This window comes from Sphingobacterium paucimobilis HER1398 (assembly GCF_000416985.1).
GTDB lineage: Bacteria > Bacteroidota > Bacteroidia > Sphingobacteriales > Sphingobacteriaceae > Sphingobacterium > Sphingobacterium paucimobilis.
Map to the genome: position 1 here is coordinate 634,385 of NZ_ATDL01000015.1, position 115,343 is coordinate 749,727.

Annotated in this window: 85 protein-coding genes and 1 pseudogene (2 of these 86 running past the window's edge); 35 read left to right on the plus strand and 51 right to left on the minus strand. The window is 41.1% G+C overall.

Annotation, left to right across the window (positions count from 1 at the left end):
- Window positions 1–606, plus strand: the 3' portion of a protein-coding gene (locus M472_RS35505; protein ID WP_021070712.1) for an AAA family ATPase. It extends 2,430 nt beyond the left edge of the window; 606 of the gene's 3,036 nt are visible here — the last part of the coding sequence; its start codon lies off the left edge, out of view; its stop codon occupies window positions 604–606.
- Between the two features lie 20 nt (window positions 607–626).
- Here M472_RS35505 and M472_RS35510 read toward each other — a convergent pair whose 3' ends face one another.
- From M472_RS35510 to M472_RS35525, 4 genes are all read right to left on the minus strand, one after another.
- A complete protein-coding gene (locus tag M472_RS35510) occupies window positions 627–1,370 on the minus strand; it encodes a menaquinone biosynthetic enzyme MqnA/MqnD family protein (RefSeq protein ID WP_021070713.1) in 744 nt (247 codons plus the stop codon).
- A complete protein-coding gene (locus M472_RS35515) occupies window positions 1,370–1,990 on the minus strand; it encodes a histidine phosphatase family protein (protein ID WP_021070714.1) in 621 nt (206 codons plus the stop codon). Before M472_RS35515 ends, M472_RS35510 begins: the two co-directional genes overlap by 1 nt.
- Window positions 1,991–1,999: 9 nt before the next feature.
- On the minus strand, window positions 2,000–3,190 hold the full coding sequence (gene mqnE / locus M472_RS35520; protein WP_021070715.1) for an aminofutalosine synthase MqnE: 1,191 nt from the start codon (window positions 3,188–3,190) through the stop codon (window positions 2,000–2,002).
- A gap of 83 nt (window positions 3,191–3,273) precedes the next feature.
- Complete coding sequence (locus M472_RS35525; RefSeq protein ID WP_031301781.1) at window positions 3,274–5,112, minus strand: ABC transporter ATP-binding protein; 1,839 nt, start codon at window positions 5,110–5,112, stop codon at window positions 3,274–3,276.
- Between the two features lie 309 nt (window positions 5,113–5,421).
- Between M472_RS35525 and M472_RS35530 the strand changes: the two genes are divergently transcribed.
- Window positions 5,422–6,591 carry a pyridoxal phosphate-dependent aminotransferase gene (locus tag M472_RS35530; protein WP_021070717.1) on the plus strand — a complete coding sequence of 390 codons (1,170 nt, stop codon included), beginning with the start codon at window positions 5,422–5,424 and terminating at the stop codon, window positions 6,589–6,591.
- Window positions 6,592–6,601: 10 nt separating this feature from the next.
- The gene (locus M472_RS35535; RefSeq protein WP_021070718.1) at window positions 6,602–7,441 is read left to right on the plus strand and encodes a prephenate dehydrogenase; all 840 of its coding nucleotides are present in this window, start codon (window positions 6,602–6,604) and stop codon (window positions 7,439–7,441) included.
- A gap of 27 nt (window positions 7,442–7,468) precedes the next feature.
- Here the strand turns inward: M472_RS35535 and M472_RS35540 are convergent, their stop codons facing one another.
- The 6 genes from M472_RS35540 to M472_RS35565 all read right to left on the minus strand — a co-directional run bounded on the left by M472_RS35540 (window position 7,469) and on the right by M472_RS35565 (window position 15,602).
- Window positions 7,469–7,996 carry a hypothetical protein gene (locus tag M472_RS35540; protein ID WP_021070719.1) on the minus strand — a complete coding sequence of 176 codons (528 nt, stop codon included), beginning with the start codon at window positions 7,994–7,996 and terminating at the stop codon, window positions 7,469–7,471.
- A 49-nt stretch (window positions 7,997–8,045) separates the two neighbouring features.
- The gene (locus M472_RS35545) at window positions 8,046–11,141 is read right to left on the minus strand and encodes an efflux RND transporter permease subunit (protein ID WP_021070720.1); all 3,096 of its coding nucleotides are present in this window, start codon (window positions 11,139–11,141) and stop codon (window positions 8,046–8,048) included.
- Between the two features lie 7 nt (window positions 11,142–11,148).
- Window positions 11,149–12,249 carry an efflux RND transporter periplasmic adaptor subunit gene (locus tag M472_RS35550; protein WP_021070721.1) on the minus strand — a complete coding sequence of 367 codons (1,101 nt, stop codon included), beginning with the start codon at window positions 12,247–12,249 and terminating at the stop codon, window positions 11,149–11,151.
- Between the two features lie 11 nt (window positions 12,250–12,260).
- Window positions 12,261–13,517, minus strand: a complete 1,257-nt coding sequence (locus tag M472_RS35555; protein WP_021070722.1) for a TolC family protein — start codon at window positions 13,515–13,517, stop codon at window positions 12,261–12,263.
- A gap of 68 nt (window positions 13,518–13,585) precedes the next feature.
- A complete protein-coding gene (locus tag M472_RS35560) occupies window positions 13,586–14,920 on the minus strand; it encodes a sensor histidine kinase (RefSeq protein WP_200859623.1) in 1,335 nt (444 codons plus the stop codon).
- Window position 14,921: 1 nt separating this feature from the next.
- Complete coding sequence (locus tag M472_RS35565) at window positions 14,922–15,602, minus strand: response regulator transcription factor (RefSeq protein WP_021070724.1); 681 nt, start codon at window positions 15,600–15,602, stop codon at window positions 14,922–14,924.
- 286 nt (window positions 15,603–15,888) lie between these two features.
- Here M472_RS35565 and M472_RS35570 point away from each other — a divergent pair, with 286 nt between their 5' ends.
- Complete coding sequence (locus M472_RS35570; RefSeq protein ID WP_081643181.1) at window positions 15,889–19,608, plus strand: helicase-related protein; 3,720 nt, start codon at window positions 15,889–15,891, stop codon at window positions 19,606–19,608.
- 48 nt (window positions 19,609–19,656) lie between these two features.
- Complete coding sequence (locus M472_RS35575; RefSeq protein ID WP_031301782.1) at window positions 19,657–19,872, plus strand: VF530 family protein; 216 nt, start codon at window positions 19,657–19,659, stop codon at window positions 19,870–19,872.
- 198 nt (window positions 19,873–20,070) lie between these two features.
- Here the strand turns inward: M472_RS35575 and rny are convergent, their stop codons facing one another.
- The 4 genes from rny to pheT form a co-directional block, all read right to left on the minus strand.
- Complete coding sequence (gene rny / locus M472_RS35580; RefSeq protein ID WP_022829365.1) at window positions 20,071–21,630, minus strand: ribonuclease Y; 1,560 nt, start codon at window positions 21,628–21,630, stop codon at window positions 20,071–20,073.
- Between the two features lie 343 nt (window positions 21,631–21,973).
- A complete protein-coding gene (locus M472_RS35585) occupies window positions 21,974–22,264 on the minus strand; it encodes a cell division protein ZapA (protein ID WP_021070728.1) in 291 nt (96 codons plus the stop codon).
- Between the two features lie 51 nt (window positions 22,265–22,315).
- A complete protein-coding gene (locus M472_RS35590) occupies window positions 22,316–22,624 on the minus strand; it encodes a hypothetical protein (RefSeq protein WP_022829366.1) in 309 nt (102 codons plus the stop codon).
- A gap of 29 nt (window positions 22,625–22,653) precedes the next feature.
- Window positions 22,654–25,050 carry a phenylalanine--tRNA ligase subunit beta gene (gene pheT / locus M472_RS35595; protein ID WP_021070730.1) on the minus strand — a complete coding sequence of 799 codons (2,397 nt, stop codon included), beginning with the start codon at window positions 25,048–25,050 and terminating at the stop codon, window positions 22,654–22,656.
- Between the two features lie 169 nt (window positions 25,051–25,219).
- Between pheT and purL the strand changes: the two genes are divergently transcribed.
- Window positions 25,220–28,894, plus strand: a complete 3,675-nt coding sequence (gene purL, locus M472_RS35600) for a phosphoribosylformylglycinamidine synthase (RefSeq protein ID WP_021070731.1) — start codon at window positions 25,220–25,222, stop codon at window positions 28,892–28,894.
- Between the two features lie 150 nt (window positions 28,895–29,044).
- Here the strand turns inward: purL and M472_RS35605 are convergent, their stop codons facing one another.
- From M472_RS35605 to M472_RS35620, 4 genes are all read right to left on the minus strand, one after another.
- Window positions 29,045–29,491: a DoxX family protein gene (locus M472_RS35605; protein WP_021070732.1), complete on the minus strand. Its 447-nt coding sequence runs from the start codon at window positions 29,489–29,491 to the stop codon at window positions 29,045–29,047.
- Between the two features lie 177 nt (window positions 29,492–29,668).
- On the minus strand, window positions 29,669–30,622 hold the full coding sequence (locus M472_RS35610) for a polysaccharide deacetylase family protein (protein WP_021070733.1): 954 nt from the start codon (window positions 30,620–30,622) through the stop codon (window positions 29,669–29,671).
- 205 nt (window positions 30,623–30,827) lie between these two features.
- On the minus strand, window positions 30,828–31,298 hold the full coding sequence (locus tag M472_RS35615) for a hypothetical protein (RefSeq protein ID WP_021070734.1): 471 nt from the start codon (window positions 31,296–31,298) through the stop codon (window positions 30,828–30,830).
- Between the two features lie 94 nt (window positions 31,299–31,392).
- Complete coding sequence (locus M472_RS35620) at window positions 31,393–32,073, minus strand: hypothetical protein (RefSeq protein ID WP_021070735.1); 681 nt, start codon at window positions 32,071–32,073, stop codon at window positions 31,393–31,395.
- A gap of 114 nt (window positions 32,074–32,187) precedes the next feature.
- Between M472_RS35620 and ychF the strand changes: the two genes are divergently transcribed.
- The 6 genes from ychF to M472_RS35650 all read left to right on the plus strand — a co-directional run bounded on the left by ychF (window position 32,188) and on the right by M472_RS35650 (window position 38,284).
- On the plus strand, window positions 32,188–33,288 hold the full coding sequence (ychF, locus tag M472_RS35625; RefSeq protein WP_021070736.1) for a redox-regulated ATPase YchF: 1,101 nt from the start codon (window positions 32,188–32,190) through the stop codon (window positions 33,286–33,288).
- Between the two features lie 134 nt (window positions 33,289–33,422).
- Window positions 33,423–33,980 carry an NADPH-dependent FMN reductase gene (locus M472_RS35630; RefSeq protein WP_021070737.1) on the plus strand — a complete coding sequence of 186 codons (558 nt, stop codon included), beginning with the start codon at window positions 33,423–33,425 and terminating at the stop codon, window positions 33,978–33,980.
- A 63-nt stretch (window positions 33,981–34,043) separates the two neighbouring features.
- A complete protein-coding gene (locus tag M472_RS35635) occupies window positions 34,044–34,622 on the plus strand; it encodes a DJ-1/PfpI family protein (RefSeq protein WP_021070738.1) in 579 nt (192 codons plus the stop codon).
- A gap of 45 nt (window positions 34,623–34,667) precedes the next feature.
- Entirely contained in the window at window positions 34,668–35,042 is a 375-nt protein-coding gene (locus M472_RS35640; RefSeq protein WP_021070739.1) for a hypothetical protein, read from the plus strand.
- Between the two features lie 80 nt (window positions 35,043–35,122).
- Window positions 35,123–37,189: a polyphosphate kinase 1 gene (ppk1, locus tag M472_RS35645; protein WP_021070740.1), complete on the plus strand. Its 2,067-nt coding sequence runs from the start codon at window positions 35,123–35,125 to the stop codon at window positions 37,187–37,189.
- A 33-nt stretch (window positions 37,190–37,222) separates the two neighbouring features.
- Window positions 37,223–38,284 (plus strand): PA0069 family radical SAM protein, encoded by a 1,062-nt coding sequence (locus tag M472_RS35650; protein WP_021070741.1) that lies wholly within the window; start codon window positions 37,223–37,225, stop codon window positions 38,282–38,284.
- Here M472_RS35650 and M472_RS35655 read toward each other — a convergent pair.
- Window positions 38,270–39,646, minus strand: coding sequence for an NfeD family protein (locus M472_RS35655; protein WP_021070742.1), 1,377 nt, complete (start codon window positions 39,644–39,646; stop codon window positions 38,270–38,272). The two genes, M472_RS35650 and M472_RS35655, sit on opposite strands and share 15 nt — an antisense overlap.
- 135 nt (window positions 39,647–39,781) lie before the next feature.
- Here M472_RS35655 and M472_RS35660 point away from each other — a divergent pair, with 135 nt between their 5' ends.
- The 3 genes from M472_RS35660 to M472_RS35670 are packed head-to-tail and all read left to right on the plus strand — an operon-like array spanning window position 39,782 to window position 42,163.
- Entirely contained in the window at window positions 39,782–40,534 is a 753-nt protein-coding gene (locus M472_RS35660) for a hypothetical protein (protein ID WP_021070743.1), read from the plus strand.
- A 9-nt stretch (window positions 40,535–40,543) separates the two neighbouring features.
- Window positions 40,544–41,476 (plus strand): LysM peptidoglycan-binding domain-containing protein, encoded by a 933-nt coding sequence (locus tag M472_RS35665; RefSeq protein ID WP_021070744.1) that lies wholly within the window; start codon window positions 40,544–40,546, stop codon window positions 41,474–41,476.
- Window positions 41,477–41,527: 51 nt separating this feature from the next.
- Window positions 41,528–42,163 (plus strand): uridine kinase family protein, encoded by a 636-nt coding sequence (locus tag M472_RS35670; protein ID WP_022829368.1) that lies wholly within the window; start codon window positions 41,528–41,530, stop codon window positions 42,161–42,163.
- A 196-nt stretch (window positions 42,164–42,359) separates the two neighbouring features.
- Here the strand turns inward: M472_RS35670 and M472_RS35675 are convergent, their stop codons facing one another.
- Window positions 42,360–43,583, minus strand: a complete 1,224-nt coding sequence (locus M472_RS35675) for an MFS transporter (protein WP_021070746.1) — start codon at window positions 43,581–43,583, stop codon at window positions 42,360–42,362.
- A gap of 147 nt (window positions 43,584–43,730) precedes the next feature.
- Here M472_RS35675 and M472_RS35680 point away from each other — a divergent pair, with 147 nt between their 5' ends.
- From M472_RS35680 to M472_RS35715, 8 genes are all read left to right on the plus strand, one after another.
- Entirely contained in the window at window positions 43,731–44,219 is a 489-nt protein-coding gene (locus M472_RS35680) for a DUF4442 domain-containing protein (RefSeq protein WP_021070747.1), read from the plus strand.
- 133 nt (window positions 44,220–44,352) lie between these two features.
- Window positions 44,353–44,781 carry a hypothetical protein gene (locus tag M472_RS35685; protein ID WP_021070748.1) on the plus strand — a complete coding sequence of 143 codons (429 nt, stop codon included), beginning with the start codon at window positions 44,353–44,355 and terminating at the stop codon, window positions 44,779–44,781.
- A gap of 8 nt (window positions 44,782–44,789) precedes the next feature.
- A complete protein-coding gene (locus M472_RS35690; RefSeq protein WP_021070749.1) occupies window positions 44,790–45,425 on the plus strand; it encodes an SCO family protein in 636 nt (211 codons plus the stop codon).
- 1 nt (window position 45,426) lies between these two features.
- Window positions 45,427–45,855, plus strand: a complete 429-nt coding sequence (locus M472_RS35695; protein WP_022829369.1) for a c-type cytochrome — start codon at window positions 45,427–45,429, stop codon at window positions 45,853–45,855.
- 325 nt (window positions 45,856–46,180) lie between these two features.
- Window positions 46,181–46,759 carry a TetR/AcrR family transcriptional regulator gene (locus tag M472_RS35700; protein ID WP_021070751.1) on the plus strand — a complete coding sequence of 193 codons (579 nt, stop codon included), beginning with the start codon at window positions 46,181–46,183 and terminating at the stop codon, window positions 46,757–46,759.
- A gap of 77 nt (window positions 46,760–46,836) precedes the next feature.
- A complete protein-coding gene (locus M472_RS35705; RefSeq protein WP_021070752.1) occupies window positions 46,837–48,168 on the plus strand; it encodes a TolC family protein in 1,332 nt (443 codons plus the stop codon).
- 35 nt (window positions 48,169–48,203) lie between these two features.
- Complete coding sequence (locus tag M472_RS35710) at window positions 48,204–49,343, plus strand: efflux RND transporter periplasmic adaptor subunit (protein WP_021070753.1); 1,140 nt, start codon at window positions 48,204–48,206, stop codon at window positions 49,341–49,343.
- Between the two features lie 24 nt (window positions 49,344–49,367).
- Window positions 49,368–52,538: an efflux RND transporter permease subunit gene (locus M472_RS35715; RefSeq protein ID WP_022829370.1), complete on the plus strand. Its 3,171-nt coding sequence runs from the start codon at window positions 49,368–49,370 to the stop codon at window positions 52,536–52,538.
- Between the two features lie 120 nt (window positions 52,539–52,658).
- Here the strand turns inward: M472_RS35715 and M472_RS35720 are convergent, their stop codons facing one another.
- The 12 genes from M472_RS35720 to M472_RS35770 all read right to left on the minus strand — a co-directional run bounded on the left by M472_RS35720 (window position 52,659) and on the right by M472_RS35770 (window position 80,142).
- A complete protein-coding gene (locus M472_RS35720) occupies window positions 52,659–67,634 on the minus strand; it encodes a DUF7507 domain-containing protein (RefSeq protein WP_144062722.1) in 14,976 nt (4,991 codons plus the stop codon).
- A gap of 362 nt (window positions 67,635–67,996) precedes the next feature.
- Window positions 67,997–68,404 carry a response regulator gene (locus M472_RS35725; protein ID WP_021070756.1) on the minus strand — a complete coding sequence of 136 codons (408 nt, stop codon included), beginning with the start codon at window positions 68,402–68,404 and terminating at the stop codon, window positions 67,997–67,999.
- Between the two features lie 107 nt (window positions 68,405–68,511).
- On the minus strand, window positions 68,512–72,087 hold the full coding sequence (locus M472_RS35730; protein ID WP_021070757.1) for a response regulator: 3,576 nt from the start codon (window positions 72,085–72,087) through the stop codon (window positions 68,512–68,514).
- A gap of 72 nt (window positions 72,088–72,159) precedes the next feature.
- Complete coding sequence (locus M472_RS35735) at window positions 72,160–73,641, minus strand: ATP-binding response regulator (protein WP_021070758.1); 1,482 nt, start codon at window positions 73,639–73,641, stop codon at window positions 72,160–72,162.
- A 203-nt stretch (window positions 73,642–73,844) separates the two neighbouring features.
- Window positions 73,845–74,300 carry a hypothetical protein gene (locus tag M472_RS35740; RefSeq protein WP_021070759.1) on the minus strand — a complete coding sequence of 152 codons (456 nt, stop codon included), beginning with the start codon at window positions 74,298–74,300 and terminating at the stop codon, window positions 73,845–73,847.
- Window positions 74,301–74,325: 25 nt separating this feature from the next.
- Window positions 74,326–75,504, minus strand: coding sequence for a C40 family peptidase (locus M472_RS45785; RefSeq protein ID WP_235049510.1), 1,179 nt, complete (start codon window positions 75,502–75,504; stop codon window positions 74,326–74,328).
- On the minus strand, window positions 75,423–75,809 hold the full coding sequence (locus M472_RS35745; protein ID WP_021070761.1) for a hypothetical protein: 387 nt from the start codon (window positions 75,807–75,809) through the stop codon (window positions 75,423–75,425). The genes M472_RS45785 and M472_RS35745 overlap by 82 nt, the downstream gene beginning before the upstream one ends.
- Before the next feature lie 118 nt (window positions 75,810–75,927).
- Window positions 75,928–76,515 carry a hypothetical protein gene (locus M472_RS44580; RefSeq protein WP_021070762.1) on the minus strand — a complete coding sequence of 196 codons (588 nt, stop codon included), beginning with the start codon at window positions 76,513–76,515 and terminating at the stop codon, window positions 75,928–75,930.
- A gap of 462 nt (window positions 76,516–76,977) precedes the next feature.
- Window positions 76,978–77,382, minus strand: a complete 405-nt coding sequence (locus M472_RS35755; RefSeq protein ID WP_021070763.1) for a hypothetical protein — start codon at window positions 77,380–77,382, stop codon at window positions 76,978–76,980.
- Between the two features lie 46 nt (window positions 77,383–77,428).
- The gene (locus M472_RS35760) at window positions 77,429–78,154 is read right to left on the minus strand and encodes a LytR/AlgR family response regulator transcription factor (RefSeq protein ID WP_021070764.1); all 726 of its coding nucleotides are present in this window, start codon (window positions 78,152–78,154) and stop codon (window positions 77,429–77,431) included.
- A 7-nt stretch (window positions 78,155–78,161) separates the two neighbouring features.
- Window positions 78,162–79,058, minus strand: coding sequence for a LytS family sensor histidine kinase (locus M472_RS35765; RefSeq protein ID WP_144062723.1), 897 nt, complete (start codon window positions 79,056–79,058; stop codon window positions 78,162–78,164).
- Between the two features lie 187 nt (window positions 79,059–79,245).
- Window positions 79,246–80,142 carry a lysophospholipid acyltransferase family protein gene (locus tag M472_RS35770; RefSeq protein ID WP_021070766.1) on the minus strand — a complete coding sequence of 299 codons (897 nt, stop codon included), beginning with the start codon at window positions 80,140–80,142 and terminating at the stop codon, window positions 79,246–79,248.
- Between the two features lie 655 nt (window positions 80,143–80,797).
- Between M472_RS35770 and M472_RS35775 the strand changes: the two genes are divergently transcribed.
- The 3 genes from M472_RS35775 to M472_RS35785 all read left to right on the plus strand — a co-directional run bounded on the left by M472_RS35775 (window position 80,798) and on the right by M472_RS35785 (window position 83,357).
- Window positions 80,798–81,805 carry a helix-turn-helix domain-containing protein gene (locus M472_RS35775; protein ID WP_021070768.1) on the plus strand — a complete coding sequence of 336 codons (1,008 nt, stop codon included), beginning with the start codon at window positions 80,798–80,800 and terminating at the stop codon, window positions 81,803–81,805.
- A 111-nt stretch (window positions 81,806–81,916) separates the two neighbouring features.
- Window positions 81,917–82,729, plus strand: a complete 813-nt coding sequence (locus M472_RS35780; protein WP_021070769.1) for a hypothetical protein — start codon at window positions 81,917–81,919, stop codon at window positions 82,727–82,729.
- Window positions 82,730–82,946: 217 nt separating this feature from the next.
- Window positions 82,947–83,357: a hypothetical protein gene (locus M472_RS35785; RefSeq protein WP_021070770.1), complete on the plus strand. Its 411-nt coding sequence runs from the start codon at window positions 82,947–82,949 to the stop codon at window positions 83,355–83,357.
- Between the two features lie 75 nt (window positions 83,358–83,432).
- On the opposite strand, the gene M472_RS35790 is transcribed toward M472_RS35785, so the two are convergent.
- From M472_RS35790 to M472_RS35800, 3 genes are read right to left on the minus strand one after another with little or no spacing between them, the layout of a single operon-like run.
- Window positions 83,433–84,815, minus strand: coding sequence for a RagB/SusD family nutrient uptake outer membrane protein (locus tag M472_RS35790; RefSeq protein WP_021070771.1), 1,383 nt, complete (start codon window positions 84,813–84,815; stop codon window positions 83,433–83,435).
- A gap of 11 nt (window positions 84,816–84,826) precedes the next feature.
- Entirely contained in the window at window positions 84,827–88,042 is a 3,216-nt protein-coding gene (locus tag M472_RS35795; protein WP_144062724.1) for a SusC/RagA family TonB-linked outer membrane protein, read from the minus strand.
- A gap of 7 nt (window positions 88,043–88,049) precedes the next feature.
- The gene (locus M472_RS35800; RefSeq protein ID WP_021070773.1) at window positions 88,050–89,522 is read right to left on the minus strand and encodes a TlpA family protein disulfide reductase; all 1,473 of its coding nucleotides are present in this window, start codon (window positions 89,520–89,522) and stop codon (window positions 88,050–88,052) included.
- Between the two features lie 736 nt (window positions 89,523–90,258).
- Between M472_RS35800 and M472_RS35805 the strand changes: the two genes are divergently transcribed.
- From M472_RS35805 to M472_RS45240, 5 genes are all read left to right on the plus strand, one after another.
- Window positions 90,259–90,663 (plus strand): helix-turn-helix domain-containing protein, encoded by a 405-nt coding sequence (locus M472_RS35805; protein WP_021070774.1) that lies wholly within the window; start codon window positions 90,259–90,261, stop codon window positions 90,661–90,663.
- Between the two features lie 21 nt (window positions 90,664–90,684).
- Complete coding sequence (locus tag M472_RS35810; RefSeq protein ID WP_021070775.1) at window positions 90,685–91,083, plus strand: hypothetical protein; 399 nt, start codon at window positions 90,685–90,687, stop codon at window positions 91,081–91,083.
- Between the two features lie 45 nt (window positions 91,084–91,128).
- Window positions 91,129–92,232 carry a PDDEXK nuclease domain-containing protein gene (locus M472_RS35815; RefSeq protein WP_021070776.1) on the plus strand — a complete coding sequence of 368 codons (1,104 nt, stop codon included), beginning with the start codon at window positions 91,129–91,131 and terminating at the stop codon, window positions 92,230–92,232.
- A gap of 121 nt (window positions 92,233–92,353) precedes the next feature.
- Window positions 92,354–93,607, plus strand: a complete 1,254-nt coding sequence (locus tag M472_RS44585; protein WP_021070778.1) for a Fic family protein — start codon at window positions 92,354–92,356, stop codon at window positions 93,605–93,607.
- A 127-nt stretch (window positions 93,608–93,734) separates the two neighbouring features.
- Window positions 93,735–93,938 carry a hypothetical protein gene (locus M472_RS45240; protein ID WP_144062725.1) on the plus strand — a complete coding sequence of 68 codons (204 nt, stop codon included), beginning with the start codon at window positions 93,735–93,737 and terminating at the stop codon, window positions 93,936–93,938.
- Here M472_RS45240 and ligD (M472_RS45990) read toward each other — a convergent pair.
- On the minus strand, window positions 93,913–94,023 hold the full coding sequence (gene ligD, locus M472_RS45990) for a non-homologous end-joining DNA ligase LigD (protein WP_394330233.1): 111 nt from the start codon (window positions 94,021–94,023) through the stop codon (window positions 93,913–93,915). The two genes, M472_RS45240 and ligD (M472_RS45990), sit on opposite strands and share 26 nt — an antisense overlap.
- 224 nt (window positions 94,024–94,247) lie before the next feature.
- Window positions 94,248–94,880, minus strand: coding sequence for a PRC-barrel domain-containing protein (locus tag M472_RS35825; protein WP_021070779.1), 633 nt, complete (start codon window positions 94,878–94,880; stop codon window positions 94,248–94,250).
- Between the two features lie 240 nt (window positions 94,881–95,120).
- Here M472_RS35825 and M472_RS44590 point away from each other — a divergent pair, with 240 nt between their 5' ends.
- The gene (locus tag M472_RS44590) at window positions 95,121–95,930 is read left to right on the plus strand and encodes an inorganic diphosphatase (RefSeq protein ID WP_021070780.1); all 810 of its coding nucleotides are present in this window, start codon (window positions 95,121–95,123) and stop codon (window positions 95,928–95,930) included.
- Between the two features lie 171 nt (window positions 95,931–96,101).
- Complete coding sequence (locus M472_RS35830) at window positions 96,102–97,280, plus strand: DUF763 domain-containing protein (protein WP_021070781.1); 1,179 nt, start codon at window positions 96,102–96,104, stop codon at window positions 97,278–97,280.
- A gap of 170 nt (window positions 97,281–97,450) precedes the next feature.
- On the opposite strand, the gene M472_RS35835 is transcribed toward M472_RS35830, so the two are convergent.
- From M472_RS35835 to M472_RS35880, 10 genes are all read right to left on the minus strand, one after another.
- Window positions 97,451–97,963: a ferritin-like domain-containing protein gene (locus M472_RS35835; protein ID WP_021070782.1), complete on the minus strand. Its 513-nt coding sequence runs from the start codon at window positions 97,961–97,963 to the stop codon at window positions 97,451–97,453.
- Between the two features lie 120 nt (window positions 97,964–98,083).
- On the minus strand, window positions 98,084–98,989 hold the full coding sequence (locus M472_RS35840) for an isoaspartyl peptidase/L-asparaginase family protein (protein WP_021070783.1): 906 nt from the start codon (window positions 98,987–98,989) through the stop codon (window positions 98,084–98,086).
- Between the two features lie 16 nt (window positions 98,990–99,005).
- Window positions 99,006–99,860, minus strand: a complete 855-nt coding sequence (locus tag M472_RS35845; protein ID WP_021070784.1) for a cyanophycinase — start codon at window positions 99,858–99,860, stop codon at window positions 99,006–99,008.
- Complete coding sequence (gene cphA / locus M472_RS35850) at window positions 99,850–102,483, minus strand: cyanophycin synthetase (protein ID WP_021070785.1); 2,634 nt, start codon at window positions 102,481–102,483, stop codon at window positions 99,850–99,852. Before cphA ends, M472_RS35845 begins: the two co-directional genes overlap by 11 nt.
- Window positions 102,484–102,959: 476 nt before the next feature.
- Window positions 102,960–105,629, minus strand: a complete 2,670-nt coding sequence (gene ligD / locus M472_RS35855) for a DNA ligase D (RefSeq protein WP_021070786.1) — start codon at window positions 105,627–105,629, stop codon at window positions 102,960–102,962.
- A gap of 359 nt (window positions 105,630–105,988) precedes the next feature.
- The gene (locus M472_RS35860; protein ID WP_021070787.1) at window positions 105,989–106,456 is read right to left on the minus strand and encodes a hypothetical protein; all 468 of its coding nucleotides are present in this window, start codon (window positions 106,454–106,456) and stop codon (window positions 105,989–105,991) included.
- A 70-nt stretch (window positions 106,457–106,526) separates the two neighbouring features.
- Complete coding sequence (locus tag M472_RS35865) at window positions 106,527–107,783, minus strand: Y-family DNA polymerase (RefSeq protein ID WP_021070788.1); 1,257 nt, start codon at window positions 107,781–107,783, stop codon at window positions 106,527–106,529.
- Window positions 107,784–107,785: 2 nt separating this feature from the next.
- Window positions 107,786–108,208: a LexA family protein gene (locus M472_RS35870; protein ID WP_021070789.1), complete on the minus strand. Its 423-nt coding sequence runs from the start codon at window positions 108,206–108,208 to the stop codon at window positions 107,786–107,788.
- 143 nt (window positions 108,209–108,351) lie between these two features.
- On the minus strand, window positions 108,352–109,152 hold the full coding sequence (locus M472_RS35875; RefSeq protein ID WP_021070790.1) for an SOS response-associated peptidase: 801 nt from the start codon (window positions 109,150–109,152) through the stop codon (window positions 108,352–108,354).
- A gap of 131 nt (window positions 109,153–109,283) precedes the next feature.
- Entirely contained in the window at window positions 109,284–109,754 is a 471-nt protein-coding gene (locus M472_RS35880; protein ID WP_021070791.1) for a hypothetical protein, read from the minus strand.
- Window positions 109,755–109,819: 65 nt separating this feature from the next.
- Between M472_RS35880 and M472_RS35885 the strand changes: the two genes are divergently transcribed.
- Both M472_RS35885 and M472_RS35890 read left to right on the plus strand, forming a co-directional pair.
- The gene (locus M472_RS35885; protein ID WP_021070792.1) at window positions 109,820–110,527 is read left to right on the plus strand and encodes an endonuclease/exonuclease/phosphatase family protein; all 708 of its coding nucleotides are present in this window, start codon (window positions 109,820–109,822) and stop codon (window positions 110,525–110,527) included.
- A 207-nt stretch (window positions 110,528–110,734) separates the two neighbouring features.
- Window positions 110,735–110,995, plus strand: a complete 261-nt coding sequence (locus M472_RS35890; protein ID WP_021070793.1) for a hypothetical protein — start codon at window positions 110,735–110,737, stop codon at window positions 110,993–110,995.
- Between the two features lie 248 nt (window positions 110,996–111,243).
- On the opposite strand, the pseudogene M472_RS35895 reads toward M472_RS35890, so the two are convergent.
- The 4 genes and pseudogenes from M472_RS35895 to M472_RS35910 form a co-directional block, all read right to left on the minus strand.
- Window positions 111,244–112,214: pseudogene (locus M472_RS35895) on the minus strand (IS481 family transposase).
- A 243-nt stretch (window positions 112,215–112,457) separates the two neighbouring features.
- A complete protein-coding gene (locus tag M472_RS35900; protein ID WP_021070796.1) occupies window positions 112,458–113,006 on the minus strand; it encodes a hypothetical protein in 549 nt (182 codons plus the stop codon).
- 351 nt (window positions 113,007–113,357) lie between these two features.
- Entirely contained in the window at window positions 113,358–113,990 is a 633-nt protein-coding gene (locus tag M472_RS35905; protein WP_031301796.1) for a response regulator, read from the minus strand.
- Window positions 113,983–115,343, minus strand: partial view of a tetratricopeptide repeat-containing sensor histidine kinase gene (locus M472_RS35910; protein WP_200859624.1) — the 3' portion only. 646 nt of this gene lie beyond the right edge of the window; the window shows 1,361 of its 2,007 coding nt (coding positions 647–2,007); its start codon lies beyond the right edge, outside the window — the gene reads right to left on this strand; the stop codon is at window positions 113,983–113,985. The genes M472_RS35905 and M472_RS35910 overlap by 8 nt, the downstream gene beginning before the upstream one ends.

The following is a 115,343-nucleotide window of genomic DNA, read 5'->3' on the forward strand; positions in this document are numbered from 1 at the left end:
CTACAACTGGCACTGAGTGGTGCATTAGAAAAAGAACTTACACGTCTGACTATCGAACTTGGCAAGAAAAAAACACTGCTGTCAAGTTATGAACAACTCAATAGCCGTAAAGAAAATTTAAAGATATTAGATAATATGTTCAAAGGTAATGGTTTCATCAATTACGTCTCCAGTATACACCTTACCCGTCTTTGTGAAATAGCCAACCAGCGCTTCCACCGCCTGACGAAAAATCAGCTCAGTCTTTGTCTCAATGAAAGCAATGAGTTTGAAGTTATCGATTATCTCCACGAAGGACATCAAAGATCCGTCAAAACGCTCTCTGGTGGCCAGAGTTTTCAGGCATCGCTATGTCTAGCTTTAGCATTGGCTGAAAACATCCAATCATTGAACAAGGCAGACAGAAATTTCTTCTTTATTGACGAAGGATTTGGGACACAGGATGCCGAAAGTATAAATACCGTTTTCGACACTTTACAATACCTACATCATGAAAATCGAGTGGTAGGGATAATATCCCACGTCGAAGAACTTAAAGAGCGCATGCCACGATCCATATCTGTCACAAAGGATCTCGAAAGAGGCAGTCAAATCACGTACAACTAGCTTAACAAAAAAAGCTCCTATTATAAGGGAGCTTTTTCTAATTCTTCTAAAGTTTTATAGAGTTCTAAATATCGCGCTATCGCCTGTCTCTTTTTATCCTCCAAATAAAAATCCAAACTCTTCGTTAGATACAACTCGTAATTGAAATTCGGATATTCTGGTAGACCTTCTATTACGTCTTTAGGACGAGCGACCCCATCAGCTAAAGCTTGATTGAATTGATCGATAAACTCTGCGGACAACTCTTTATTCGCTACCCACACCGCATACGCAAAAGGTAATCCTGTAAATTCTTTCCAGAAATACCCTAAATCATATACGTAGGGAACAGTTTCCTTTTTCCCGAAAGTCCGATCTCCGATCAATACGTATGCATCTGCATCTCCTTCCCACACCACTTCTATATCATTCTTCCAATAGTATTTTAAGAGGATACGAGCTAGCCCATTAGAAGTTCTGGATTGAGGATCTAACCTTAGCGTCTTGATCTGTTCAATAGGTTTGTCGGAAAAGATGAAGACAGAATCCACCGCACCATCAGAACCTATACAATAATCTGTTATAATAATCGGATCAGCGATGTTCAACAACGCTGCAACAGGTATTATCCCGAGATCTGCTTCATTTGCAATCACCTTACGGGCACATTCCGCAGGATAATCCACACTCAGATCAATCACCTCCATAACAGACGAGGCCCTGATCCCCTGCAAAAAGGGCAATGTATTGGTATAGCTTACCGCCGAAACCCTTACTTTATTCATTATAATAATCCTTTCAAATGTTCTGTATTGTAATAATCGGATATAGAAAAGACGTCATCTTCATAATCCAGCACATATAAAGCGGTATTTGTATGTGGAAAATCATCCATCCGACAAACAGGCACATTGGTAAGATGACATAACATAATCCGCAAAGCACGTCCATGCATACACACCAAAATTCTTTCTTCGTCTTCTTTTGTCAGCATATAATCTATGGCCTGCCGTTGACGTAAGACCAATTCATTAGGCGATTCTCCATTCTCCACACGCACATCCAGCTCATCATTACGCCAAGCACCTACCAGCTCTTCAAATCCTTTCATGATGGACGCATTCTGCTCCTGTCCTTCGTAAATTCCCCAACTGATTTCATCCAACCCCTCAAGTTGCTCAACAGCAATACTGTGTTGAAGAAATGGCTCAATCGTCTGATGGGTACGCAATAAAGTAGAAGTATATATTTTATCGAAAGGTATATCCTTATACGTATCGTAAAATGCCGCAGCTTGTTTAAGACCATTTGCATTCAGAGGGGAATCTACTCCTCTGCCTTGTACGATACCTTTTAGATTGAGGTCCGTCTGTCCGTGTCTTATAAAATAGAAACTTTTCTTCAATGTATTAATTTAATGTACTACAGGCAAAGCGTAATAGCGTTTAGATTTATCATCTTCAAAAACAACATCCTTATAGTCGGTTACGACATTATACAGCGTATCTCTTTCGATCGGGTGCCGACCTACATTTCGGATGAGTTCAACCAGTTGTTGTGTACTCATAGCAGGGGTCTGCTCCTCGGCACCAGCCATACTATAGATCTTAGTCGTATCATCCAAGGTACCATCAATATCATCCACCCCGTAAGCAAGAGACATCTGGGCAGTATCTCTAGAAATCATTGCCCAATACGCCTTTATATGGTCAAAATTATCTAAATAAATACGTGCCACAGCATAATTTCTTAAATCTTCGACAACAGACACTTCGGGGATACCAGACATCTGATTGTCCTTATTTCTAAATTTCAACGGGATAAACGTCTGAAACCCTCCGGTCTTGTCTTGTAGTTGCCGTAAGCGTTCCATATGATCCACTCGATGCCAAAACTCTTCCACATGACCATACAACATGGTGGCATTCGTATTCATTCCTAAGCGATGTGCTTGCTCGTGTATATCCAACCATTGTTCAGCGGTACATTTGTCGTGCGCGATTTTCTCGCGTACCTCTGGATGGAATATCTCTGCCCCTCCTCCAGGCATCGAGTCCAAACCACACTCTTTAAGGTACTTCATACCGTCGTAATGACTTAACTTGGCTTTCTTAAAGATGTAATAATATTCTACAGGAGTCAATCCTTTAATATGCAATTCAGGTCTATGCGCTTTACATCTCTTGAAAAAATCGGCATAAAACTCCAGGTTTTGCTTAGGAACCACACCACCTGTTATGTGCACTTCGGTCACCGCCTCATCATCATAGCTTCGAACGATATCCATCATACCGTCTACATCCATTTCCCAACCTTCGTCCCGTTGCTTGATCAGTCGAGAATAGGAGCAGAACTTACAATCGTATACACATACGTTAGTAGGTTCAATATGAAAATTTCTATTGAAATAGGTAAGGTCACCGTGTTTCCGCTCTCTGATATAATTAGCTAAAACACCTAAGTAGTTTAATTCACCTTTTTGATAGAGCAGTACACCTTCTTCGAAAGTAATACGTTCTTGAGCAACAACCTTCTCTGCTATTCTTTTTAGATCTGTATCTGATTCATTTTTGATTAAAAAATCAAGCTCTTTGTTCGCATCCATATGTCTTTCCTTCTATACAAACTTAGCTAAAAAGCTTTGTATTCGCCAATACGAAATGGTAATATATGTGTCAACACCGATTGTTAAGATTCAGCAAATTGCTGCATATCAATCAGCTTACGATACAAACCATTATTTAATAAAAGCTCATTATGAGTACCCACTTCTACGATTTTACCAGCATCCAACACAACAATTCGATCGGCATTTTGAATCGTGCTCAAACGGTGGGCAATGACAACAGTCGTTCTATTCTCCATCAGCTTGTACAAAGAGTCCTGAACCAATCTTTCTGACTCGGTATCTAACGCTGATGTTGCCTCATCCAACAACATGATAGGCGGGTTTTTCAATACCGCTCTGGCGATACAGATACGTTGTCGCTGTCCTCCGGACAGTTTTGATCCCCGATCCCCTATATTCGTTTGATAGCCGTCTGTTGTATTCATGATAAAATCATGTGCATTGGCAATACGCGCAGCCTGCTCTACCTCTGCAGCTGTAGCTGATAGATTAGCGAAAGCAATATTATTAAAGATCGTATCATTAAAAAGAATAGACTCTTGATTTACCGCCCCTATCAAAGCACGCAAAGAATCTTGATTAAGGTCGCGTAAATCGATACCATCAAAATAAATAGCGCCCGCGGTCACATCCATAAAGCGAGGTATTAAATCGACAAGCGTAGTTTTCCCACCTCCAGATGGTCCCACCAAGGCTATCGTCTCTCCTTTACCAATCCGAAAATCGATTCCCTTTAACACATTCCGTTCACCATAACTAAACTCCACATCTTTGAACTGTATGGCCTCTTGAAAGGAATTTACCACAACTGCATTGGGCTTATCCTCTACCAAGCACTTCTCATCAATGAGTTCCAATACACGCTCTCCTGCCGCCAACCCATTATGTATACCACTAAAAGAATCCGTCAACGCTTTAGCAGGCCGCATTACCTGAGAAAACAAGGCAATATAACCGATAAATGCTTCAGCAGAAAGGTCTCCCTCTCCCGACAACACCAAATTACCGCCATATAACAAAATGACCGCCACCATAACTACACCCAACAATTCCGAAACGGGCGAACTCATCTGTTGTCTGGCAGCCATTCTACGCATAATAGTCGCATAGCGTTCATTCTCTTCCTGAAAGCGGTTTTTGACAAAAAAAGTAGCGTTAAAAGATTTAATAATTTTAATTCCGGACAATGCTTCGTCCAAATAGGTAATCATATTAGCAAAAGACTCCTGTCCTGCTCGCGCTTCATGCTTCAGATTCTTCACGATCCGTGCTATTAAAAATGCTGATATCGGAATTACCGTTATGGAGAATAAAGTCAATTGAGGCGAAATCAAGAACAAGGTAACCAAATAGGCTATGAGTTGAAGTGGTTCCTTAAAGACAACTTGAAGAGTCCCTGTTACGGAGTACTGTACGGTACTGACATCAGAAGCAATTTTCGAGATAACATCCCCTTTTCTCTGATTGGTAAAGAACCCCAAATGAAGGTCCATAACACTGTCAAAGACAGCCTTACGCAATCTCAGCAGGGTATGAATTCTAAAGTTTTCCATAATTCTTTGGCAGAAATAACGGAATACATTCGAGATAAAAACAGATGCTACAATAATAATGCAGATGTATTTAAGTGCTTCGTAGGGACCATATTCATAATAGAGACTTTGAGATAAGTAATTAAACCAATCTTTGATCGCATAAAAATGCTCCGGTTTCTCCAAGAGAGGAACCACTGCCGAAGAAACTTCTTCACTATCTTTAAACAGAACAGATAATAATGGTATCAGTAATGCTAAATTCAACGTGCCAAATACAACGGTAATTATTGTACAAAAAACGTAGGGTATTGCAAATCTGCCTATTGGTTTAGCAAATGATAATAATCTAAAGTATGTCTTCATCCAAAAAACTAAGAATAGCAAAAATAGAAAAAAACCTTCATCAATCCTACTTTTGACCAACACTTATATTTAGTCAGAATATCAAAATATAAAGGCACTTATCTATACAATGGGAGCATGCAATTCCTTAACTTTTATACTATTTATAGTTATTCCCTATTTTATAGCTAAATAATTCAACAAAGCGATTTTGTTTTTATAAATTTAGCACCAATTTAAAATAATGAGATATCCATATAACTGAAAACAACGAAGAATCAAAACATTTTGGATATTCCATATGACCATTAAAAGTCAAATTATTTACATATGAACATTGAAGTTGCGAAAAGGCTACGACAGACCGAGGAGTATTACTTCTCTAAGAAGTTGAGAGAAATTGACGAGATGAACAAAGCCGGAGCACAGGTAATTAATCTAGGTATAGGAAGCCCTGACCTACCTCCACATCCGGAAGTCATCCAAGTATTGACCGAGCAAGCTGCTCAGACCTACACACATGGCTATCAGAACTATAAAGGTTCACCTGTGTTACGTCAAGCAATGGCTGATTGGTATTCGCGCTATTATTCCGTTCATTTAAACCCGAACACAGAGATTCTGCCTTTAATAGGATCAAAAGAAGGTATTGTCCATATATGCATGACCTACCTGCAGGAAGGTGACGAAGTACTCATTCCGAATCCCGGTTATCCGGCCTACACCTCTGCAGTAAAGATTTCAGGGGCTACAGTTGTGCCCTATAATCTTGTTCAAGAAAACCAATGGCTTGTTGACTTCGAAGAGTTGGAAAAAACAGACTTGAGCAAAGTTAAAATGATGTGGATCAACTATCCACATATGCCTACTGGTGCACGAGCCAACAAACAATTTTTTGAGGCTGCAATTGCATTTGGGAAAAAGCACAACATACTCATCTGCCACGACAACCCTTATAGTTTCATATTGAATGAACATCCAGAGAGCATCATGTCCGTGAATGGAGCCAAAGAAGTCGCTATCGAACTTAATTCCCTCAGTAAATCATCCAACATGGCCGGTTGGCGTATCGGCATGCTCATTGCAGACGAAAACCGCATCAATGAAATATTAAGGTTTAAGAGTAATATGGACTCGGGGATGTTTCTCCCTTTGCAGCTAGCAGCGGCAAAAGCCTTGAGCTTAGATAGCTCCTGGTACACCCAACTGAACGGGGAGTACACTAATCGGCGTGAGAAAGTATTCCACATCATGGATTTGCTAGATTGCAAATATGACCGAGATCAGGTGGGACTTTTCGTATGGGCCCAGGTACCAGATCAATATGCAGATGGCTATGCGCTGAGCGACAAAGTACTGTATAATGCACAAGTCTTCATCACCCCAGGTGGGATTTTTGGAAATGCAGGAAATAACTATATCCGCATCAGCTTATGTGCCAAAATGGAAGTATTGGATGCTGCCCTGGAACGGATCGGATTAATGGAATCTAAATACTAAGTACTATAAAATGAATATAGCTATTGTCGGGATCGGATTGATTGGCGGATCTACAGCCATCCGATTGAAAGAGACCAAATCTTTCGACAAAATAATTGGTGTAGACAAAAATGAAGCCAACCAAAAGAAAGCCCTACAGCTCGGTCTAGTAGATGAGATCATGACTTTAGAAGATGCTGTACAGCATTCGAAAGTTATTCTCCTGACCACACCTGTCGATACCATTATGCAGTTGGCTCCGATGATCCTCGATCAAGTCGACAAACAGGTCGTGATCGATATGGGCTCGACCAAAACAAACATTCTACAGGGTATCGCAGAACACCCGAAGCGAGGGCGATATATTGCAGCTCACCCTATGGCCGGTACAGAATATTCCGGTCCGGAAGCGGCCATACCCGATTTATTCAAGGGTAAAAACATGGTTTATGTGGATGCCTTTCGAACAGATGAAGACGCTTTTGATATCGCAGATGCGATCACCGAACAGTTGGAAATGAAAAGCCTATTTATGAATGCAGAAGAACATGATATGCATACGGCTTATGTATCCCATATTTCGCATTTGACCTCGTTTGCACTCGCGCTCACCGTATTGGAGAAGGAAAAATCACAAGGACGTATTTTTGAGCTCGCAGGTTCGGGATTTGAATCGACGGTACGCCTTGCCAAATCTTCTCCCGATATGTGGACACCCATCTTCAAACAAAATAGGAATAACGTCCTAGAGGTATTGGAAGAACATATCAAGCAGCTACAAAAATTGCACGATAAGCTAGAAGACCAAGACTATGAGGGGCTGTATAAACTGATTAAAAAATCCAACAAAATAAAACGCATTATTAAATAAAAAAAGGAGCATTGCTCCTTTTTTTATTTAATACTTCCATTTAAAACGATCAAAAACCTTAGACCATAACCATATCGGCCCAATTCCTAATAATGCTAAAAAGTGCTTAAGGCCTAAACTTCCTTCTTTTCTTGTCAGTAAGAATAGAACCAACAGTGACAGCAGCGCGATACTGGAACACACCAACACGACTGATGGTCCTCCATCACGTTCCACATACTCCAGCTGTACAATAAAGAAACTCATAATAGCTATACAGAATAAAGCTGCATAGGACAGCGTGGGAGCCAGCTTCAGATAGCTATATACTACTATAGCAATAAATAGAGATCCCCAATTCAAGAAGGTATGCGCATTCATGCGGACCAAAAAGTCAAACTGGGGAAACGGAACCATCCAAATCAACCCCATAATACCAAAAAAAGCAAGGGACAAAAAGATAGCATATAAACCTTTATTTCCTTTAGCAAATACACTATCCATCTCTTTAAAATAGCGATCTACCGGACGTTGAGGTGTTTCTTTTTGTCCCCTGTTCAAATTTCTTTTGCTCATTCAGCAAAAATAAGCAATTATCTAGATTCTAATCATTCTTCCTCATATTTTAGTTCTTCTCACTTTTTGCGTACACCCAATAGAACACAACAGGAATCACCGTAAAGGAAAGAAGCAGACAGATCAACAGTCCTCCTACGATCATAATAGCCAATGGCTTTTGGATCTCCGAGCCCATCCCTGTAGACATCGCAGCCGGGAGCAATCCCATAGATCCCATAAGAGCAATCATTACTACAGGACGAATCCTACTTTTAACTCCGTTATCGATAGCCTCTTTCAATTTCATCTTATGCCGCATATTGTCCCGTATCACGCCGATCAGCACGATACCATCGATCGTGGCAACACCGAACAGGATGATGAAACCTATACCTGCCGATATACCAAAGATTGTCCCTGTAGCCCAAAGTGATATAAATCCACCTATAAAGGCAAAAGCAAGGGTCAAAGAAGAAATAGCGGTATCCTTAAAATTACCGAAGTTAGAATATAAAAGCAATAATATAAGCACCAGCGATACCGGAACAACCATCGCCAACTGTTTCGCTGCACGCTCCTTACTTTCAAACTCTCCTGCCCACTCCATATGGTGTCCTTTTGGCAACTTCACCTCTTTATCCACCACCTTTCTAGCCTCCTCAATAGTACTTCCCAAATCCCGTCCGTCAATACTAAAGCCGACACCGATGTAACGGCTATTACCTTCGCGATAGATAAATGCAGGGCCTGTCTGATAACCGATAGTAGCAATTTCTTGCAAAGGAATATTCTGTCCATTACTGGTAGGTATCAAAATGTTTCCAATTTTCTCCTTCGAATCCCGGTAACTCTCTTCGAAACGCACCATCACATCGAATTGCCGATCGTCTTCATAAAACTTAGTAGCGGCCTGCCCCCCAATTGTCATAGCGATAACCGCCTGGACATCTGCCGTAAAAATGCCATATCGAGCCATTTTAGCATCATGCAATTGAATACGTAACTCTGGCAATCCTATATTTTTATAAACGTTGATATCCGTGATCCCTTCTACCTTAGCAATAGAAGTGGCGACCTGATCTGCATAATTTTCCAAATCATAGAGATCCGTCCCAAATATCTTAATCACGAGCGAGCTCTTTACTCCCGCCACATATTCTTCTACGTTATCTTGTATAGGTTGACTAAATCCAAAACTGACACCTGGATAATGTGCCAACTTATCCCGAAGTTCTTGAATAATATCTTCTTTAGATACACCTCGTGTCCAATCTTTAACATCTTTGAGTTGCACATTGAATTCTATGTTGAAGAAACCGGTAGGATCCGTACCGTCATTGGGCCGTCCAGTCTGCGTCAATATAAAATCGATTTCTTCAGAACCTTCCATCATCAGCTCTTTCATTTCTTTGGTAAGCTTTGTAGACTCTTTTAGATTGACACTATTCGGCAGAGTAGCCCTAATGTAGATCGCTCCTTCATTCAGTTTGGGCAAGAATTCCGATCCATAATGAGAAAACTGAAAAGCACACAGCCCCAATATGGCTACAAAGACAGCAATCGTTGTTTTCTTATAGCGAAATGCAGTTGTATATAGACCATAGATATTACGTTGGAAAAACCGGGTTATAAAGTTCTCTTTCTCTTCCACGCCTTTTGTAAAAAGCAATTTACACATGGCAGGCACATACGTCAAACTGAGTATCAGTGATCCCAAAAGTGCATACCCTAAAGTAAAAGCAAGAGGTGAAAACATCTTTCCTTCCACTTTCTGAAAAGAGAATATAGGTAATAATGCTACAATCAAAATACTCAGTGCAAAGAAGATATAGGTAGCTACACTTCCTGTACTCTTTTTGATGACGCCCAACTTACTCATCTTTGCAAAACGCTCTGGTCCCACTCGATGCGATAGAGTCGCCAAAGAGACAAACACCGTCTCTACGATCACCAGCGTTCCTTCCAGTAGCAAGCCAAAATCCAAAGATCCCATGGAAATCAAATTGGCGGGCAGCCCTTGTATCTTCAATGCTATAATGGCAAACAAAAACGACAATGGTATAACCGAGGCTACGATAAAAGTAGACTTCCAATTGTACAAGAACAGAAATACAATCAGTGACACCAGCAAAATCCCCTCGATTAAGTTTCCTGACACCGTACGTACCGTATTATCGACCAATGTGGTCCGGTCGATCACGGTTTCCATCACGACTCCGTTGGGCAACACTCTCTCATTGAGTTCCTCGATCTTGTCTTTCAAATTGGCAATAACTTCGGAAGGGTTTTCTCCACGTAGCATCACTACAATTCCCTGTACCACATCCTCCGCTTCATTAAAGCTCACCTGTCCCAAACGCGGTTTACTGGATACTGATACATCGGCTACATTCTTGATCAAGACAGGTACCGTACCGTTCAACTTGACCGTAATATTCCCGATATCTTCAATCTTATCCAGAAGCCCTACTCCCCTCACCACATAAGCCTGATCGCCCTGCTCAATAACATCTCCCCCTACGTTGATATTCGACTTAGACACCGCATCATATACGTCCAACGGAGTCAGATCAAAATTCTTTAACTCGGTAGGGTTAATTTTGATCTCATAGATCTTTTCCTCTCCACCAAAACTAACCACATCTGCGACGCCGGCAACACCCAACAATTCTCTTTCAATAACCCAATCTTGTATGGCGGTAATGTCACGAATCGGCTTATCCGAACGAATGATATACCTAAAAATTTCACCAGTAGCACCAGATGGTGGTTCTATTTCGGCTTCCGCCCCATCGGGCAGTTCCACGCCACTGAGTTTATTCGACACATATTGCTGTGCATAAAAATCATCTACTCCATCCTCAAACTGTACGGTCACCACCGAAAGCCCAAAAAGTGATATAGACCGCACACTTGATTTGTGAGGGATACTGTTTACCTCTTTGGATATGGGCAGAGTGACCAGTTTTTCCATTTCCTCGGCGCTCCGGCCTGGCCACTGTGTTATGATACGTGCACGCGTATTAGTCACATCTGGGAACGCTTCAATAGCCGTATGCCGAAGCGCATAAACGCCTGCAAACAATAAAGCCAATGTCGCAAATAATACAAATGTTGTATTATGCAATGAAAATGTAACCAAGCGTTGTACTAATCTCTTCATATTTCCCCTATTTGCTTAACTCTTCATAAATTAACAACGCGTTGGAAGCAACTACCTGCTCTCCCGGTTCTAGTTTCTCCGCTATAAATGTATACTCCTCATTGCTTCCCACCTGCGTAATAGGCAAAGTCCTTAAATGACAATCATCCTTGTACACAACAATATATTCATGATTGTTATGAAACACTACCGCATTATTGGGTATAGCAAGGGCATTGCCTTGACTGTTCTTTTTATCAATAATAATATCCGCGCTCAGTCCTGGCATAAGTTTCAATGTCGGGTTTGCTAAAACTACACGAGCCTTCAACACATGTTCATTATCATCAAATACATTATAGATCTTATCAATCTTACCTGTATACGCTTGATCCGGATAAGCGACAGTACGTACCTTGACTTGATCTCCTACCTGCACATAACGTAGATTGGTAGCGTAGATATTCACCATTACCCAGACCTCTTTCAAGTTCGATATAGAGAACAAAGGGTCACTATCCGACACAATATTCTGTCCAGCACTTATGGATTTTTGAATGATATAGCCATCCTTCGGCGCCAATACCTGAAAGGCATTCGAACCGACCGATCGATATAATGCCAATGACTCGACAATACGGTCCAATTCGATCTTTGCATGCTCCAGTTCATGTTCCATCTGCATAAGTTCGGGTGCGGAAAACAAACCATCTTCCAACATTTCTTTTTTTGTCTTGATCTGATTTTTCAACAGTTGGATCTCGTTTTCTTTGTTTCTCTTCTCCTGATAAAGACCTTGTATTTCTGCCGAACGGATCGTAGCGAGCACCTGACCTTTACGGACATAGTCTCCGAGTTCAAATCGTACCTGCTCAACACTTCCTTCCAACAGGCTTCGAAAAGCGACAAGATCATTCTCATTATATTCAATCTTACCAGAAAGGGTCAATTGCTCTGTTATAGGACGCTCTTCTACAGCGACAATACTCGTTTTCTTCTTCAACATATCATTCAGGCAGAATGTATCTTGTACGACCTCAGTCTCTTGCTTAGGTGCTCCTGTGTGTCTGCACCCTGCAAGCAGTAGAACGACAACTACCTGTGCTAATATTAAGTAACTATGCTTCATCTGTAAATATTCTAAAAATCTATTCCAACAATATATTGTAACTCTTCGTAGGTATTCTTATAATCTTCCAGAAGCTCTGCTTGAGATTGTTGAGCCTCCTTATATGCTTGTGTAAAATCAATAAACTCCAACAGGGTAATCTGACGATTTTGTAAATGTTTATTATAACTGATCCACATTTTTTCCTGCTCCATAATCCGTTCTTTATCCCAGCGTTGCAACATACGCTCATAACTATGCAGCTGCTTCTGCAAACGTACAAGTGTGGATTCAACTTCGGCACGGGCAGATAGCCCCATAGCCTTTTCTTGCTCGATCTCGAACTGCGCAGCTTTGATATTACCTTTATTTCTATTGAATATAGGGAGATCTATCTGAGCTCCTAAACCGACAAAATCGCGCATTATATTTCCCCCGCGGTCATAGCCCAGTTGGACGGTAACGTCCGGTTTACGCATGGCACGCTCGAGTACAAGTTTTTTCTCCGCGGATTGTGAGGCATTATTTTGACGCTTCAAGCCTATATTCTGTTCTAATGCTATTGTCAGTATATCCTTGGGGAGACTCGAGGTATAGTCAACCCCACCACGTGTAAATTTCAAATCCTTAGAGTCAATATCGGACACCTGCGTGAGCGTACGCAGTACGCTAATAGCTTCTAGCTTATCTGCTTCCAGCGCCATTATCTCCCGCTGCAAGGCCACCAATTCTGATTGCACACGGTAGAAATCCGCTTGGGAAACATTCTGCTTTTGTACTTGAGAAGCATATTGTTTTTGTAATTCTTCGTACAGAGTCACTACCGTCTGCAACTGCCTTTCTTCAGCAGTCAAGCGTTCGACCTTATAGAAACCTTGCCTCAGCTCCTTTTTGAGCTGCCGTAACAGTTCTTCGTACTCCAGCAGCGCATCATTCTTTTCCAGATTTTTTAGCGCTATCCGCTTTTTTCGCTTTCCAGCTGTTTCGATCAGTTGCTCGAGTTCGATCGAAATCTGTTGCGCTTTACCGTAATTGCCGAAAATAAGAGGTTGTTCTTCATACCCCGTATTTTTCCACAGGTTGATTTCACTGATTTCCAGCGTAGGGTTATTCCACACTTTCTCTTGAAGCATTTCAGCATCCACTCGCTCAATATTATACCGCTGGGCCAAAAGCAAATAATTATTCTTTAAGAATAATGCTTCTAAGTCAGCCAGCGAATAAGACTGCGCATGAATTGTCCCTTTAAAGAGGATTAAGAAAATTAATAAAAAGACCTTTTTCACCATATTATATTTTATACAGCAAAACTAGTTGCTGCACATTAAGGTGAAGTCCTATTTAGATTAGAAGTAGATTAGAATGTCAGTATGATGGTCGTTCCTGAAGAGTCGCTTTTGATCTCTAGAGCTATCCGATGTAATTGGAATATAACATTGGCCATGGATAGACCTATTCCTTTTCCTTGATACCCTCTTGCATTTTGTCCACGAAAAAAATTTTGCTTGATATTGTAGATATCTTCCTCCAATATCCCTATCCCCCTATCTTGTAAGAGTACAACTAGACGTCCTTGACTTTCTTTTATACTGACTTTTACAACATCATTATTGGAATATTTCAATGCATTTTCAACAAGATTACCTATGGCCAGTTCCAATAATTTCACATTACCTTCAAAGCTTAAAAGTTCATTATCTTCAACCTCCATCTCTACCTCAATCCTCGCTTGATGATAAAGAACCGCATTCTCGATGACGGACCATATGATTTCGTCTACACGCAGCGTTCCGAATTCGAACGAAGTCTTTGCCCCAGATAACAAGGTCATATTTTCTAACGTATCCTGCAGATCAGCAGTATATTGTTTAAGTTGAGAAATCACGGTCTCATATTCTTCTACAGAACGTTGTTTGTTCTTCGTTACCTCCAGCGTACCTAACAAGGCCGTAATGGGCGTTCGCAATTCATGCGAAACATAATCAATAAAGTTCTTTTGAACATTAAAAATCTGCGCAATACGATCAACAAAATGATTATAGGTCTTGATCAAATCGTTTATCTCATCGTAGCTTTTTTTCAAAACAATAGGTTCATTGAAATTTTTCGTATCTTTTCTTTTAATCTCATCGATTATACGAATAATAGGTTCGTAAGCTACCGTACCCAAATACTGCGACACTATAAATATCGATATAATCCCAAGTAAAGACACGATCACTAAAATTTGTAAAAGGGAATGCATCTGTTCGTTGAAATCATCCTTAGATTCACGTGTCACGACAACAAAATCTCCTTGATTATCTTCATAAAACCGACCGTTATAAAAAAAATCGCCCGTATCGAAGTGCGCAATCCGTTCCTTTCGAACCCTAGCCATGAAAGACGAATCAATGAGTTCAATTGATGGCATATCGCCATTAAAACGTTCATTATCTTTATCCAAAAGGATAATGTTTTTTCGAGAAATCGTCTTCAACAATTGATTTTTAACACTCTCGTGCTCCAGAAAAGAAAGCTCATCCTGTTCCAAATAATATATGGCAGCCAATAGCGATTTACTCTCCAAGGATTCACGTTCTTTCTTTTCCATTACGGCATAAAAAGAAATATAGATAACCGACGAAATAACGATGGTAATCACGCTAAATATAACAACAGAATAAAGAGAGAGTCTATGCTTTAGCTTCATTTTAATTTGTCTTGAACATATATCCGATGCCCTTAACGGTATAAATATATTTTTCGTTTCCTTGCTCTATCTTACTCCTCAAGTAGGATATATAGACATCGACTACATTCGTTTGATTATCAAAAGTAATCCCCCATACTGCGTTAAGTATCTGTATCCGTGTGACTGTACGATCTTTATTTTCAATAAGATACAACAACAACTTCAGCTCTCTCGGTGACAAATCTATGGCTTTTCCCTCGCGGGATACGATATATTGGTTCATATCAATAGAAAGACTACCATAGTTGAGCACATTTACCGGCGTCTCTTGTTGTTGATACTGTATACGTCGAGTAAGCGCTCTGATACGGGAGAGCAGCTCATCAAAATGAAAGGGTTTTGTGATATAATCATCGGCCCCATAATCTAGGGCCGAAACCTTATCCTGCACCGTATTCAAAGCACTAAGCATCAGTATAGGAGCAAATATTTTTTTGTAACGCAGTGTTTGCGCCAATTGAATACCATCCATCTGTGGCAACATCACATCCAGAATAATCAGATCCCATGGAATATTAAGATAAGAGTCCAGCACCTCCTCAGCAGTCTTACATAGTACGACCAAATAGCCATTTTCTTCTAATCCCTTGATCAGAAAATCACTTATCCGCTTATCATCTTCTACAACCAGTATTTGCATAAGTCACCTTGAATAGGACAAAATTATCAATAATTAAACCATAACAGACTTCATCCGCAAAATTTAATCGATTTCTAATTTTAAGATAATCAAGAACACTATTTTTTCCTAGCGTGACTCACCCGATACAGTCGGAATCGGCTCATGTTTGTTGCTGCTCCCAAGGAATCATGAACATTGTTTCTAGTCTCCTATATGCTTATAGACCTCCAAAGTTTTTTTAATCCGAAAAAAGAGACTATCTTAAAGCACTGGTAATTAACCACAAAAGATAATCAAGCCAATTATGATGAAGTCATTTAACAAGTATTACGCAGAAAAGATAAGTGCTATTATTGAATCCAAAATTGCCGAACGCCAAAACTTGATCTTTGTTTTATTAGGGCAAACATCCTTGTGGCATTCCCTATTACCCTGTGCCAATATTGCAGATAGCAGCCATTTAAGGAATGAAAACAAGCACTATTCCTTTAGCAAGGACTGGTATGTGCAAATGCAAAACACACTGGCCTTAGCAAAAGACTATCACCTGATATCCTACGCACAATTTTGCTACCTGCAGGACTACGCTGGCGACACTCCACTTCCCTTTGAGGACCGCATTGTAGTTATTCAAGATAATCTACGCCAACTATTTCCCCTCGACAAGGAAGACTACATACCGACCAGCAGCCAGGATAATATAGACAGCAGACCGGCAGACCTACCATTACACCACATCGAACAATGTACTCTGAACCAGAAACATTACTATTTAACTCGCCGACCAACCAACAATTTTAAAGTTATCCCACTTTTCCAAGAAGAAACAGAAGTTGAAGAAAGCGGCCTGGAAGATCAGAATGCGTACAATCTGTCCTTTGACAATTTCGCCCTAGATCTACTCATCAATGACCACATCCATCAGTCTGCTTTCGGTGGCACCACTAAGATCACCTACTACGAAAAACAATTTCAAAACAACCGTTTACTGAGCGACCTCAAGAAATGGAATGCGGTCCTAAATCAATTTGGTGGACAACTTCAGTATATCGCTATTTCACAAATTGAAGAAGATAGCCCGATACGAGAAGTTACAACCCAGTTGCTGAAACGGCATTGGGGCAGTGAAGCAACCTTCAGAAATCTTTTCATCTACAAGAACCCAGACCGTACGAACGAAGTTATTCCTATCTCGCAGGGCCATATCGTCGAAACGATTATCACAGCTTATGAAAACAGCAAAGAAAAGCAGGTGATCAGAGATGTATTCTTGACGGCACCTACCGGTGCAGGCAAATCGCTCATTTTTCAACTTCCGGCCTTTCATATCTCAAACCAAGGAGATGTCACCATAGTTATTTCTCCTCTAATTGCCTTAATGAAAGATCAGGTAGAGACCATAGTCAAAGAGCGAAATTTCGAAAAAATAGCCTACATCAATGGTGAACTCTCCTTTTCAGAAAGGGAGAGCATCATTCAGCAATGTCAAACTGGTTTAATCGATATCCTATACATGTCCCCAGAGCTATTCCTCTCTTACGACATCACCTATTTTATAGGAAGCCGTAAAATCGGACTACTGGCTATAGACGAGGCACACCTTATCACCACCTGGGGCAGAGATTTCAGAGTCGACTACTGGTTTCTCGGTGAGCACCTGCGCAAACTGCGTGAAGTAAACCTACAACGATTCACTATTGTGGCTGTTACAGCTACAGCCGTATTTGGCGGAACCAATGATATGGTTTTTGACAGCATCAATAGTCTTCATTTGAACAACCCTCACCTCTATATCGGTCAGGCAAAACGAGAAAATATCACCTTTGTATTTCAGAACTATTCTGCTTTTGAGAAAAAAACAGAAGCAAACAAACTCGAACAAACTGTTTCCTTCAGTAAGCAGATCCATGAACTACAGCTCAAAACACTCGTCTACACTCCCTATACTAAACAAATCTCCAACATTATAGAAACCTTGAACCAGGGGTTTAGCACTATTGCTACAGGATACCATGGTGGTATGACTAACGAAAATAAAAACTTCGCTTTAGGGCAATTCAAAACGAGCAAAAGAAAAATAATGTTTTGTACCAAAGCATTCGGAATGGGGGTTGATATTCCCGATGTAGATATGGTATATCACCACGCGCCATCGGGATTATTCTCTGATTATATCCAAGAAGTGGGCAGAGCGGCACGAAATCCAGACCTTAATGGATTTGCAGTTATCAATTATCACCCTGACGATCTATTGTATGCAAAAACACTACATAAGATGTCTGCGATTCCCCCCTATCAAATACAACTCGTACTACGAAAAATTCTGCTCGCCTATCACAGCAACGATAAGCAAAATAATCTGCTGCTATCGACAGAAGACTTCGAGTATATATTTGATAAAGGTCAAGATTTCCAGCAGAAGATGCTTACTTCATTGATGTTTCTAGAGAAAAACTATATTCTTGAGCAGGGATTCCCAGTCTTCACCGCCAGACCCAAAAAACGCTTTATAACAGGATATGCTAAACTTGAAGACGAGCAGTTAGAAAAACTAGCACATTTTTACCCAGATACCTACGAACTGATTAGCAGTCGAAAAAACGGAGAGCACATCATCGAATTTGACATCGAAAAATTCTGGAATCACTATGGTCAGAAGCAAAGTTTCGAAAATTTAAAATTAGCTTTTTACAATAATACAATTTTCCAAGAAGACAAGATCAGCTTAGAACCTCAATTAAAAATAACCTTTGAGCGCGCTGGAGGCTCCTTCGATGGACAATCGCGTAAACTGCAAACCATCTTCCATACCATACAACAAGTTCTTGAATCCTTTGATGGTTTCTTCACAGCAAACCAGTTTGAATACAAACTCAAAGAACTTATCGCCGACCAGTGGATGGTTCCCAAAATCAGCAACCTGCTTTTTACAGCCTACATCAACAATTCCTATGGAAACCGCCATCGCATACCGAATGTTTTCTTGAGAAAGAGAACATTTGGTAATGAAGTAAAATACCTGAATGATCCTGTAATGAGCAAGACCACTTTTCTCAGGCTGACAACACGATTCAATAATCTATTTAAAAATAGCGGCAATCGTCGATCAAGTCGCTTTTGCACACAAAAAAACATCAACTCAGACAGTTATGTAAAATTGGGCAACTTCCTCGAAACATTGGGAATCGCTACCTTCGAAATCAAAGGAGGCGATAAAACTATGGTACATATTCGAATCAATGCGCCTAGGTACCTTGAAGTGGATAACAACAGTCCTGAATACAACAATCGATTACTTGCAGACTCGACAGAACGGCAAGAAACCAGCTACGCTCTATTTAACCATTTTTTTCAAAATGATTGGTCTAACCAAAAGCGCTGGGAATTTATCGAAAATTACTTTTTAGGAGAGTCCATAGCAAACTTATTAACACCATACCCACCGACAGACGCCAACAAATCGGATCTAAAAAGCAGACTAAAAAAGCTTCTTCCTCAAGAAAAAAGCGTAGTCGAAGACTGTAACACAACAGAAAGTGTCCCCGTATCTACTGCCGAAGTCACGGACAGCAATCTGCATATCTTTACTGCCATCAAAGATTCCGTACTCGAACAGAGTAAATTGCTAACCATTCAAACCGAAGAAGAGATCCGAACCATGCGGGTTTCCGAATGGCTAATGTATGATCCCGTAATCCTTGATAAAGAAAGAATAAAAGTAGGGTTCAAGCTGGAAGGAAGGGCCTATCAAATATTAAATTCTAAACTAAGAGCCCACCATTTTGACTATTATCGTGATATCCTGCGCTTACAAATGCACATCGATTTTCCCAAATACAGCACATCGGTAAAAGCCCTATTACCCTATACCGACAAACCTGTTGAATTTTACAAATGGTGGTGCGACAACCCAGATCAAGTAACACTCAACTTCAGAGAAAAATTAATGCTGTTTGAAAAAGTCAATAGTAAACATCCGAGAACACTAAAAAGTGAACATAAAAAGATGATCGGTGGAAAATAAACCAAATAGCTGTTTAAGCATGAGTCAAAGTCGTTATCTTTGTGAATGATGAATGAACAGAAGAACAATCCACTACATGGTAAAAGATTAGACTTTATCCTAGAGGCACTGGTCGAGTATTATGGATGGAAAGAATTGGGTCGTATCATACCAATCCGTTGTTTTAATGAGAACCCCAGTATCAAATCTTCGTTGACATTTCTCCGAAAAACGCCTTGGGCACGCGAGAAAGTAGAACAATTATATATCAAGAAACTGTACTAACAGTCGCTTTTGTAACCTGCGAAAAGGATTCGCTTCCATCCGCTTTTTTCAACTTAGAAAATACCCCTGTTCCATGTTGGTTTACTTCATCATGAATCTATCAAAGAATTATTCCTACACTGGGATATGATAACCAGAACAATCAAGAAAGCCTCAAAAACTTTTATTTTTGAGGCTTTCTATAGATATTCTACTTGCTTATTTTGCGTAAGACACAGAGCGTGTTTCACGTATCACAGTAACCTTGATCTGGCCAGGGTAAGTCATCTCCGTCTGGATACGGTTAGAAATATCCGCAGCTAGAATTTCGGACTGTGCATCAGAAATCTTTTCACTTTCGACAACAACACGTAATTCACGTCCAGCTTGAATTGCAAATGTCTTCTCCACGCCTGGGTAAGATAATGCTAAAGCCTCCAATTCTTTCAAGCGCTTGATATAACTTTCCACCACCTCGCGGCGAGCACCTGGGCGAGCACCCGATATGGCATCACATGCTTGGACTATCGGAGATATCATCGCTGTCATCTCAATCTCATCGTGGTGCGCACCGATAGCATTGCACACGTCAGGGTGTTCTTTATATTTTTCAGCCAACTGCATACCAAGAATAGCGTGCGGCAATTCAGGGTTGTCATCTGGCACCTTACCAATATCATGTAATAATCCGGCACGTTTGGCATGTTTCACGTTCAAACCAAGTTCCGAAGCCATCGTCGCTGCAAAGTTTGCTACCTCTCGGGAGTGTTGCAACAAGTTCTGACCATAAGACGAACGATAACGCATACGACCGACCATACGGATCAACTCCGGGTGAAGACCATGAATCCCCAAATCAATAGCTGTACGTTCACCGATCTCAACAATTTCGTCCTCAATCTGCGTGCGGGTCTTGGCGACCACCTCTTCGATACGTGCAGGGTGTATACGACCATCTGTTACCAAACGGTGTAAGGCCAAACGAGCAATCTCACGGCGCACAGGATCAAATCCCGACAATATAATAGCTTCCGGTGTATCATCCACGATGATTTCTACACCTGTTGCAGCCTCTAATGCGCGAATATTGCGTCCCTCACGACCGATGATACGTCCTTTGACTTCATCATTCTCAATATTAAAAATAGAAACAGTATTCTCAATAGCAGACTCCGTAGCTGTACGTTGTATCGTTTGAATGACCACTTTTTTAGCTTCTTTCGATGCTGTCAATTTAGCCTCATCCACGATATCTTTGATTTGAATCATCGCTTGCGAACGTGCCTCTTCCTTCAAAGAAGAAACCAACTGTTCGCGTGCCTCGTCTGCCGTAAGCCCTGCGATAGTTTCCAACTGTTGGATATGTTGATTTTTCAACAATTCCACCTCTTCGCTCTTCTTCTCGTTCAATTCTGTCAACTGATCCAATTTCTTGCTCTTGTTCTCAAGCTCTTGTTTATCACGATTGATGCTTTCCAACTTTTGGTTGAGCGATTGTTCCTTTTGACGGATTGAGTTTTCTTTTTGAGCAATGGTATTATTCCGTTGATTTACCTCTTTTTCATGTTCAGCTTTCAACTGTAGAAACTTCTCTTTCGCCTCCAACTGTCTTTGCTTCTTCGTATGTTCAGCTTGCTTTTCGGCTTCTTTTATAATGCTTTCTGCCTTTTCATTAGCACTTTTCTCTTGCTTTTTAAAAAGTAACTGCAATAAAAACCTCCCAATTGCAACCCCGATTAAAAGAGATATTATGATTGAAATTGTTATAGATAACTCCATGTTATTTAGTATATATTATTTAGTTTTCTGTGTTTTTTACTTTTATTTTTTTGAAAGTATATGTTTTTAAAGACATCAAGAACTTCCATCGCTGTTATTGAGCTCAAGGAATCCTGAAAGTTTTTTCAAAAAAAAACCGCAATTAAATCAACAGGTATCAAGTATTATTAAACTTCGATTTCACATGATTTGAGCGTATGATCATGACCTAGATGGCAAATATGCAAAATGGCCTACATCTCTTTTTTGCTCGTGATATTGAAGCGTTAAGTTTAAAATAGTGACAACCCGAATTTAATTGCGGCAAATTCGTCGTTAAAGCTCTATATATAAAGAACGATATTTATTTTTTAAAGAAATCTGTCAAAATACTTTCCAGCTCATGAACGGACTGTTCCAACCCCATATCTTGGGTCTGTGCACTACGTTCTGCCTTGATCATACCAGTAGCATACTGCAATACACACATGGACAATAAATCCTGTTTATCACGGACTGCATAATTCTCCTGCATTTCCTTTATTTTTTCATTTATCAATTTCGCAGCGTGACGAATTACTTCTTCCTCTTCAGTACTAACCCGTAAAGGATAAACACGATCAGCGATATTTATTTTTATGGAAATTTCTCCCATTTTTATGAGCTTTATAATGTACTATACCCAATTGATTTCACTCTTGACGAACTATTTCAACAGGTTGATACATCTGTCTATTTCTCGCACAAAATCGTTAATTTTTTGTTTTGTGTCAAGTATTTTTTCATCTATGGCACTTTTATCCAAATCTGCCTCTTCCAAGGATTTTGCAACAGCCATAGCTTTAATCTTTTCTTCAAGCTGGCTGATTTTATCTGAACTGGTATCAAATGCAGCTTGCACAGACTGTAATTCCAGTTTTAATAGATCGTTTTCCTCTTGCAAAGCTTCACACATTTGAATTAAATTCTTCGTTTTCTCAACGATAAGATTCATTTGTGTTGATAATGATGCCATATTATAACTCGCAATTAAAATTAATGAAACTAACGCACTACAGCGCCAGTCTCTTTCTCAAAGTTAATAATTAATTTTTGAATAATGCTATCAATTTGTTTATCATTTAGCGTTTTTTCTTCGTCCTGGATCGTAAAACTCAATGCATAAGACTTTTTGCCTTCAGGCAGCTTGTCGCCTTTATAGACATCAAAAATACTAACCCCTTTCAAAAGCTTGCGCTCCGACTTCAATGCTATATTCTTCAACTGTTCGAAAGTCACTGAATCATCCAACAGCAACGCCAAATCACGACGTACAGCAGGATATTTAGAAACTTCTTTAAACTTTATTTCATTTTTACGTATCGAACGAATCACCAAGTCCCAGTCAAAATCAGCATAATAGACTTGGCCATCGACATCAGCTTTTTTCAAAGCTGCATCCGAAACTGCTCCCAAAGAGACCAACACTTTTTGTCCTTTCATATAGTCTAGACCATACGCTAGGTTGGTATTTGTAGTCTCTACGATTTGTAGACCTTCGATCTTTAATCGTTTTACAATCATATCGACAGCAGCCTTAAGATTGTAAAAACTTACAGCTCCCCCCGTTGAGTTCCATTGCTCTTTCGACTTATTCCCCACAAGACCAAGAGCCATCCGCTGGCGCTCGTTATAGCCCTCCTCCTGGAGATGGTATGTTTTACCATATTCAAAAAACTTCAGATCCGTAGATTTACGTTTTTGATTATAGGCCATCGCTGTCAACATGGAGTACACTAGGTTTTGACGCATGGTATCTAGATCGGAACTCAATGGATTTAACAAACGAACGGCGGTGGATTCGTCATCAACATAAGACATTTTGGTCAACGAGTTAGAAAGAATCTCCCTATACCCATTACCGATCAGCAGGTCAGCAACTTGATTTAATACAACCTCCCGATCTGGTTTCTCTTGCGTATTTAACGAAGCAAGAATCTGACTCTTAAGTTCAATATTATTATAACCATAGATCCGCAACACTTCCTCCGTCACATCCACTTCACGTGTAACATCGACTTTGTAGGCTGGTACCTCTACTGAAAAGACAGTATCTTTTTCTGATGTAATAGCTATCCCTAGCGCTTCAATAATAGCCTTAATCTCCTCTGCAGGAATTTCTTTACCGATCAAGCGTTGTACATTCTTACAATCTACATCAAACGCAAAAGGAGCAATAGGGCTAGGGTAATTATCCGATACAGCCGAACTAACTACGCCACCTGCAATCTCCTGGATCAAAAGTGCTGCTCGATACAAGGCAAATACCGTAATATTAGGATCCGTACCACGTTCAAAACGGAAAGAAGAGTCCGTTTTCAACCCATGACGTTTTGCCGTCTTACGGACATATACGGAATTGAAGTAAGCCGACTCCAAAAAGATATCGGTTGTACTTTCAGAAACGCCCGAATACTCTCCCCCAAAAACTCCAGCTATACACATAGGCTTGGCCGCATCTGCAATAATCAGATCCTCCGAGGAAAGTTTCCGTTCTACACCATCCAGGGTAATGAAAGGCTCTCCTTCATTGGCTAAACGCACAACTACCTTATCTCCTTCGATTTTAGCGGCATCAAATGCATGCAACGGTTGTCCCAAATCGTGTAAGACATAATTTGTAATATCTACGATATTATTAATCGAACGGATACCGATTGTATTCAATTTCTCTTTCAACCAATCTGGTGATGCTCCCACCTTGACTCCTGAAATACGTACTCCAGAATATCTTGGACAGGCCTCTGTATTTTTAACTTCTATAGCTGCAGTGTTTGCAGCAGCAGGTGTTGCAAAACTACTTACATCAGGAAGCGTATAGCTCTTACGGAAATAAGCTGCCAAATCGCGCGCTACCCCCAAATGAGATGCCGCATCAGCACGATTAGGAGTCAGACCGATCTCAAAGCAGTAGTCATCTTCCATTTGATAAAAATCCTTGACCAACGTACCAACTTTAGCATCCGCTGGCAATTCTACTATACCCGCGTGGGAATTGCCCAACCCTATTTCATCCTCACCACATAGCATTCCCTCCGACACCTCTCCTCTTATTTTCGATTTCGTGATCTTAAAGGGATCGCCACTCATAGGGTGGCAAGTCGTACCTACCGTAGCCACAATCACTTTCAGTCCAGCACGACAATTAGGTGCTCCACAAACGATATCCAATGGCGTATCAGTACCAACATCCACTTTTGTAACACGCAACTTATCCGCATTAGGATGTTGCTCGGCCGAAAGAACCTCTCCCACGACCAATCCTTCTAATCCACCTGGAATAGATTGTACTTTCTCAACAGCCTCCACTTCAAGTCCTATATCAGTCAGAATCAAGGACAATTCATCTGGAGTCTTTTCTATATTGATGTAATTCTTAAGCCAATTGTAAGAAATATTCATTATTTATTAAATTTTAAGAGATACAAAGATAGGCTTTTGATAAGAAAATAGTGAAATATTGTTAACAACTCCGATTTATTCACAAAGCACTTTTTGCTTATTGCTTATTTAAAATATTCCGTAACTTTGTGCTTTAAGTTGAAGAACGTTCAAAACCCAACATTATATAATGATTCATTTCTTTGAGAACCCATCGAATACCATCTACGGTGTTCAAAGCGTAAACTCTTTATCACAAGAAGACATTACTAAACTAAACTGGTTATTTGGCAATGCCAAAAAGCTAGAAGAACAAACCTTAAGCCGCTACTTTGTAGGTCCGCGCGCAGCCATGGTTACACCTTGGAGTACCAATGCGGTAGAGATCACTCAAAATATGGGCATTGAAGGCATTGTCCGTATCGAAGAATTTCAGTCTGTACCGGCTGATTTCAATGACTTCGACCCTATGATTTCTCAAAAGTTTGAAGCCCTGACACAGGATATGTACACCATACATATTACGCCAGAGCCTATCATAGATATCGATGATATCGATGCCTACAACAAGACAGAAGGCCTTGCACTCAACCCTGAGGAAGTCGAATACCTGAATAATTTATCTTCCAAACTGGGACGCAAACTGACCGACTCCGAGGTATTTGCATTTTCGCAAGCCAACTCGGAGCACTGCCGTCACAAAATATTCAATGGTACTTTTATTATTGATGGAGAAGAACAACCAACATCACTATTTAAGTTAATCAAAAAGACATCAGAGACCAACCCGAATGACATTGTATCCGCTTACAAAGACAATGTCGCTTTCGTCAAAGGCCCTAGAGTAACGCAATTTGCTCCGAGGTCGGCAGACAAACCTGACTTTTACGAAGAGAAAGAATTCGATTCTGTATTGTCAGTCAAAGCAGAAACACACAACTTCCCGACTACAGTAGAACCGTTCTCCGGTGCTGCTACAGGATCGGGTGGTGAGATTCGTGATAGATTGGCTGGTGGACAGGGAGCTCTTCCCCTAGCTGGTACGGCCATCTACATGACAGCATACTCGCGTTTATTGCAAGACCGCCCTTGGGAAAAAGGAATGCAAGAACGCCCATGGCTATACCAAACACCAATGGACATCTTAATCAAAGCATCCAATGGAGCTTCAGATTTTGGAAACAAATTTGGACAGCCACTCATCACAGGTTCAGTATTGACCTTTGAACATGAAGAAGAAGGACGCAAATTAGGATATGATAAAGTAATCATGCAGGCTGGTGGTGTTGGTTATGGAAAGCTAGATCAAGCAAAAAAACACACACCAAAAGTCGGTGATAAAATCGTTATTCTAGGTGGAGAAAACTACCGTATTGGAATGGGTGGTGCTGCTGTATCTTCTGCGGATACCGGTGCTTTCGGATCAGGTATCGAATTGAATGCTATACAGCGTTCGAATCCGGAAATGCAAAAAAGAGCGGCCAATGCCGTACGTGGCATGGTCGAGTCCGACACCAACCCTATTGTATCGATCCACGATCATGGAGCAGGTGGACACTTGAACTGTCTATCAGAGCTTGTCGAAGAAACCGGTGGCCTAATCGACCTAGATAAACTACCAGTAGGAGACCCTACCCTTTCTGCAAAAGAAATTATTGGCAACGAATCCCAAGAGCGTATGGGCTTGGTGATTGCTGAAAAAGATATCGATACTTTAAAACGTGTTGCTGACCGTGAGCGCTCGCCAATGTATGCCGTAGGTGATGTAACAGGCGACAACCGTTTTACATTTGAATCAAAAACCACAGGTGAAAAACCAATGGATTATGCATTAGAAGATTTCTTCGGATCATCTCCTAAAACAATCATGCGGGACAACACCGTCACACGTCACTATGCGGATCTCTCCTACACTACCCAGGAAATACCTGCTTATGTCAACCAAGTATTACAATTAGAAGCTGTAGCTTCCAAAGATTGGTTAACCAACAAAGTAGACCGTTGTGTGGGTGGTCGCGTAGCCAAACAACAATGTACCGGTCCATTACAGTTACCATTGAACAACGTTGGTGTGATGGCACTGGATTACAAAGGCAAAGAAGGTATTGCTACTACGGTAGGTCATTCGCCTGTAGCTGCTTTGGTTGATCCTGCCGCTGCCAGCAAGACCGCAATCGGCGAAGCACTTTCAAATATCGTATTCGCTCCTATCATCAATGGTATCGAAGGGATCTCCCTATCGGCCAACTGGATGTGGGCATGTAATAATGAAGGTGAAGACGCCCGTCTTTACAAAGCAGTAAAAGCTTGTTCTGATTTCGCAATCGAACTGGGTATCAACATCCCTACAGGAAAAGATTCCCTTTCGATGAAGCAAAAATACCCTAACGGAGACCATGTCATCGCACCGGGAACCGTTATTATTTCTGCTGCTGGAAACTGTACAGACATCAATAAAGTCGTAGAGCCTGTTTTGAAAAAGAACAGTGGCGCTATCTATTACATCAACCTGTCTAAAGACAGCTTTAAACTGGGTGGCTCTTCATTTGCACAGATTTTAAACAAAGTCGGCACCGAAGTACCAACAATACAGGATGCCGCTTATTTCAAAAAAGCATTCAATACCATACAACAATTGATCGCCAAGGGTCAAATCGAAGCAGGTCACGACATCGGTTCTGGTGGTTTAGTAACCACATTACTCGAAATGACATTTGCTGATGTAAACCTTGCTGCGAGCTACGATCTATCTGGCTTAGGCGAAGTAGATACCGTAAAAGCGTTGTTCAATGAAAACATTGCTGTCGTACTACAGGCAAAAGACAATGCCGCATTAGAAACTGCTTTCCAAGCTGCGGGTGTAGAAGCGGTGAAAATAGGTGAAGTCATCGCAGGCGATACCGTAAGTTTCAAAAACAATGCAGATATATTCACATTTGGCGTGACCGAAACTCGCGACACTTGGTACAAAACCTCGTTCTTACTAGACCAAAAACAGTCTAAAAACGGTATGGCGCAAGAGCGTTATAACAACTACAAGAACCAACCGCTACAATTTACCTTCCCTGCACACTTTAATGGTAAAAAACCGGCTATAAATACATCGGGAGTGCGTCCTAAAGCTGCTATCCTCCGCGAGAAAGGATCCAACTCAGAAAGAGAAATGGCAAATGCCATGTACCTTGCTGGATTTGATGTCAAAGATGTGCACATGACCGATTTGATCACAGGACGGGAGACACTAGAAGACATACAATTTATCGGTGCTGTAGGTGGTTTCTCCAACTCGGACGTATTAGGTTCGGCAAAAGGTTGGGCTGGTGCTTTCTTATACAACGAGAAAGCGAAAAAAGCATTAGACAACTTCTTCGCCCGTCCAGACACCATGTCTGTCGGAATATGTAACGGCTGTCAATTGTTTATGGAGTTAGAACTGGTCAATCCAGAGCACGATGTTCATGGCAAAATGCTGCACAATACCTCAGCTAAGCACGAATCAAACTTCGTATCGGTAAAAGTTCAGGAGAACAACTCGATCATGCTGAAAACCCTTTCGGGCTCTACCTTAGGGGTTTGGATTTCACATGGTGAAGGAAAATTCAACCTACCAAAAGAAGAGTCTGCTTATCAGATTGTTGCCAAATATGCTTATGAGCAGTATCCGCACAATCCAAACGGATCCGACTACAATACAGCCATGTTATCTGACACCACAGGCCGTCACTTGGTCACGATGCCTCATATCGAGCGCTCGACATTCCAATGGAACTGGGCCAATTATCCTGATGGACGTCAAGACGAGGTTACACCTTGGTTAGAGGCCTTCGTTAATGCTAAAAATTGGTGCGAAAGCAACAAAAAATAACTAAGAAAGGGCTGTCTGAAAAGCAACAAATCGTCGTCGTTGCGAACCTGAGGAACGATGGTGTGGCAATCTAACTTACTTAAAATACAGATTGCTTCGTCATACTTCCTCGCAAAGACGAGAAAGTCTACTTTTGATACAGCCCTTTTTTTAGATAGACCGACGATAGCCGGGCTTATTCATCCTATGGTCCAGCGAAAATTTTCCAGAGCCAACTATCATAAAGACAGCCAGCAAGACCAAAACCACTACCGACAACCATAGCTCGGAATTGAGGAAACTAAATCCCCTAGTGATATTAACAAAAAAGACCGCTCCTACCACCACTGGAAATATCAACAGGGCCGCTAATCTCGTTTGAAAACCAAAAATGATAAATAATCCACCTACCAAATGGGTGAAAACAACATAGTGCACTGCACCCCAGATAGACAATTGAAAATTCGTTTGCTCAATCAATCGCCGCACAGCTTCTTGATCATTCACAAAACTAATCCCTTTGGCAAGGACAATAATACCTAATGCTATTCTGAAATAGTCTAACCATTGTGGATGATGACGATCACCCCAATGTTCAACACGGTGAATTAGGTTCATAAAGACCTCCTTTCTAAAATTGGTATATTTTATAGTATAACGCAGTTTTAGAAAGAAAGTTGTATGTTATGAAATATCTATTTAAGCAGTATATATATCCCTCTATGACAAAAGGATCAAAAAAACGAGTATTATCATTTCTTTGAGCCTTCCAGATCAAATATAAAAATCACCGTATTAGTACTTAATCGGATAGTCCTCCATAAATTCAAACTGATAATTTTCTTTCTTAAGATTATCAATCAACTGTCCCAAAAGCTCTTGTCCCTTTTTCGTCTGAAACATGTCATCATGCATGAGCAAAACTACATTATTAGGTGTCATCGAACTTTTATAATTCAAGAAACTCTTCATCTTTCCAAACACGGTCTCTAAGGCTTGAACCGGTACACCAGTCAGGCTGTTAATACGCCATTCGACATCCCAGCCGTAAACCTTATAGCCATTTGCAAACAATAAGTCCGCCGTACTGGAACCACTTTGGAGATCTATCTTACGAACATCATCATATATCCAGATATTCCTTCCAGGAAGACGTACAATCTTATGTTTAAGGTTGAGGTCATTTTCATTTTTCTCAAAATCATCAAATGCAGTGGCAGGATTACTATAGAAGTAAGTATATCTATTATGAGCATGTGTATAACTATGGTTATAACAGGCTATAAGTGGATTGTTTTCATACTTCGCCAAATCACGTTTGCGCGCCTTTCCCGAATTGGCATGTTTACCAACTAGAAACACGCTCACCTTAATATCTTTAGCTTTGGCTAAGGAATCGATAGCCGCACTTCCGACCAAAGGCCCATCATCAAAGGTCAAGAAGACATGTTTTGGTTTTTTATCAAACTCCTGCTTCAGCGAATCTTTGAGCATCTTTTTCTGAGTTTTGATATCTATTTTTCTGACGGTATCTACCACAAAGTGGATCTGATTACGCTGTAAGGAATCCCACTTATCCAATAACAATGGCTTTGGGGTGGGAACACTTTCTTGTTGATCATCCGTTTCGATCGAATCCCGATTCACGTACCCTAAAGCTGCTGAAGATAAATTTTGACAAGAACTCATCCACACACCTAGGAGAGTAGCTCCAAATAGAAAAACTAACCCTCTACCTTTCTTCCTCATGTAATATAGCAATTAACGATTACCCTAAATATTCCACAAAATTAGAACAAATATCTTAATTCAAAGTATATTTTTTTTGTTTTCGAAAAGCCTTGAAACAAATTATATACCAAAAATATAATAATTATAAAAAGTCCCTAAGAGACACCTCTTAGGGACTTTAAAACAAACTTAAACTACAACTAATGAATATCTTTACGAACAGCTAATCATAACGGTTTTTACGATTATTGGACTTAGCATGTTTATGTGATTTTTTACCATATCTATTATCATACTTTCCCCCCTTCCCTTTTCTATCTGCATCACGTAATATTACTTGTGTATGATTATTTGCGTATCGGCCATAACGATCCCTATGATTACTGTGGTACCTCCAAGGGCTAGGATCATTCAACACCACCTTATAGGTACGATAGACATCAAAATGTTTATAGCGCCCAGGCAACTTCGACTTAGTCACCCACTTATTACCTTGATAATACGTGTATTTCCGACTCATTACATCGTAATACACATCAATTTCCGGCATATAGTAGTACCGTACATAATCATAGCCTACAGGCCCCCACAGAGGCTGGCTACCTATATTGATGTTGACACTAACCTGCGCTTGGCTAGGCAGGGCAAAACCAATTCCAATAAATAATAGCGATAGGTAAAAATATCTTTTCATAACAATCCTCCTTATTCCTTAACTATCTGTATGACCTATCACATACCGAAAAGGATTAATGTACATATTGTTAAAAGATGTAAAATAAAGGATACTAAAAAGCAAAAACCAACTGTAAACCGATATGATATAGATCCCTTTTGATTTCTTGACTAGCCGTTCTATTTCCCATACCGTTACTACGTGCAATTTTTGTAGGCTGAAACTCAAAATAAGGCCCTGCCGATACATTCATACCGTTACGAAAACGAATATTCGCTCCTGCTTGTGCATTTGCGATAAAGCCAGACTTAATTTTTGAAGTATAATTTTCGCGAGAACCATTATCTTGATTATACAACTCAATATCACTATCATTGACAGCAAACGAGTATCCCGTCGAAACGGACACAAAAGGACTTACCATCTTGTCTATAAAACGTGCATTAAAATTGACAAACACCGGTATCGCAAAATAATTCGAGATTGTATTTGAAGAATATCCCATTACATTCGTACTGACATTCCGATTGCTGGAAGTTTCATCCAAAGAGATCAGATGACGTATTCCGACACCGGGTCCTATTTCAATAGATCTGTTAAGTTTAAAACTAGCCACATAATCAAATTTTAAACTCAGGTAATCATCTTCAATCGCTTCGTACCAATCATCAGATCGCTCTTTAGAGTCACCGATGACATAGTTCATTCCAAAGTTAAACTTATGATCAAATTTGCGTTGAGCAGAAGCCATCAGGCACAACAATAGTCCTGATAAGGTAAAAATAAATCTCATAGTAAGTAATAATTTTATGGTACAAAAATAACTAAAGAAAGCAAAAACCAACACACATTTTCTTACGTTAAATTTTCTATCTTTGTGCAAATTTTAAATATTTCAGCAAGACTCATGGCTTTACAATGTGGTATAGTAGGCCTACCGAACGTAGGTAAATCAACATTATTCAATTGTTTGTCCAACGCAAAGGCGCAAGCGGCGAATTTTCCTTTTTGTACAATCGAACCCAATATAGGTGTTATCACCGTCCCTGACGAGCGTCTCACCAAATTGGCTGAACTTGTTAATCCGCAAAGGATCGTTCCCAATACTATTGAGATTGTTGACATTGCGGGATTAGTAAAAGGTGCTTCTAAAGGGGAAGGCTTGGGAAACCAATTTTTGGGCAATATCCGCACAACAAATGCAATCATCCACGTCTTACGCTGTTTTGACGATGGCAATGTCATCCATGTAGATGGTTCTGTGGATCCTATCCGTGACAAAGAAATTATTGATACCGAACTTCAATTGAAGGACTTGGACACTGTGGTAAAACGTATCCAAAAGGTAGAAAAAATGGCTAAAACTGGCGGTGATAAAGATGCTAAAAAAACTTTCGACATCTTATCTGTTGTCAAAGAACATCTAGAAGCCGGCAAGTCCGCCCGAACAGCTGCTATAAGCGAAGAAGACTTTGAGTATATTGCTGACCTTACCTTATTGACTGTAAAACCAGTACTCTATGTATGCAACGTCGATGAAGGTTCTGTCAATACCGGTAACGCTTATGTGGACCGCGTAAAAGAAGCTGTAAAGGAAGAGAATGCAGAAGTCCTGGTAATATCTGCTCAAATCGAATCTGAGATTGCACAACTGGAAAGCTACGAAGAACGACAAATGTTCTTAGATGATTTAGGGCTGGAAGAATCTGGTGTCAATAAACTTATTCGCGCAGCTTATTCACTCCTTAACTTGGCAACTTACTTTACTGCTGGAGTTCAAGAAGTGAGAGCATGGACAATAGAAAAAGGATACACAGCGCCACAGGCCGCAGGTGTAATCCATACCGATTTCGAAAAGGGCTTTATCCGTGCAGAGGTTACAAAATATGAAGATTTCGTACACTATGGTTCAGAAGCTGCTGTTAAAGAAGCAGGAAAACTAGCTGTAGAGGGCAAAACATATATCGTAGCAGACGGTGACATTATGCACTTCCGCTTTAACGTATAATGTTTTCACCCTACATTTTAACATAAAAGGAGCTATTAATAGCTCCTTTTATGTTTTAAGACATGTATATACAAACTCGTCTTTCTGTAAAATAATTCCTAAATTGTAGTCATCAAATAATAATTTGTTATTCCATGAAAATATTAGTTTTTGGGGCTAGTAACAGCTCGGACTCCATCAATAAAAAATTAGCGTCCTCCGTTAGTAAGTACTACAAAGAAAAAGAAGACAGCATTGAGATTATTGATCTAAATGATTTTGAAGCGCCATTATTCTCAAAAGACAAAGAAAAAGAAATAGGTATACCGGAAGGTCCTTTACAGTTTGCCGAGAAAATCGACACTGCAGACTTTATTATCATTTCATTTGCAGAAAACAATGGCAACTACAATGTTGGATATAAAAATCTAGTAGATTGGACTTCCCGAATCAAAGGAAGAAAAATATACAATGGCAAACCCGTATTCCTACTTGCGACTAGCCAAGGACGACGTGGTGGACAATCGGTTCTCGATATAGCCACCCAACGAATGCCATTCGATGGAGCTGAGGTATTGGAAACATTTTCACTTCCCGAATTCGACAACAATTTTGAAGAGGGCAAAGGTATTACTACTCCCCTACTCCGGAGTCAATTGGAAGCTAAAGTTAGAAAGACCAAACGGCTAATGGCGGAAATACTAATGCGCTAAATACAAACTTTAGAACATATCAGTTGTTTAAACAATAGAATAACATATTAAAACATAAATATTATGGCAAAAAGAATATTATTACTCGTTGGTGATTATGTAGAAGATTACGAAGCTATGGTTCCTTTTCAAGCAATGGGATCGATCGGTATCGAAGTAGATGCCGTAGCTCCCGATCGAAAGAAAGGAGAAGTAATCCCTACAGCGGTCCATGACTTTACAGGCGACCATACATATAAAGAACTTAGAGGACACAACTTTGCTATCAATAAAAGTTTCGATGAGATCAATCCAGAAGATTATGACGGTCTATATATTGCTGGCGGACGATCGGCAGAATATATTCGTTTGAACAAGCGTGTTCTGGAGATTGTTCAGCATTTTTTCGAAAAGAACAAACCGGTAGCGGCCATCTGTCACGGTATACAGGTTCTGACTGCTGCAAAAGTTTTAAAAGGCCGTACCTTGACAGCTTATGTAGCTGTAGGGCCCGACATTGAACTCGCAGGGGGCACCTGGAAAAACATCCCAGCTGATCAATCCGTTGTAGATGGTAATTTAGTAACCTCTCCCGCATGGCCAGGACATCAAACGATCTTACGCGAGTTTTACAAACTACTGGGCATCAACATTAGCCTTTAACAGCATAGTTTAATAAAGAGTTAGGATATCAAACAAAAAACATAGATGAAAAAAAACAAAAGGGTATGGCTTATAGCCGTACCCATTATTCTTATTTTAGGGTATCTGATATGGGATTCCTTCAGTCAACCTACAATTAAAGATATTCCTGGAGATTTTACTGAGGTAGCCTTTGTACGCAATGAACAAAATAAAGGAGGCATAATACGTATTTATGCAGTCACAGTCGGTGACCTGCAGAATGCAAAGTTTGATGCATGTGCCGACCTGTTTCCAACCAATGATTACAACAGCGTCACACGGATTTTTTTCTTTGACAAAAATCAACCCTACCCTACAGCGCTGCAACTAGAAGCCCCTTATTATGATACTACCGCATATAAGGCCATTAATATTGTCAAGCGATCAGGATCTAAATAACGCCCCGATTCACTATTCATATAAAATTAACATTAATATAACACGAAAAATATAGTTTTGGATTCAAATAGATAACATATATGGCACGTAAATTTGTTCCTAGAGATATCAGCTGGTTAAGCTTCAATGGTAGAGTTCTGCAAGAAGCGGCCGACAAAACCGTACCTCTTATTTCAAGGATTAAATTTTTAGGTATATTTTCCAATAACCTGGACGAATTTTTCCGGGTTCGTGTAGCTGGCCTAAAGCGAGCCCTCGCTGTCGACGAAAAAGAAGCTAAAAACATTTTCTTTGAAAAGCCACAGCTGATCCTGAATGAACTCAATGCAAAAGTTATCAAACAACAGAAAAAATTTGATAATACCTGGCGCGAAGTGCAGAAAGAAATGGCCAAACAACGGGTATATATCAAAACCAGTACGGATCTATTTGAAGACCAAAAGCAGTTTGTAAAACACTACTACATTGACGAAATTGAATCCAGCGTAATCCCTTTGCTCTTAGATGACCAAAGACCCATGCCTTATCTACGAGACAAATCGCTCTATCTAGGTGTCGCCATGAAGAAAGCTGACTGGCAGTATGAAACAAAATTTGCCATTATAGAAATACCTACGGCACAAAATGGTCGTTTCGTATTACTTCCAGCACCAAAGAAAGAGGTTCATGTTATCTTATTGGAAGATGTTATCAAGTTTAATCTACCACATATTTTTTCTTTTTTCGGGTTTGATGAGTTTACAGCACATGCTTTCAAGATAACACGAGATGCAGAATTCGATCTAGACAATGATATCAACACCAACTTTGCAGACAAAATAGCGAAAGCCGTAAAAAGCAGAAGAAAGGGAAAACCGACAAGATTCGTCTTTGACCATGAAATGGATTCCAACTTGGTCGATTTCTTGATTAAAAAACTTAATATCTCGAAAAAGGACAGTATAATTCCAGGGCAAAAGATCCACAATTTCAAAGATTTTATGGACTTTCCCGCTATTTTTCGAAAATACCACAAGCCCAAAGAGCGAAGTTCTTTTTTACATCCTGATTTAGCTGATCAAACCCGTATTACAGATGTAGTTACCCAAAAAGACGTTTTATTATCTTTTCCCTATCACACGTTTGAACACATCATTGATCTGCTACGAGAAGCCGCCATGGATCCTGATGTATCATCTATTCAGATTACAGCCTATCGACTTGCCTCCAATTCGAAAGTGGCCAATGCTTTGGTAAATGCTGTCCGAAATGGAAAAGACGTCACCGTCATGTTGGAACTACGAGCTCGCTTTGATGAGGCTCATAATCTCGAATGGAAAGAACGCTTTGAGATGGAAGGCGTGAAAGTTCTATTGGGTATTCCCAATAAAAAAATTCATGCCAAATTGGGTATTATCAAAAAAAGAATAAACGGAAGAACAATTCAGTATGGTTTTGTGAGTACAGGAAATATCAACGAAAAAACAGCAAAGCTATACGGTGACTATTGTTTACTAACGAGCAATCGGACCGTAATGGCAGATATCAACAAGATTTTCAATGCCCTTCGACGCCCTAAGCAGGATTTAACAGAAACGCTAAAAATGGGCAAAGGCCTCTTGGTATGCCCAACAGACATGCGCGACACCTTACTGAGTTATTTTGACACAGAGATTGACGAAGCCAAAGCAGGAAGAAAAGCACATGTAGTTGTCAAAATCAATTCACTCAGTGACAAGGTATTGATCAAGAAAATATATGAAGCTGCCGAATCTGGAGTAAAAATAGAAATGATTGTTCGCAGTATCTATTGCGCTGTAAATCAGAACACATTTATACACCCCATCCATGCTGTAAGTATCGTAGATGAATACCTTGAACATGCACGTGCTTTTTATTTTTACAGCGCTGGTAAAGAGCTCACTTACATATCTTCTGCGGATTGGATGACTAGAAATCTCGATCACCGTATAGAAGCTGCTGTAAAAATAAATGACAAAAAGATTAAAGCGGATATATTGGATATGCTTAGAATCCAACTCAAAGACAATGTAAAAGCCAGGTGGTTAAATAATAATCTGAACAACGCATACGTCGAAAACAATGAGATAGAGTTTCGCTCACAAATAGAACTGTATAAATACCTAAAAAGTAAGTCCGAGAACTAAAATAACTAATATTTTTAGTATTTTTATCCTATTATGGAGGATAAAAATCTAGTTAAGGGACGCGGTGCACAATTCAATCCACACAATAGTTATCAATCTCAGCGATACGACCATTATTTTGTCGAAGGAATAGATCTGAACGAGGAAGGTAATAATCAGACCTCCTTTCTATCGTCGGAAGCTAAGACCTTGGTTCATAAAGTAGAGAGTCCGGATGTAGGCATGAATTATTCGGCCAATCCCTATCAAGGATGCGAACATGGTTGTATATATTGTTATGCGCGCAATTCCCATCAATACTGGGATCTAAGCGCAGGACTTGACTTTGAACGAAAGATCATTGTAAAAGAAAACTCTCCCAGGCTTTTTGAAGAATTTATAACCAGAAAGAATTGGGATTTCCAACCTATACACCTATCCGGGAATACAGATTGCTACCAACCTATAGAACGCAAAAAACAACTGACAAGAAAAATTTTAGAAATAGCGCTAAAACATCGTCAGCCCATAAGCATCATTACCAAGAATAATTTGATTCTACGGGACTTGGATATACTGGAACAACTGGCACAGCAAAGCCTGATAAAAGTAATTATATCAATCACTTCTCTTTCGGAAGACACCAGACAGAAACTAGAACCGCGTACCGTCACTGCAGCCGGTAGATTAAGGGTGGTGAAAACACTTAGTGAACACGGCATTCCAGTAGGTGTAAACGTAGCCCCCATCATCCCTGGACTTACAGATCACGAGATTCCGGCTATTTTGAAGCAATCGGCACAACATGGCGCCTTATGGGCCGCATATATTATTGTTCGTCTCAATGGACAAATCGGTGATATATTCCAAGACTGGCTGTCGGCAAACTATCCCGATCGCAGCAACAAAATATGGCACGCCATTCAGAGTTGTCACAATGGCCATGTAAATAACAGCACCTTCGGAACCCGTATGAAAGGGGTAGGGAAGATATCGGAAATCATCCGTGACACCTTTCTGCTACATTGTAAAAAGAACAACCTGAACAAAACAAAATTTGCCTACCCTACCCGGACAAGCAAACCCGTTTCAAGTCAACAATTAAGCCTCTTTTAGCGGATTTAATCCCTCTGGCTTGTCACTTAATTTACGAACAAAAAGATTATAGTTTTCATGCTTTTCCACATACACAGATTCACCTGCATCTATGAATCCATCAAGAGCCACTGCATCATACCACACCCCCTCCACTTCTATTTTGCCCGCAGGGCGCAGAACAGTCCTGGATACGCCTTCTTTGTTCAATAAATCAACTTTAGGCACCGACGAAGTATAGCCACTGTCCGCACGCTGTTCATCAGCCAATACCAAACGTTTAAAAGCAGAGGTGTTGAGAATATTCTTCCCAAAAATCACCATTAAAATAATGGAGAGAACCATCGCTCCAATAACAATTAAAAAAGAATTCATCAATAAACCGGGTTGAGAAACCTTAAAATCAAAATAATCATTCGCCAGCATAGAGAAGGCCAATCCACATAACACGAAAATAATGCCCAATACACCTGCTATTCCAAATCCCGGAATGACAAATACTTCGAGCGCCAACAAGATCACACCTACTATGAAAAGCGCTATCTCCCAATGGTCAGCCAGTCCCTGCAAATACAAAGGTGCAAAAAACAATGTCGCTGCGACGAGGGCCACACCTAGGGCAAAACCAATACCTGGCGTCTGCAGCTCAAAGTAAATCCCCCCAATGATACCCATTATCAAAAGACCACTCACCATCGGATTGACCAAAAGAGCAATGATGTTGTCTACCCAAGTCTTTTCGTAGCGTTGTACACTGGGAGCCGACATTTCCAAGGTGTGAAAGATCTCTTCTTGTGTTTTGACCTCTGCTTTCGCAAGATTAGCCTTTACCGCTTCTGATGCCGTAAACGTTAAAATCTTGCCATCCTCTTTCAATTTTGGAATTGATATACTAGGGTCTACGAAGGCTTCTGCCATTTTTGGATCTCGACCTTTAGCTTCAGCTGTAGCACGCATCAGTCCACGCATATATGACTGATACTTCTCCGGCATAATCTCTCCATTTTGATTGACCACACTAGCAGCCCCTAATGACGCACCCGAATGCATAAAAATATAATCCGACGCCAGCGCAATTAGGGTCCCCGCCGATGCAGCATTATTATTTACATACACAATGGTCTTTATATCCGAATTGAGCAATAACGTACGGATGGAGTCCGCATAGTTTACGGCACCTCCAAAGGTATTCATCTCCACCAAAAAATAGTCCGCTTTTTCGCGCTTGGCCTGATCGTAAGATTTTTTCAATATGCGCCAAGCGTTAGCCCCCACATCCTCCTTTAATTCAGTCTTGTATATATTTTGTCCATATAAAAAGACGCCCCCTCCAACAACAAAAAGTAGCAACAACAGAATGGATTTCATAAATTTGTATAGCATAAATTCTTTTCTATTTTAAAGGAATAATTACATTATGGATTGGCTGTATCCGTTTTGGATATTCCATCCTGATAAACCGATGCAAGAAGCTCGTCGAAGACAATCGAGACGAGTTAGTGACAATTGAAAATACATATGAATAAATATACAATTAATAAAGCATTTGAAAAACACTTTTCTCATCCCGTATGGAAAATAGAGGTCGATTGTTCGCATAATCGCTTTGTGGTCGAGTACAGGGATCCAACACATACCATACCTTCATTTTCTGTAATGACATTTGAAGGAGACACCGTACTGGAGAACTATACTATTTCTGAAAAAGAATGGACCATAGAGGCCATACAAGGAGATTTCCTGATATTCAAACGATTTGGCACGTCATCTCCCATACAGGCTGGCGTTCAAGTTTTGCATATCCCCAGTCAGTCCGTAGTCTCGTGCTATCAACAATATATATTGAAAGAAGTATATAATGGCATCCTCAAAGTAGCGCACCGCTCGATCCCTTCGGGGCTCGAATATTATATGGATCTGGAAAGCGGTGACGTAAATACGAAGACACCTGTATCATTGCTCCTGCCCTACAACAGTATCACTTATCCCATCCCCTACCAAGGACATCTTCCAGATTTCATCAAAGACCTAGCTCCTGATGATCAAATATGGTTACAGCCCTATCAAAATATATTCATCTGGTCTTATCACAAAAAACACAATAACAACTTCGACCTCTATCTCTGTCTATCAACTAAGAATGAAATACTTGACCATAAAATTATATTAAAAGGCTTAGACAGATTAATCCCACAGCCCTATTTTCAAGTCAAAGGTCATATTTTCTTTTTATCAAATACTAAACAAGAAATTGCAACGTATTTAGTATAATTGCAAGCTATGAAGCATAATAAAACTATTAAATCGTATCATAAACTATCGTTTTTATTAGCTTTAGGACTAGGATTAAGCACATTGGCACCAACTCAAGCCGCTGATATGGCTACAGCCATGGTGATCACAGCTCCTGATTCTATAGGAAACGAAATTGTAAATGGACAGCGCTATGTCATCCATAAGTTAACTCCTCAAGAGACCTACTATCAACTAAGCAGAGTATATGGTGTTCCTGTTAAGGACATTATGAATACCAACAACAAGAAAAACCTGCGTGTCGGTGATACCGTAAAGATTCCTCGGGGAAAAGTCCTTCCAGAGGATCAATCTTCAAAGAATAAAAACACGGCTTCGGACAACGAAAAGATCGTGCTGGATCCTCAAGAAATCACAGAATACAAAGTCAGTAAAAGCGAGACACTCTATGCAATTTCTCGACGTTTTGGGATCTCTATAGAAGACATCAAAAAAGTAAACGGACTCACATCCGAGAACCTACGCGAAGGTCAAATCCTAAAAGTTCCTAATCATAGTCTTCCCGAACCAGAGCCTAAACTCGAAGCCGTCATTGTTCCTGAGGTACCTCAGGAAATACAAGAGCACCAGCCTATCGATGATTCAATGTTCAAACCCAACAAATACGGCATCCGGGAGAAAAAAGAGCGTGGAGTTGGCGTTTGGATGGAAAGCCTCCAAGGAGATGGGCAGACCAGTCTTGCTTTGCACAAAACGGCTCCGATAGGAACGATATTAAAAATTACAAATCCCATGAATCGAAGTGTTACCTTTGCAAAAGTTGTGGGCAAATTTGGGGACAATCAAGAAACACAAGACGCAATCGTCGTACTTTCCAAATCTGTAGCCACCTCCATTGGTGTACTGGACCGTAAGTTCCAGGTAGAGATTACCTATGGTATACCATTAGAGCAAGAGTAATTTTAAAATAAAGTTATAATGGTGATAACTTCCATAACTTTAAAAAAATAAATGGACAAACCGTACGTAATGGGAATCGCTGGAAGTAGCGGATCCGGGAAAACCTTCTTTTTAAAAAGCTTCTTAGATCACTTTGATCAAGAACAGGTTACATTGATTTCGCAGGATGATTATTATTATCCTGCGAACACCAAGACACAAGAGGAGAATAGACTATACAACTTTGATGTCCCCTCATCTATCAATAGAGAAGACTTTTTTAATGATATCAAAAGTCTGTTCGAAGGTAAAACGATATACAAAAAGGAGTATACCTTTAATAACCCCAACCTAACTCCGAAAATATTGGAGATAAAACCCGCTCCTATTTTGATTGTGGAGGGATTATTTATCTTCCACTATGAAGAAGTCAATCAGCTATTAAACTATCGTATATTTTTAGATGCCGACGAAGATATAGCATTAAAGCGCCGGCTGAAAAGAGATTTGATAGAACGTGGATACGACCACGATGATGTAATGTACAAATGGGTCAATCATGTCGTCCCGTCTTACAACACCTATCTATTGCCTTATAAAGATACATGTGACCGCGTTATCGTAAACAACACGGATGATCCAAAACTCATTAATGGTGCAACAGACCTGATATCTCGGGAGTTGAAAGAAAAATTACAATTCGATTAATTTAAAAATATTCTAAATAACTATCTTTGTCGCATGGACAGGCAAAGTATAATAGTTCCACCGGACGCAAATATAGAAATCGATCATTCGCCCAAAGGCATAAACCCCTTTGGCGACTTTTCCTGCTGCATATTAAAAAAATGTTGCAAAAAATACAAAAGAGGCAAACGTTGTAAAAAATGTCCCGACCGTTAAGCTATTCCTCGTAATAGTCCAAATCCTTATCAAAGCTCTCCTCTAACTGTGTTAACGCAAAAATAGCGATTCCCGTGAGCAACACCAGTGTAACAATTGCGGCAACAATAATTCCCCACAAATCGACCAAATAGCCATATAGCAATGTAGAGGGAATCAGCGCACCTCGTACAAAATTGGGAGCAGTAGTAGCTACCGTGGCTCGCAGATTTGTACCAAACTGCTCCGCAGATATCGTCACAAAAGTAGCCCAGTACCCAACCCCCAATCCCATAAAAAATGCGAGAAACATAAACTTATCCTCTCCTATTCCCGTACTATTCAGATACCAAAGGGATGATATTAAAATCAATATCTGACATACAAATACGACCTTCTTTCTCGATTTTAGCCACTGCGCCAGGAGTCCTGCCAAGAAATCACCAACAGAAATACCTAAATAGGTAAACATTACCCCTTTTCCAGCACTCAATACATCTTTTGCTCCTAGAGCCTTCCCTATCTCAGGAGCCTGGGTGACCAATACCCCCACCACAAACCAAATTGGAAGACCTATACATAAACAATACACATAGCGTTTAAACCGGTCCCTATTGCTAAACAATAATTTCAAACTTCCTTTCTGAATATGACTATCTTCAACAGATTGCGCAAAAAGTCCCGATTCGAAAGTACCTATCCTCATCAACAACAATACGATTCCCATCCCTCCTCCTACAAAGTATGCGGTTCGCCAATCAAACCATTCGGACACAAAATAGGCAAGAATTGCTCCTAGAACTCCCACTCCGGCCACCAGCATCGTTCCATAGCCACGCTTGCTTCGATGCATAGACTCGCTCACTAAAGTAATACCTGCTCCCAATTCACCTGCCAACCCTACTCCTGCTATAAAACGTACCATACCATAGGTGGTCACATCATGCACAAAGCCGTTATAGATATTCGCTAAAGAATACAACAAAATAGAGCCAAAAAGCACCTTTATACGTCCGTACTTATCGGCGATCACTCCCCATATCAATCCGCCCAACAGCAAGCCTCCCATCTGCATGTTCAACACAAATTCGCCTTTTACCCGCATCAAGTCATCTGGCACACCGATATCATGAAAAGAACGTACACGAACGATCGAAAAAATAATCAAGTCATATATATCTACGAAATAGCCCAATGAAGCGACCATAATCAGCAGCCCTGTATTCTTAGTATTGTTGGAGGCCATAATAAGGTTTAATTATAAAAACAAAAGCGACCTTTCTTTGGTCACAGAACGGTTAAATTTGACCTAAAATACTATAGAAATTCTTTTTACGCAACATATCCCTACTATTTCCTTATTTAAAACGTTATTAATTGTACTTTTGTTAGTATGAAGTTAAATCCGTCTTCGCTCAAATGGTTACTTAGATTTTATCCCCCTTTCTTTTTTCAAAGAATATGGGTAAGACAGGTCCACAAAGACTTCCGAGGAATCGATGTTAAGATTCATAAAAGTTTTCTCAATGTCAACTCGAATAAAACCGTATTTGGAGGAACCATCTTTACAGCACTCGACCCAGTGCATTCAATACTCCTAGATCAAATATTTCAAGCCAACGGAATGAAGAGAACGGTTGCCTGGCTCAAATCTGCTCGTATCGAATACCTTAAACCCGGACGGACGGACTTGCAATACTCGCTCTATCTTCAGGACGAGGATGTCTCACAAGCCTTTGATGAAATAAGAGATAAAGGAAAAGTCATAAAAACATTCACCACATCTGTATTTGATAAAAATGGAACCAAATGTGCTATTTGTCATAATGAGATTTACATCCGAAATTTAGACTTCGTACCCAAAAGAGCAGTATCTTTATAGCATTGGAACAATACAGCGAAACAGTATTCACCTGCTGTATCTTACCGGGTAAACAAAGTAGTACATGTCTGTAAACATATTTCTACCAGAGCATACCCTAGGATACAGCTTAAAAAATTAAAATTCTATATATATGAAAAAAGTCTTTTATTTCTTATCAGCTGGTGCGATTCTACTGGCTTCTTGTCAGTCAAACACCACAAAGGAAGCCGTCAAACATCAGCAATTGGCTGAAGAAGCCATAGCCGTACATGACGAAATCATGCCCCAAATCGCTCACTTTGATAAAACTACCGTCAAAATAGATTCAATTTTAGGAAACTTGGGCCAAGTACTAACCAAAGATCCAAAAGCCGATACTGCGGCCATCAGAGTCGACCTTGTAACCCTAAAAAGCAACTTAGAAGCGGCTACAGACAACATGATGACCTGGATGAAAGAATACAATCCAGACAGTACGGCCGTAGCCTACCAAGAAGCAGAAATTGAAAAAATAAAAGCAATGAAAAAACAGTTTGAAGATGTTTCTTTAGAGAGCAACAAAAAGCTGGGCAAACTATAATTTATACCATGATTAGAACATTTTTTTGTACTGCTGCATGTGTACTGACTTTTGCAGCCTGTCAATCAACAGCAAAGAAACTCCCTATTATCGGGGAGCGCGAAGTAGTCCAAAAAGAAATAGACGGAAAGATGGTAACTGATACCATCTACCCTGCTATCCCTAGTTTCGAATTCTTGAATCAAGATAGCGTTATGCTGTCTGACAAGTTTTTCGATAATAAAATCTATGTCGCCAACTTTTTCTTTACGCACTGCCCAAGCATCTGCCCGACAATGCAAAGAAACCTTTTAAAGGCGTACGAGAAATATAAAAACGATAAGCGGATTGCTTTCCTTTCCCATAGTATAGACTTTAAATACGATCAGCCTCATGTTTTGAAATCGTATGCGACCAAACTAGGAGTGGACAATGATCAGTGGCAGTTTGTGAATGGTTCGAAGGCCGCGATCTATGGTCTATCGGACAAGTACCTGGTGTTTACTAAAGAAGACCCCAATGTACCTGGTGGATACGACCATTCCGGATATCTGGTACTCATAGACCATGACAAAAGAATCCGTGGAGCCTATGATGGCACCAACAATGAAGAAGTGGAAAAACTTTTAACAGATATTGATATACTCCTTCAAGAGTACAAATAATATGCGCTTATTAAACATTTTCGCAATTCTAGGCATGACGATATTGAGCTTAGCTTATTTAGCGTCATGCCATTCCAATCTAAATATAGAAACAGCTCAATACGCTGTAAATGGTCAAAAACTCTATATGACCCATTGTCAAAACTGCCATGGTGCTAAGGGAGAAGGATTGGGCAAGCTCTATCCTCCATTGACCGACGCCAAATTTTTCGAGGAGAACAGGACACAGTTAAGTTGTATCGTGCGCAATGGTATGCAGGGTGAAATCACAGTAAACGGTCAAACCTTTAATGAAAAGATGCCGGCCAACCCGCAACTGAGCGAGCTTGATATTGCCTATATCTTGACCTATATCACGACCAATTTTGCAAAGAGTGACTCCATCTATTCCCATGAGGAAGTACAGAAAGCACTAAAAGACTGTAAATAGACAGTAGTCGGTTATATCACACACGAATTGATAGCAGGCTATAATCAAATAATTTACAAGCGTTTTCTAGAAATAAAGCATAAAAAAAGGTTTTCAAACGGGGAGAATGAAAACCTTTACTAACCAATTATAAACCTAAATTATGATACCACAAAGATAAGTGTCAAAACGACACCTGTCAAGAGGTTTCCTAAGAATTAACAATTTCTTAACACAGACCTTACCAAGCGTCTTTCCCTACTTCGCGTTCCACTCTTAAGAAACATACTTTTATAACAAAATTTTGACATTTTTATTGGCTCTCAATCACTACATTTGCAACCGAATGAACGTTCAATTTACAGATAAGATAGAGTGTATCTTCAAGCATACACTAGCACTCATCAAAGAAAATGGGTTCCATGGAACCCCGATGAGTATGATTGCCAAGAATTCTGATGTAGCAATTGGCACTATTTATCATTATTTTCCATCCAAGGAAAACTTGATCCTTGAGCTATTTAGCTACTGCAAAAAGAAAATCAATGCTTTTATATTTGATGACTTGGCGGAGGATTTATCCTACCAACAACAGTTTGCCATAGTATTAGAACGCTTTTGCAAATTTCAGATCAACAATACAGATATATTCAGCTTTCTAGAGCAATTCCACAACTCCCCTTTCAATGAATTGGGCCATGATAGACAGAAAGTTGGAGGCTGTGATGAAAACAATGTTATTACCTTTTTGTTGAAAGGTATGGAAACAAATAATCTTAGAAAAATTGATGTCCATGTTATGGCCTCCGCCTACATAGGAGCAGCTGTAACATTTTCAAAATCTGTCATTTACCAAAAGATCAAATACGACAAAAAACATCTAAATGAGTTAATAGAAATTATTTGGAACGGTGTAAAACAATAATATGAAATACTCATGTTTAGCGAAGCACAAACACCCATGAGTATTCCATATGGCAAAAGAGAAAAAATAATACACATATGAATATGAATTATAATTTTAGGAAGATAGTATCTGTTGCCTTTCTAGCTATTGCTGGCTGTGGTATCTCACTCGCGCAGCAATCAGACCTTGGCAGCAATGCAACATTAGACGATTTGATCAATTACGCTTTACGTAATAAGATTGAAATCAAACAAGCACAGATTGACAAGGAAATTGGCGAACGCGAAATTGCATCCGCTCTATCCGGATGGTTTCCACAAATCAATGCCAACGGGAGCATCGCACACTCCATGCAATTGCCGACAACCAACTTCAATGGAACTAACGTCGCTCTAGGACAGCGTAATACCAGTGCTTTGACCTTTCAGGCAGACCAGGCATTGATCAGCCCACAGCTTTTTCAAGCGTCGAAAGCAGCAAAATACGTACGTCAACAAAACAACCTTAACGAAGAGTCTACAAAAATCAATACAGTAGTCGATGTCAGTAAGGCTTATTATGATATATTGACCAGCGAAGAGCAAATTAAGATCATCAACGAGAATATTCTGAGATTAGAGCGCCAACATACCGAAGCTAATGCCCGTTATGAAGTAGGATTAGTAGACAAGACTGATTTTAAAAGAGCGCAGATATCTTTGAACAATGCAAAAGCAGACTTAAAGACCGCTTCCGAAAATCGAAAATACAAATACGATTATATGAAGATGCTACTGGCAATTCCAAACAATCAACCTCTTTCTTTGTCATTTGCCAACCAAAGCATGGAGAGCAGCATTCTTTTGGATACGACAGAGCTACTTCAAATAGCCCATAGAGTAGAATTCAAACAATTGGAAAATTTGAAAGACATCCAGCGCTTAAATACGCAGTACCAAAAATGGAACTACCTTCCAAAAGTAAGTGCCTATGCCAACTATGCTTTAAACTATAGAAATAACAAGTTTTCAGATCTGTACACGGATAACTTCCCGGGATCTAGTATAGGGTTGACTTTATCCCTTCCTATCTTTACAGGGACCAAGAGAATCCAGGAGATCAAAAAATCAGAATTACAGGAAGAACGTATCTCATTGGACCTTCAAAATCTTGAAAACCAAATCAGCACGGAGTACTCTGCTGCAATGGCTGGATATCGCGCTAATATGAACGAATGGCGTAACTCTAAAGATAACATGGAGCTTTCCGAAGAAGTGTATAATACCATCAAGTTACAATACGATGCTGGTGTAAAAACTTATTTAGAACTAATGACTGCGGAGACAGATTTGAAAACCTCACAGCTCAACTACTTAAATTCACTGTATGTCGTATTGTCCAGCAAACTGGATATACAGAAAGCGTTAGGTACAGTGGAAATCAACTAATATAACAACCTTAATAACAGAAAAAATACAACGTCATGAATAGAAATCAATTACTTTCAGCCTTACTTATCGGTTCCGGATTATTATGGCAATCCTGCGGTGGCCCCCAAGACAACAAGCCTAAGGGTGGTGCACCGGGACAACAAGCCGACATGGCAATGCCCGTTTCTACAGCTATCGTTGGTAAAGAAATTGTATCAGGTCTAAAAAGTTACCCAGCTAGTGTTGTTCCTTTACAGGAGACCGAAATCAGAGCTGAAGTAACAGGATATATCACTAATATTTTTGTTGCCGATGGAGCTTTTGTGAGCAAAGGTCAGCGCCTTTACGAAATTGACCGTGTGCGCTATCAAGCTGCTGTCGATCAAGCCAAGGCTAGCTTAGAAATTGCTAAGGCTAACCTAGATCGCGTACAAAAAGATTTACAGCGTTACCAAACCCTAGCGGAGAAAGACGCGATTGCAAAACAAACATTAGATTACGCCACTACGGATGTCAATAATCAACGTGCACAGGTACAAGCTGCTGAAGCCGCTTTGACTACCGCACGTACCAATCTGCAACGTTCGACCATCGTCGCACCATTTTCCGGAAATATCGGGATATCACAGGTCCGTAATGGTGCCTTGGTCAATGCAGGCACTACACTCTTAAATACTGTATCATCGACCAATCCAATTGCGATTGAGTTTCAGATCAATGAAAAAGACATTCCTGAATTCACTAAGCTACAAGCTGGTAGCTCATCCACTCAAATCTATGCATCTATGCCAGATGGTAGCCGCTACGAAGAAAGTGGACGTATAGTTACAATCGACAGAGCAGTAGATAGCCAAACAGGAACCCTGAAAGTCAGAGCATCATTTGCCAATGGTGCAAATGCTTTAAGAGCAGGTATGAACACCACATTGAATGTAGAGAGTACATCTACGCAAGAAGAAATGGTCATCCCTTACAAAGCTGTTTTTGAGCAATTGGGGGTATTCAACGTATACACGGTTAATGACAGCAGCAAAGTTGAACTTAAACAAATTGTTTTGGGTCATAAACTAGCCGACAAAGTTGTCGTAACATCAGGTCTCGAAGTTGGCCAAAAGATAGTAGTAGACGGAGCTACCTCGTTAAGACCAGGGGCCAAAGTTGCCGAGAACAATGCAGAAAATAAACAGAAATAATTGCCAGACGCTAAATAAATAATAATGATATCAGAAGTATTTATTAAAAGGCCAGTTACGGCGATGGTTATATCCATCCTGATCACCATTATAGGGGTGATCGCCGTATCCACATTGCCTATCAGTCAATACCCCTCCATCGCTCCTCCGACCGTTACTGTAACGGCCAACTATACGGGAGCTGATGCTCAGACTGTCGAACAGACCGTTACGACACCTATTGAGAGTCAGATCAACGGTACACCTGGAATGATTTACATGTCTTCCAACAGTACCTCCAATGGACAATCACAGATCACCGTTACCTTTGAAGTAGGTACCGACATTGATATTGCAACACTAGATGTGCAGAACCGTGTGGGCATTGCCGAACCTGCTTTACCCGAAGCCGTTCGTCGTCTGGGAGTTACCACCCGTAAAGCCAATACCGATATCTTGATGTTGGTATCCTTAGTATCGCCAAATGGAACCAGAGATGACAAGTTCCTATCCAACTATGCCAACCTTTATATCAAAGATGCGATTATGCGTGTCAAGGGTGTGGGGGATGTCACCGCATTTGGACAACCTTTCTCCATGCGGGTATGGTTAGACGCCAATAAACTGGCTAACATCAAGATGACACCATCGGATGTCTCTGCGGCGATAGCCGAACAAAACATACGTATACCGGGCGGAAGTGTCGGAGGAAAGCCACAAGAATCCTCTACCGTATTTGAATACCCAGTAATCACAGATTCAGACCTATCTGAAGTTGAAGATTTTGAAAATATCGTTGTTAAAACAAATCAAGATGGTTCTATTGTACTACTGAAAGATGTAGCGCGTGTAGAACTCGGTCAATTCAACTACGGAACATCGACCAAAGTAAATGGCATGGTATCTACCGGTATGATGATCAGTCAGACTCCGGGAGGTAACGCCGTCGAAACAGCAGAAGGTATTTTTTCTTCTTTAGAAAAACTGAAGCAATCCTTTCCTGAAGACGTCGATTATGTAATCGGTTATGAAACCGTATCAGTCGTTAATGCGTCCATCGAATCCGTAATACACACGCTCGTAGAGGCACTATTGTTGGTAACATTGGTTGTTTTCTTCTTCCTTCAGAGTTGGAGAGCAACATTGATCCCGGTACTTGCCATCCCAGTGTCTATCGTAGGAACATTTATATTTTTCTTGATGTTCGGATTCTCGATCAACAACCTTACCATGCTTGCCTTTGTATTGGCTATTGGTATCGTTGTGGATGATGCCATCGTCGTTGTAGAAGCTGTACAGCATTATATTGACCACTATAAAATGAGTGCAAAGGAAGCGACCATGCGTGCCATGAAAGACATCACCGCTCCTGTAATCGCTATTGCCTTGATTTTGGCAGCAGTATTCGTTCCGGTTGGGTTTATTCCAGGTATGGTGGGTAAATTGTACCAACAGTTTGCGATTACAATTGCTGTATCTGTTATGCTTTCTGCATTTATCGCTTTGACATTGACACCGGCATTATGTTCGATCATGTTGAAGCCGACAGCTGTCACCAAAGACTCCAAAGGGCTCAACAAGTTCTTTTACAAATTCAACGTGTGGTTTGAAAAAGTCACATATTCCTACTCCAAAGGTGTCAAAAAAGCAATCAAGGCTACCCCTTTAATGCTTATCGTATTGCTGTGTATTTTTGTCGGCACCGGCTGGATGTTTACAAAGAAACCAACAGGATTCATCCCATCTGAAGATGGCGGTATGTTCTTTGCAGGTGTCACCCTACCTGAAGGTGCATCTTCAGCGCGGACCGATGCTATCCTTGAAGAGCTAGAAGAAGAGTTCCGTAAAGATTTTCCAGAGATCAAATATGTAACCTCAATTTCAGGTATTAACATCTTGAACCGTGCCTTCAAGCCGAATGGTGCTACATTATTTGTTTCGTTGAAACCTTGGAAAGACCGTAAGCGCACAGCAAACGACATCACTGGTGCTATCATGAAGAAATACAGCCAATACGATAAAGCTCGAGTTTTGGCTGTTACTCCACCAGCGATTCCTGGTTTAGGAGCCTCAGGAGGTTTCTCTTTGCAGATACAAGATTTACAGACAGTAGATATCAAGCAGTTTGAAGCCACCGTAGGCAAGTTCCTAATGGCCGCCAACCAGCGTCCTGAAATCGGCATGGCCTACACCCTCTTTAACTCCAACTCTCCAAACTACAAGCTAGAAGTGAACAGAGAGCAAGCCAAACGCATGGGCGTTCCAATTGCCAGTATATACTCGACCATTTCTGCCTACCTCGGTAGCAGTTATGTCAATGACTTTACAAAATATGGTCGTAACTTCCGTGTAGTTACCCAAGCGGACGTAGGTTATCGTATGGCGATTGAAGATATTAATAAACTCTACGTTAATAACATAAAAGGACAACCCGTACCTATGGGAGCACTGGTCAGCTATGAATTAGTTACCATGCCATCACTCATTAATCACTATAACATATTCAGAGCGATTGATATCTCCGGTGGTGCCGCACCTGGGTACAGTTCGGGCGACGTGATCAAAGCACTAGAAGAGGTAGCTGCACAGACCTTGCCAGCTGGCTATGATTATCAATTCTCCGGACTGACGTTACAAGAAAAACAATCGGGTTCAAAAACCATACAGATTTTTGCATTGTGTATCTTATTTGTATTCTTACTTTTGGCTTCTTTATACGAGAGTTGGTCGGTTCCATTTTCTATCCTACTTTCTGTTCCATTAGGCGTATTTGGTGCGATATTAACGTTGATGTTCATTCCACAACTCGACAATAATATCTTTGCTCAGATCGGTTTGGTCACCATTATTGGTCTAGCCGCCAAAAACGCAATTCTGATCGTAGAGTTTGCCAAAGAACGTGTAGACATCGGTATGAATCTCATTGAAGCGACATTAGATGCTGTCAAGCTCCGTCTACGTCCCATCATCATGACATCACTAGCCTTTATCTTAGGTATTATCCCATTGATGCTGTCCACAGGTGCTGGTGCTGTATCTCGTCAGACTATCGGATGGACCGTATTTGGAGGGATGACCGCAGCGACATTCTTGGCCATCTTTATCGTTCCTGTGCTATTTGTCGTTATTACAAGATTAGCTTATGGAAAGAAAAAATTAGCGGAATTGGAAGCTAGTTTTGACGAAGAAAAGAAAAAACAACTGAGTGCACATTAATACGCGATCATATATTCAATAATAACAAAGACCGGTACAAACTAGAGTGCCCCCAAAAAGTAAGATTCTTTTTGGGGGCATTTGCATAAAAAATAAATGCTCTATACCGATCGACAAAGATTATTCCCGCTTTATAAGAATGTGCCCCTTATGTAGTTCTTCATTAATTCCATGTTTTAAACGTAAGATATAGTAATAAGTTCCCTCATTCAATCCAGCACCGGTCCATGTATTCCTATAATTATCATCTCTGAACACTTCATTGCCCCAGCGGTTCACTATGGTTAATTTGACCTCATCATAGGCTTCGGCACCCACGATTACAAAGCTTTCATTTTTCTCATCACCATTTGGCGTTATAACATTCGGAATCATAAGATTTTTAGCTTTCACCGTAATTGTCACAAGTGCTTCCGAGCAATTTGTAGGATTTAATACTTCACATATCTGATAAGGCAGGTGATAAACCCCAGGCTTAGTGCCTATGTCTATTGTTACTGTTCCGTCCACATTCATATATATTCCTAGCCCGTCAGCCATACCTGGCTTTAATACAATCTGTGTTACATCAATAGGATTATCCGCCAGACGATCGTTTTCCAGAACCGATACTGTTGTTACTCGATCTTTATACGAATACATTGTTTCAACATTATCAGCTTCCGCGTTTATCGCTGTCAGTGGCACTACGATTGTCACCGTCCCTGTTGAAGTATTTGCTGGGTTCAACTTATCTATTATAGTATATGTAATCTTATAAGTTCCGGCAGGAGTCATTGGTGGCACAGAAACATTACCTGTCGCAGCATCCAGCACAGGCACATTATTGTTTACCGCACCAGTTATAGGGTTAGCCGCTGCATCCACGCGGATAGTCACAGCTGCAAGCGTAGCCGGCATTCCGTTGTATATATCCGCACCTGCTCCAGTCAGCACATTCCCCACATCAGGCGATCCCTCACGGCCATCCACCGTATACTTATCATCGTTAGCCTTAATGACTGGCGCGGCCAGTACGATCGTCGCCGTACCTGTAGCACAGGTTGTCGGATTCAGCAGCGCACATATCTCGTAGGTGTAGGTATACGTACCAGAGGCCATTCCAGATGCTACCGTTATCGTACCGTCCGGGTTCATCAGAATACCACTTACCACATTACCCCCTGCATCCTTCACACTACCAGGCGTCAGCTGTACATCCGCCGGAGCTAGTACAGCACCATTCAACAAGTCATTAGCCAGTACAGAAGTAGTTTTTCCACCATCCACACCATTGATAGGACCGAAAGAATCACTAATAGCCTGTATTTTAGAAGGCTCAACCACTACCATCACCTTAGCGCTCGAAGTATTTTCTGGGTTCAACTTATCTATTATCGTATACGTAATCGTATACGTACCTGCAGGCGTCATCGCTGGTATAGATACATTACCCGTCGCAGCATCCAGCACAGGTACATTATTGTTCACCGCACCAGTTATAGGTGTAGCAACCGCATCCACACGGATCGTAACAGCTGTAAGCGTAGCCTGCGTACCATTATACGTATCCGCACCTGTACCAGTCAACACATTCCCAACAGAAGTAGCCCCGACACGACCATCTGCAGTATACTTATCATCGTTAGCTTTGATACCTGGTGCAGTCACTACAATCGTCGCCGTACCTGTAGCACAGGTTGTCGGATTCAGCAGCTCGCATATTTCATAGGTGTAGGTATACGTACCAGAGGCCATTCCAGATGCGACCGTTATCGTACCGTCAGGGTTCATCAGAATACCACTTACTACATTACCCCCTGCATCCTTCACACTACCTGGCGTCAGCCGTACATCCGCTGGAGCTAGTACTACACCATTCAACAAGTCATTAGCCAGTACAGAAGTAGTTTTTCCACCATTCACACCATTGATAGGACCGAAAGAATCCGCTACCGCTGTGATCGACATACCAGCTACCTGTACAATCACGTTTGCTGTCGACGTATTACCCGCATTTATTCGATCTATTATCGTATATGTAATCGTATACGTACCTGCAGGAGTCATCGCCGGTACAGATACCTTGCCCGTCGCAGCATCCAGCACAGGCACATTATTGTTCACCGCACCAGCTATAGGTGTAGCCGCTGCATCCACACGGATTGTAACTTCTGCAACTGTAGCCTGCTTACCATTATATGTATCTACCCCCGAACCGGTCAATACATTGCCCACATCAGGTGCCCCCGCACGACCATCCGCTATATAATTATCATTATTAGCCTGGATACCCGGCGCGGCCAGTACTATTGTCGCCATCCCTGTAGTACAGTTTGTCGGGTTCAGCAACTCGCATATCTCATAGGTGTAGGTATAGGTTCCGGCAGTTGTCCCTGCTGCTACCGTTATTGTACCATCTGTATTCATCCCGATGCCTGTCACCGTATTACCTCCAGCATCCTTCACACTACCCGGTGTGAGGTTAACCTCTGCAAGCAACGGCGTTTTACCGTTCAACAAGTCATTAGCCAGTACAGAAGTAGTTTTCCCGCCATCTACACCATTTATAGGCCCAAATGAATCATTTACAGCTTGTATTTTAGCAGGTTCAACTACTATCGTCACCTTAGCTGTCGAAGTATTTGTTGGGTTCACCTTATCTATTATCGTATACGTGATCGTATATGTTCCAGCAGGCGTCATCGGTGGTACAGACACATTTCCTGTAGCAGCGCCTAGTAATGGGACATTTCTATTTAGGCCTGGATTAACTGGTAGCGCTTCAGCATCCACCCGCACCCGCACTTCATTCCCTGTAGCAATAGAGCCATTATACCAATCATCCCCTTGTCCACTCAGCACATTACCCAATTCAACTGAACCGGTACGGCCATTTACTACGGTGTAATTATCATCTGTAGCCAAGATAGTAGGAGCAATCACTTCCACCGTCGCCGTTCCAACGGCGGTATTGGATGGATTTAGTAACTCATTTATCGTATAGCTGTACGTATAAATACCAGCAGGGGTACCCGATGCTACCGTGATTGTACCATCAGCATTCATCACGATACCGCTTACCGTATTACCTGCAGCATTATTCACTGTACCAGGGGTCAATCTTATCGCTGTATTCTCAACGATCGCACCGTTCAATAAATCATTGGCCAATACTGACCCGGTAGTAGCTCCGTTCACCCCATTGATTGGCCCATAGGTATCAGCAATAGCCTGAATATGTGGTGTAGGTACCGAAACATAGACATAAGCTGTTGAACTATTACCTGGATTCAAGCGGTCTACAATAGTATACATTATCGTATACTCACCCGCAGGTGTCATAGGTGGTACAGACACATTTCCAGTCGCCACATCCAGCACAGGTACATTATTATTCACCGCGCCCGTTACCGGTTGGGCTACCATATCTACCTTCAGCCTTACCTCATTCAGCGTCGCAGGGGCACCATTAAAACTATCCTCTCCCGATCCAGTCAGCACATTTCCCAGGGTGGTATTACCGACATACCCATCTGCTACATAGGCATCATTAGTAGCTTTAATAATAGGCGCAGCAACATTTACAGTTGCTATTCCCGTCGAGCAGTTCGCTGGATTCAATACCTCACATATTGTATAATCATACTTATATATACCAGAAGGCACTGCCGCATCGACCACGATTGTACCATCTAGTTGCATGACAATCCCTGTTACGATTCCTCCATTCTCATATCTTACCGAGCCGATATTCAGTTTTACATCTGCTGGATTTAGATCTACCCCATTCAATTTATCATTTTGCAACACAGATGCCGTAGTTCCACCCGTTATACCACTAATTGGTCCAAAGTTATCTGCTTGCGCCAATATCGCTGGATACGGTATACTTACCGTAACCAGGGCAGTCGAAGTATTCGTAGTTGGGTTTAATCTATCCACAATCGTATACCGAATCGTATACGTACCTGCAGGTGTCAACGGACGCACCGATACATTACCCGTGACCGCATCCAGTACCGGCACATTATTATTTATCGCGCCCAGCATTGGCGTAGCCACCTCGTCTATTTGTATAGACACCTCGGTTAATGTAGCCGCAGTACCATTATACGTATCCATTCCCGTTCCCGACAATATGTTGCCCAACAGTACACTGCCCACACGACCATCTGCTATGTAATTATCATTATTCGCCTTTATCCCTGGTCCGGCGACAACAATAATAGCCTTGGCCGTAGCACTGTTCAATGGGTTAAGACGTTCATTAATACGGTACTCATAACTGTATACACCTGCTTGCATTCCTGCAGATACGGTTATGGTTCCATTCGCATTCATGATCATCCCCGTCACGATATCACCTGCAGCATTTCTTAATTCTCCTGGGGTCAATACAATATCGCTCGCATTCAAGATCACATCGTTCAATTTGTCATTGGCCAACACAGATGCCGTCGTCCCCCCATTCGCGCCATTAATAGGTCCATAGCTATCATCTACAGCCTCTATCGCTAGCCAAGGCAATACGGCAATGGTACAGTCTGGACACATTGGATCGATAGGATCTTCAGGTTGTACTGGATTTCCAGATTTGGAAGAAGTGCTAACCTCACGATACTGTGGATCTTTTCCTATAGCATTAGCGATATTAGCCACATATCCTTTTTGCATATCGGCAGTCGTTACCGTATGTTGCACCACGAATGTTCTTTCTTCACCGACCGATAAGCTAGGTATGGTTGCCACATTTTTGACATCCGCATTTTCGTCCCTTAACTGTACATCGTGCAAGGTTACATTTCCTACATTTTTGACACGAATACTAAATTCCAACTTATCGCCTACGTAAAGCGCCCCTGGCTTTTTATTATAGGTTTTCACTACCGAAATCATAGGTTTCGAATCCAGCACCATTACTGTCTCATCATCCTCAACCACGGTAAGCGGATTATCCGAAACCTGGTCAGGTATATTAGTACCATCAGGTTTTTTACCTTTCGCTATAGCTTGATTCAATACTACTCCTGCATCCAGTTCAGCCTGTGTAAGTATATGATTAGCCACGATCACTTTAGACGCTCCAGGCAGCAATGTCCCTACAGTACCGTCATTATTAGGGAATGTAGCATTCGCATCCGTTACCACGATGTCTTTCAGCGTGACATTCCCCGCGTTAAACACCAATATTTCATACCTTATGATATCGCCCACAGCAGCCAACCTATTCGTTGATACCACAGCCTTTTGTATAACAAGCGAAGGCGTAGCTGTCATTTCTACTAGGGTAGGATCATTCGGCACAGGCGTATTAGGATCATCTGACGGCACGACCGGCAGCGGTTTGTCGTCCGGACCTTTAGCTGTCCCTGTCACCTGATTACTCACCCTTCCAGCATCCAGATCTTCTTGGGTCACCACATGTTCTACTAAAGCGGTATAAGACGCCCCTGTCGGCAGCGTAGCAATAGTAGCATCATGATTAGGAAATACCCCATTCGCATCTGTCAATACTATATTTTTCAATGTTACATTACCTACATTACGCACAGTGATCTCGTACGATATCACATCACCTACAAATTCGTAAGGACCAGTGCTCACCGTCCGCTTCTGCAATGTAAAAGCAGGGTTCATCACACCAGTCACTACAGTCGGATCGTGCAGTTGAGTTGTAATAGAATCATCCGAAGGAATCCGGTTCAGCAGATTACCAGACGGTGTAATTGCCGTACCAAAGACCTGATTGGTTACTTTTCCAGCATCTAAGTCTTCCTGTGTTACCACGTGCTGCACCTTTCTTATCACTGTAGCACCTGGCGACAGCTGCGCTATTGTAGCATCATTATTCGGGAACACACCATTATCATCCGTCAATACGATATCGCTTAGCGTTACATTACCATCATTCATTACCTCTACGTCGTACGTGACCAATTGGCCAACTGTCGTAAATGGAGACGTAGTGGTACTTTTTTTCAAAATGCGCAGCGAAGGCTTATGCAGCAATTCGCTTACCGTTGGGTCATTCGGCACATCCACCGTGTTCGGATTATCCGACGCAATAGGTGGCATAGGCTCATCGTTTGGCAATTTGGCCGTCACAAAAGCCTGGTTAGAAAGCATTCCTGCATCCACATCTGCCTGTGTTATCAGCTGCTCCACGACCACCGCTCGTTTGTCCCCCGGATCCAGCGTGCCCAGCAAAGCATCATTATTTGGAAATACCGCATTCGGATCCAGCACCGTCACTATTCGCAACGTCACATTGCCCGTATTCTCCACCATGACCGTATATTTCATCTTCTCGCCTACCTGAGTTTTCGCTTCAGTTACTACCTTTTTCACGATCAGTTGCGGGATCTGCGTCAATCCGGTCGACGTAGGGTCATCTTGTTCTTGCGTTGTTGGATCTTCAGACTGGACCGTAATCGGATTTCCATCCGGCTTATTTCCAGAGGCCAGCGCACGGTTATCCACCCTATCATTATTCAAATCAGCCTGAGTCAACTCATGCTGCGCCCTTATTGTCTTCGATTCACCCGGAGCCAATGTTCCTATAACAGCATCATTATCCGGGAATACCGCATTAGCATCTGTTAGCACAATATTAGTCAGGGTCATGTTTCCGGTATTCCTGACCTGTATTGCATAGGCTATCCACTTTCCTACCGCATCATATGGTCCCTCACTTGTTATCCATTTCAGTACCATCATCTTTGGATTTGCCTGCAAAAGAACCCTTGTTACATCCCCAGGTTCAGGCGTATCCGGATTGTCTGACAGTAATGGGGCGATAGGCGTTCCCTGCGGTGTTTTTGCTGTGATTCTCGCCTGGTTATCTACATATCCCGCATCCAGCTCTGCCTGTGTCAACAGATGTTGTACCTGCACCACCTTGCTCTGCCCCACATCCAGCGTACCTATTGCTGCATCATTATTGATAAATGTTGCATTTACATCGGTCAACAAAACATCGGTAAGCTTAATGTTTCCCGTATTTTTGACAGTCAAGCTGTAACGTACCACATCACCGACTTTTCCATAGGTCTCTGTACCCACAACAGACTTCGTAAAAGATAGCTGAGGATTTTGGTCTACCCCAATATCCGTCGGGTCATTTGGGATCGGCGTGGTGGGATCATCCGACAACAATGGAGTCAGTGACTGCCCTTGTGGCGTTTTTCCACTTACGGTCGCCTGGTTACTTACTTTACCCAGATTCAAGTCTTCCTGTGTGAGCGTATGTTCCACCCGTACAGTTTTTAGCTCACCCGGCGCCAGTACCCCTATTACCGCGTCATTATTAGGGAATACCGCCGTCACATCCTTTAAAGCAACGGAATTCAACGTTACATTGCCAACGTTACGCAGGTCCAGATCATATAAAATTTTATCTCCTAAACGAGCATATGGACCTTCCGATACTACTTTTTTCGTCAGATTCCACGCTGGATTTTGTTTTACGGCAGTCACAGTCGGATCATCAGGCTGCAATGTAGCCGGATTATCAGAAGGCTTCAGCGGCAATTCCTGTCCTTTTGGATTTTTTGCTTTTACCAAGGCCTGATTGGCCACACGTCCCGTATCCAGATCGACCTGTGTCAGGGCGTGCTGCACACGCACCTTCTTACGGGCACCAACTTCCAGCACAGGGATTAGCGTATCATTATCAGGGAATATAGCATTTTCATCCGACAGCACGACATCCGTTAAGCGTACATTTCCAGAATTGACGACCTCCAGATCATACACAATCCAATCGCCCACTTGCTCATAAGGCCCCGTACTTACTATCTCCTTCAAAAATGTGATCGCAGGTAATTGCTGCAGAACAGTTACCGTTGGGTCATCAGGTTGCACCGTCAACGGATTGTCCGAAAGGACGGGCGGCAATTCAGTTCCATCCGGGTCTTTAGCCCGGCCAGAAGCCTGGTTTGAGATCAAGCCTGCATTTAAATCCTCTTGCGTTATAGCATGCTGCACCCGCAGTGTACGGGCCTCTCCTGGATTCAACAATGCAATCGTAGCATCACCGTTTGGAAATATCGCATTTAGGTCCGTAACCCGAATATCCGTCAGGGTGACATTGCCCGTATTCGTCACCACAATATCGTAGTTCAACATCTGCCCCACGCTATTGTACGGTGCTTCGTTTACCAATGTTTTCAATAGGCTTAGGGCCGGTTGCCTTGCAAAACTTACTTCTGTTGGCAAGTCATTATCCGTCGCTGTACCCGATATATCCGTTACATCATTCCCCAGCGGTGGCTTTGCCGTTACTACCGCTGTATTCGCAATCAAACCTGTATTTTTTTCCTGCTGTGTAATTGTATAATCTACTACTGCCGTAGCTGTTTCTCCAGGAGCTAAACTGGCAGGAGAAAGCACGATATTTGCAATCTTTGGATCATTTATAAGCACATTGTCCAATTGGACGTTGCCTGTATTTTTCACCGTAAATGTATAGGTTACCTTATTTTGATCTGGGGCGACAGTTCCTGTCTTCACCAGTGTCAATGCCGGCGCGTGTACAAAAGTAGTCACCATATTAGAAGACACCGGGTCCATACCGGGCTCTGCCACCTGTGCCTGGTTGAGCAGATTACTTTGTACGTATGCAGCCACGGTTGCCTGTACAGTCACCACAATACTATGTGGACTTCCTGCCGGAATATCACCTGTCAAAGCTAGACTATTACCCTGTCCAGTGCCTCCTGTCAGCAATTGCGCAGCGCCAGAAGTAACAGCCGTCCAAGAGACATTTATCAACTTTGCATCCAGCACATCACTCACCTGTATATTCTTTGCTGTACTAGGCCCCGCATTCGTTATTTTTATTTCATACGTGATAGGCTGCCCCGCTCTAACCCTATCAGGACCTGTCTTTTGAATCTGCAGGTTAGGCTTGCGCTGTACCGTAGTCACGATTTCAGGCGAGGCTATTGGAGGCGTATTACCGTACTCCACAGAAGCTTTATTAATCAGTTGCCCATCAAAATCAGTATTCACTGTACCCGATACCAACAACTCAATTCCATTCGGGCTACCCTTTTGAATCTTTGCACCTACCAAGACCTCATTCCCCGTCCCTGTGGCTCCCGACAGCACCGTTGCACTCCCCATACCACTAGCCGTCCAGCTCACAGCTGTTATATTTGCCGGTACCATATCCCGCAGGGTTACCAGCTCTGCATCCGATGGTCCATCATTAAATACCGTAATACGATAAGTTATACGCTCTCCGGCGATTACCGTTGCCGGTCCTGTTTTATCAATTCTTAAATTCACTTGTTTGTCCACTACGGTCGTTACCCTCGAGGTATTATTCGCTAAGTTATAATCCGTTACCTCTGTACCTGTCATATCCAGTGTAGCTGTATTTGATATTGATAGCGGCAATGTCACATCATCCGGGACTGTAGCAAACACATCCAGCACAATCACATCCTCGCTCCCCACAGCAATGTCGGCAGATACCGATATTTGAGCACCTGTACCTGATGTTGCCCCTAGCACCTTCGTTTGGGCAGTTCCTTCAGCCCTTATCCTCCAGCTTACGTTTTGCAGTATTGCCGGAACTACATCCACAACCTTAACCCCCTGCACATCTACCGGACCTCTGTTCCTTACCGTAATCGTATAGTGAATATCTTCACCTGCGTTTATCGTATGTGGACCGTTTTTAATAACCTGTAGATCGGCAGATTTATTGACGGAAGTAGTCACCGAGCTCGTTTTATTGCCCCCCGCCGTTACGGTAGCAGTATTGGTTATGGTAGCCGCCGCAGTCGTCTTCACTATGCCATTTATCGTTATACGAATCCCATTTTGCGCACCCGCCGGTATATTCACCGTTGCAGCCACAGCATTACCCGAGCCGGAGGTTACATTAGAACTCGCAGTACCCATAGGCTCTACCGTCCAGCTATTTACGATCACATCGGTCGGAACATCATCCTTTATTTCCGCCGCCACAATATTGCCCGTACCTCTGTTCATCACTTCGATGGTGTACGTTATATTTCCACCCGCATCTACCGTCGCAGGTCCCGATTTAGACACCGTTATTACCGGGTCATTATCAATACTCGACACAATGGTAGACTGGTTGTTATTTAGGTTTGGATCCATCACCCCTGCTGGCACAGAAACAGTGGCCGTGTTAGATAAAGTAACACCATTCAGCAGTGCTGGGTCTACTTCAGCGTCTATTTCGACCAACAATCGTCCGGTTTCTCCGGGTATATCCGCCAGAAAATCGACATTTCCGGTCTGCGGTCCCGAAATCGCCGTTACTGCTCCGCCCATTGGTATTACTGTCCAGGAGGCGTAAAGCAGTCCAGCAGGTAGCGGATCTTGAATCCGTACACCCATTGCTGTCGATGGGCCATCATTTCTAATCTCTAAGGTATAGCGAATACTTTTACCAGCTTCAGCATGTGCCGGTCCGGATTTCACCATCAGCAGATCGGCTACCCTACTTATTTCGGTACTCACGGTACTCGTCGGCGGTGTTACCACGGTGGTACCTGTGGGCACCGTTACCGTAGCGGTATTGTTAATCTGCGTCCCTTGGTAAGCCGGATCAATCCGACCCTCCACCGTAATAATGGCTTCATCGCCCACCTTCATATCCGCCTGAATATTTATCGCACCTGTCCCAGCCAGCGCACTCAAAGATGTCGTCCCTCGAGGAACAGCCGTCCAGGTAACATTTGTAATTCCAGCCGGTATCGCATCTACAATCGCTATCCCCATAGCATCACTAGGTCCCATATTTTTCACGTCGATCACGTAGCGTATAGGAGTACCTGCTACTGCATTTACCGGCCCACTTTTATTGATCCGGATATCTACCATCTTCGTGATCAGCGTAGATACGGTATTAGAGGTCACAGCTGGGTTACCAGGCTCCGAAGGAGTCACTTTAGCCTCATTAACGATGGAGCCAACAAAATCCGGTTTCACCTTCGCTTTGATTGTTACCCTGATCTCATTAGCTGCCCCTGCTGGCAAATTAGCCGTTAGCAATAGATTGTTGCCCGTGCCGGTAGCACCTGTCAATATCTCTCCGCCTACCGTCGTAGCCTCCCAGGATACGTTCGTTAGCTGTGTTGACAACAGATCCGTCACCGCCAAATTACGGGCATCGCTTGGTCCCGTATTCTTAACTAAGATCGTATATGCTATATCTGTACCCGCATCCGCATCGACAAGACCTGTTTTCAATATCGAAAGTCCCGATTTATTAAGCACTTGCGTACTCACCTCGTTCGACGTTACCGCAGCAAATCCGGCATCCGCAGGCGTTGCCTTAGCCGAGTTTCGTATTTCCACTGGCAGCTGGTTAGACAAGGTCGCTCCTTGTATCGTCAACGTCACTTTATTCTCTTCCCCGACCTGCATATTTGCTATGGTCTGCAAGGTATTACCGCTGCCCGATGTAGCTGTTAGCGTTGATGCCCCCGAAGCCACCGCCGTCCAGGTTACATTTTTAAGTTCTTGCTGCAACACATCCGTAATAGCCACATTTGGTACTACCGAAGGGCCCCTATTGATTACCGTCACGGTGTAACTTAGCGGCTCTCCGGCATTTATGCTCGTTGCCGAAACCGCCTTCACCAGCTCCAATACCCCATTTTTGGTATAGGTCACGGTCATCTCGTCCACTGCAGGGTTACAAGAGCCATTACTGATGGTCCACTGAAGCGTTGTCGAGCTGTTTTGGGGAATCGTAATTGTAGTCGTCGGATTTGTAGGATTCGTGATGGTCGCTGTTCCCGAAACCACGGCCCACATTCCTGTACCCACTATCGGTGTATTCCCCCTCATCGTAAAGGTTCCTGAGTTGTACTGCACAAGATCAGGGCCGGCATCCGCAGGCGTAGGCAATGGTGTCACCTGTACCCTATGCACTGTAGAGTAGCGCGTACCACAGGTACCACTCTGCACCAATGCACGTATATAAGTAGTCTGCGTTAATACCGGTAATTGATAACTGGCCATATTCTGAGAACCAGGCAAGATTGTCCATGTGTTCTGGTCTGTAGAGGATTCCCACTGAAGTACACTTCCTACCTGTCCCGTTAGGTTGATGGCAGCCGGCAACTGCTCCGCACATATGGTCTGGTTGGCCGATAGCGCGCCCCCTACTGTAGCCGGGCTTTCCATCAAAATAACCGACCCCGATGCGTTTCCGAAACAGCCAGAAGCATCCTTCACCGTCTTGATGGAGTATACACCTACCTTCGTATTTGTTATTACATAAGGGCTCGTCTGTATATTGGCCACCTGCACCTCCAAACCAGTTTGATCGAGGTACGTGATGGTCCATGGTTTAGTTCCGGTTAGTACTACCTCCAATGCGGGCAATGTTGTGCCGGCACATACCGTGCTGGCCGCGTTATTTTGTGTCCGCAATACGGCGGTCGGTAACACCGAGTTATTGGTTAGCGTTACATCTGCAAATCGGGTACAGCTTCCGTTGGTTATGGTCCATCTTGCCGTCACGGTCTGTCCACTAGCCACACCGGTTATTGCGGTGTTATACTGCGCGGGATTGACAATTACCGCGTTACCGTATGCACTGACAAAGCTCCATTGTCCCGTACCTATCGTAGGCTGGTTACCTGCCATATAAAATGTACCATTGTTACATGCCGACGGTGCACTAGCCGTAGCCGTAGCCGCCGTTGGTGTAGCATACAGAAGTGCTGTAGCATTGGCCCCCGAATTTATTTCCCTTGCTGTATTTGACCAGCTACTCTGCGTCGCACTTGCAGCAGGTCTGACCCCTATATTTATTGCTGGCGCTGTCTGCCCCGCTGCGAGCAGCGTATTCAGCGTAAAGCGGTAGGTGCGCCCGGTTACCAACAAGGTCCAACCGGTATTAGACGTGGATACCACATCCAGCCCATTAGGCATCACATCCTCTATTACAATAGGGAGCGCTGCTGTACTTTCATTTTTTACACTTATGGTAAATATATTTGTTGTTCCGTTTACGCAAGGTTGATCAATAGATTTGGTCACCACGATCTGCGGAGCGATAACGATTACATCCTCATCCGTTTTTGCCGGATTATAATTGGCGCCCAATACGGTTTCTCCTGTCGCTCCATTTTCACCTTGGTAGGTTGTATTTGCTCCAGGTAAGGCATTCTGCGCCGGCGTTATTACCCGGTTGGGGTCGCTCGCATTCCGTTGCGGATCCAGATAGGTCACGAATGCCGAATTACTGTAGGTCCCAGGTGGCGTGGATGAAGCGATAGCCACCAACATCTGTATGGTTACCGATGTATTTCCAGGTAGGTTTATGGGACCAAACTGCGGTTTATTCGCCGTGCCTGTATTCGCCAATGCATTTGTTACGGTCGGCTCTGTGGAGTATACCGCAGTTGCCGATACAAAGGTAAAACCTGCCGGCAAGTGATCGTGTACCTTCAGTCCTTCGGCACCTCCACCAGTATTAGTCACTGTAATGGTATAGGAAGTGGTCGATCCTGCAGGTATCGGCACCAGTGTATTCAGTCTCGATTTATCAATTTTCAATAACGGCAAACAAGTAGAAGATATCCCTTGCAATTCGGGCGGCAGCTCCGACAGGGTAAACGAGCGTACTACACCCGATCCGCTTCCTGCAGTAGCACCATAGGCCGTTCCTGCACCATTATTCGTACGGCCATTCTTTCCGGGAGCTGCATTGGCTGTTACCCTGCCATTTACCAGGCGATAATATACCACGCCACCACCGCCACCACCACCGGGACCATGATCGGTCGTGGTATACGAGTTACCTCCATTTCCACCTTGTGCCGATATGGTTAGATTAGCCGCGGGGCTTGGTAGGTTCACATTTATAAAAATACTTCCGCCGGCACCACCACCACCAGCACCATCGGCAGCCGAACCCAAACCACCGGCTTCTCCACGCCCACCATTAGCAAAAATCTGTCCTGTACCTACAATCTTGCCTGCGGTCAGGATCACGATCCCGCCACCGACACCACCTTTCACTCCATTCGTAGCATTATTTGCATCTCCGGCACCGCCACCGCCGCCCAAATAAAGACGGCTAAACGAACTTACAATTGCTGCTCCAGGACGTCCGCCTGTATTCTGGTTATTTCCACTACCACTATTCCAGCCGTATCCGCCGCTACCACCGGCCGTTCCATTACCACCGCCGCCACCACCAGCGTTGTGCACATTACCACCACCACCGGCATTACCAGGTGCCCCACGTCCGTAGTCACCATTCGGATACCCTACCCAGGTGGCACCATTATCAACTTCATTATAGCCGTCCCACATAAAGCGTGGCGTCCCTGCTATCCCCTCCCCTTTGGTAGAGGCCCTAGCCGCTTCGGTAGTACGGTACCCCTCATACTGCGTATTGGATATGTTACGTGGATACAAATACCCCCCTCTAAATCCGGTCATACTCGCATCGATTGTTTTCCCATTCATATCCAGGGTACCGGCTACATCGATCGCAATTAAACCACCAGCATTACCATTCCATGGAATAGTCTTGATATCATTTGTCAGTGTCACATTAGAAAATTGCATCAAGCGCACTACCTGATAACGTCTTACCCCTCTGGTCGCTGTGGGGTTAGAATTGGTATAGCTATTTATCAACCCTCCTGTAGGCCCTGCTCCCTTAAAGCGTAAGGTACCACCAGCAGTGGTTACATCATTTAATGCTACCACATACTCATACTGTCCCGCAGTTACATTACCACTAGTTCCAGAGCCATTGTTGGCAGCAATCCCCGAGCCATATACGCTCGTATTTTCACTATTCATATCGGCTCCCTGCATCTGGATGATCAGCAAAAGATTTCCCTTCGTGATCTGTGTTGTACCAAAGGTAAAGGTAGCTCCACCCACGTTGAAAGCCGACGGCACAGCCCCCAGCTCTACGGTATTCGAACCGGCACTAAGTGTGCTTTCACCTGTTTTAGAAGGGTAAAAAGTATTAGCACTTGTGGTCAGGCTCTGGGCACCATCGGCACCGGGTGTAGCACAGACCGGTACATTTTGCGCATGCGTACGTACGGTCAATAAAAGACAAAGGAACAACCAGGTTAATAGTAATTGCTTCATAATGTTTCGTTATCTATATGGGTTCAGTTTTTTTATATTGTGCTGAAGCTCCTTATAGTGGCTTTTTCTAAGCCATTCATGGATAAATGATATTCGTTTCAATATACAAACAAATCACTAGAAAAAATGATTTTAAAAAAAACTTCAAAATGAGCGTAAGATAGATTTTAAAGTTGACAATGAACTAAATGAAAGGATGAAAGTTAACAAGCACTTGCAAACGCATAATCGCATCTAAGAACTCCGTGATGCTAGATCATTATAGCTTACTTTTTCAACACTTTTTTGTGGAATGTTTGTGGTTCCTCTTTAAGTTATCCCGGCACCTCATTCATCCGGGATAACTCTTTCTAGTTGCGATACTAAACCCTAAGCTGTTTTTCGTTGGGCGATGTGGGGCCATTTTCAATACTCGCATATGCTGTTACTACTTCTTCAAAGGTGCAAAGGTCAAATGGCTTTGCTATATACGCATCAGCGCCCGCTTCTGCTGCAATTCGTTGGATTTCACAATTGGCAGATATGTATATCACGGGTATCCACTTTGTGAGCGGATGGTTTTTGAGTTGCTGGGTGGCTTTTACTCCGCCAACGTCCGGAATCCAATTGTCCATCAATATAACGTCTGGTTTGATTTTAACCACTTTTTCTACTATGTCTTGAACGCTGTCCGAGACGAAGCTTGCAAACCCACCATCTTCTAATACCAATGAACAGATATCCAAAATCTGATTATCGTCGTCAAATATGAAAATTTTTTTTTGTAACACGCTTTACCCTATTTTTTAATAAAAATAACAAAAAGGCGTTAGATTATCTTTCGATTTAATACCCTTTCCTATGAACGGCAAATACCCGTTTTTGTCCCGTACAAATCCTATTTTAATGTTCCTTCACATAGCCATACCCGCAGGAGAGACAACAGTTGATCCTGATCTACAGGTTTGGATATATAATCTGATGCTCCTGCCTGCATGCATTTCTCGCGGTCGCCGACCATTGCTTTCGCTGTCACTGCGATAATCGGCAGCAATTTATGTTCCGGCAGTCTTCTTATTCTATCTATGGTTTCAAGACCGTCCATTTCGGGCATCATGATATCCATTAGTACGATATCGGTATCTGAGTGCTGTGCGAGTTGTTGGAGCGCTTCTTTACCATTAGTCGCTGTGACCACCTGCATGCGATGCACCTCCAATACTTTAGAGAGCGAGAATATATTGCGCGCATCATCATCTACAATCAAAATTTTCTTTCCGTGGAATACTTCTATTATATTAGACGCCACCTTTTGTTGCACTTTTTTGTCTTCTTCTATCAGATGCAGAAATAGGCTGACCTCATCCAGGACTCTCTGATACGAGTGCGCCGTTTTTAAAACTATCGAGTCAGCATACTTTTGTATTCTATCGTGTTCATTTAGTGACATGCTTTCGCCAGTAAATACTATAATTGGCAAGTCTTCCAATCCTTTTATTTTCTTGATTGCATCGAGTGCTTCGTATCCTGCCCTGAAAGGCATACCCATATCCAATATTACGCAATCTGCTCCGCTGTCCATCAGTGCTTCTATACTTCCTTCTACGCTTGACTGTATTTCTGTTGGTATATTAAATTTTTTTAAGAAATATGCTAACGCTGCTGCATGTTTCGCATTCTCTTCTACAATGAGAACTTTTTTGGTTTTCGTATGACGAGCGGCTTCTATCCTTGCAAACATTTTTTCAATCTGGGGCAGTGATAACGGTTTGTTTACAAAATCTATTGCCCCTTTGGATAGACTTTGTTTTCTTACGTGTACGGCTGACATTACATGGACAGGTATATGTTTGGTTATGGGATTTGCTTTCAGCTGGTCTATGACTGCCCAACCATCCATTACAGGCAGTCGGATATCCAACAGTATAGCAACTGGTCTGTACTGGATCGCGGCCTGCATAGCCCTATCTCCACGGACTGTAACGACCCCTTTATATCCCTGCCTTCTGGTATATTCCAATAGTTTTTTTGCTAATTCCGTATCATCTTCTATAATCAGGATCGAACTGTCTCCTTTTACGATGTACTCTCTATCATCAGGTATATCTTCGGGTATGTGTAGATCCAGTTGGTTGTCGTATTCCTGTAGCTGTAAGTTCAATGACGGAGGAACCATCTCTGGTATGTTCTCTGTTTCAATATTGGTTTTACTTCTGGCATCGATTGGTAACCGGAGTACAAATGTACTTCCCTCGCCGAGCTTACTCTTCACCGAAATCTGACCTCCCAATAAGCGGACGATCTCTCTGCTAATGGATAGTCCTAGTCCGGTGCCTCCGTATTTTCTTCGAGTGGATCCATCTGCCTGCTGGAATGCCTCGAATATTACTGCCTGCTTGTTATCTGCTATCCCCACTCCAGTGTCCGTTACCTCGAATATTAAATTTGCGTGGTCCTCCTGATCAGGAGCTACCGAAAGTACCACCTCGCCCTTCTCTGTAAATTTGATTGCATTGGACAAGAGATTGCGCAGTACCTGCTCTAGGCGCATGGTATCTGTATAAATTTCTGTGCCGCTTATCGTATCGAACAACCTCAAATTTAGTCCTTTTTGCGCAACAATAGGTTCAAACAGGTTTTTGAGGCCTTGGAGCATAGTCTCGACCTTAATTTTCTCGATATGCAACTCCATCTTCCCTGCCTCTATCTTTGAAAGGTCCAATATTTCATCAATGAGCAATAGCAGGCTCGTACCTGCACTCTGTATCACCGTTGCAGACTGTATCTGTTCAGCGCAGAGGTTTTTCTCTTTATTATCTGCTAATAGTTTGGATAGCAATAGGATTGAATTGAGCGGTGTACGCAATTCATGCGACATATTTGCCAAGAACTCACTTTTATACTTTGTACTTTTGGCTAGGGCGTCTGCTTTTTGTTTGACCTCTATGTTCCGCTGGTTAATCAACTGGTTTTTTTCTTCGAGCTGTTCTGTATGCGCTTCTAATTCTGCATTCGATTTCATCAACTCTTCTTGTTGGGCGCGCAGTTCTTCATCCGAAGCCTGCAACCGTTGCGCCTGTGCCTCAAGCTCTGTATTTAAGTTTTCAAGTTCGGCATGCTGCGCTTGGAGCTCTTCAGTCTGTGTCTGTGTTTCTTCTAAGAGCGTCTGCACTTCTTCTCTTGCCTTTGCGGCCAGAACTGCTATTCCTATTATCCGCGCTGCTTCTTTAAAAAAAGTAATTCTATGTTCATCATTAAACTGCCTACTCCCCAGCTCAATGACACCAATGCATTCATTGCCGGTCATGATAGGAACCCATATGATATTACTGAGCTGCAGTGTACCACTTGCACAACTGGAAACAAAATCTGCAGGGACTATACCATCGATTTGCTTTATTTTTTGATCTATGCACACTTGCCCTACCATACCTTCCCCTAGCGCGAAGCGCTCCGCCATACGGACCTCCATCCCATAAGCCCCTGCTAGTTGAATCATTTCCTGCTGGCGCAGATAGCATGCCCCATTTATCGCACCACTATAATTTACCAAATGTGCAACAGCATCATTTATGAGCTCGGTCTCCATACGATTGCCTACCAACATATTATTTAGTCTGGCTATTCCTGTCTGTTGCCATTCGTTTTTGGACAATGATTCAAAAGATGTTTTCAGTGCATGCCCCATAGCATTGAGTGACTCCGCCAAGCTTCCGAGATCATCCCTTTCCGTATCTTTCACCCGTACCGAATAATTACCTTGGGCGATCTGTGCTGCTATTCGTTGTGTGGCTTTAAGGCGTTTTCTCATTTCTAGATCTTTTGCTTTCAATTCTGTCTGCAATTGTGCCCTGCGTGTATAATCCTGTCTTATCTTAACAAAACATATTCCTGTGATGAGAAGCGACAATATAGCTGCCATAGGTATAAAAAACAACGTATTGTCGGAAGATCGGCTTAATGCGGCTGATCTTTTTTGCAACAGCAATGCTTCTATATCAATAAATTGGTTGATACTGGTTCTACAGCTGTCCATATAACGTTTTCCATTTTCCAACTGTTCGATATGCCATTCGCCCCCTTTTTGTTTTGCATCCAGCAATTCGGCCAGCATTTGCATGCGCGTATGTACTAGTGCTGTCACTTTGCGTGCATTATCCGTTTGTTCGGGGTTGTCTGATACCAAATCCTGGGTCTTTTGTAACGATATCGGTATCTGATTGAGACCTTTTTGATAGGGTTCTAAGAAAGATTGGCGACCTGTGAGAAGATATCCCCGCTGCCCAGTCTCCGCATTCTGCAGATCGTGTAACACTTTATTGGCAGCCGCAATAACCTTACGGCTGTGTTCAACATTGTTGCGATCTTCGATTTGGTCCTGAATACTCAGATAAGAAGCTAAAGAGCTTGCCAATACCAATATCAGTGAGATTCCTATAGCGATCTGTAGATTTCTCAAGAATGATTTATTCATCAGTAAATATTTATTCTTTAATGTTCATATGGAATATCCACAGTATTTTTATCGGCCTTAATACAACCTCTGTCATCTGTTGATTTCAGTTTTTTGTTCTATGGGCAATGTAAAATAAAACGTAGATCCTTTTCCAACAACGCTATGTGCTCCGACGCTCCCACCATGCAGTTTTATGATTTCGGCACAGATATAAAGACCGATTCCAAGTCCTTGAAAGCGAATAGAAGATTCTTCGACCCTATAGAACTTGGTGAATAGCTCCGGTAGTTTGTATTCAGGTATACCTATGCCCTGATCAACGACCTCAATCTGCACTTTATTTTCATCTTTTTTTATTTTTATAAAGATTTCATCGGCTTCAGGTGCATACTTGACTGCATTACTAAGGTAGTTAATCAGTACTTGCTCGATACGCATGCGATCTCCAAGAACCTTACCTACAATGTGGCCCTTTCTATGTATTTTCAGCGAACGGTGCTCGTTAGTATGCCTTATTGTATCCATCGCCTGATCGAGCAACTCCTCCAGGTCAAAATAATGTGGATCGATTTTTAACTTACCATTTTCTATTCTGGAGGTGTCCAGCAGATCCACCACTAAATCACCTAGTAGTGATACCTGACGTTGCATCTTGTCAATATATTGACCTGCAACGCTATTTTCATTTTTATCAACCGTGCGTTGTAGTAGTTGTGCATATGCTTTGATACTGGTGAGGGGCGTTTTTAGTTCATGGCTTGCGATGCTCAGGAATTCGTCTTTGCGCTTTTCGACTTGTTTTTGAGCATCGATATCGGTAAATGTACCTATCCATTTATATTGTCCTCCGTCCATAAAAGGAATGACACGAAATAGGTGGTATTTATATTCTTCGCATTCATTGCATAAAAGCCTTAATTCAATTTCTATCTGTTGCGGATGTTCTGCTGCATTGCGCAATTGCTGTTGTATATCAGGGTCATCTGGGTGCAGATTGGGAAAGGTATTCCTATCTGCATATTGGCGCCATTTGTTATTCACAAACTCAATATTCCCGCTACTATCGGCAGTAAATGCCAGCTGAGGCAAGGCTTCCAATATCGCGTATAAATGTTTCATCTTTTCATTGAGCTCCTGTTGTGCCTTTTTCCGTTGTTCGATTTCCATGCGAAGTTCCTGTTGCATATTGTCAAGGGCCAATCGTTGTTGGAATAGGGTATAGAATGTCTTGACTTTGAGCATTAATATTTCTGGATCCACCGGTTTGGCAACATAATCCATCCCTCCCGAGGCATAGCCTTGGGTAATGAATTTCTTATCTGTATTTACGGCTGATAAAAATATGATGGGTATATATCTTGTCCTGCTATACCCCGCTAGGGCCTGCGCGACCTCGAAACCATCCATAATCGGCATCTGCACATCCAAGATGATCAGTGCATAGTCACGCTTGAGTACTTTTTTCAAGGCTTCCGGCCCGGATAAGGCAGTGTCCACTTTAAAATCATAGGATTCGAGCAGCTTCTGCAATGAAAATATATTTTCATCTTGATCGTCAACAATTAAAATCATAGGTAAATAGGTAGATTTTTATTATACCGCTCCAATTTACTAAATAATTACGTTTATTAAAAAACATTGAACTACTCAATCATAATTAATTGTAGAATCTGTATTCCAGCCACTTTAACGATTAAATTTTAATTTAAGATTTGGGCGCTATGCACCCAAATTTTACAACCGCATTTTTGACAAATAATAAAATTATTGCCTTTTTAGTTTGTTTTTCTCCAGAATTTATATATTCCTATTAGTATAGATACGATAGCTAGCAAATAAACCATACGACCCCAAACGTATTTAGTCTGACTAGTACTTGTGTTATTTATTTCTTCACTATAAGCTGCACCTGTACTATCGTAAGTGACCCTCTCTAGATCCGCCTTCATCCCGACTATATTTCGTTCTAGGTATTCTAGTCTGCCAGACTGTCCCGATAGTCCTAAATTGGGATGAAACAAAAAGCTACTATCGGTTGTATACCTCCAAAATCGTGAAGTGCTATCCGTATTTGCCCAATTTTGGTAAGAAGTGGTACTATTCACTCGTCCCTCTATCTGTTGCTGCATCCGTATTGCTGTACTCTTATCTTTATTAGCCTTACATCCAAATAAGATTATATTAGTCAATACAAACCATTGGATAAATTTTATGGAATTTAACGTTGTCATATCCTCTAAACTGTTTTATAAATATTTAAGATTGATTTCCTGACACCCAATCTGCAATAGCATAGATAGTTCTAAAATGCCTTCTCCTTGATTCAACACGATTGTTGCTATTGCCTTCAATGGTGATCAGATAGTCATTAGCTTTCTTCTTGATCATACCTACGTGATTGATGCGTTTGACTTTAGCCCCATAAATTCCGAATACATCGGCTGGCTGGCATTGTTGTTTTAGAACCTGTCTTGCCTTTGGAAATAACGCTGGAGACCATGGATTGCGGGGGTGTGATAATCCTGCTTGACCATACACCCAGCTCACATAAGCTGCACACCAATCGTGATGTGGGCCCAGGTTTGTATAGCGGAGATATTCTTCTATACGGGGGCCGTCGTTGTTGCCAGTAGCTTCACGCACGCCTAGTTCTTTTGAAGCAATAGCTATTATTAAGTTTCTTTTTTCCTCATTAGCGGACCGTCTAGGCACTTTCCCTTGATAGAAAGTGCCGCAAAGATCAAGACTATTTAGCCTATGTTCGCCACGGCTTCGTAAAGCTACAGAGGTGGTTTCCAAGGTCTCCCTCTCACGTCTCCCTACCCTAGACTGAAAATCCTGTTCTAATGCAAAATGTACATAACTGCTATTCATAGCTTTACGGCGTTTGACTCCATATGCTAAAATGTCGTCCTTAAAAACAAGAATCTTGACAGGCGACATTGATGTGGATTGTAAGTCACTACAAGCCAGATCCGAATAGATTGGCCTATGTTGTTCAAGGCGCAAATAATTGTCAATTATTCCTGACAAGCTATCAGACCTGTCTGAGCGAAGTGGGTTTAGCTTCGCTGAACTCGGCCTCCAGCCTTCGGTTGTCTTATTGCTAGAAATAAGGAGACAATTTAGCCGAGCAACCAAGCCTTGACCTTTATGGAGTTTGAATAGTATTGGGTGTCCATGAGCTCCTTTTGGTCGGTTTGGTCCCTTTTCTGTCGAGAGAAAAGGGACTGGCCCCGCCGCGGCTACAGAGCGGCATAAAAATTTATTATAATTAAGCCCTGTAAAGTTTTTAGATCCCTCTATTCCGCTGCGCTCCAAACGGGATGACGGATGGGAAAGTACGGGGCATACTAAAACACCACTACCATCGCCATTATCACAGCATAGAGCAGTAAAAAGAAGACCGAAAAATAAAGAATACATTGTTGCCATGAGGAGAGTTTATTAAAGTGATTTTCGAATTGCTGTCTGAAAGACTTAAAGGGATGCCACAGTAGTTCTTGTAGCCAAATGCTAATGTACACCGCTAGCAAACCGACCAACAGTCCAAATACCGCGACGGTGAGGATACCGAAGTCCAGCACACCGATAGCCGGGTCGAACAGCTGCAATACAGCCGATAGCATTAGCCAACCGATGATCAGAAATAGAAAGCCAAAGAATAGCTTTTCCTTAAGTGAAAGCTCCTCCCGCCAGCCCTGGGCTAGCTTGTAGGGGGTGTTTGTTGTTTGCATCATAATGTGATGAGAGTTATGATCCCGAAAATCGGAACAAGAGTTATGTGGGTGATGAAAGTTACAAAGGTTACAAAATTAAGGAAGGGACGGAGCCTAGCTCCGCCCTTCGCTTTAGGGATTAGGGGTTCATGTCCTCTCCATATTTTTTTTGTACTTTGGTGATTTTCTTCGGTGTGTCAAGCATGATAATTTTAAACTTGGCAGTATCATAGTCTACATTTGCGACTGTTGCTTCGTAAGTCCATTGCGAATTTGAATCGTCCGTCGCCGTAGCCAGTCCAGATTCAAGGTGAATATCAGACTGATCTAGTATCTCCACACTGACTTCATTTACTTTCATGATATCCTTTACCTGGATTGTTATGATATCACCCACCATCCCTCTGTAAGCACTATCATCGAATTTACGAACGCTAGGCTCATTGAAGTAATCTTTGAATGCCACATTGTAAGGTTGCTGGTTTATAGTAGCTTTTTCGGCATAGGCCTTTTTCAATAACGGATCTAGCATTGCTCGCTTTGCATATTGCGAAGCATCATAAAACTTGTTCTGCACTGCGAGTTGCTTGTCCGATAATACCCGACCAGTAACTGTTCTTGGCCTTTTAGCAATTATCGTCTGATCACCTTTTTGACGAAATACAAGGTTTCTACCTACTTTTCCTGATGCTCCCTGCATCACTACATTGTCTTTTGACTTTGCCATTTTTTATTAAGTTTTAATTTTTAAAAAATCTATTAGTGTAATGCTTTTCCGGGGCGCCTTCCGTCATTGATTACATTACAAAGGTTTAAACAAAAAACCATAAAACAATGGCTATCAACACCATCCGAATGATTACGAATGATTCCGAACGATTATGAACGATTCTGAACGGTAAAATGTTACTACTGTTAACCCGATACTTTCTGCGCGAAGTTGATTATCACATTCTAAATTGGTCGGTTTTGGTATGTTGACGAGGGCGGTTCTAGGTAATCTTGGGTGATTGTTGGATAATCCTTGGGTAGTTCTTGTTTAATCGTTGTGTATAGGCTGTGTATAGACTGGTAGTTTCTTAGGTGGTTCTTAGGTATTTCTTCGGTAATCCTTGGGTGTTTCTTGGGTAATTCTTAGTTTTTTCTTGGGTAGTTGTTAGGCTGGACTTGGGTCATGCTCGTACCTGGTTCATTCCGGTACATTTCGATTTCTTGAAGAGGATTTAGGGCTCTTAGCTGGTATTACTTCATGCATTTTGATTACTTCTAAAACTTCATCCTGTAGGTAGTAATCCTTTCCTAAATTATAAGTTCTGAAGAGGGCTTTTTTCTCAAAAAAAGTGGTATTCCCCAATTTCAACATTTTCTTAAGATCATGATTATCAATAAGTCGCTGACTCAAGTTGAGGTCTTCATGATTTTGGTTTTGCATCATCAAGAGCGATATTTCTTTTGTGGTCTCTATAAGTTGATCCATACGGTCCCATAATGGTGTGATAATTTCTATTAGCTCTTCGGTTAGCTTTTTAGCGCTGCATTGCTCTACATACTTTTCATGTGTTTGTGCGTGGGTGTTGTTTAGTTTGGTTTCCATTCAACAGTATATTAGATAAGTTAATAATTCATATCATTTGATTGTTTTACAGTTTGTTATCATGGTATAAATCTAGGGCTCTCAAGGCTGGCTTAAAATTAATATCCAGACAAATATCATCCATAGTCAATTGCACTTTAGTTCTATTATACGATTTGATAGCGTGTATAGCCACGACATGTTTTGCACTGATCCGAACAAACTTATCTTGCGGCAAAAGCGCCATTAATGTGGTGAGGGATTTTTGATAGATCACCTTGCTTCCGTTATCTAAAAATATAGTAATATCTTTATCCTCAACTTCGGCATATACAATGTCGACATGTTTTAATATTTCTTCCTGTTTGGTTTCAAAATTGCGAACTTTGACCGTTGTACTTTTGTTTATAGATATTCTATTTCTTTCATCCACTTTTCTCACTGCCTCTTCCACTGCTTTTTTTAAGTGTTCCCAGTCTGGCAATTTTTTCAGATATGCTACCGCATTTATATTATTTACTTCAAATCCATAATTTCCAAAACTAGACACTACAATTATTACGGGAGGATTTTCGAGCAGTCTAACGAATTCCCAGCCCATTAATTCGGGCATCTGTAGATCCAGAAACAATATATCAACGGATTGCACTTCTTGCATATTCAGTGCAGCCTGAATACTTGAAACGGGATCCAGCTGGATTAAAAAATCGAATCGGGCTAACATTTTGCGGAATATTGTAATCGATTCTGGCTGATCATCCATAAATCCTGCGGTATACTTTAGTTTATCCATAACAAGTTTAGTTTAACGGTCCTGATATGGACACCAAATATTGTGTTTGACTTTCTTTTCTTTTGATTTTAATTGGCCAATTGCCATTTGTGATACGCTTACTCAACAATTTATATCCCGTCTTTTGAGATTTGATACTATTTCTTTTTGCATGTATTATATCGTTCACCACTCTAAATATCCATTTATCCTGACCGATTATGAACCTTACAGAGAATGAACTTCCTTTTAGGACATCCCCATATTTAATAGCATTTTCAACAGGCGTTAGAAAAAGCCCTATCGGTATCCGAATATCTTGTAAACTGGGCGGCAACGAAACCTTTTCTATAGCCTCTTTTTGGCCTAAACTGGCCAAATCCAACAAATTCACGACCTGCTCCCATTCCTTTTTTATGGGAATACTAGACTCTGTTTCTTGCATCTCAATGGCATGATGCATGACTGATGCCAACTTTAACAGATTATCCAAATTATCTTCCTGCTTATCTGTCGTCATTTTACCCATTGTAATGGCAATAACCCCTTCGATAAAATGCGGGCATAAATGCTTGGCATTTAACTGCGATTTAAGTAGTGATATATCATTATTTAACTGCTTGAGCTTCTCTTTCTTAAGGTTCAGTCTTTTTTTATTACTAAAATACCTTAATGCGAATACCATGGCACTAGCTATAATCCAGGTCACTAAAAAGCCTGTGGTCAATCGCTTTCTAAATTCAATAATTCTAAATGATTTATTAGGATTATGAAAATTAATCCCTAAAGCGGGCAGCCAACTATAAATGAGTTCATAACCATATAATACCAAGAACAAAAAAGCTATGAGCAAGATCCCTAAACCAGCAGTCCTACTTTTCCATTTCTGCTGCCCCCCTAACCATGTTGCTGCAAACAAAAGCATAAAATATATCGCAAATAATATACTTACTGCGATAATTTGATTTTCAGGGATGGGTCTATCGGCAAAAAAGAAGTTAAGTACTTTAAAAAAAATATAGAATGCAGGTAAGCTAAGTGCATTCCAGCACAAAAATAATTTAGGCAGATTGGACATAAAATAGATAGCTTGTTTCTCAAATATAATATTCTTATTGTAGAGGAACAAGATTAACTTTCTGCGCGGTATAGTATCTTCTATCGAAAACACAATATTCGCCATCTAGTTCTAGAACTAATAACGGATGGTTTGTGAGTCCCTCGTCTACAATGCTTTCGTCCAAATTTAACATACCATTTTTATGTAGGTATATCCAGCACTCCCAGCGTTCGGGTTGTTTAGTTACTATAATTTCGAGTTGGCGATACATTATATCCAACGTTCGTAATACAAAGTCAAATCGATTTTCTTTTGGCTTTTGTGTAATCGGCTTTAACGCCTTTAAATAATAACTATTACGTCTTTGCTGATCGATCAATGTATATACAGGAACATTAAATGCAGATGAGATAAATGGTATTCCCATTTTAACATTTAGGATACCCTCTAGAAAAGGTATAGAAAACCTTTGATCCTTTTGTGAATCTACTGATCCAGAGGCACCATCGGCGAATATTAAAATATGCTTGCCCGATGCCAATGCTTGTTTTATTCCAAACAATAATCTAGGATCTTCGCTAAATAAATAGTTGTACGTATTGGTTTTATTCATCTGCCTATGAAGCTGATCAAATAGTTTGGGATTACGGTCATAAACTACCTTATCCAATACCACATCGAATAAAACGCCTTCTTGAGCCATTTGTAAAGGCCAATGCATGTGATTGCCTAGGTGGAACATAGCTAAAATACCAGGAGTACCATTAGTTAGTAAGCCATGGCATTGCAAATGAAAACAGTCTAATGTACGGGAATCCGCCCGCCCATGATATTCTTTCCATTTATTAAATATGACAGCATGCTCTTTCCAACTGCGGTCTGTCATAACCTGATTAATATTTGCACTAAACAATGCAAACTCCCATTTGCTTACATGTTGTATAATCATATTATTTATCTTGTTAGGTGTGAAAAACGATTTATTAAAAGCCGGCCTTCTACAGCGGCCGACTTTCTGATCACCTTTTTTAACTCCTTCGCCTTATTTGTGAAATGGTTAAAAGGTAACTATTGGACATTTTTGATCCGATTCGAGGTCTTTTTCGTGAGGCCCACTATCTAACTTATATTTTAGTGTAGTCCAATAAATAACATCGCTTTTAATGATCATACCTGAATCATTTGAAATCTGTGATTTTCTTTCGTTTTTCATTTCTGTTAAAAATTAAATAAAACATTTTTTCTAAGCTCAACGTGGCCACATTTAGTTCGCTTCGAAACATTGACTGACGCAATATGTGAGTAATTGCAATATGTTTTATCTTAAAAACGTACGTTTCGATTTCCTCTATTTTGCGCAATTCAGATGCTTAACCTCTCCAATAATTTTGTTTCGTAAATGATTTACGAAACATATGAGTGCATTTACGAAATAGAAAGCTACGTGTACGAAATTATATTGTTTTAGGGCTGGTTTAGGACTAGATTCGACATGTGATATATGCCATTTTCTAAACAAATGATTATGATTATTAGCCTAATTAACTCTTTGGTGAATCTGTATTCTAATTCACGAAAAGGCCAAACTTTAAACCTCAAGAATTATGAAGCGATCTGTGCTGTCTAAACTTCGGCAAATCCTGGACAAGGTCGCAAGCGCCCATTGTCTGGAGCAGCTTGAAGCCACCCTGATACTCCAGGATAGCCAAACCAGCTACTGGAAGCGCGGCGCAGATGAGGCCACACTACAAGATTTTGATACGCTGGAAGTATTTCTCAGCTGCCTGGATACGCTATTCTGTGAAGAGCGTACCATTCCGATCAAGGTGAAGCTGTACGACATCCATGTGTTGTACGTCCTCGAAGCTAGCGCAACCATCCGTCTTTACAATTCACAGGGCCACCTGATCAGCCAACAAGCCTGTGGACGTGGTATGTACTACTACCTTCCTCCTGGTCATTATAGCCTAAAGATACCGGCAGGAAAAAGCCAACTCTTTGGCTATTATTTCCGAAGTAAAACTTTTCGCAAGAAAAATGAAAAGCCCTATATTTTCTTGCACAGCCTACTGCGTGCCAGGCGAGCACAACTGCCCGAAGTGGTAGTGAGCAGAGATTTTAAGGTTGGCAGACGTACCCGGATGTATATACATGCGCTGTGCCGTGGCTTAAAAAAAAGAAAACTGAAAAATGAAAGTTTTGTCTTCGGTATTATCCACGATCTCATCGATCTATCGGCCGAGAAGATATCGGAAGAGGAAACCAAAATGAGCTATGATCTCAAGATAGCGATACAGGCGCGCAAGCTACTGGCTATGCACATCGAGGAGAAGGGCCAGGAAACACAGATCAACCTACTATCCGATGACCTAAAGCTAGATCTAGACACCGTAAACCGCTATCATAAGCAGCATTTTGGCAAATGCCTGCGAGAGTTGCGCACCGAGCTACTTGTGACACGGGCCCAAAACCTCCTTGCATCGGGTATGAGCCCTACCGAGACGGCATATGAACTCAACTACAGCTCACTGGATGCTTTCGGTCGTTTTTTCAAGAAGTATAGTAAACAAACTGCTAGTGCATATATACAGACCCTCCTAACGGACCAGTAACTTCCACCTTCAACGTTATGAGTATGGCCCCTGTCGGATCGTGAAATCGTAAGCTGTCGGGCCGCCTGCTACTTGGCTTCCTACCTTTGGTATATAAATACGGTGGGAGTTATGATTATAAAACAAACATATCTAGAAAGCGAAGTGCTCTATCAGGTGATGGAAATCTTATATCTACAGCTCAAGGAACTAATGCACGAGCTAGCTCCCGAGGGTTGGAACAACAGTCCCTACCACTTTCCATTTGAACTAATCGAAGGCGAGGGCGATGTTCTTTACAACGGCTACCAAATGGTAGCTCAAGCCTATGAACAACAATTTGGCCGTTGCCCCCGGAGGTATCTAGAAGAAGCAACAAAGACGATGAATATGGTCTGTAAGGCCAATCCTCATGAGCCCCTTATAGGCGAAATGGTGTATCTGATCGAATTTGCACTGGTACGACTGACACTAAATGGGCTATTATTCAAGGGTAGTGATCCTGCTACCTATTATATCATTGACGAGTTTGATATCGCAGAACAAAGCTACCTGCTCGGTATAGAACTGACACTCCCTGGTGTAGCTTTCTGCAATATACCTCTTTTGAGCCCTGCAAGACATGAACTGTTATTTCATCTTGATCTCTGCGTCTTGTATAAACACCTACTCAAGGCATTCGCACAGCTACATTACGATTGGCGATACTATAACGAAGCGCTAAAAATGCAATGGATACGCTGGCGAATAGCGAAGATTGTAAACCGGAATGATGGAGAAAACAGTCAACAGAGCCTTTGGATCCAAGTCAAGGAATCGATAGCCAGCATAGAACGGGCACAGCCACCAAACGAGGTGATTGCCTACATGGGTACACACGATAAACTGCCTGTTGGCTATCCGCCTACGATGGAAGATCTTGAATATATAAGCAGAATAACTTGATACCCTTGTCATTGATTACTTGTCACTGAGTCTACATATACAGCGAATCTCGGTGGCTAGGCCACAGGGTGCAGGGCGTATCGGCCAAAAGACCCTTCCGACTATCCATGAGATATGTGTTGAGGCATCGTACGAAAAAATCAACAGATCCGGATAGCAATATCTCCCGAGCATTTCTCTAGGAGTTAAAACAGAGAGAAACTTAAAACAAACAAAAATGAAACAAATTATGATTTTGTTTTCTGTGATACTGGGTATTGCAGGAACAGCGTTGGCCCTAAACGATAACGGGGCAAAAGACAAAAGTACTAAGGTAGAAACAAAAGTAGTCACTACGGATACCTATTTTCGTTTTACGGGGAACCCCGGTGAGGAGGGAAATCCCGCTAAATGGGAAGCCATTGATACCCCTGACGGTTGTGAAGGTTTGGAAAGAGCCTGTAATATCCAGGTGAAGGCGGCTTATTTAGTAGAATCTGGTGGGCAAGTGCATATCAACACCAGCCTTCTTCCTACTTTACCAACCGTCTTGAGCCCGGATAATGTAAACTTAATCCCTGCACCAAGTGCCGCTGGAAGCATGTCGTCTCAGCCACTTACACCGGGCGGAATTTATAATCAAGATTAATTAATCTGATTTTACAGTTTAGAAGAGTACCCATTCATTCCATCTGAATGGGTACTCTTTGACATTATTAAACTATTAGTTTTGTGGCATTCCAGTCAATCTTATCACGTCACTCGGCAAGGGCAAGGCGTATCGATCATCATTGGGAGGTAGTGTATAGGTCTCACCATTGACCAGCCTCGTCAATATGATATTGGCTCCCTCCTTGTTCAATCGTTTGATATCCATCCACCGTAGATTACGTGTTACCAATTCCTTTCGCCGCTCCAAAAGAACCAGTTGTAGCGCCTCCAATCTATCCATACCCATATCTAGATATGGGGAAGTCCCTACTTTATACCGCCTTTTCAAAAGATTATCCACGCCTGTTAATCCTTCTCTAATCTGCCCGCGCCGCACCAAACACTCCGCTTTGGTCAGCCACATTTCGGCTGTAGAGACGCCCGTAAAATACTGGGTGCTGTTTATCGAAAAATTGCCCCGCATAACAGCGCCATTCGCTGTATTTCTAAAAAACGCAAACCGTCGGAGATCATCTGTTTGATAAGAATTTATTAGATTCGTATCAATGACCGCATACGTGGTACTTGACGGAAAGGCATATAAACCAATCGCTGTCGAGAAGATAACCTCTTTATTGAAAATAGTAAAGGGATTTACCGAACTGGTAGCCGTAGGTAATTTAATATCCGTATTGAAATCTAAAAGATCATTTTGGATTGTAAGGCAAGAATCGGCATATTTTTCCGCATTGGCATAATCTCTCATCGAAAGATAAGCACGTGACAGTAAACCATAAACAGCCACTTTTGAGGGTCGCACAGGTAAATCTGATCTATGAGGCAACAGCGGCATCGCTGCCTTGAGATCAACGATCACTTTTTCGAAAGACTCTGCTACTGAAGCTCGAACTGAGCGCTCATTGACATCTGGATTCGTCTTCAAAACTATACCCAAGTCAGACGAAGCGGTAGATTCATCATAGGCTTTGGACCATATCCATATAGCTCGAAGAAAAGAATTCGCGCGGAAAACAAGTGCCGCCCCCTTTGCTCTATTCCATCGATTTTTTTCTCCTTCCTTTACAGCCATTTCATCTAAAGTTTTAAGGCAAACATTCGCGTAAAAGATTGTTTCGTAACTGATACCCCAAGGGTTAGAAGCCTGTTCGTAATCCGCATTCTTCCAGACATAAATATCTCGAGAAGCAGCTTTTACTATCCTATCATACACTGGATTGGGAATATAAATATCGTCCGCAGATGATTCGCCCATACAAGGACTACGGTAATTCATGATCTGGGTATTATCCAGAATCGCTTCCACATCTTCCAATGTGGACACCAACGCCATATTGGTTGAAGATTTTATATCTAGATAATCATCACAGCTTGACAGCACAAGAAGCCCTGTTACCACATATAAAAGTCTTCTCCACATTACTATAATCTCTTTCATTTTTGTTTGATTTAAAAGTTAACACGTAAACCTAATGAGAACGAGCGCTGATTATCCAATAGCTCTGTCCTGTCCTTTCGCCAGACATATCCTAAGCCACTCCCATTTAAATACACATTGGTCTCCGGCATTTTTCCGATCCTTCCTATTTTAGGAATACGGTACGACAGGCTGGCAAACTGTAGGTAGATATTATCCCCGCGTGATACGGTTGGTGTAGCGTATGCATAGAAGCGTTCGCGGTTAGAATCCAGCGGGTAAGTCAAAGATGGAACGGTCGTATGCAGTTCGTCACCAGGCACCTTCCATCGTTTGTTATAATCTAAATGACCAATACCATTTGAAAGCAACTGCGCATAAGATACTGTCGATTTTCGGTAATAGTATCCAAGACGGAAAGAGAACATAGCTGATAGCGAGAGACCTTTATATGAAAATGTGTTCGAAAGACTCCCTTGATATACTGGAAGAGCGGAGCCATGGTAAACCACATTGCTATCATCCCCCTTAACCGCTATATCATTAAATATCTGTTGGTACTGCAGCGTTTTTTCATCCCCTATGTACCCTTGAGGGTTACCTGCTCCATCCAGCCCGCCCCATCTATAGCTCGCTAGTCCATATAGCGGTTTCCCAATAACCGGATTTATTGTGGTACCATTCCCCACCAGCGTACTCAAACGTGTAGCCTGTTGTATATGATAAGCAGTTGTGCGGCTATCTACCAGGTTGGCTATCAAAGTAGTCTGCCAGACAAACGGTATTTTAATATTGAGCGATGTCAATCTCAAATCGATTCCTTTACCTACTATATCCGCACTATTCATCACGACAGTAGTATAATAGCCCCGCACGGTATAATCGTACAATGCAGGCGCATACAAGTCAAAGCCGTGCTTCCGATACAGCTCTAAGGTACCCGAGAGCCGTCCATTGCTCAAAGCGAAGTCAACACCTATATTTGTCGTATTGACGCGCTCCCATCGCAATTGGTCATTAGGAACCTCTGTAATGACCGCATGTGGCAGTAAGGTGCGTATCCCGTCCGCACCAGCATAGCTTATTACGGCCTGTGATACCCGAGAAGGATCGACGTTGCCACTGTAGCCATATGTAGCGCGCAAGGTAAGCTGATTAAGTATAGAACTTTCAAAAAAAGATTCTTTGTGCATATGCCACGAAGTACCCACAGACCAAAGCGGATTCCATCTGTCATTTGCTTTTACACCAAATATATTTGACGCGTCTTTTCTAGCACTAAGACTTAGTGTATAACGCTGATCATAGCTGTAAGCCATATTTCCGTAAAGTGAAACAAAGCGGTTGATTTCAGCGGAACGGCTCGCGCTCCCCCCGATCCGCTTATTCTCTCCTGTAACCAAGGTAGGATAATCGTTGACTAAATCTACCTGTTGGGATTGAAAAGGATCCGGGTGATATCCATATAGTGTAGCCTGCGGCACATAGCTTGATCGGGACTGCCGTATCTCGCTACCCAACAGTGTTACTATAGCATGTTTTTGCCACCTACGGTCATAGTCTAACTGAAACCGTGCATTTCTTCCTGATATGGTACGATAATCACCGCTCCATAGCCCACCTTCAGGAACAATCCGCTTTGCCAAACCAGTAGCGTAGTTGATCTGGGTGAATTCGTTTACGAGATTTCTTGCCTTATAAGAGTTGGGGCTATCATATGATTCATTAGTGATACGTTGTTGTTGCTCCTGATACATGACGGCCAGCTTCAAACCTGTAGAAAGCTGATAGTGCACACTTAGATTTGCATTAATATCTTGCCGTACATTCGATTTTGAGGTATGCAGATAATCACACATCGGGTAGTAATTCCAGTCTAATAAAGCACCATTACCGACTGTATCTATGTAACTTTGTCTGAGGAAACTATATACAGGTATAGGCTGCCCCAAATCATCTGCTATCGGCAGGTAGGGTACTATCTTGCCGTTTACCCGTACACTATTAAATGCGGGCCGGGACTGTCCATTGTTATTCGCATGCGTAAAATATGCCCCCAATTCAACTTTTAGTTTATCTGTGATCGCGTAACTCTGCTGCGTCCGAAGGTTGATTTTACGGTCTTTAGCGCCCAATTCTGACACCTCGTTCTGATAGCCTGCGGCAAGAGTATAGGTCATCCTACGCTCGCCACCACGCAGGCTAAACGCATATTGTTGCATATTCGACGGTCTGTAACTATAGCGTTTGTATTGATCGCGATTATCCATTGACTTTAGCGCATCGATCCTTGCAGCAGAATCCTGAGCTGAAATATATCCAAGCGCACGTTGCTGAAAGATTTCAACCGCAGGTGTGATCGGTGTCTTCAACATATCACTCCAAATAAAGTCTGCTGCATACGCGCCTTTATTGAAAAAGAACGCTTCCGCTTCTATGTAATCAGGTGATGAAAGAAACGATTGACGATATAAATCCGGCTTTTCGCGAACTTGCGCCACTGCGCTCAGCTCAATCTTAACAGGTTGATTCAGTCTGCCTTTTTTAGTGTTAATAACAATCACTCCATTACCTGCTCGGGCTCCCCAGATGGAAGCTGCGGCCGCATCTTTAAGAACGGTGACATTTTCTACATCCTCGGGATTAATATTGGAAATATCGCCCTCATAGGGAAAATTGTCTACTACAATTAGCGGATCCAAAGGGCCATTAATTGTACTGAGTCCACGCACCATAAAATCATATTTACGATTGTCTTTTGTACCATTGAATGTGAGTCCAGAAACCATACCGTCCAATCGATCCAGTATATTAGTTCCGACCTGGGCAGATAGCGCTTTGGCATCCAGAACTTCGAAAGACCCCGTAGCCCGTTCTTTAGGAATGCGCTGAAACCCGGTATTGACTTCAACCACCTCGATTTCATGTATTTTCCTACCTACGACTATACGATGAGGACCAAACCCCAAATAACGGTACTGCAGCGTATCAATAGTCTTACCAACAATAAGTAAATCACCTTTTTCACTTGCTCCTATTAATTCAAAGCTTCCGTCCTCTCCAGTGGTAACCTTTAGCTGTGAAAGCCTATCCTGAACTGTAACAACAATACCAACGCCATCCTGATCAATTACACTACCCCACAGCCGAGATTGGCCTTTGGCGTCCGTTGAATTAAGAAATATCAACACAAAAATCCCAACCATAAAACAATAAGGTGGAAAAAGGGTATAGAAATATCTATTCATTACCTGCTTAATTAATTGATTCAACTACTTTACCGCTCGCAGCATGCACTGTGTTATAAAATACAGCGTGCGCCCGAGGTAAATTTTTGATTTCACTCCTTATACCGTGCTTTTTGAGGACACGCTGCAATTGCAAAAGATCCGATCCTGCCAGATTCTCTAACTCTAGGGGAGCAACGACATGTTGCGCTGCATTCCCGTCTGCCTCTACCAACCTACCCGTCATCGTGGACAGTTGTCTTGCCAGATAGCCCAGCGTTGTTCCTTTTGCACTGGTTTTAGGAGCATTGCTCTGCTTGTCCCCTGTTAAGACAAGTACCTCGGTGTTTCGAATATCCCTTCTGACCGAGACGTTGAATTGCTGCATAAGATCTCTACGCAGATATTCCATAGCCCGATCCCGTGTCGCTGATTCTATTATGAGTTCATAACTATATAATGCATCATAATCGGTAGATGCTATAAAATCAATGAAGCTCTTGTCTACACCGTCATCGAACACAAATTCATTGGGATGAACGCCCGCCAGCGCTGTGTTAAATGCTTCCTGATACAAAAACTTGATCGGATAATTAACATAGAAGAACCGCTCCCCAGTATGATAAGGTTCACTTCCATACACACTACCCAGCCCTGTAAGATACCCTGTCAACAGAGACGACGACTTGATTGACTTGGTATCGATAATCCCCATCTGCTCTAGCAGTGCTTTCTTTTTATCATAGAGCAGATTATCCTCTTTAAGATGAAATGCAGATAAATCTCCATTCAACACAGCCCTTATATTTTTTTCTGTAATTTCCTTGGAGGAAGATGTAGCCAGTAACTTTCCATTTCCGTCCAACCAGACATAGTGCGGCAATATTTTATGTGGATATACGTATTGGAAGATAGAATCGCGGTGCAAAAAAAGCAGATTAGCTGCTGGTTGTTGTTGGGTAATAGTACGGTCGATTCGTTCCTTACTGTCTTTGGTTTGGGTAGCATTAATAAGTAGAAATTGTACATCTTCGTTAAATTTCTCTTGTAGCACCGATATTTTCGGCCACGCACTTGTACAGCTACCACACCAAGTAGCCCAAAAACCCAGAATAACCAGTTTCTTATCCCGATAATCGTTCAGTGTAATGCGCTGCTTACCGTCTGGATACCTGACTGCCTGTAGTGGCGTACGCCACAGTTTTTGGGGGATCGTGTCCCCTATTTTCAATTGTTTCATCTGCGTTAGGGCATTGTTCTCCTGCCCAGAGGCAGGAAAAACCAAATAGCCACTAAACAACACACAGAATATCGTTAATAATACGTGACTGCGCAGCGTCCCGAATTTACTTCTGGAATACCGCCCAAGCGGGAGAAGCAGTCTATATTTATAGTTTTCTTCTTTTGGACGAGTAGAAAGGTCTTGATAACTTGTTAATTTGATAACATCATCACACTGTCGAATAGACAGCTCTCTCCCACCCCAATTAAAATTCTTCATTTTTGGAAATTTATTGTTGTTAATGAACCAAAAGAGCTCCCTATGCGAGGTTTCTAGTTCGTTGAGTGTGACCCAATGAAGGCGGAATCGAAAAAATATGATCGATCAATATCCTACCGTACCTCATCCTTGATCAGGCCACACGGTTATAAAATAAAATTGTTTGCATTCGGGGATGGCTCATAATTTAGTTTTTATTGGTATTTCTCGTAGAATATATTGAGCACATGCACCGTTAAAAATTGGTCAGTACACCAAATCTCACCTACTGAGCTACTCAGGTGCGGAGATAAGATTTTTTTGAAATTGTTTTAAACTCATACTCGTTAATTTAAACGAGTCTACAAGGATGGGATATTTTTATAAGCATGGAGCCCCAACCTATGGTCCTAGAGGGCTAGCACACCCTGATCACACATAAGAAGGGAACCCCACGCTTATAACATGGGAGTTCTTACCTCTCATCTTGTGATCTTTGAAAGTGCTAGTTTCTAGGACAAGACTCGAAGCAGAAGCTTCAGTTCATTATCTATTGAAGTTCTGCAAAGTTACTAAATCAAGTAACCTTTTTATATTATTATTCTCAAATTCAGTTTTTAATCATTGTTTACTTACAAAAGTAAAGATACTTAATCGTTATTACTATTTTTTTTAGTATATTTACCTTTATAAAAAGTAGCTAAAAACTACTTACCAATTAAACTTCAATAATTCAGAATGAGTAGATTTGTAGCTTATGGCAAATGAAGACAGACATCCCTATTTAGAATTGGATAATAAAAAAATAGGACATAAAATATATATACAACGAAAGATTGCTGGTCTTAAAGCGTTTGATGTTGCCGAACAACTTGGTATCAAGGAAGCTGCTTACACCAAATATGAACGGGGGGAAACAAAAATTACTATTGATTTTGTTAAGAAGATATCAGAGATACTTAAGATAGATCCTCTACTCCTTCTGTCTTCGAATGATGTGAACTATTTTGATAATATTCATAATTCACCCATTTTAAGTACTTTTCATACTTATCAGTCCACTAATGAGAAACAAAATGAAGCTATTTTGGCTTTAATCGAAAATGTAATTGAGATGAATAAGAATATAATGCAATTACTTAACGACAAATCTAAAAATTAAAAAATATTTAAATCAACATTTATGGAAAATGACAACATATTACAGGAGATAGATAAAAGCAAATTTGGCGTGTTATTTCAAGTTCATCGTGAGATTAATGAATTATCAGCTTTGGAAACAGCAACTAAATTAGACTTAGAAGAAACTGATATAGTGGACATTGAAAACGGTGAAGCTATAATCACTCCTGATATAGTTAAAAAAGCCTCTATTTTGTTCAAAACGGACTTTATTTCTTTACTTTCATCTTCATCGAGTGTAAATCACTTTGAAAATGTTTACAGCTCTCCAATTAATAGTAATTTTCATACTTACAAATCTACAGATGAAAAGCAAAGTGAAGCAATTTTGTTATTAATTGATAATGTTACATCGATGAACAAACGTATAGCTGAGTTATTTGAACAAAAGACCAGCTAGCCACGTGCAGGCAAAAATACAGACCAGGAATAATTAAGAATTTGTATGGAAATTTCTCCCGAGTATAAAAATTGGATTGCTGAGGTCAAGGCAAAGGTTCACTCTTCACAGATCAAAGCTGCTATAGCGGTCAACACCGCTCTGATAGAATTTTATTGGGATTTGGGAAGAATGCTTTCTGAAATGATTAAGCAAAGTAACTGGGGTGATAAAGTTCTGGAAAACGTATCCCGATATCTTCGGTTGGAGTTCCCTGATATAAAAGGCTTTTCGGTTACGAATTTAAAGTATACAAAGATATTTTATGAATATTTCACATTTCGTCCCCAAGTTGAGGACGAAATGCGAATACCACTAAAAGAATTGTCAAAACCAACTGACAATCAAAATCATACAACTAGTCCCCAGATTGGGAACGAATTTTCGCATCAGCTTCTTAGGCAAATACCTTGGGGACATATAAAAGTCATTATAACTAAGATTAAAGATATTGAGGAAGCTCTCTTCTATATCCATAAGACTAAGGAAAATAACTGGAGTAGGGATATTTTGGCTTTACAGATTGAGTCAAATTTATATGAACGTTCAGGAAAAGCCGTTACAAATTTTACCCACACACTGCCGGCACCGGGTTCTGACTTGGCACAACAAACGCTCAAAGACCCTTATATATTTGACTTTCTGCAGCTCACCGAAGATTACAAAGAACGTGATATAGAGAATCAGCTTATACAACACATTACTCGTTTCTTATTGGAGCTTGGCAAAGGTTTTGCTTTTATCGGTAGGCAATATAACATAAAACTTAACCAAAAGGAATATTTCATAGACCTTTTGTTTTACCATATACCGATGCAATGTTATGTGGTCGTGGAGCTCAAAAATCGAGATTTCGAGCCCGAATTTGCGGGCAAGCTCAACTTTTATCTGACTTTGATCGATAAAACGTTGAAACGCCCTAACGAAAATCCTACCATAGGGATATTACTCTGTAGGGGTAAAGATAATCTGGAGGTTGAATACGCTTTGCAGGATATACATAAGCCAATAGGAGTAAGCGAATTTGAACTTTCAACACAACTCCCTGAGAATCTAAAGAGCAGCCTGCCCACTATTGAAGAAATTGAAGAGCAACTAAAAGATAAATAGCCATCAAAAAGTCTTGAAAATAATCAACTCTTTTAAGATGAAGAATATTGAGGAAGCTTTATCCTTTAAAATCACCTCATAAATCCATCCTTCTTTAACAAAAGAAAAGGAAGGTACGATCATGCAAAAATTTAGGTTTGCATGGACATACCACTCCTGCACTATTGAAGGTAATTCATTGACCTATGCCGAGACCAAAGCTCTTTTACTGCACGGCATCACCGCTCAGGGTAAGCCACTAAGGGATCATATTGAAATCACAAGTCATGATGAAGCTGTAAAATGGATAGAAGACCTGGTCAAAGGAGATTACCCATTGACTGAAAGCTTTATCCGTGAGCTGCACACCTTACTATTAAAAGATCCGTATGAGGTACAAGCAATCACTCCAGAAGGAAAGCCAACATCTAGAAGAATAGCTGTAGGACAATACAAAACAGCACCGAATCATGTAAAAACAGTGACAGGGGAAATATTCCGGTTTGCCACACCAGAAGAAACTCCGGCTAAGATGCACGACCTTATTGCATGGTTTCGTTCTGAATCTGAGGGAATCGATATCAATCCCATTATTCTAGCAGCGGAGTTTCACTACCGCTTCATCCGAATACATCCTTTTGATGATGGTAATGGCCGGACTGCGCGTATAGTAATGAATTTTATCTTGATGAAATACGGCTATCCTCCTGTAGTAATCAAAACAGAAGATAAAGAAAACTATTTTTCGGCGCTGCGTCAGGCTGATGCAGGCGAAATCACTTCATTTATAAATTACATTGCAGAGAATCAAATACGATCTCTAGGGATTATGCTTTCTGGAGCAAAGGGCGAAAATATCGAAGAAGAGGATGATGTTTTAAAAGAACTAACGCTTCTTAAAGCCAGTTTAAAGAAAGAGAAACCAACTAAATCTCCCGCTTTAGCATACTATACTATCAACTCTTTTATTGAAAATATCAAACCTCTTTTTGATGAAACGATAGAGCAAATTTCTGATTTGTTTGCAGAGAGTAACATTTCAATATTAGTAAATGGGGAGTATTACGCCATTATTCCCGAAGACATGAAATCCAAATTATCCGACGATAAAAGTTTAGAGATACTTGGTGTCGATTTGTATAAACAGGATATTAGTGACATCGTGTGGAGAACAGATTATCTTGGTCTAAAAGGCGCAAATAATAAGAATAAACTACAGGTGGACATTTGTTTAATCCTAGAAGAGGCACACCCAATCCTACGACTAAATGTGGGTAGCCAGAAAGTTATTCAGCATGTATATGATTATGAATCTCCTATAGGAAAACAATCTATCAATTCTATACAGAGACAGTTGTTACGAAATCTGACCAATGAAGTAAAATCAATGGTCTAAAATTCGTAGTTTGTGAACAGCATAACCATAAAATCCCTAGGCCCTATTTCATAGTGACCATATCCACTTTGGCGATCTGACCTTATTTGTCGGCCCTCACGCTTCTAGAAAAAGTTTTCTACTGCAAATGATAAAACTATTGGCAGACAAAGGGCATATCCGTCGTGCCACAGAACAGTATCGTTACATATGGAGCAATAGCGTCGAAACGGCTATAGATCGTTATTTTGACGAGGGGATGTCTAGGATAACCAGTACAGACTCCAATTGCATTTTCAATAGTGAAATCCTGAAGTTTAAGCCCTTTATTTCATCCCAATGCAGGGCATGAAAACGGTTACACCTGGCTTTGGACGGATCGAATAAGGTGCTGCAAGTGTTGCTCCTGGATTGTTCTGTAGGAAATCGATATAAATTTTTCCTTTCCATTTGCTTTACATACGTCCTATGCTTATGAAATCAAACTGTTGGTTGAGTTGACTGACAAAACCTTCGCAAACATCTGGGATTGATCATACGTATATTTATTTCCAAGTGGAATATAAATATGAATGAGTGTTGAACCAGAATAATACAATTTAATAGAAGGATGATTTGAATAAAAGAATTTCTTAATGGAATCATTAAGAAACCTTATCATTTAAGCTTCATCACAACGTTGTCTAATTCTTGATTTAGGCTGCTCACTTCTAGATGTTAAACTCTCTACGCTCGACAGCTGTTTGCCATCATAAAAACGGTCCTGATCAAAGTGATAATGGTTATAGAACTCATTGGGATCATACGGAGCAGATGCTTGTATAGAAGTGATGTCTTTATTTCCTAGATAAATATTTCTGATCAACATCTCGGTTTCCGGATTTATAGAATCTGTTAAATATTCAGGAAGTTGCATAATGTGCCGCATAGAAATGGGTACTATAACTACTTTGCCATCTGACAAAGGGTTATAACTACGATTGTTTGTGGCAGGACTTGAGGAATTACTTTCGTTTTTATATTGCAACCTATCATCATATAGATCTGCAGCACCGATTGGGACAAGTATTTTTTTATCCTCGTCAATATTATAACTGTCTTTATCCACCTCAATGATTATATAGCGCACACTACAAGACGTGGGATTGAAAAGTAGTTCCTCAACTTTGCCTATTCTATGTCCTTCGTAGTTTTTCACCATCCACCCTCTGATATCGGGTTGCCCTTCTTCGATTTCAAAATTACTACAGCCTAATTCTAATAATTCTGTGTTTTGATGTTTTTGTTCAGTCATCAGAAAAATTTAATGCTTTACATATTTCTATATCAAACAGTGCAAACTGAAAATCGTTTTAATGATTCAAAAACTCAGATGCTGCATGAATGTACGTAGTCGGTATAAAACGTAGGGAATACCCCACTAGTAATAGCTCTAAAAAGTTAATTCTGGCTAACCTCTAAAGGACTCAAAAATAAAACAATTCTTATAGAAAGATGTTTATAAAAAAACACGGAAGATAAATAGAACTTCAGAATGGATATTCTTTCAGTAACAATAGAAACTCCCGCAGGTAGTTCGCAAAAATTTAATTTTGATCCGTTAAACGGACGGATGGTGTTAAAAAAAGTTTTACCTGCAGGAATGGTCTTTCCGTTTGACTTTGGTTTTATACCTGGAACCATGGGAGAAGATGGCGATCCCTTAGATGTTATTGTTATCTCTGAATTTTCAACTTTCCCTGGATGTTCGTTAGAATGCAGAATCGTGGGAGCTTTTGTAATCCATCAATCAGAATCCAGCAAAAGCACTAAATCAATTCGGAATGACCGCATTATTGCCATTCCTGTTGAGTCAGCTATCTATAGTAAGGTCACAACTATAAAAGACCTTCATCAGCAAGTTATTGCCGATTTAGAAGCATTTTTTGTCAATTACATCGAACTGGAAGGAAAAAGTCTAAAAGTTGAAAAGCGCATATCGGCAAAAAGGGCAGTCAGATTAGTTGAAAAGAGTAAAAATATATCCTTCAAGGATCTACTTTTTGAAATTTTTGTACCACTGACTACTCAAGAAGGAAAAAGTTTTCCTGACCGATATTACGATGATTTGAAAAACTTATTACTCAATGAATTTGGAGGAGTAACAGTGTATCACAGATCTCCGGCTACTGGCGCGTGGGATGGAAATAAAACTGGAATCGACCAAGACCAGCTTATTGTATTTGAGGTTATGAGTCTCTCTGCTGAGAAAAAATTTTGGGATACCTTAAAACATGAACTTGAAATGCAGTTTCATCAGGATGAAATTCTAATAAGAAGCTCTCGGATAAACAGGCTTATATAACAGGAAGGTTCCAATGTGCTTTTGTATTACGGATTCAGTTATTCCTATTTTACATTACAGTTGACTTCATGAAAATTCCTAATGAAATAAGAAGATTTCAAAATATCTTTCAACTCGTCCCTCAATCATAAGAAAAATTACGCTAGATTTGTGCTAATAAAATTAGTTTTTATGAAGCAATCCGGCACAGCAGATCTTCCACTACATTACGGCAAAATACCTAGCTGGCTTTACGAACGTATGTCTGCTCTCGGACTTTCTATTATCGAAAGTATATTATGTGATTATGGAAAAGATGAGGTATTGAAAAGACTGGCCGACCCTTTTTGGTTCCAGAGTTTTGGAGCTGTACTTGGTATGGACTGGCATTCATCCGGTATCACGACATCCGTCATGGGCGCGCTGAAACGAGCGATAAATTCCCATGCCAAGCAACTCGGAATATATATATGCGGTGGCAAAGGTAAATTGTCCCGTAATACCCCAACTGAGATACAACGGATAGCACATGCGACAGGAATAGATGGCAACAGCCTTGTCCGCGCAAGCAAACTAACCGCCAAAGTAGACAATACCGCTATACAGGATGGGTACCAGTTGTACCTTCACAATTTCGTTGTTTCTGACCAGGGGAATTGGGCTGTTGTCCAGCAGGGCATGCACGAATACGACGGTACCGCACGACGCTATCAATGGCACTCCGAAAACCTGAAGTCATTCGTCGATGAACCCCATAGTGGCATACGTGGTGTTTCCAAAGGACGTATTTTAAACCTGACGGCTTCGGAAGCTACAGAAAACCGTAAGGGTATCCTATCCCTATCAAAAGATGATCATTCACAGGTTCTGGAAGAAATACGCCATCTGCAGATGCCGATGCGGCATGACATACAATCTAAAGATGTCAATTTAAAGCGCTTAGGAGCATTACTATATGTAACCCGGGAAGCTGATATCAATACATTTGAAGATCTGCTTCTATTACAAGGGGTTGGTCCAAGGACTATGCAGTCATTGGCATTGGTCAGCGAGGTCATACACGGCGCTCCCTGCTGTTTCGATGATCCAGCGCGTTTCTCTTTCGCACATGGAGGAAAAGATGGTCATCCATTTCCTGTGCCGATCAAAGTCTATGATGAGGGAGTTAAAATACTGCACAATGGTATACAAAAGTCGAAGTTAGGGAATACCGACAAACTAAAAACGATACAGAAACTTCACCAAATCGTATTACAGGCAGAACAACAGTTTACGCCTCAGTTTGATGTGCAGCAAGTTATCGAACAAGAAAGAAGAGACTCTTGGAAATACGGAGGGAACGGACAACAGTTATCTCTATTTTCATACTAGTTGATACTTTCGATATTATCTCAAGATTTAAGTTATTTCTCGAAATCATGTATTTATTATCGAACCGAGACAGAAATTTTCGGATATTTGATTTAAATAATTTTTAAAAAAAAGATCAGGTGAAACTTCACCTGACCTCATAACACATTAATAATATAGCAGCAAATTAATTATGTATTTTCATATACCAAATTCATTGCGATCTCCGTAAGTAAAGTATCTGTTTCTTTTTCTTCTGCTAACGTTTCGCCTAATAATTGTTTGGCTTCTTCATGTTCCATTAATTTGGCAAATGTAGCAAGGCTACCGTAGCTTGCTATTTCGTAGTGTTCAACTTTCTGCGCTGCTACTATCAAGGCTGCATCAATAACCTCGGGACTATCTTGAAATTCTTCTACAAGTTCATCCGCTTCGGCCAGTAGACCTTCCATAGCCTTGCATTTCTTGCCTCGTGCTGTAATGCCCAAATTGGAAAAAATACTTTTTAATCGCTCAATATGACCTTCCGTCTGTTCGTGGTGGGTTTGAAAAGCCGATTTTAATTTCTCATCTTTTGCCGCTTTTATCATTTTTTTTAATCCAGTCAGGAGTTGACGTTCGGCTCCTAACATATCTTTTAATTCATCTACAAATAACTCGTGCAGATGCCCGTTAGGCATTTCATTTTCTTTTTTCTGTGCCATAGTAATAGTTTTTTAAATTAAAGATTTATGATGATATAACTCTTAATCTTGTGAATAGTTTTTTCTTTGATCATATCACGTATATCAACATATAATGATTAGGTATTTTTACTGCCTCATTTAATAAATATGCACCTCAGATTTCCCGTATTTATCCACCCAAGCACGGTGCATACGCTGGCTATTAAAATAGATGGCCAATTCTCCATCACCATCAATACCAATGATTCCTATGTCACCTTCCCATTTATTGTTTTTAATAACCTGTTCAGCAGCCTCCTGGATGGGCATGTTCCTAATATCGATCATCATAGCGATGCTGTATCCTGTAAGTCCCTTCATTAACAACTCTCCATCGCCGGTTCCTGATATCGCACAAGTCGCATTATCGGCGTAGCACCCAGCACCAATAAGGCAACTGTCACCAATACGACCTGCAGCCTTTCCTGGAGTGCCTCCAGTTGAAGTTGTTGAGGCTAGGTTACCATCCTGATCCAAGGCAACTGCACCTACTGTACCGCCAGATTTAGCATATGGATCATGGTCTTGTTTTATAGCATTTTCTACCCATGCCCGCCGTTGCTCTTCTGTTACAAAATATCCACAATCTACTGTAGGAATATGCTGCTGAACAGCAAAATTATCGGCTCCCACCCCAGCCAACAAAAGATGGCTACTATGCCGACGCACCTGATCAGCCAATAATATGGGATTTCTAGCGCGTGTCACTAAAGCAACTCCTCCAGCACTTAGATCTGCTCCATTCATGATTGCAGCATCCATCTCAATATCACCATCCTTATTTAATGCTGAGCCCCTGCCCGCATTAAATAAAGGATCATCTTCGAGCATGGAAACCACAGAACGAACTACCGAAATAGCTGGCTCGCCTTTTTTAAGCATCCTGTATCCAGTATTGGCGATTCTCTGAAGTGAATCTTTATATTGTTTTTTATTGGCACGAATAAATTCATTGTCCGGCCCAGCGCCTCCGTGAATTGCTAATGCTATTTTTGAATATTTCATACTGTATTTCTTACCGTTATACTGACTTCATGGGATCCTCAAAATCAATTCGTCTGCTTTTTATATCAAAAGAACAATTTCTAGTTAATACATGTACTTTCAATCCTTCTACATAAATAGGCTCATCTTTTGACGCCTCAGCTATATTTGTATGCGCTATCTGGCATCCGTCAATTAAGATAACCATTCCTGTACCTATACATTTCGCTTTATTTCCCTTAGTGATCAGCAACGCAGCATCTTCTCCAAGACCTATACCGAGGTTTTGTGGATTTAATGCTATTGCTTGCGCAAGACGACTAAACCGACCACGTTTAATAAAATGGGTATCAATGATACAGCCATTGGCGAGCGCTAAGCCTGCAGAGGTTTGCAGATCGCCTGCAAGTAATGCTTCCGAAACACTCCCCTCTGCAATCATTATAATTGACATAGCCATTGCACCTGCACTGGTACCTGCCACTAAAAACTTCGTGTCCTCCTGATATCTACACCTTATAGCATCACCCACATCTGTCCCACCGATAACGGTAGCCAACTTAAGTTGGTCGCCACCTGTAAAAAATACTACCCTAGTATCTTCTATCCGTTGGATTGTTTCTATGTCTCGAGCCTGGATTTTATCCCTTATATCTAAAAAGCCAATATTTGTATAACCTAACTTTTTAAACGTCTGCTTGTAGGTTTCAGTTAACTCATCAGGAACAGATGACGCCGAAGTGATCACCTCAATCCGATCTTTCTTTTCATTATCTGGCAATAGCGTTTTGAGAACCTCAAAATGATCACCTTGTATCATTTCTTCAGAAGGATGCTTTCCCTCCCGCTCTTCAGCGCCTCCAATAATCAATAACCGACCTTTAGGAACCATAAAGTTTTATATTTTCTTGTCCAACTTTTATTAATTTTTCTACATATTTTATGGATGACCTGCTATCGTCACTACTCAAAAAAATCAAGGAGCCGTGCGGGGCATGCTCTAAGGCGTATTTTATTGCCTCCTCCTCATCAGAAATAATTGTGGCCGAAACATTGGGTTTGTGAATTTTCATACCCTCAGTCAAAAGTATAGTGATCTCATCGGGTGTCCTCCCCCTACAATCTTTATCATGACGTATAATAATCGTATCAAATATCCTTGCTGCGTATTTCCCTATGTTAATAATATCTTTATCTCGGCGATCTCCGGTAGCGGTTATAATACCGACTTTTTCCGAAACTTGGATTTTATTAAGATATCTTTCGAGCGCTGCATAGCCATGTCCGTTGTGTGCATAGTCTATAACAACTCTATGATTAGTAGTTACAAATTCATTCATCCTTCCGACATTCATCTCGGTAGTCAGGTAAAATGATTTTAGTCCTAAACGTATATATTTTAGTTTGACTCCCATTCCGAATGTAGCTAAGACTGCAGTCATACTATTCTGAATCATACAATCATATTTACCGTCCATCGTAATTGGTATATCTATAGTACGAATTACGCGAACGGTTTTCTGTTGAAATCCTAACATTATCCATCCTTCATCGAGATATACCACAAGACCACCCGCATGAAAATGATCAGCGATTGCTTGATTGTTCTTATCGAGTGAGAATAAGGCGATACGGGCATCTGTATGTTTACTCATTTGAAACACGTTTTCATCATCCGCATTCAGCACTGCAATGCCGTGTGCGTAGGTCGATTCCGGAAGTATTCGTTTCACTCGTGTCAAATCTTCCAAATCGTTTATACCATCGATACCAAGGTGATCCTCTGCTACATTGGTCACAATACTTATATCGCAGCGATCGAATCCTAATCCGGCACGTAGCATTCCACCTCTTGCACATTCGAGCACTGCACACTCTACTGCAGGATCTTGCAATACCACAGTCGCGCTTGCAGGGCCGCTACAATCACCTTCTGCTATGCATTCCCCATCGATATATATGCCCTCGGTGGTGGTTGTGCCCACCAATTTGCCTGCCTGTTTTAATAAATGTGTCGTTAGTAATGTTGTGGTGGTCTTACCGTTTGTACCCGTAACACCAATTATAGGAATACGACCTGTATTTTTACGAGGAAAGAGCAGATCTATCATCGCTTGCCCGACATCTCTTGCCTGCCCTTTGGATGGATGGGTATGCATACGAAAACCTGGTGCTGCATTAACTTCAAGCACGGCTCCGTTTTTCTGTGTCATTGGCTCCTGGATATCTGACGATATCACATCTATTCCGCATACATCCAAGCCTATCAGCCTTGCCACTCTTTCCATCATACGTTTAGTAAGCTGCGGTACAATGTCTGTTACATCTTCTGCCGTGCCACCTGTAGAAAGATTTGCGGTATCCTTGACATGCAGTACCGTTCCAGATGGCAGCACATGGTCTAAAGAAAGGTGATGTTCTTTTAAGATCTGTTCAGTATCTTTATCTATCTTTATGCGAGTCAGTACTTGATCGTGTCCTTCGCCACGCAGCGGATTAGAATTTTCGATAGTTATAAGCTCACGAATCGAATTTTTACCATCGCCGGTTACTTTAGCAGGACTACGTCTTGAAATAGCTACCACTTTGTAATTGATAACTAAAAACCGGTAGTCTTCACCTCTAACAAAACGTTCGACCATGACATTCGCTGATTCCCTACAGGCCCTATGAAATGCCAATATCGCTTCTTCTTCATTTAAAATATGTGTTGTTACACCGCGCCCATGGTTACCATCTACAGGCTTTATAGCAAGTGGGTAGCCGAGACGTTGTATTGCGTCATCTAACTCATTTAAATGACTAATTACTTCTCCATTTGGTACAGGGATATTATTTTCGGCGAGTATTGCTTTAACCTGTGCTTTGTCTTGTGCCAACTCCACTGCTATATTACTGGTAGAGTCCGCTACTGTAGCACATATGCGCCTCTGTTTATTCCCATAGCCTAACATGACAATGGAATCTTCATTCAACCTACGCCATGGGATATTTCTTGATACTGCTGCGTCTACAATAGCCTGGGTACTAGGCCCCAAACGTTCTTCTCGGTACAATAGACGTAAATGCTCAAGGCATGGCTCTAAATCAAATTTCTTATTTTCGGCCAACGCCTGAACTAAGCCGACCGCGTATTTTGCGGCTTCAATCCCAGCTTTTTCATATAGGTAAGAAAATACAACGTTATAAACAGCATATTGGCCTGTACCTCGAGTACGACCAAAACCACACTCCATCCCTGCCAAACATTGGAGCTCTAAAGCTACATGCTCTATGACATGTCCCAACCATGTTCCTTCACGCAGGCGAGTAAAAAAGCCGCCTTCTACTCCTTCTGAACAACGATGCGTAAATAAAGAAGGTAATAGGTCTTCCAAGCGATCTGCAAATCCCGCAAGTTTATTGGATGGTTTTGTTTCATAATCTCCTATATCAAGCGTCATCTGGATCAGCTTGGTACGATTTACGGACCAATAATTTGGTCCCCTTAGTGCACGAATCTTTAAAATATTCATAGATACAGTTTATATAATGTTTTTCGTGTATCTGAACATTGCTAAATATTTAAAGTTTATTGTTTTTATACGCAAACCCCACGATTTTAATACGTTTTTAGTGAGGATTATTTACTTGTTATACACCTCTCTATCAAAAGACAAAGTACAATGCCTTACGGGAATGATCTTTTTCCTTATATCAAGTTTTTAATCCCAACCTTGTTCTTATGCAATCGTTCGTCAGAAAAAAATAAAAGTAAATAATAAGGCCACCAGATACTAATGCTTTTGAAGCATTGAATGTTCATTCTTATAAACACATTAAAGGATTTGAAGCAAACGGAATGACCGATTTTTGACAGGGCGAGTCTACACGATATAGGAATTAAAAACAACGTCGATTACGAAGAAATATTGGATTTAATTACAGTGTAACTGACAATATCAAAAATATGAAAGACAATACCGATTTATCACGTAATATATTAACTATTCTACATCTTATTTAGTACACTTTTTAAATTGATTCCTCGACCCAATACCGGCTTAAAGATATCCCCTTCCGATTTAATTCTTTCTAACGCATTTTTAATGGTGAAATCCTGAAGTTTAAGTCCTTTCTTTACTTCATTCCAATGCAGCGGCATGGAAACGGTTGCACCTGGCTTTGGACGGATCGAGTAAGGTGCTGCAAGTGTTGCTCCTGGACGGTTTTGTAGAAAATCGATATAAATTTTTCCTTTCCGTTTGCTCGTCATACGTTCAATACTTGTAAAATCAAACTGTTGGTTAATTTGACTTGCAATTACTTTAGCGAACATCTGAGATTGATCATAGGTATATTGATTTCCAAGTGGTATATATATATGAATCCCGGTTGAACCGGAAGTTTTAGGATACGACCGCACCTTAACTTCATCCAAAAACTCATGAATGGCCTGCGCCACTTCAATTACCTGATCCAATGTATTGCCCTTATCAGGATCTAAATCCAGCGCACACCAGGTTGGGTGATCAGGATGTTCTACAGTACTGTTCCAAGGATTCATATCAATTGCCCCGAGGTTTGCCATATACAAAAGCGCCGTTTTATTCTGGCAAAGCATATAGTTCTTTTGTTCTTTATCGCCTTCCGCTTTGTAAGGGTATAGCTCAATCCAATCCGGTGCTTGATCGGTCATATCTTTTTGATAAAAGCTTTTTTGATCTATACCATTCGGGAAACGATGGAGTGACATCGGCCTATCTTTCAGGTGCGGCAAGATGTATTTAGAAACTTCGGAATAATATTCAATCAGATCCCCTTTGGTGAGCCCTTCGCCAGGCCACAATACCTTGTCCTGATTAGAAAATACCAGCTCAATGCCGCCAACCTTAACCGCTTGTTTATTTTTATGCTGGGCAACACTTTTGTTTTTTGTGCGTTTTGCAGGTTTTGAGGTAGATTCATCTTCAACAATATCTTCCGTTTGGATTTCCCGCTCTTCTTTTACCGATGTTGCTTTCTTGTCCTCGCGCAGTGCAATAAATGCCGGGTGGCGGAATACACCACTTTCGGTTATTTCGGTATAGTGAACTTCACACACCAATTCTGGTTTGAGCCATACCACATCCGCCTTAGGCGGATTAGGCCGAAATCGGGAAGGCTTCTCTACATCGGGCTTTTCTTTAAAGGCACTGGTCTTACGAATGAGCGGTTTAAATAATTGCAGCAATTCCTTTTGCTCCTTTCTCTTAAAACCTGTTCCTGCTTTTCCCACGTATTTAAAATCCTTACCTTCAAAAACCCCGAGCAAGAGGGAGCTGAACGCTTTTGAACTGCCCTCGTTTTTGGTATACCCTCCGATTACTACCTCTTGCCGTTTCTGCGCCTTGATTTTTAGCCAGTCCTTCGAACGGTCGCCAGCAATGTAAGTACTACTGGATCGCTTGGCCATGATCCCCTCGAGTCCCATCTTTGAAACCTGCTTAAATAGTGTAGTTCCTGCAACATTGAGGCTGTCACTTAACTTAATTGTTGGATGATCTTTCGGAATAATAGCCTCAAGTATTGCCTTGCGATCCGTCAAAGGTAAGCCCATCAAGCTTTTACCTTTATACCAAAGGATATCAAACACATAATACTGTAACTCCCCATTTTCCTCACTCTTCCAGTTCTGGAGGATATTGAAACTAGGTAGGCCATCTTTATCCATAACAACCACCTCACCATCAACAACCATTGTATCATCCCAGTCTTCCAGCGCTTCCATTACCGGATAAAATTTATCAGCAAATGATTTTTCATTTCGGGATAAAAGCAAAGTTTGCATTTCGTTCTTAAACGTGAGTGCACGGTAGCCGTCCCATTTTACTTCATATTCCCAATCGTCAGCATCGAACGGTTCATCGACTAAAGTTGCCAACATAGGTTTTATAAATTTCGGGAATGCTGCCTTAGGCGCATGCGCTAAAAGTTTTTCGACAGTCTTATTAGCAATAAGCTTACTTCCCGTTTTTGTTGCTGCTTTTTTAGGTGCAGTGGTTTTCTTTGTAGTACTGGCCTTCTTTGCTGATTTCTCAACGGCATCTTTGGCTACATTCTTTTCAGCAGCCTTCTCCACTTGCTCTAATGTTTTTTTCGATATGACAGATTTATCTTTCGTAGTAATATCAGTATCGGGCGCATACTTATCCTTATGTTTAATTAACAGCCAAGCGTTCTCTTGCCTGCCTTTCATTTTTACGAGGGCAAATTCACCTTTGAGCTTTTTACCTTTCAGTAGCACTTTTATACTTCCGGATTTCCACTGCTTATATAAATTTCTTTCTGCAGACTTTTTATCCTTAAAGGATTCGAGGGGTTCGTAGGTCCCCTCATCCCAAACGATCACTGTACCTGCACCATAATTTCCTTTTGGTATGATGCCTTCAAAATCTTTGTAATCGAACGGGTGATCTTCGACCTCCATAGCCAGACGCTTATCCTGAGGATTCAGAGATGGACCTTTTGGCACAGCCCAGCTCTTTAAAACTCCATTTATCTCTAAGCGAAAATCGTAATGAAGATGGGAAGCGTCATGCTTTTGTATTACGAAGCGTAGCACTTCGGCGCTAGGCTTCCCTCCTTGCGGTTCAGGAGTGTCCTGAAAAGTCCGCTTTTGTTTATATGTGGATAGTGCCATAAGGTGAATGCTTTTTATTATGAACATTCTGCCTGTGAAATAGTTCCAGACTCCCTTAATCAGTCATCCAGAAGTTAGTTCCTAACAATTATATTTTTTTGACAATCGGTCCAAGAACCGCCTTTAAAACACTAGACAAAAAAATTGCCCTTGCAGACGCAAGGGCAGCTTTTTTTACCAACTAAATCCATTGGGAGCGGATTTTAAATAAAAGTATTTAAATATAACACTTATTATGATGATAGCATTACAAATATTATTCGGCCTAATTTGACTGAAGCCTTACCGGAATGCAATCTCCTGATATTGAGTTGCAAATGCGGAAACATGCATCTATATTACTGAATTCTATAATCAGATTAGCGTTGCATTCTTTTAATTTCAGATAAATCAATATATACCTCTTCCCTTTCTAGAACCTCATCCGGAGTACAGTAATTATCGATCAATTCTTCAAGTGAATCGATAAGATAGTCATCAAGCTCGTCTACCGGTACACGCATCGGTGTGAAGATAGCATCATTATCCAGCATGAATACATCCGATCGGAGTAAATTAAAATTGTGCTGCTCGAAAAACAACTTTATACTGCTTTTGTCCAACATCAGTATATTTCCAACCATATTATCAAATACCGCGATCTCGACATCAAGATGTTCAGGATATTGAATTTCCAGGTATACTCTGTACAGCTCCCTGTCTTTTCGTAGTAGGGCCTCATGACGCACGGCTATGCGCTCTGGCGAAAAACTGAATGGAAAATCTTTCTTTTTGGATATAAATCCATAGCGCTCGTTCAGCTCTTTTATTCTATCCTGGAAAGTCATAGCAATATTTCTTAGGTATGTATAACAGGCAGAGCCATAATAAGTTCAACATCATGGAAATGATTCAATTTTAAACCCGGATTGTGATAATATCTGCTATATCGGTAGAGTACCGCGGTGATAACCACTCCTGCTTCATGCGCCACATACGCTTGCCCTGTGCCCCCAAGCGTACCATGTTCTGCCCGTATTGTTTGTTGATTTTATCAAATGCCTGCATAAGCTTGTCGTGCCTTTTGTCCCGCCCGTTAAAGAGGGTGGTCTGCTCAACATCGGCAGGCGTGAAGTCTTGCACTATGACGCCCGCCTTCTTGTAGCCGAACCCTTCTCTGTAGATCTTTTTGAGTGCTATGGTTGAATAGTGTCCCAGATCGATCGCTGAGTTGGTGGCATAGGGCAGATCTATGGTGATACTAGGGTTGTACTGCTTTTGGTCCTGCCTATGCTTATTGGTAAGTAGGAATACGGTCAACGAGCTGCAGTGGCTATTCTGTTTGCGCAGTTTCTCGGAGCAAGATGCAGCAAAGGTTACGACCCGTTCTTTGATTGCCTCGTAGTCTGTATAGTTATTATCAAAACTCCGGGTAGTGGCTATGTTTTGTTTTGCCTCCACGGGGTCTAGATCTAAAGTAGGGATACCGGATAAATCACGTTGCAACCGTAGCCCTACGATAGACATATGCTTCTGCACCCATTTGGAGTCCATATGTACAAAATCGTATGCACTATCGATGCCAAGCTTAAATAAACGCATAGCATGCCCGCGGCCTATGCCCCATACGTCTTCGACATCCAGCCATTTGAGCGCCTTATCTATCTGTTGCTGGGTTTGGATAAGGTGGCAGCCTCTTGACTCTGTGGGATATTTTTTTGCGATACGATTGGCGACTTTGGCCAAGGCTTTGGTAGGTGCTATACCTACCGATATGGGTATACCTGTACTACGGAATACCTCTTCTCTCATCTGCTCGCCATAACGCTTTAGATCGATATAATCATAACCATCTAGCTTCATAAAACACTCGTCAATGCTATAGATCTCCTGCTCGGTACAGTAATTGCCCAAGATGGTCATTACTCTATGGCTCATATCGCCATAGAGTGCGAAATTGGCCGAGAAGACCTTAACGTTATGTTGTTCAAACAAAGCCTGAAATTGAAAAGCGAGCGCTCCCATAGGTATTCCACAGGCTTTGGCTTCATTACTGCGCGCGATGACGCAGCCGTCATTATTACTCAGTACCACGATGGGTTTACCGTTAAGATCTGGACGGAATACGCGCTCGCAGGAGGCATAAAAGTTATTGCAATCGATAAGGGCATACATGGCTATACGGACTTGATGATATAAGTCACAATTCCCCAGATGACAAAGTCATTGTCGGCAGTGACAGTGATGACCGGATAATCCGGATTCGCAGGTACGAGCTGCATGCAATCTTTAAGAATACGGATACGCTTGGCTGTAAATTCGCCATCGAGATAACAAACGGCTATCATGCCATCGGCCGGTCGGATGCTCTTGTCGATAACCATGATATCTCCATCGTCTACTCCCGCATCTTGCAGCGACACCCCACGTACTCTACCAAAGAACGTGGAGAGTGGATTTTTGATCAGCTCTTTGTTGAGATCGATCCGAAGGTCTTCGTAATCCAACGCCGGACTCGGAAATCCTGCACTAATACCACTTCCTATGTAAGGAACCAAGAATTCTGAACCTTGTTCCAGCTGATACATCTCCACATTCATAACGCAAGTTTACTAATAAAATTAGTAAATTTGCAAATGATTTTTTAGAATATCCAGTTTTACAAAGGGTCGGGTATCGAAATTGCCGTTGTGGATTAGTGAGATCAGTAAAAGACATATTAGTTATTGTGTATTGTAACCTATTAAAATAAGCTATTGTTGTTCGGAGTATCATTGCCCAATTCAGGCAGCCCCTCCCATTTGAAAGGTTCGTAACGGTGCTTTTGATCGGGCCGAGTTGGGTATCCTCTTAAAGTATATACCGGATGGTACGTAAGCTGAGCGCTCGGCATTTCGAAATGAAATATAGGCGCCATATCTTCCTCGCCTAGATCCTCCAGCCATTGCTGTTCAAGATCCGCGGGCAGGTAAAGCGGCATACGGTGTTTATTGGGACCATTGTTATGAATCTGGGACATGACCTCATTGGCCGTTCGGGTGAGCATGCCAAAACTTCCTACAGTATCTATCACGCCATCTTGATCTACAACTTCGTGCCACTGGTATAAACCTGGGATATAGAATATATCGCGTCCTGCTTCGGCAATGAAATATGGAACTTTTTTCTTCCAGCCACTTATCGCTCGATGTTCATAGGTACCGGTAACTGGGATAAGGCAACGCTGGTTGCGCAAGCGATACCAGTAGGATTTCTTGTCCTCGAGGATACGTTCGCTACGTATATTGACCATACTACGCCGCCGATCGGTCTGTAACTTGGGATCTTGGATATATAGCGGTAATACGCCCCACTCCATCTCCCGCAGGGCTAAACCGGAACCATTTTTATCTTTATAGATAATAGGGTATGCCGGAAAAGTAATTGCCTGTACATTTTCGAAATAGGAATAATCGTAATCAATTTTCTTACGCTCATCCCGAATGGCAGGAAAGGATTTTTTAACCAACTCAATGTCGCTACTAAATGATATATCCCAGCACATGTCTTTTTAAATTAGGTAAGTTACACTGTTACAAAATCAGCCGCATTGGTTTTTGTGAGGCTGATATAAACTTATTTGCTAGTGACTAAACAAAGTGTAGAGCGTTTTGTTTTGCAAAATGTATGTCTTGATTATCTAATTATATTGATGGCAGGTACTTTCAATTTGGTGTCGACGGAACTGATCATAGCCCATACCCTGCCCGACTCTATAGTGAAAAAGACATCAATGGTATCGGTTCGTTTGAAGCGGGTATTGGTACGCAAATAATTGATAACATTTTGTTGAAAATGCTTTCGTATGCGGGTGTTCCAGTTCTCATCAGAAAATTTATTGATAAATATACGATAGCCCGAATTGACCTGAAGTAGATCGCCAATCTTTGCTGCATCATCCGGTAGCTGTAATGCCTTTCCTTCTTTAGCATATAGCTCCAGTGCATGTACACGTGCAGACTGCTCGTCGGCATAGGGCGACAGCATGAAGCCCTTGCTCTTGGCTACACCCGGCCATTCAAACCGCTGCAGCACATAATGCCTGTACCCACGCTCTACAAGATCATGGAACAACTTAACGGTGACCTGCTCGAAGGGAATGTACATAACATGAAGATACGTAAAATAATTGCATCGTTCAATTCGGAAATAAATTGATATTTTAGTGTCGTATGAAGGTTATCACATGGAATTGCAATGGTGCATTTAGAAAGAAATTCACTGCACTAGATAATTTAGATGCAGATATTTTGGTAATACAGGAATGCGAGAATCCGGAAACGAGCAAAGACGAGAGTTACATACAGTGGGCTAGCAACTATTTATGGATTGGCAGGAACAAGAATAAAGGACTCGGTGTATTTGCCAAGCCACATATAAGGCTTACACCTCTCCAATGGTCGAATCAATATAAAGATCATACTGTAGATTATTTTCTACCTTGCCGCGTTAATGAAGAATTCAATCTATTGGCCTGTTGGTGCCACGGGAACAACTCACCTACCTTCGGCTACATTGGTCAGCTTTGGAAATATCTTCAAATCAACCCAAACCTAGAAAACACTTGGGTTGTAGGTGACCTGAACAGCAACAAAATTTGGGACGTATGGGATCGATGGTGGAATCATACGGATGTTATGAACATACTTGATAAAAATGGAATCATGAGTATATACCACCTCCTCACCGGAGAAGAGCAAGGTATGGAAAGTAAAAAAACATTCTTCTTACAGCGTAACCCAACAAAAGCATATCATATTGACTATGTGTTCTGTCCTATCTCATATCTAGCTCCGTCTGCTACACTTGAAGTTCTAGACTTCGACGACTGGAAGCACTTAAGTGATCATGTGCCAGTAATATTTGAGAACTACTATTAGTCGTCAAATTAGATATAAATGTTTATAGAAACTAGATTTCAACATTTTCTATTTAGCGTCTCTAAATAATTTACACTTAAACTTCTAAAAGTTAAGCATTTTCAATATATTTAATATAGATAATGCTTTTATCACTACAAAAATAGTTCATATAAGTAATCTATAATCAAAGAAACACCTTATACACAAAAAAAACAGACTAAAAATATGAAAAAAATAACAGGGGTGTACTTAATACACGATGCATATGGCCTGTCCGACGAAAGCTTATCCTTAAATGAGGACGGTACTTTTATTTGGCAATATTTAAATGGACAAGAAAAGTATGGAAGTTGGAGCTTTGAAAATCCTAGATTAATTCTTAAAGTTGATGGCCATGGAGGTCAATTTGAAGATATTTACGTATTTAAAGATGGTAATTGGGTAAACGAATTGGTAAAAGAAAGAACACTAACGTATTTATCTTAAAATTAAATCCGACAAGAAAATTACAGGTCAAGCTTTAGCTTCTAATTACTTTCCAGAATATCTATCCCAATAGTGTGTGGATTAAGATTGAATCTATTTTTGCAACTTTTGAAGGAAATCTATTTTCAAGTCCAAATGAAATTCGCATGATGGTTCTTGGATCTTTGGAAGTTAATAACAGCAAACCATTTAGCAAATTGACACAAGATATCATCGAAGATCTAAAAGGTAAAAGTTATATGTGAGATTTACACACATCGTTTCACTTATTTAACTGACAGTCAATCCAATAATTTTGATCCCTTATTCGCTCTCGGCTTCGGTCGTACATACCATCGACTTCCTCCCATAACGGAGTTTTATTTGATAAATCATTAATTACCTCAATTGGGGTACGGCCCGTTAGAGAACTGTGGGATCTAAGCCAATTATAATAAAATTGCCATTGTGATAGTAGGTTTGGTAGGTCAGGATCTTTGATATCAACTGTGGAATAAAATTCATCAAGATCAGTTCGTTGTGTTCTTTCCACCTTTCCATTGAGATGTGGAGAGTCTGGTTTAATAGGCCGAAATTTAATGCCCCATTCCATTAATCTATCTTGAACGCAATAAGCAAAAAACTCTTTTCCTCTATCAGTTTGAATGCGCTGTATCGCAAATGGCATTTGTTCCAGCACTGTGTCAAGAAATTTCAGGGTGTTGGTAGCAGTACGCCTTGGAAATAATTGAAGTACTTTAAATCTGCTACAATCATCTATCGCTGTGTATTGATAAATACCTGGGGTTATTTTACAGACGTCCATTTGTACGCGATCACCCGGTATTGGTCGGTTATAACGAGTTTGTCTTTTACGATAGTATCGCTTAAGTTTTAAATACTGTTTATTATTCTTTTTAAGAATCTTATGAACAGTTGCTGTTGAGATTGAGACCCCATATAAACGTTTCATCTCATTAGCAATACTACGATGCCCTAAATTGCGGTTTGTCCTTAACTCCAGAATTCTCTGTTCGTCCTCTTTTGTTATTCTATGGTGGATTTTATGTGGTCTTCTACTAAGTTCACTTAGACCATCAATACCAAATTCTTTAAATCGTTTAACCCATTTTCTCAGTGTCGGCCTAGTTATGCCGCACCTTAAACATACAGCCCCTGCATTACCAATGGTCTCATAAAGCTTTACCCATTCAAGGCGCTTTTTCACCTCATTTTTCATTACTGTTGATTTATGTTAAAATGATGGTAAAGCTGGTCGTTCTACCATCATTTTAACATAAAGTTATTGAAAGGATCTATATGAATTCCACATATTAGACTTCTGCTGTAATCCACTAGTGCACCTTCATGCATTGCCCAACCAAAGTCGCTGATATAATAATTACCTCCATTGAAATACCTGTCTTTGTCGAACTGGGGCATATTCAGCCTCCATGTTAATTCTCTAACTCCTTAAAACCTATTAAGTTTTCTTTTTATCCTTAAAATACTTCTTAGGATAAAGTTCTAAAGTTATTGGATACTCCTTAATCTCCCCATTGATTTGTAAAGCTGGGACTACTCTATTAACTAGAGGCACTCCCATTTTCTTGTAATGGTTATCAGCTCCAAAAAAATCAAATACAGCTTTCTCTGCCTTCATTTTAGCCAAAAAGTTCGACTCTGGCGCTATCTTTTGAGGCTTCATATTATCAACCTGAGCAGTATGAAACATTCCCATTTCAATTTTACTCACCCCAGCATTGTCAACACGTTCGCTATTACCATTCAACACAAAGTAACTATCAGTCCATATAATATCTATCGACTTATCTGTCTTGTTAAAAATATTAAAATTGATTTGTTGATTTGAAGCACTATTGAATGTAATCTTCACATATTCATCTTCCAAAATAAACTTGTCGGGATGCTGGTTATTTATAGTTGATTGGATATAAGAGATCTTCTTGACGTCTTGCGAAAAACCACTAGTGACAACAAAACACAGCAGAAATAATAGATATTTTTTCATAATAAAAGTATTTCACAAAAATACGAAAAGGGAAAAGAAAAAAAGAATAAACTCGGATAAGCATTATTTCTTTGAACTATCAATAGCAAAACTGCAAACCAACCTTTAAGTCCAACTGTAATTATTATGGATATGACTTTGAATACATTCTATTTTCACCATAAAGAAAACCCATATTCAAATCATGCGAAAGAATTCTTTGATAAATACTGCGAAAAGGTAAAAACACAGTTAAATGAGTTAGATAATTGTGATAAATAGATATAGTTAGGAAGCCGTCAAGTCAGCTTCTCTGTTGAAACTTGTGCTTGCTTTGGCGAAAACACACAGGATATGAACTAGATTATCAATTTAAATCAACTGATTTTCGGTGGCTATTTTAACCAATTCCATCATATTTTTTGCTTTAAACTTTTGCAATAAATTTCGACGATGTGTCTCTACCGTTATCACAGAAATAAATAATTGTTCGGCTATTTCAGCAGAAGTATTACCTTTGGTAATTGCCTGAAGAATTTGCTTTTCTCTTTTGGTTAATCTGGGAAGCTCAAAATCTGTAACTGAAGTCCGTAGCATAATTTCCTGCACTTCTTTACTTAAAGCCAAATCACCGATCAATGCCTTTTCTATGCCTTCTATTATTTCTTGGGAATCGGCATTTTTTAAGATATAGCCATTTCCTCCATTTTCTAAAAAACGAAAAATAATACTTCGTTCAGCTTGATTGCTTAATGCAATGACGACAGATTGGGGTGCTTTTTGTTTGATTATTTTGCAAAAATCCAATCCGTTTCCATCGCTCAAAACAATATCCAGCAAAACGACATCTATTTTGTTTTCCTGAATGAAATCTATGACAGTAGCTCCTTTGGTAAAGGAAAAAACGTGAAGTTTAGTATCTTTTTCTAATAGTGATTTCAATCCTTCTAAAATCATTGGATGGTCATCAACTATGGCAAGTTTTATATTATTTTTATCATACATAACATTCCACATTTATGGTAGTTCCTTCTCCTTTATTCGAAGTAATTTCAACCGTTCCGTTAATCAATTTAACTCTATTTTGTATATTTTTTAAACCTAATCCATATACGATTTCAGATTTATCAAAGCCTATTCCGTCATCTTCAATGGTTAAATTAAGGACATTGTTATTTTGGCTGATTTGTACAATGACATTGGTTGCCTGAGCGTATTTTGTAATGTTGCTAATGCTTTCCTGTGCGATACGATACAACGCCATTTGTGTTTTAAACGGAGTGTTTTCTGACAAATTAAAGGCTTCGAACTGAATAGCAAACTGTTTTTGTGTCATCGCTTCGCACAATTCTTTAAGAGCGATTTCCAAACCAAGGTTTTTCAGTGTTTCGGGCATCAGATTCCTGGAAATACGACGCATTTCAACAATAGATTTATCTAATTTTTCAATTACGTTTTCTTTATTAAACGAATCATTTGATGAAATAGTCATTCGTATATTTGCTAACATACCGCCCATGCTATCGTGTAAATCCTGTGCAATTCGCTGGCGTTCCTGTTCTTCACCTTGTAATATTGCTTGTGTTGCTTCGTATTTGCGTTGATTTTCTATATGAAGTAAATCCTGCTCATGACTCAGACTGATTTGTTTGTTTAACTTTTGTTGTTTCTTGTAATTGATAAAAATTAAAAAAGCAATAACCAGGCTTAATATAAGAGCAATAACCAAAATAGTAATTCGTAGATTCTTGTTTTTGCTCAATAATTCATTTGCTTTTTTCTCTTTTTCTAAATCGTTTATTTTTTGTTGTTTATCAGCTGTTTGATGCAAAATTTCCAGTTCGTTCATGTTTTCTAACAACTTGTTTTGTTGTAAGCTATCACCTAACAAACTTGCTTTTTTCATCCATTGATAGGCTTCTTTATGTTCGCCCAAAACATCGTTAACCACTGCTAATTGAGTATAAGTTATTCTGCGATTTACAGCTTCTTTAGCCAATACTTTTTCAGCTAAAATATGCTCTAACTGTGCTTTTGCTTTGCGATAATCTTTTTGCATCAAGTACACATTGTACATTCTAAAATACAACAGGTGCAATAATTTGGTTTGATTGCTCTCTTTGGCTAATTTGGCACCTTTACTTAGGCTGGCTAATGCGTTATCAAAATCCTGAATAGTAGTAGAATACATCGCTTCCTGATAATAATAATTAGGATAATGTTGTGATTCAGGAAAAGGATTCAGAAGCTCTTTTGCCTGATCTAAATATATCTTAGCTGTTTTACTATCGGGTTTGTAGCAATAATTGCTCACCAAATTAAAGTAAGTAATCAGGTGTACACTATTCTTGTTTTTTA

Coding starts and splice junctions, on each gene's coding strand:
- M472_RS35510 (WP_021070713.1), bottom strand. CDS start 1,370: ATGAATAAAGTAAGGGTTTCGGCGGTAAGCTATACCAATACATTGCCC.
- mqnE (WP_021070715.1), bottom strand. CDS start 3,190: ATGGATGCGAACAAAGAGCTTGATTTTTTAATCAAAAATGAATCAGAT.
- M472_RS35525 (WP_031301781.1), bottom strand. CDS start 5,112: ATGAAGACATACTTTAGATTATTATCATTTGCTAAACCAATAGGCAGA.
- M472_RS35530 (WP_021070717.1), top strand. CDS start 5,422: ATGAACATTGAAGTTGCGAAAAGGCTACGACAGACCGAGGAGTATTAC.
- M472_RS35535 (WP_021070718.1), top strand. CDS start 6,602: ATGAATATAGCTATTGTCGGGATCGGATTGATTGGCGGATCTACAGCC.
- M472_RS35540 (WP_021070719.1), bottom strand. CDS start 7,996: ATGAGCAAAAGAAATTTGAACAGGGGACAAAAAGAAACACCTCAACGT.
- M472_RS35545 (WP_021070720.1), bottom strand. CDS start 11,141: ATGAAGAGATTAGTACAACGCTTGGTTACATTTTCATTGCATAATACA.
- M472_RS35550 (WP_021070721.1), bottom strand. CDS start 12,249: ATGAAGCATAGTTACTTAATATTAGCACAGGTAGTTGTCGTTCTACTG.
- M472_RS35555 (WP_021070722.1), bottom strand. CDS start 13,517: ATGGTGAAAAAGGTCTTTTTATTAATTTTCTTAATCCTCTTTAAAGGG.
- M472_RS35560 (WP_200859623.1), bottom strand. CDS start 14,920: ATGAAGCTAAAGCATAGACTCTCTCTTTATTCTGTTGTTATATTTAGC.
- M472_RS35565 (WP_021070724.1), bottom strand. CDS start 15,602: ATGCAAATACTGGTTGTAGAAGATGATAAGCGGATAAGTGATTTTCTG.
- M472_RS35570 (WP_081643181.1), top strand. CDS start 15,889: ATGATGAAGTCATTTAACAAGTATTACGCAGAAAAGATAAGTGCTATT.
- M472_RS35575 (WP_031301782.1), top strand. CDS start 19,657: ATGAATGAACAGAAGAACAATCCACTACATGGTAAAAGATTAGACTTT.
- rny (WP_022829365.1), bottom strand. CDS start 21,630: ATGGAGTTATCTATAACAATTTCAATCATAATATCTCTTTTAATCGGG.
- M472_RS35585 (WP_021070728.1), bottom strand. CDS start 22,264: ATGGGAGAAATTTCCATAAAAATAAATATCGCTGATCGTGTTTATCCT.
- M472_RS35590 (WP_022829366.1), bottom strand. CDS start 22,624: ATGGCATCATTATCAACACAAATGAATCTTATCGTTGAGAAAACGAAG.
- pheT (WP_021070730.1), bottom strand. CDS start 25,050: ATGAATATTTCTTACAATTGGCTTAAGAATTACATCAATATAGAAAAG.
- purL (WP_021070731.1), top strand. CDS start 25,220: ATGATTCATTTCTTTGAGAACCCATCGAATACCATCTACGGTGTTCAA.
- M472_RS35605 (WP_021070732.1), bottom strand. CDS start 29,491: ATGAACCTAATTCACCGTGTTGAACATTGGGGTGATCGTCATCATCCA.
- M472_RS35610 (WP_021070733.1), bottom strand. CDS start 30,622: ATGAGGAAGAAAGGTAGAGGGTTAGTTTTTCTATTTGGAGCTACTCTC.
- M472_RS35615 (WP_021070734.1), bottom strand. CDS start 31,298: ATGAAAAGATATTTTTACCTATCGCTATTATTTATTGGAATTGGTTTT.
- M472_RS35620 (WP_021070735.1), bottom strand. CDS start 32,073: ATGAGATTTATTTTTACCTTATCAGGACTATTGTTGTGCCTGATGGCT.
- ychF (WP_021070736.1), top strand. CDS start 32,188: ATGGCTTTACAATGTGGTATAGTAGGCCTACCGAACGTAGGTAAATCA.
- M472_RS35630 (WP_021070737.1), top strand. CDS start 33,423: ATGAAAATATTAGTTTTTGGGGCTAGTAACAGCTCGGACTCCATCAAT.
- M472_RS35635 (WP_021070738.1), top strand. CDS start 34,044: ATGGCAAAAAGAATATTATTACTCGTTGGTGATTATGTAGAAGATTAC.
- M472_RS35640 (WP_021070739.1), top strand. CDS start 34,668: ATGAAAAAAAACAAAAGGGTATGGCTTATAGCCGTACCCATTATTCTT.
- ppk1 (WP_021070740.1), top strand. CDS start 35,123: ATGGCACGTAAATTTGTTCCTAGAGATATCAGCTGGTTAAGCTTCAAT.
- M472_RS35650 (WP_021070741.1), top strand. CDS start 37,223: ATGGAGGATAAAAATCTAGTTAAGGGACGCGGTGCACAATTCAATCCA.
- M472_RS35655 (WP_021070742.1), bottom strand. CDS start 39,646: ATGCTATACAAATTTATGAAATCCATTCTGTTGTTGCTACTTTTTGTT.
- M472_RS35660 (WP_021070743.1), top strand. CDS start 39,782: ATGAATAAATATACAATTAATAAAGCATTTGAAAAACACTTTTCTCAT.
- M472_RS35665 (WP_021070744.1), top strand. CDS start 40,544: ATGAAGCATAATAAAACTATTAAATCGTATCATAAACTATCGTTTTTA.
- M472_RS35670 (WP_022829368.1), top strand. CDS start 41,528: ATGGACAAACCGTACGTAATGGGAATCGCTGGAAGTAGCGGATCCGGG.
- M472_RS35675 (WP_021070746.1), bottom strand. CDS start 43,583: ATGGCCTCCAACAATACTAAGAATACAGGGCTGCTGATTATGGTCGCT.
- M472_RS35680 (WP_021070747.1), top strand. CDS start 43,731: ATGAAGTTAAATCCGTCTTCGCTCAAATGGTTACTTAGATTTTATCCC.
- M472_RS35685 (WP_021070748.1), top strand. CDS start 44,353: ATGAAAAAAGTCTTTTATTTCTTATCAGCTGGTGCGATTCTACTGGCT.
- M472_RS35690 (WP_021070749.1), top strand. CDS start 44,790: ATGATTAGAACATTTTTTTGTACTGCTGCATGTGTACTGACTTTTGCA.
- M472_RS35695 (WP_022829369.1), top strand. CDS start 45,427: ATGCGCTTATTAAACATTTTCGCAATTCTAGGCATGACGATATTGAGC.
- M472_RS35700 (WP_021070751.1), top strand. CDS start 46,181: ATGAACGTTCAATTTACAGATAAGATAGAGTGTATCTTCAAGCATACA.
- M472_RS35705 (WP_021070752.1), top strand. CDS start 46,837: ATGAATATGAATTATAATTTTAGGAAGATAGTATCTGTTGCCTTTCTA.
- M472_RS35710 (WP_021070753.1), top strand. CDS start 48,204: ATGAATAGAAATCAATTACTTTCAGCCTTACTTATCGGTTCCGGATTA.
- M472_RS35715 (WP_022829370.1), top strand. CDS start 49,368: ATGATATCAGAAGTATTTATTAAAAGGCCAGTTACGGCGATGGTTATA.
- M472_RS35720 (WP_144062722.1), bottom strand. CDS start 67,634: ATGAAGCAATTACTATTAACCTGGTTGTTCCTTTGTCTTTTATTGACC.
- M472_RS35730 (WP_021070757.1), bottom strand. CDS start 72,087: ATGAATAAATCATTCTTGAGAAATCTACAGATCGCTATAGGAATCTCA.
- M472_RS35735 (WP_021070758.1), bottom strand. CDS start 73,641: ATGATTTTAATTGTTGACGATCAAGATGAAAATATATTTTCATTGCAG.
- M472_RS35740 (WP_021070759.1), bottom strand. CDS start 74,300: ATGACAACGTTAAATTCCATAAAATTTATCCAATGGTTTGTATTGACT.
- M472_RS45785 (WP_235049510.1), bottom strand. CDS start 75,504: ATGGCAACAATGTATTCTTTATTTTTCGGTCTTCTTTTTACTGCTCTA.
- M472_RS35745 (WP_021070761.1), bottom strand. CDS start 75,809: ATGATGCAAACAACAAACACCCCCTACAAGCTAGCCCAGGGCTGGCGG.
- M472_RS44580 (WP_021070762.1), bottom strand. CDS start 76,515: ATGGCAAAGTCAAAAGACAATGTAGTGATGCAGGGAGCATCAGGAAAA.
- M472_RS35755 (WP_021070763.1), bottom strand. CDS start 77,382: ATGGAAACCAAACTAAACAACACCCACGCACAAACACATGAAAAGTAT.
- M472_RS35760 (WP_021070764.1), bottom strand. CDS start 78,154: ATGGATAAACTAAAGTATACCGCAGGATTTATGGATGATCAGCCAGAA.
- M472_RS35765 (WP_144062723.1), bottom strand. CDS start 79,058: ATGCTTTTGTTTGCAGCAACATGGTTAGGGGGGCAGCAGAAATGGAAA.
- M472_RS35770 (WP_021070766.1), bottom strand. CDS start 80,142: ATGATTATACAACATGTAAGCAAATGGGAGTTTGCATTGTTTAGTGCA.
- M472_RS35775 (WP_021070768.1), top strand. CDS start 80,798: ATGAAGCGATCTGTGCTGTCTAAACTTCGGCAAATCCTGGACAAGGTC.
- M472_RS35780 (WP_021070769.1), top strand. CDS start 81,917: ATGATTATAAAACAAACATATCTAGAAAGCGAAGTGCTCTATCAGGTG.
- M472_RS35785 (WP_021070770.1), top strand. CDS start 82,947: ATGAAACAAATTATGATTTTGTTTTCTGTGATACTGGGTATTGCAGGA.
- M472_RS35790 (WP_021070771.1), bottom strand. CDS start 84,815: ATGAAAGAGATTATAGTAATGTGGAGAAGACTTTTATATGTGGTAACA.
- M472_RS35795 (WP_144062724.1), bottom strand. CDS start 88,042: ATGAATAGATATTTCTATACCCTTTTTCCACCTTATTGTTTTATGGTT.
- M472_RS35800 (WP_021070773.1), bottom strand. CDS start 89,522: ATGAAGAATTTTAATTGGGGTGGGAGAGAGCTGTCTATTCGACAGTGT.
- M472_RS35805 (WP_021070774.1), top strand. CDS start 90,259: ATGGCAAATGAAGACAGACATCCCTATTTAGAATTGGATAATAAAAAA.
- M472_RS35810 (WP_021070775.1), top strand. CDS start 90,685: ATGGAAAATGACAACATATTACAGGAGATAGATAAAAGCAAATTTGGC.
- M472_RS35815 (WP_021070776.1), top strand. CDS start 91,129: ATGGAAATTTCTCCCGAGTATAAAAATTGGATTGCTGAGGTCAAGGCA.
- M472_RS44585 (WP_021070778.1), top strand. CDS start 92,354: ATGCAAAAATTTAGGTTTGCATGGACATACCACTCCTGCACTATTGAA.
- M472_RS45240 (WP_144062725.1), top strand. CDS start 93,735: ATGATAAAACTATTGGCAGACAAAGGGCATATCCGTCGTGCCACAGAA.
- M472_RS35825 (WP_021070779.1), bottom strand. CDS start 94,880: ATGACTGAACAAAAACATCAAAACACAGAATTATTAGAATTAGGCTGT.
- M472_RS44590 (WP_021070780.1), top strand. CDS start 95,121: ATGGATATTCTTTCAGTAACAATAGAAACTCCCGCAGGTAGTTCGCAA.
- M472_RS35830 (WP_021070781.1), top strand. CDS start 96,102: ATGAAGCAATCCGGCACAGCAGATCTTCCACTACATTACGGCAAAATA.
- M472_RS35835 (WP_021070782.1), bottom strand. CDS start 97,963: ATGGCACAGAAAAAAGAAAATGAAATGCCTAACGGGCATCTGCACGAG.
- M472_RS35840 (WP_021070783.1), bottom strand. CDS start 98,989: ATGAAATATTCAAAAATAGCATTAGCAATTCACGGAGGCGCTGGGCCG.
- M472_RS35845 (WP_021070784.1), bottom strand. CDS start 99,860: ATGGTTCCTAAAGGTCGGTTATTGATTATTGGAGGCGCTGAAGAGCGG.
- cphA (WP_021070785.1), bottom strand. CDS start 102,483: ATGAATATTTTAAAGATTCGTGCACTAAGGGGACCAAATTATTGGTCC.
- ligD (WP_021070786.1), bottom strand. CDS start 105,629: ATGGCACTATCCACATATAAACAAAAGCGGACTTTTCAGGACACTCCT.
- M472_RS35860 (WP_021070787.1), bottom strand. CDS start 106,456: ATGACTTTCCAGGATAGAATAAAAGAGCTGAACGAGCGCTATGGATTT.
- M472_RS35865 (WP_021070788.1), bottom strand. CDS start 107,783: ATGTATGCCCTTATCGATTGCAATAACTTTTATGCCTCCTGCGAGCGC.
- M472_RS35870 (WP_021070789.1), bottom strand. CDS start 108,208: ATGAATGTGGAGATGTATCAGCTGGAACAAGGTTCAGAATTCTTGGTT.
- M472_RS35875 (WP_021070790.1), bottom strand. CDS start 109,152: ATGTGCTGGGATATATCATTTAGTAGCGACATTGAGTTGGTTAAAAAA.
- M472_RS35880 (WP_021070791.1), bottom strand. CDS start 109,754: ATGTACATTCCCTTCGAGCAGGTCACCGTTAAGTTGTTCCATGATCTT.
- M472_RS35885 (WP_021070792.1), top strand. CDS start 109,820: ATGAAGGTTATCACATGGAATTGCAATGGTGCATTTAGAAAGAAATTC.
- M472_RS35890 (WP_021070793.1), top strand. CDS start 110,735: ATGAAAAAAATAACAGGGGTGTACTTAATACACGATGCATATGGCCTG.
- M472_RS35900 (WP_021070796.1), bottom strand. CDS start 113,006: ATGAAAAAATATCTATTATTTCTGCTGTGTTTTGTTGTCACTAGTGGT.
- M472_RS35905 (WP_031301796.1), bottom strand. CDS start 113,990: ATGTATGATAAAAATAATATAAAACTTGCCATAGTTGATGACCATCCA.